The organism is Ruegeria sp. CF2 (assembly GCF_056537385.1).
Map to the genome: position 1 here is coordinate 114,079 of NZ_JBQFRL010000001.1, position 113,153 is coordinate 227,231.

The 113,153-nt window shown below is 62.3% G+C and carries 109 protein-coding genes and 1 riboswitch (2 of these 110 only partly in view); of the genes, 62 read left to right on the plus strand and 47 right to left on the minus strand.

Annotated features, from left to right (window positions below):
* The 4 genes from pcaF to ACR0IR_RS00545 form a co-directional block, all read right to left on the minus strand.
* A protein-coding gene (pcaF, locus tag ACR0IR_RS00530; RefSeq protein ID WP_170340300.1) for a 3-oxoadipyl-CoA thiolase crosses the window boundary here: on the minus strand, window positions 1–95 show its 5' portion. Its footprint begins 1,108 nt before the window's first position; only the first 95 of its 1,203 coding nucleotides appear in the window; the start codon lies at window positions 93–95; its stop codon lies beyond the left edge, outside the window.
* 191 nt (window positions 96–286) lie between these two features.
* Window positions 287–679, minus strand: a complete 393-nt coding sequence (locus ACR0IR_RS00535; protein WP_170365041.1) for a carboxymuconolactone decarboxylase family protein — start codon at window positions 677–679, stop codon at window positions 287–289.
* Window positions 663–1,787, minus strand: a complete 1,125-nt coding sequence (locus tag ACR0IR_RS00540) for an aromatic ring-hydroxylating oxygenase subunit alpha (protein ID WP_170365038.1) — start codon at window positions 1,785–1,787, stop codon at window positions 663–665. The genes ACR0IR_RS00535 and ACR0IR_RS00540 overlap by 17 nt, the downstream gene beginning before the upstream one ends.
* Window positions 1,784–2,671, minus strand: a complete 888-nt coding sequence (locus ACR0IR_RS00545; protein ID WP_170365037.1) for a MurR/RpiR family transcriptional regulator — start codon at window positions 2,669–2,671, stop codon at window positions 1,784–1,786. Before ACR0IR_RS00545 ends, ACR0IR_RS00540 begins: the two co-directional genes overlap by 4 nt.
* Before the next feature lie 68 nt (window positions 2,672–2,739).
* Between ACR0IR_RS00545 and ACR0IR_RS00550 the strand changes: the two genes are divergently transcribed.
* Genes ACR0IR_RS00550 through ACR0IR_RS00575 form a run of 6 tightly spaced genes read left to right on the plus strand, consistent with a single transcriptional unit; the run spans window position 2,740 to window position 10,359 of the window.
* Entirely contained in the window at window positions 2,740–5,193 is a 2,454-nt protein-coding gene (locus ACR0IR_RS00550; protein ID WP_170365035.1) for an FAD-dependent oxidoreductase, read from the plus strand.
* On the plus strand, window positions 5,190–6,269 hold the full coding sequence (locus ACR0IR_RS00555) for an alcohol dehydrogenase family protein (protein WP_217357131.1): 1,080 nt from the start codon (window positions 5,190–5,192) through the stop codon (window positions 6,267–6,269). Before ACR0IR_RS00550 ends, ACR0IR_RS00555 begins: the two co-directional genes overlap by 4 nt.
* Window positions 6,266–6,844, plus strand: a complete 579-nt coding sequence (locus tag ACR0IR_RS00560) for a dimethylsulfonioproprionate lyase family protein (RefSeq protein WP_170365033.1) — start codon at window positions 6,266–6,268, stop codon at window positions 6,842–6,844. The genes ACR0IR_RS00555 and ACR0IR_RS00560 overlap by 4 nt, the downstream gene beginning before the upstream one ends.
* A complete protein-coding gene (locus ACR0IR_RS00565; RefSeq protein WP_170365031.1) occupies window positions 6,841–7,947 on the plus strand; it encodes a mandelate racemase/muconate lactonizing enzyme family protein in 1,107 nt (368 codons plus the stop codon). The genes ACR0IR_RS00560 and ACR0IR_RS00565 overlap by 4 nt, the downstream gene beginning before the upstream one ends.
* Window positions 7,944–9,050, plus strand: a complete 1,107-nt coding sequence (locus ACR0IR_RS00570; protein WP_170365029.1) for a mandelate racemase/muconate lactonizing enzyme family protein — start codon at window positions 7,944–7,946, stop codon at window positions 9,048–9,050. Before ACR0IR_RS00565 ends, ACR0IR_RS00570 begins: the two co-directional genes overlap by 4 nt.
* A gap of 10 nt (window positions 9,051–9,060) precedes the next feature.
* Window positions 9,061–10,359: an aspartate aminotransferase family protein gene (locus tag ACR0IR_RS00575; protein WP_170365027.1), complete on the plus strand. Its 1,299-nt coding sequence runs from the start codon at window positions 9,061–9,063 to the stop codon at window positions 10,357–10,359.
* Here the strand turns inward: ACR0IR_RS00575 and ACR0IR_RS00580 are convergent.
* The 3 genes from ACR0IR_RS00580 to ACR0IR_RS00590 all read right to left on the minus strand — a co-directional run bounded on the left by ACR0IR_RS00580 (window position 10,356) and on the right by ACR0IR_RS00590 (window position 11,914).
* Window positions 10,356–10,574, minus strand: coding sequence for a hypothetical protein (locus tag ACR0IR_RS00580; protein WP_093964526.1), 219 nt, complete (start codon window positions 10,572–10,574; stop codon window positions 10,356–10,358). The genes ACR0IR_RS00575 and ACR0IR_RS00580 overlap by 4 nt on opposite strands.
* Window positions 10,575–10,697: 123 nt before the next feature.
* A complete protein-coding gene (locus ACR0IR_RS00585; protein WP_170365026.1) occupies window positions 10,698–11,093 on the minus strand; it encodes a carboxymuconolactone decarboxylase family protein in 396 nt (131 codons plus the stop codon).
* Window positions 11,094–11,095: 2 nt separating this feature from the next.
* Entirely contained in the window at window positions 11,096–11,914 is an 819-nt protein-coding gene (locus ACR0IR_RS00590; protein WP_170365023.1) for a cyclase family protein, read from the minus strand.
* A 251-nt stretch (window positions 11,915–12,165) separates the two neighbouring features.
* Between ACR0IR_RS00590 and ACR0IR_RS00595 the strand changes: the two genes are divergently transcribed.
* The 6 genes from ACR0IR_RS00595 to ACR0IR_RS00620 all read left to right on the plus strand — a co-directional run bounded on the left by ACR0IR_RS00595 (window position 12,166) and on the right by ACR0IR_RS00620 (window position 19,789).
* Window positions 12,166–14,265 (plus strand): 3-hydroxyacyl-CoA dehydrogenase NAD-binding domain-containing protein, encoded by a 2,100-nt coding sequence (locus ACR0IR_RS00595; protein ID WP_170365021.1) that lies wholly within the window; start codon window positions 12,166–12,168, stop codon window positions 14,263–14,265.
* On the plus strand, window positions 14,262–15,437 hold the full coding sequence (locus tag ACR0IR_RS00600; protein ID WP_170365019.1) for an acetyl-CoA C-acyltransferase: 1,176 nt from the start codon (window positions 14,262–14,264) through the stop codon (window positions 15,435–15,437). The genes ACR0IR_RS00595 and ACR0IR_RS00600 overlap by 4 nt, the downstream gene beginning before the upstream one ends.
* 102 nt (window positions 15,438–15,539) lie before the next feature.
* Window positions 15,540–16,730 carry an acyl-CoA dehydrogenase family protein gene (locus tag ACR0IR_RS00605; protein ID WP_170365017.1) on the plus strand — a complete coding sequence of 397 codons (1,191 nt, stop codon included), beginning with the start codon at window positions 15,540–15,542 and terminating at the stop codon, window positions 16,728–16,730.
* A gap of 1 nt (window position 16,731) precedes the next feature.
* Window positions 16,732–17,859: an acyl-CoA dehydrogenase family protein gene (locus ACR0IR_RS00610; RefSeq protein WP_170365015.1), complete on the plus strand. Its 1,128-nt coding sequence runs from the start codon at window positions 16,732–16,734 to the stop codon at window positions 17,857–17,859.
* Window positions 17,840–18,259, plus strand: coding sequence for a PaaI family thioesterase (locus tag ACR0IR_RS00615; protein WP_170365013.1), 420 nt, complete (start codon window positions 17,840–17,842; stop codon window positions 18,257–18,259). Before ACR0IR_RS00610 ends, ACR0IR_RS00615 begins: the two co-directional genes overlap by 20 nt.
* Window positions 18,260–18,298: 39 nt before the next feature.
* Window positions 18,299–19,789, plus strand: a complete 1,491-nt coding sequence (locus tag ACR0IR_RS00620; protein WP_170365011.1) for a class I adenylate-forming enzyme family protein — start codon at window positions 18,299–18,301, stop codon at window positions 19,787–19,789.
* A 153-nt stretch (window positions 19,790–19,942) separates the two neighbouring features.
* On the opposite strand, the gene rpe is transcribed toward ACR0IR_RS00620, so the two are convergent.
* Complete coding sequence (gene rpe, locus ACR0IR_RS00625) at window positions 19,943–20,632, minus strand: ribulose-phosphate 3-epimerase (protein WP_170365009.1); 690 nt, start codon at window positions 20,630–20,632, stop codon at window positions 19,943–19,945.
* 184 nt (window positions 20,633–20,816) lie between these two features.
* On the opposite strand from rpe, the gene phnC reads away from it, so the two are divergent.
* From phnC to ACR0IR_RS00650, 5 genes are all read left to right on the plus strand, one after another.
* Window positions 20,817–21,638, plus strand: a complete 822-nt coding sequence (gene phnC / locus ACR0IR_RS00630) for a phosphonate ABC transporter ATP-binding protein (RefSeq protein WP_170365007.1) — start codon at window positions 20,817–20,819, stop codon at window positions 21,636–21,638.
* A gap of 68 nt (window positions 21,639–21,706) precedes the next feature.
* Window positions 21,707–22,609: a phosphonate ABC transporter substrate-binding protein gene (gene phnD / locus ACR0IR_RS00635; protein ID WP_170339782.1), complete on the plus strand. Its 903-nt coding sequence runs from the start codon at window positions 21,707–21,709 to the stop codon at window positions 22,607–22,609.
* 66 nt (window positions 22,610–22,675) lie between these two features.
* Window positions 22,676–23,557: a phosphonate ABC transporter, permease protein PhnE gene (gene phnE / locus ACR0IR_RS00640; protein ID WP_170365005.1), complete on the plus strand. Its 882-nt coding sequence runs from the start codon at window positions 22,676–22,678 to the stop codon at window positions 23,555–23,557.
* On the plus strand, window positions 23,554–24,921 hold the full coding sequence (gene phnE / locus ACR0IR_RS00645; protein WP_170365003.1) for a phosphonate ABC transporter, permease protein PhnE: 1,368 nt from the start codon (window positions 23,554–23,556) through the stop codon (window positions 24,919–24,921). Before phnE (ACR0IR_RS00640) ends, phnE (ACR0IR_RS00645) begins: the two co-directional genes overlap by 4 nt.
* A gap of 24 nt (window positions 24,922–24,945) precedes the next feature.
* Window positions 24,946–25,563 (plus strand): LbetaH domain-containing protein, encoded by a 618-nt coding sequence (locus ACR0IR_RS00650; RefSeq protein ID WP_170365001.1) that lies wholly within the window; start codon window positions 24,946–24,948, stop codon window positions 25,561–25,563.
* Window positions 25,564–25,569: 6 nt separating this feature from the next.
* On the opposite strand, the gene phnF is transcribed toward ACR0IR_RS00650, so the two are convergent.
* On the minus strand, window positions 25,570–26,286 hold the full coding sequence (phnF, locus tag ACR0IR_RS00655; RefSeq protein WP_170364999.1) for a phosphonate metabolism transcriptional regulator PhnF: 717 nt from the start codon (window positions 26,284–26,286) through the stop codon (window positions 25,570–25,572).
* Window positions 26,287–26,388: 102 nt separating this feature from the next.
* Here phnF and phnG point away from each other — a divergent pair, with 102 nt between their 5' ends.
* The 7 genes from phnG to phnN all read left to right on the plus strand — a co-directional run bounded on the left by phnG (window position 26,389) and on the right by phnN (window position 31,639).
* Complete coding sequence (phnG, locus tag ACR0IR_RS00660) at window positions 26,389–26,850, plus strand: phosphonate C-P lyase system protein PhnG (protein WP_170364997.1); 462 nt, start codon at window positions 26,389–26,391, stop codon at window positions 26,848–26,850.
* A complete protein-coding gene (gene phnH / locus ACR0IR_RS00665) occupies window positions 26,847–27,422 on the plus strand; it encodes a phosphonate C-P lyase system protein PhnH (RefSeq protein ID WP_170364995.1) in 576 nt (191 codons plus the stop codon). Before phnG ends, phnH begins: the two co-directional genes overlap by 4 nt.
* Before the next feature lie 3 nt (window positions 27,423–27,425).
* On the plus strand, window positions 27,426–28,517 hold the full coding sequence (locus ACR0IR_RS00670) for a carbon-phosphorus lyase complex subunit (RefSeq protein ID WP_170364993.1): 1,092 nt from the start codon (window positions 27,426–27,428) through the stop codon (window positions 28,515–28,517).
* A gap of 235 nt (window positions 28,518–28,752) precedes the next feature.
* Window positions 28,753–29,613 carry an alpha-D-ribose 1-methylphosphonate 5-phosphate C-P-lyase PhnJ gene (locus ACR0IR_RS00675; protein ID WP_174825001.1) on the plus strand — a complete coding sequence of 287 codons (861 nt, stop codon included), beginning with the start codon at window positions 28,753–28,755 and terminating at the stop codon, window positions 29,611–29,613.
* Complete coding sequence (phnK, locus tag ACR0IR_RS00680; protein WP_170364991.1) at window positions 29,610–30,380, plus strand: phosphonate C-P lyase system protein PhnK; 771 nt, start codon at window positions 29,610–29,612, stop codon at window positions 30,378–30,380. Before ACR0IR_RS00675 ends, phnK begins: the two co-directional genes overlap by 4 nt.
* Before the next feature lie 24 nt (window positions 30,381–30,404).
* Window positions 30,405–31,088: a phosphonate C-P lyase system protein PhnL gene (gene phnL / locus ACR0IR_RS00685; RefSeq protein ID WP_170364989.1), complete on the plus strand. Its 684-nt coding sequence runs from the start codon at window positions 30,405–30,407 to the stop codon at window positions 31,086–31,088.
* Window positions 31,085–31,639 carry a phosphonate metabolism protein/1,5-bisphosphokinase (PRPP-forming) PhnN gene (phnN, locus tag ACR0IR_RS00690; RefSeq protein WP_170364987.1) on the plus strand — a complete coding sequence of 185 codons (555 nt, stop codon included), beginning with the start codon at window positions 31,085–31,087 and terminating at the stop codon, window positions 31,637–31,639. The genes phnL and phnN overlap by 4 nt, the downstream gene beginning before the upstream one ends.
* Here phnN and ACR0IR_RS00695 read toward each other — a convergent pair.
* Window positions 31,615–32,298, minus strand: a complete 684-nt coding sequence (locus ACR0IR_RS00695) for a DUF1045 domain-containing protein (protein ID WP_170364985.1) — start codon at window positions 32,296–32,298, stop codon at window positions 31,615–31,617. The genes phnN and ACR0IR_RS00695 overlap by 25 nt on opposite strands.
* A gap of 52 nt (window positions 32,299–32,350) precedes the next feature.
* Here ACR0IR_RS00695 and ACR0IR_RS00700 point away from each other — a divergent pair, with 52 nt between their 5' ends.
* On the plus strand, window positions 32,351–33,493 hold the full coding sequence (locus ACR0IR_RS00700) for an alpha-D-ribose 1-methylphosphonate 5-triphosphate diphosphatase (protein WP_170364983.1): 1,143 nt from the start codon (window positions 32,351–32,353) through the stop codon (window positions 33,491–33,493).
* Here ACR0IR_RS00700 and ACR0IR_RS00705 read toward each other — a convergent pair whose 3' ends face one another.
* Genes ACR0IR_RS00705 through ACR0IR_RS00735 form a run of 7 tightly spaced genes read right to left on the minus strand, consistent with a single transcriptional unit; the run spans window position 33,494 to window position 39,992 of the window.
* Window positions 33,494–33,970 carry a class I SAM-dependent methyltransferase gene (locus ACR0IR_RS00705; RefSeq protein ID WP_170364980.1) on the minus strand — a complete coding sequence of 159 codons (477 nt, stop codon included), beginning with the start codon at window positions 33,968–33,970 and terminating at the stop codon, window positions 33,494–33,496. It lies immediately after the preceding gene.
* Between the two features lie 18 nt (window positions 33,971–33,988).
* Entirely contained in the window at window positions 33,989–34,741 is a 753-nt protein-coding gene (locus ACR0IR_RS00710; protein WP_170364978.1) for a polysaccharide deacetylase family protein, read from the minus strand.
* The gene (locus ACR0IR_RS00715; protein ID WP_170364976.1) at window positions 34,738–35,880 is read right to left on the minus strand and encodes a glycosyltransferase family protein; all 1,143 of its coding nucleotides are present in this window, start codon (window positions 35,878–35,880) and stop codon (window positions 34,738–34,740) included. The genes ACR0IR_RS00710 and ACR0IR_RS00715 overlap by 4 nt, the downstream gene beginning before the upstream one ends.
* A complete protein-coding gene (locus tag ACR0IR_RS00720; RefSeq protein WP_170364974.1) occupies window positions 35,877–36,461 on the minus strand; it encodes a histidine phosphatase family protein in 585 nt (194 codons plus the stop codon). Before ACR0IR_RS00720 ends, ACR0IR_RS00715 begins: the two co-directional genes overlap by 4 nt.
* On the minus strand, window positions 36,458–37,534 hold the full coding sequence (locus ACR0IR_RS00725) for a glycosyltransferase family 4 protein (RefSeq protein ID WP_170364972.1): 1,077 nt from the start codon (window positions 37,532–37,534) through the stop codon (window positions 36,458–36,460). Before ACR0IR_RS00725 ends, ACR0IR_RS00720 begins: the two co-directional genes overlap by 4 nt.
* Window positions 37,534–38,781 (minus strand): glycosyltransferase family 4 protein, encoded by a 1,248-nt coding sequence (locus ACR0IR_RS00730; RefSeq protein WP_170364971.1) that lies wholly within the window; start codon window positions 38,779–38,781, stop codon window positions 37,534–37,536. The genes ACR0IR_RS00725 and ACR0IR_RS00730 overlap by 1 nt, the downstream gene beginning before the upstream one ends.
* Window positions 38,778–39,992, minus strand: coding sequence for a glycosyltransferase family protein (locus ACR0IR_RS00735; protein ID WP_170364969.1), 1,215 nt, complete (start codon window positions 39,990–39,992; stop codon window positions 38,778–38,780). The genes ACR0IR_RS00730 and ACR0IR_RS00735 overlap by 4 nt, the downstream gene beginning before the upstream one ends.
* Window positions 39,993–40,365: 373 nt before the next feature.
* Here ACR0IR_RS00735 and ACR0IR_RS00740 point away from each other — a divergent pair, with 373 nt between their 5' ends.
* A complete protein-coding gene (locus tag ACR0IR_RS00740; protein WP_170365207.1) occupies window positions 40,366–42,738 on the plus strand; it encodes a mechanosensitive ion channel family protein in 2,373 nt (790 codons plus the stop codon).
* A gap of 93 nt (window positions 42,739–42,831) precedes the next feature.
* Here the strand turns inward: ACR0IR_RS00740 and ACR0IR_RS00745 are convergent, their stop codons facing one another.
* Genes ACR0IR_RS00745 through ACR0IR_RS00765 form a run of 5 tightly spaced genes read right to left on the minus strand, consistent with a single transcriptional unit; the run spans window position 42,832 to window position 50,049 of the window.
* Window positions 42,832–44,181: a CoA transferase gene (locus ACR0IR_RS00745; RefSeq protein ID WP_170364967.1), complete on the minus strand. Its 1,350-nt coding sequence runs from the start codon at window positions 44,179–44,181 to the stop codon at window positions 42,832–42,834.
* Window positions 44,178–45,332, minus strand: coding sequence for an ABC transporter permease (locus ACR0IR_RS00750; RefSeq protein WP_170339824.1), 1,155 nt, complete (start codon window positions 45,330–45,332; stop codon window positions 44,178–44,180). Before ACR0IR_RS00750 ends, ACR0IR_RS00745 begins: the two co-directional genes overlap by 4 nt.
* Entirely contained in the window at window positions 45,329–46,357 is a 1,029-nt protein-coding gene (locus ACR0IR_RS00755) for an ABC transporter permease (protein ID WP_170364965.1), read from the minus strand. Before ACR0IR_RS00755 ends, ACR0IR_RS00750 begins: the two co-directional genes overlap by 4 nt.
* 13 nt (window positions 46,358–46,370) lie before the next feature.
* A complete protein-coding gene (locus ACR0IR_RS00760; protein WP_170364963.1) occupies window positions 46,371–48,284 on the minus strand; it encodes an ABC transporter substrate-binding protein in 1,914 nt (637 codons plus the stop codon).
* Window positions 48,277–50,049, minus strand: coding sequence for an ABC transporter ATP-binding protein (locus ACR0IR_RS00765; RefSeq protein WP_170364961.1), 1,773 nt, complete (start codon window positions 50,047–50,049; stop codon window positions 48,277–48,279). Before ACR0IR_RS00765 ends, ACR0IR_RS00760 begins: the two co-directional genes overlap by 8 nt.
* Before the next feature lie 231 nt (window positions 50,050–50,280).
* Here ACR0IR_RS00765 and ACR0IR_RS00770 point away from each other — a divergent pair, with 231 nt between their 5' ends.
* From ACR0IR_RS00770 to ACR0IR_RS00800, 7 genes are all read left to right on the plus strand, one after another.
* Window positions 50,281–50,778, plus strand: coding sequence for a class I SAM-dependent methyltransferase (locus ACR0IR_RS00770; RefSeq protein ID WP_170340388.1), 498 nt, complete (start codon window positions 50,281–50,283; stop codon window positions 50,776–50,778).
* A gap of 92 nt (window positions 50,779–50,870) precedes the next feature.
* Window positions 50,871–51,500 (plus strand): glutathione S-transferase family protein, encoded by a 630-nt coding sequence (locus ACR0IR_RS00775; protein WP_170364959.1) that lies wholly within the window; start codon window positions 50,871–50,873, stop codon window positions 51,498–51,500.
* 77 nt (window positions 51,501–51,577) lie between these two features.
* Window positions 51,578–53,980 carry a GcvT family protein gene (locus tag ACR0IR_RS00780; RefSeq protein WP_170364957.1) on the plus strand — a complete coding sequence of 801 codons (2,403 nt, stop codon included), beginning with the start codon at window positions 51,578–51,580 and terminating at the stop codon, window positions 53,978–53,980.
* A gap of 2 nt (window positions 53,981–53,982) precedes the next feature.
* Complete coding sequence (locus ACR0IR_RS00785) at window positions 53,983–55,527, plus strand: trimethylamine methyltransferase family protein (RefSeq protein ID WP_170364956.1); 1,545 nt, start codon at window positions 53,983–53,985, stop codon at window positions 55,525–55,527.
* A gap of 1 nt (window position 55,528) precedes the next feature.
* On the plus strand, window positions 55,529–56,215 hold the full coding sequence (locus ACR0IR_RS00790; RefSeq protein ID WP_170364953.1) for a TetR/AcrR family transcriptional regulator: 687 nt from the start codon (window positions 55,529–55,531) through the stop codon (window positions 56,213–56,215).
* On the plus strand, window positions 56,202–57,506 hold the full coding sequence (locus ACR0IR_RS00795) for an NAD(P)/FAD-dependent oxidoreductase (protein WP_170364951.1): 1,305 nt from the start codon (window positions 56,202–56,204) through the stop codon (window positions 57,504–57,506). Before ACR0IR_RS00790 ends, ACR0IR_RS00795 begins: the two co-directional genes overlap by 14 nt.
* A 54-nt stretch (window positions 57,507–57,560) precedes the next feature.
* On the plus strand, window positions 57,561–58,292 hold the full coding sequence (locus ACR0IR_RS00800) for a hypothetical protein (protein ID WP_170364949.1): 732 nt from the start codon (window positions 57,561–57,563) through the stop codon (window positions 58,290–58,292).
* Here the strand turns inward: ACR0IR_RS00800 and ACR0IR_RS00805 are convergent.
* Window positions 58,280–61,708 (minus strand): indolepyruvate ferredoxin oxidoreductase family protein, encoded by a 3,429-nt coding sequence (locus ACR0IR_RS00805; RefSeq protein WP_170364947.1) that lies wholly within the window; start codon window positions 61,706–61,708, stop codon window positions 58,280–58,282. The two genes, ACR0IR_RS00800 and ACR0IR_RS00805, sit on opposite strands and share 13 nt — an antisense overlap.
* A 139-nt stretch (window positions 61,709–61,847) precedes the next feature.
* Here ACR0IR_RS00805 and ACR0IR_RS00810 point away from each other — a divergent pair, with 139 nt between their 5' ends.
* Window positions 61,848–62,309, plus strand: a complete 462-nt coding sequence (locus ACR0IR_RS00810; RefSeq protein WP_170364945.1) for an Lrp/AsnC family transcriptional regulator — start codon at window positions 61,848–61,850, stop codon at window positions 62,307–62,309.
* Here ACR0IR_RS00810 and ACR0IR_RS00815 read toward each other — a convergent pair whose 3' ends face one another.
* Window positions 62,310–62,702, minus strand: a complete 393-nt coding sequence (locus ACR0IR_RS00815) for a DUF3307 domain-containing protein (protein WP_093964572.1) — start codon at window positions 62,700–62,702, stop codon at window positions 62,310–62,312. It lies immediately after the preceding gene.
* Window positions 62,703–62,917: 215 nt separating this feature from the next.
* On the opposite strand from ACR0IR_RS00815, the gene ACR0IR_RS00820 reads away from it, so the two are divergent.
* Complete coding sequence (locus ACR0IR_RS00820) at window positions 62,918–65,914, plus strand: cyclic nucleotide-binding domain-containing protein (protein WP_170365205.1); 2,997 nt, start codon at window positions 62,918–62,920, stop codon at window positions 65,912–65,914.
* A 5-nt stretch (window positions 65,915–65,919) separates the two neighbouring features.
* On the opposite strand, the gene ACR0IR_RS00825 is transcribed toward ACR0IR_RS00820, so the two are convergent.
* The 9 genes from ACR0IR_RS00825 to ACR0IR_RS00865 all read right to left on the minus strand — a co-directional run bounded on the left by ACR0IR_RS00825 (window position 65,920) and on the right by ACR0IR_RS00865 (window position 74,157).
* Window positions 65,920–66,207: an ArsR/SmtB family transcription factor gene (locus tag ACR0IR_RS00825; RefSeq protein ID WP_170340532.1), complete on the minus strand. Its 288-nt coding sequence runs from the start codon at window positions 66,205–66,207 to the stop codon at window positions 65,920–65,922.
* 115 nt (window positions 66,208–66,322) lie between these two features.
* On the minus strand, window positions 66,323–67,555 hold the full coding sequence (locus tag ACR0IR_RS00830; protein ID WP_170364944.1) for a mandelate racemase/muconate lactonizing enzyme family protein: 1,233 nt from the start codon (window positions 67,553–67,555) through the stop codon (window positions 66,323–66,325).
* A 31-nt stretch (window positions 67,556–67,586) separates the two neighbouring features.
* Entirely contained in the window at window positions 67,587–68,681 is a 1,095-nt protein-coding gene (locus ACR0IR_RS00835; protein ID WP_170364942.1) for a Zn-dependent alcohol dehydrogenase, read from the minus strand.
* Between the two features lie 80 nt (window positions 68,682–68,761).
* Entirely contained in the window at window positions 68,762–69,961 is a 1,200-nt protein-coding gene (locus tag ACR0IR_RS00840) for a TCR/Tet family MFS transporter (RefSeq protein ID WP_170364941.1), read from the minus strand.
* Window positions 69,962–70,085: 124 nt separating this feature from the next.
* Window positions 70,086–70,799 (minus strand): alpha/beta fold hydrolase, encoded by a 714-nt coding sequence (locus tag ACR0IR_RS00845; protein WP_480778952.1) that lies wholly within the window; start codon window positions 70,797–70,799, stop codon window positions 70,086–70,088.
* Window positions 70,800–70,810: 11 nt separating this feature from the next.
* Window positions 70,811–71,599, minus strand: coding sequence for a 3-oxoadipate enol-lactonase (gene pcaD, locus ACR0IR_RS00850; RefSeq protein WP_170365203.1), 789 nt, complete (start codon window positions 71,597–71,599; stop codon window positions 70,811–70,813).
* Window positions 71,600–71,672: 73 nt separating this feature from the next.
* Complete coding sequence (locus tag ACR0IR_RS00855) at window positions 71,673–72,647, minus strand: threonine ammonia-lyase (protein WP_170364939.1); 975 nt, start codon at window positions 72,645–72,647, stop codon at window positions 71,673–71,675.
* On the minus strand, window positions 72,644–73,471 hold the full coding sequence (locus ACR0IR_RS00860) for an alpha/beta fold hydrolase (protein ID WP_170364937.1): 828 nt from the start codon (window positions 73,469–73,471) through the stop codon (window positions 72,644–72,646). Before ACR0IR_RS00860 ends, ACR0IR_RS00855 begins: the two co-directional genes overlap by 4 nt.
* Complete coding sequence (locus ACR0IR_RS00865; RefSeq protein ID WP_170339856.1) at window positions 73,471–74,157, minus strand: haloacid dehalogenase type II; 687 nt, start codon at window positions 74,155–74,157, stop codon at window positions 73,471–73,473. Before ACR0IR_RS00865 ends, ACR0IR_RS00860 begins: the two co-directional genes overlap by 1 nt.
* A gap of 127 nt (window positions 74,158–74,284) precedes the next feature.
* On the opposite strand from ACR0IR_RS00865, the gene ACR0IR_RS00870 reads away from it, so the two are divergent.
* Window positions 74,285–74,713, plus strand: a complete 429-nt coding sequence (locus tag ACR0IR_RS00870) for an FKBP-type peptidyl-prolyl cis-trans isomerase (RefSeq protein WP_170339858.1) — start codon at window positions 74,285–74,287, stop codon at window positions 74,711–74,713.
* Between the two features lie 11 nt (window positions 74,714–74,724).
* Here the strand turns inward: ACR0IR_RS00870 and ACR0IR_RS00875 are convergent, their stop codons facing one another.
* The 4 genes from ACR0IR_RS00875 to fabA are packed head-to-tail and all read right to left on the minus strand — an operon-like array spanning window position 74,725 to window position 77,550.
* The gene (locus ACR0IR_RS00875; RefSeq protein WP_170357073.1) at window positions 74,725–74,907 is read right to left on the minus strand and encodes a hypothetical protein; all 183 of its coding nucleotides are present in this window, start codon (window positions 74,905–74,907) and stop codon (window positions 74,725–74,727) included.
* Window positions 74,908–74,965: 58 nt separating this feature from the next.
* Window positions 74,966–75,757, minus strand: a complete 792-nt coding sequence (locus ACR0IR_RS00880; RefSeq protein WP_170364936.1) for an enoyl-ACP reductase FabI — start codon at window positions 75,755–75,757, stop codon at window positions 74,966–74,968.
* Window positions 75,758–75,762: 5 nt separating this feature from the next.
* A complete protein-coding gene (gene fabB / locus ACR0IR_RS00885; protein WP_170357074.1) occupies window positions 75,763–76,992 on the minus strand; it encodes a beta-ketoacyl-ACP synthase I in 1,230 nt (409 codons plus the stop codon).
* Window positions 76,993–77,040: 48 nt separating this feature from the next.
* Window positions 77,041–77,550, minus strand: a complete 510-nt coding sequence (gene fabA, locus ACR0IR_RS00890) for a bifunctional 3-hydroxydecanoyl-ACP dehydratase/trans-2-decenoyl-ACP isomerase (RefSeq protein WP_170364934.1) — start codon at window positions 77,548–77,550, stop codon at window positions 77,041–77,043.
* 188 nt (window positions 77,551–77,738) lie between these two features.
* On the opposite strand from fabA, the gene irrA reads away from it, so the two are divergent.
* On the plus strand, window positions 77,739–78,158 hold the full coding sequence (gene irrA / locus ACR0IR_RS00895; protein WP_170364932.1) for an iron response transcriptional regulator IrrA: 420 nt from the start codon (window positions 77,739–77,741) through the stop codon (window positions 78,156–78,158).
* On the opposite strand, the gene ACR0IR_RS00900 is transcribed toward irrA, so the two are convergent.
* Window positions 78,159–79,055, minus strand: a complete 897-nt coding sequence (locus ACR0IR_RS00900; RefSeq protein WP_170364930.1) for a LysR family transcriptional regulator — start codon at window positions 79,053–79,055, stop codon at window positions 78,159–78,161.
* A gap of 86 nt (window positions 79,056–79,141) precedes the next feature.
* Between ACR0IR_RS00900 and ACR0IR_RS00905 the strand changes: the two genes are divergently transcribed.
* On the plus strand, window positions 79,142–79,939 hold the full coding sequence (locus tag ACR0IR_RS00905; protein WP_170364928.1) for a phytanoyl-CoA dioxygenase family protein: 798 nt from the start codon (window positions 79,142–79,144) through the stop codon (window positions 79,937–79,939).
* Between the two features lie 15 nt (window positions 79,940–79,954).
* Here ACR0IR_RS00905 and ACR0IR_RS00910 read toward each other — a convergent pair whose 3' ends face one another.
* The gene (locus tag ACR0IR_RS00910) at window positions 79,955–80,818 is read right to left on the minus strand and encodes a glycosyltransferase family 2 protein (RefSeq protein WP_170364926.1); all 864 of its coding nucleotides are present in this window, start codon (window positions 80,816–80,818) and stop codon (window positions 79,955–79,957) included.
* Window positions 80,819–80,940: 122 nt separating this feature from the next.
* Between ACR0IR_RS00910 and miaB the strand changes: the two genes are divergently transcribed.
* From miaB to cmk, 10 genes are all read left to right on the plus strand, one after another.
* On the plus strand, window positions 80,941–82,260 hold the full coding sequence (gene miaB, locus ACR0IR_RS00915; RefSeq protein ID WP_170364923.1) for a tRNA (N6-isopentenyl adenosine(37)-C2)-methylthiotransferase MiaB: 1,320 nt from the start codon (window positions 80,941–80,943) through the stop codon (window positions 82,258–82,260).
* A 182-nt stretch (window positions 82,261–82,442) separates the two neighbouring features.
* Complete coding sequence (locus ACR0IR_RS00920) at window positions 82,443–83,207, plus strand: outer membrane beta-barrel protein (protein WP_170340437.1); 765 nt, start codon at window positions 82,443–82,445, stop codon at window positions 83,205–83,207.
* A 164-nt stretch (window positions 83,208–83,371) separates the two neighbouring features.
* Window positions 83,372–84,394, plus strand: a complete 1,023-nt coding sequence (locus ACR0IR_RS00925) for a PhoH family protein (protein WP_093964591.1) — start codon at window positions 83,372–83,374, stop codon at window positions 84,392–84,394.
* A 40-nt stretch (window positions 84,395–84,434) separates the two neighbouring features.
* Window positions 84,435–84,929 carry an rRNA maturation RNase YbeY gene (gene ybeY / locus ACR0IR_RS00930; protein WP_170364922.1) on the plus strand — a complete coding sequence of 165 codons (495 nt, stop codon included), beginning with the start codon at window positions 84,435–84,437 and terminating at the stop codon, window positions 84,927–84,929.
* A 36-nt stretch (window positions 84,930–84,965) separates the two neighbouring features.
* Window positions 84,966–85,850, plus strand: coding sequence for a hemolysin family protein (locus ACR0IR_RS00935; protein ID WP_170357079.1), 885 nt, complete (start codon window positions 84,966–84,968; stop codon window positions 85,848–85,850).
* A complete protein-coding gene (gene lnt, locus ACR0IR_RS00940) occupies window positions 85,847–87,352 on the plus strand; it encodes an apolipoprotein N-acyltransferase (RefSeq protein ID WP_170364921.1) in 1,506 nt (501 codons plus the stop codon). Before ACR0IR_RS00935 ends, lnt begins: the two co-directional genes overlap by 4 nt.
* A 42-nt stretch (window positions 87,353–87,394) precedes the next feature.
* A riboswitch (SAM-SAH riboswitch) is annotated at window positions 87,395–87,443 on the plus strand.
* Between the two features lie 5 nt (window positions 87,444–87,448).
* Window positions 87,449–88,630, plus strand: a complete 1,182-nt coding sequence (gene metK / locus ACR0IR_RS00945) for a methionine adenosyltransferase (protein ID WP_170364919.1) — start codon at window positions 87,449–87,451, stop codon at window positions 88,628–88,630.
* Between the two features lie 127 nt (window positions 88,631–88,757).
* The gene (gene trmB, locus ACR0IR_RS00950; RefSeq protein ID WP_480778953.1) at window positions 88,758–89,468 is read left to right on the plus strand and encodes a tRNA (guanosine(46)-N7)-methyltransferase TrmB; all 711 of its coding nucleotides are present in this window, start codon (window positions 88,758–88,760) and stop codon (window positions 89,466–89,468) included.
* Between the two features lie 68 nt (window positions 89,469–89,536).
* Window positions 89,537–90,883, plus strand: a complete 1,347-nt coding sequence (gene aroA, locus ACR0IR_RS00955; RefSeq protein ID WP_170364915.1) for a 3-phosphoshikimate 1-carboxyvinyltransferase — start codon at window positions 89,537–89,539, stop codon at window positions 90,881–90,883.
* Window positions 90,880–91,497 carry a (d)CMP kinase gene (cmk, locus tag ACR0IR_RS00960; RefSeq protein ID WP_480778954.1) on the plus strand — a complete coding sequence of 206 codons (618 nt, stop codon included), beginning with the start codon at window positions 90,880–90,882 and terminating at the stop codon, window positions 91,495–91,497. Before aroA ends, cmk begins: the two co-directional genes overlap by 4 nt.
* A gap of 30 nt (window positions 91,498–91,527) precedes the next feature.
* Here cmk and ACR0IR_RS00965 read toward each other — a convergent pair whose 3' ends face one another.
* A complete protein-coding gene (locus tag ACR0IR_RS00965) occupies window positions 91,528–92,007 on the minus strand; it encodes a YHS domain-containing (seleno)protein (protein ID WP_170364911.1) in 480 nt (159 codons plus the stop codon).
* Window positions 92,008–92,223: 216 nt separating this feature from the next.
* On the opposite strand from ACR0IR_RS00965, the gene ACR0IR_RS00970 reads away from it, so the two are divergent.
* The 9 genes from ACR0IR_RS00970 (at window position 92,224) to trpB (ending at window position 100,339) form a co-directional block, all read left to right on the plus strand.
* Window positions 92,224–92,739, plus strand: a complete 516-nt coding sequence (locus ACR0IR_RS00970) for a hypothetical protein (RefSeq protein WP_170364909.1) — start codon at window positions 92,224–92,226, stop codon at window positions 92,737–92,739.
* A gap of 239 nt (window positions 92,740–92,978) precedes the next feature.
* Entirely contained in the window at window positions 92,979–94,664 is a 1,686-nt protein-coding gene (locus ACR0IR_RS00975) for a tryptophan halogenase family protein (RefSeq protein WP_170339897.1), read from the plus strand.
* A gap of 204 nt (window positions 94,665–94,868) precedes the next feature.
* Window positions 94,869–95,126: a DUF6525 family protein gene (locus ACR0IR_RS00980; RefSeq protein WP_367646563.1), complete on the plus strand. Its 258-nt coding sequence runs from the start codon at window positions 94,869–94,871 to the stop codon at window positions 95,124–95,126.
* 271 nt (window positions 95,127–95,397) lie between these two features.
* Window positions 95,398–97,074 (plus strand): 30S ribosomal protein S1, encoded by a 1,677-nt coding sequence (gene rpsA / locus ACR0IR_RS00985; RefSeq protein WP_170340458.1) that lies wholly within the window; start codon window positions 95,398–95,400, stop codon window positions 97,072–97,074.
* A 272-nt stretch (window positions 97,075–97,346) separates the two neighbouring features.
* On the plus strand, window positions 97,347–97,631 hold the full coding sequence (ihfB, locus tag ACR0IR_RS00990) for an integration host factor subunit beta (RefSeq protein WP_050603110.1): 285 nt from the start codon (window positions 97,347–97,349) through the stop codon (window positions 97,629–97,631).
* Window positions 97,632–97,638: 7 nt separating this feature from the next.
* Entirely contained in the window at window positions 97,639–97,989 is a 351-nt protein-coding gene (locus tag ACR0IR_RS00995) for a lipopolysaccharide assembly protein LapA domain-containing protein (protein ID WP_170340535.1), read from the plus strand.
* Window positions 97,990–97,995: 6 nt separating this feature from the next.
* Entirely contained in the window at window positions 97,996–98,640 is a 645-nt protein-coding gene (locus ACR0IR_RS01000) for a phosphoribosylanthranilate isomerase (protein ID WP_170364907.1), read from the plus strand.
* 48 nt (window positions 98,641–98,688) lie between these two features.
* Entirely contained in the window at window positions 98,689–99,024 is a 336-nt protein-coding gene (locus ACR0IR_RS01005) for a hypothetical protein (protein WP_170339900.1), read from the plus strand.
* 67 nt (window positions 99,025–99,091) lie between these two features.
* Window positions 99,092–100,339, plus strand: a complete 1,248-nt coding sequence (trpB, locus tag ACR0IR_RS01010; RefSeq protein WP_170364905.1) for a tryptophan synthase subunit beta — start codon at window positions 99,092–99,094, stop codon at window positions 100,337–100,339.
* A gap of 60 nt (window positions 100,340–100,399) precedes the next feature.
* On the opposite strand, the gene ACR0IR_RS01015 is transcribed toward trpB, so the two are convergent.
* The 7 genes from ACR0IR_RS01015 to ACR0IR_RS01045 form a co-directional block, all read right to left on the minus strand.
* Entirely contained in the window at window positions 100,400–100,780 is a 381-nt protein-coding gene (locus ACR0IR_RS01015) for a DUF2237 family protein (protein WP_170364903.1), read from the minus strand.
* A 9-nt stretch (window positions 100,781–100,789) separates the two neighbouring features.
* Complete coding sequence (locus tag ACR0IR_RS01020) at window positions 100,790–101,953, minus strand: serine hydrolase domain-containing protein (protein WP_170364901.1); 1,164 nt, start codon at window positions 101,951–101,953, stop codon at window positions 100,790–100,792.
* Window positions 101,954–102,031: 78 nt separating this feature from the next.
* Window positions 102,032–102,718, minus strand: coding sequence for an aminoacyl-tRNA hydrolase (gene pth / locus ACR0IR_RS01025; RefSeq protein WP_170357091.1), 687 nt, complete (start codon window positions 102,716–102,718; stop codon window positions 102,032–102,034).
* Between the two features lie 132 nt (window positions 102,719–102,850).
* Window positions 102,851–103,507, minus strand: a complete 657-nt coding sequence (locus ACR0IR_RS01030) for a 50S ribosomal protein L25/general stress protein Ctc (protein WP_170364899.1) — start codon at window positions 103,505–103,507, stop codon at window positions 102,851–102,853.
* Between the two features lie 110 nt (window positions 103,508–103,617).
* On the minus strand, window positions 103,618–104,784 hold the full coding sequence (locus tag ACR0IR_RS01035) for an alpha-hydroxy acid oxidase (RefSeq protein WP_170364897.1): 1,167 nt from the start codon (window positions 104,782–104,784) through the stop codon (window positions 103,618–103,620).
* Between the two features lie 158 nt (window positions 104,785–104,942).
* Window positions 104,943–105,734, minus strand: coding sequence for a tryptophan synthase subunit alpha (gene trpA, locus ACR0IR_RS01040; RefSeq protein ID WP_480778955.1), 792 nt, complete (start codon window positions 105,732–105,734; stop codon window positions 104,943–104,945).
* 78 nt (window positions 105,735–105,812) lie between these two features.
* Window positions 105,813–106,298 carry an acyloxyacyl hydrolase gene (locus tag ACR0IR_RS01045; protein WP_170364892.1) on the minus strand — a complete coding sequence of 162 codons (486 nt, stop codon included), beginning with the start codon at window positions 106,296–106,298 and terminating at the stop codon, window positions 105,813–105,815.
* A gap of 196 nt (window positions 106,299–106,494) precedes the next feature.
* Here ACR0IR_RS01045 and ychF point away from each other — a divergent pair, with 196 nt between their 5' ends.
* The 5 genes from ychF to fdhF all read left to right on the plus strand — a co-directional run.
* On the plus strand, window positions 106,495–107,592 hold the full coding sequence (gene ychF, locus ACR0IR_RS01050; protein WP_170357094.1) for a redox-regulated ATPase YchF: 1,098 nt from the start codon (window positions 106,495–106,497) through the stop codon (window positions 107,590–107,592).
* Window positions 107,593–107,665: 73 nt separating this feature from the next.
* The gene (locus ACR0IR_RS01055) at window positions 107,666–108,547 is read left to right on the plus strand and encodes a LysR family transcriptional regulator (RefSeq protein ID WP_170364890.1); all 882 of its coding nucleotides are present in this window, start codon (window positions 107,666–107,668) and stop codon (window positions 108,545–108,547) included.
* A gap of 84 nt (window positions 108,548–108,631) precedes the next feature.
* Entirely contained in the window at window positions 108,632–110,335 is a 1,704-nt protein-coding gene (locus ACR0IR_RS01060) for an NAD(P)H-dependent oxidoreductase subunit E (protein ID WP_170364888.1), read from the plus strand.
* A 1-nt stretch (window position 110,336) separates the two neighbouring features.
* Window positions 110,337–110,573, plus strand: coding sequence for a hypothetical protein (locus tag ACR0IR_RS01065; RefSeq protein ID WP_170364886.1), 237 nt, complete (start codon window positions 110,337–110,339; stop codon window positions 110,571–110,573).
* A protein-coding gene (gene fdhF / locus ACR0IR_RS01070; protein WP_170364885.1) for a formate dehydrogenase subunit alpha crosses the window boundary here: on the plus strand, window positions 110,566–113,153 show its 5' portion. 196 nt of this gene lie beyond the right edge of the window; only the first 2,588 of its 2,784 coding nucleotides appear in the window; it begins with the start codon at window positions 110,566–110,568; its stop codon lies beyond the right edge, outside the window. Before ACR0IR_RS01065 ends, fdhF begins: the two co-directional genes overlap by 8 nt.

Below are 113,153 nucleotides of genomic sequence, written 5' to 3' on the forward strand. Positions count from 1 at the left end.
GGAATCGCGGCCAGATCGTCTGTGCGAACCTGGGACAGGGCCCCGCCATAGCGTCCGATCGGGGTGCGCTGTGCGTCGCAGATGAAAGCGTCCATGCGTCAGAACCTCGTGTCTTGCGTCCGGGTCAATAAGTGACCGCTTGGTCGGGTAATACGCCCGGAAGCGATTCGCGGCAAGGAAAATGTAACGCAATCGCGCACCAAATCGAAATTCGGTAACGTATTTGTTCCGACATGAGAAAACCCGCACGGGGGCGGGCGATCTCGATCTTCGGGGCGGGAACCTGCTAAAGCTGACCGGCTTCGGTCAGAACCTTGCGCGCCACGCGAAAGCATTCCAGCGCCTGCGGGACGCCGCAATAAATGCCGACGACATGGATGATCGCCCGGATTTCCTCCTTGCTGACGCCGTTGTTCAGGGCTCCGCGACAGTGGATCTCCCACTCGTGTATCTTGCCCAGGGCGCCGATCATCGACAGGTTCATCATCGAGCGGGTCTTGGGGTCGATCACCTCGTCCCCCCAGCCGAAGCCCCAGCACCAGGCTGTCATGGCCTCCTGAAACGGGCGGGTGAAATCATCTGCCGCGGCTAGGTTCTTTTCCACGTATTCGTCGCCCAGCGTCGCCTTGCGCTGCGCCAGTCCTTTCAGGAACAGGTCTTCGTCAAAGATGTCGGCCATCGTCCACTCCGCTTGAATCTGTATCCACCGCCTCGCGCATCCATTGCTGCAAGCGGGCGATCGAATGTTCCGACATTACGCCGCAAGCCGGGTCCAGTACCAGCGGGCCGGGGCGATAGCCGCGCGATTTCAGGCCGCGATGCACGCTTTCAACCAGCCGGATGTCTTCTTCGACCGTGGTTTCCCGGTCCTGCACCGCCAGTTGGCGGATCACCGCGCTTTCGGATCCGCCCTCGGTGTACCAGCCGCGCCAGACGGTGCAGTGATCGGCATCCTGCGCGCGCCAGTGATAGGTGTTCAGCACATTGCCGGGATAGCACTGGAACGAGAACATCGGCCACAGAAACCACGACTGATAGTCACCCGCATGGGGCACAGACAGGTCGATGGGATAGGTCATCTTGTCGAGGCTCTGACACTCGGTCGTATGGCGCAGAACGTATCCGCCGCCTGCATCGGGTTGAATGTCATAGGTCTCGGGTTTGACCACGCCGGTGGCAAAGGTCGGGTGATTGGTCGGGCAGTGATAGCATTCCGAGTAATTCTCGATACTGACCTTCCAGTTGCAGTTTTCGGGAATCTCGACCCATTCCAGCGGCTCAAGATCGTCGATCTGCGGGACAAAGGCGCGGATTTCCGCGCGCACGCCGGGGTACCAGTCGTCCATTGGCGCTGCATCGTCGTCGAGGTTGACGAAGATGAAGCCGTTGAACAGCTCGGTCCGCACCGGCGTCAGGCAGATCGCGCTGCGGTCGAAGCCCGGAACCGATTTGATGTTCGGCCCGGCGCGCAGTTGCCCGGTGAGTTCATAGGTCCAGGCGTGATAGGGGCAGACGACGACGCGGGTGTTGCCGGCCCCGGTCACCATCTCATGCGCGCGGTGCTGGCAGACGTTGTAGAAGGTGCGGATTTCGCCATCGCGCCCGCGGATGCAGAACAAGTTCTGACCCGCGATTTCAAAGGCGAAATAGTCGCCCGGCTCGCGCACTTGCGCCACATGTCCGGCAAATTGCCAGGTGCGGGCCAGAAGGCCCTGTTTCTCCTCCTCGAATATCGCCGGGTCGATGTAATAGCGGGCTTCCAGCGATCGGGTCAGCGGTGCGGTCATTCAGGCTCCTCCGCATAAAGGCCAAGTTGGTGCCGGCGGCGGTGAAACCGCTCCACACGCTCGACGATTTCATCGCTGGACAGGGCGACCACGAAAGACAGAAGCGTCTCCAGCAGCGCGATGGTCGAAACCGATGACGGAAAGAACTGGGGCGTGTCGGCGGCGACGACAAATCCGTGTTGCGCGTTCAGGATGACTGGGCTGGCGGGGCTGTCGGAGATGCCGACCACGGTCATGCCCTGTTCGCGGGCCAGCTTTACCGCCTCGATCACTTCGGTCCGGTAGGGGTGGCAGGTCATCGCGATCAGCACGTCCTGTTCATCGGCCCAGGCCAGATCGTCCACCGGGGTCGAACCGGGCCGGGGGATGGCGTGGAACTGCTTCATCCCGGTCGAGGCCAGATAGGTAAAGTTGCGCGCGTTCGCGTTGTTGACGCCGACGCCCAGCGTGAAAACCTGACGTGATGTCCAGATCGCCTCGGCCGCGGCCTGCAACCGGGTGGCGTCGATCCCGGCGAAGGTTTCTTCGATGTTTCGGATCGCTGCCCCAACCATGTCGGCATAGAGGCCGCCCAACTCGCCGGATTTGCCGATTTCCTGCAGCCAGCGGGCGCGGTCGGGGAACGACACGGTGCCCCGACGGATGGCGTCGCGGAACGGCGCGCGGAAATCCTCGTAGCCCTCAAAGCCCACCTGCCGCGCCATGCGCACGAAGGTGTTGGGCTTCACGTTCGCGGCCTCGGCGATCTCGCGCACGGTCGAAACGCCCACATCCGCCGGGTTCTCCAGCACATAGCGGGCGGCCTTCTGCGCCTCGGGTGTCAGGGCGTCCCATTCACGGGTCAGCCGGTCAAGAACGGTGGTTGATACATTTGTGTCATTCATGATTGACGATGGTACAAATGTGGCCTTAGCCTGTCGAGAAGAAATGCGACTCGGTGAGAGGAAAAATCATGCCCGGGAAGGAACTGCCGTCACAGGCCCGCGTGGTGATCGTGGGCGGAGGTGTCATGGGCGTCGGTCTGGCCTATCACCTGGCGCATGAGGGCTGGACGGATGTCGTTCTGCTGGAAAAGGCCGAGCTGACCAGTGGCAGCACCTGGCACGCAGCCGGGCAGATCACCCATTCGACCAGTTCCTTTGGTCTGGGCAAATGCGTGGACTACAACATCGGGCTCTATTCCGGTGCGCTCGAGGCCGAGACCGGGCAGGCGGTGACATGGCACGGATGCGGCTCGTTCCGGCTGGCCTATACCGAGGGCGAGATGGACTGGCTGCGCCACACCCTGTCGGTGGGCCGGTCGCTGGGCTTCAACATTGAACTGGTCGGCCCCGACCGCGTGGCTGAACTGCACCCGTTCTACAACCTCGACGGGGTTCTGGGCGCGCTGCACACGCCGGATGACGGGCATGTGGACCCGACGAACGTGACCATGGCCATGGCGGCGGGGGCGCGTCAGCTGGGCGCGCGGATCATCCGCCGCTGCCGGGCCACCAACATCACCCAGGCGGCCAATGGCGAATGGGTGGTCGAGACCGAACGGGGCACGATCCGCTGCGAACACGTGGTGAATGCGGGCGGCGCCTATGCCCGGCAGATGGGTGAATGGTCGGGCTTGCAACTGCCGATGACATCGATGACCCACCACTATTTCGTGACCGAACCGGTGCCACAGTTCCAGGACCTCGATCACGAGTTGCCTGTGATCCGCGATGACCGCAAGGTCTCGGGCTATATCCGCATGGAGCAGAAGCGCGGGCTGATCGGGATCTACGAAAAGGAGAATTCGAACTCGGTCTGGCATGACCATTGCCCGTGGGATTATGAAAACTGGTTGTTCGACGCCGATTACGACCGGGTCATGCCGTGGCTGGAAGAAAGCCTGAACCGGATGCCGATTTTCGCCGATCTGGGCATCCAGCGCGAGGTTCACGGGGCGATCTCGCACCCGCCCGACGGCAATCCGCTGATCGGCCCGGCGCCGGGCGTGCGAAACTATTGGTGCTGCTGCGGCACGCAGATCGGCATCGGCTGGGGCCCGGGTCTGACGCGCGAACTGGCGCGGTGGATGGTGCATGGGGCGGCGGACATCTCGATGCGCGACTATGATCCGCGCCGGTTCGGGGCCTATGCCACCAAAGACTGGCAGGTCACCAAGGCGCATGAGGATTACAAGCTGCGCCACGAAATTCCGTTTCCGCATTTCAACCGTCTTGCCGGGCGGCCGGTCAAGCCGTCCCCCCTGTATGGCCGGCTGAAAGCAAAGGGGGCCGTGTTCGAAGAGGTTTATGGCCATGAACGCCCCCGCTGGTTCGCAAAGGACGGCGTTGAACAGCGCGACCATTATTCCTTCCGCCGCAATGTGGTGCATGACATGGTGGCCACCGAATGCAGGGCCGTGCGCGAGGCGGTCGGCATCATGGATATCTCGGCCTTCACCAAGGTCGAAATCAGCGGCCCGGATGCCCGGGCCCTGCTGGACCGGCTGGTTGCCAACCGCCTGCCGCAAAAGGTGGGCAGCATCGCGCTGACCCACATGCTGAACCGCCGTGGTCGGATCGAGCTGGAGACCACGGTCGTGAAACTGGCCGAGGACCGGTACTACCTCGTCTGTGCCGCCTTCTTCGAGCAGCGCCTGCTGGACCACCTGACCCAGCATCGCGACGAAGAAAACGTCGAAATCATCCTGCGATCCGACGACTGGGCCGCGCTCAGCCTCAATGGCCCCCGGGCGCGCGAGGTTTTGGCCGCCTGCACGGATGCCGACCTGAGCAATGCCGGTTTCAAATGGCTGACCGCGCAGGAAATCGACGTGGCGGGTCACCGGCTCTGGGCTTTCCGCATGTCCTATGCCGGTGAATTGGGATGGGAACTGCACATGCCGCGTGACAGCGCCTTGGCCGTCTACGATGCGCTCTGGTCCGCGGGCGCGCCGCATGGCATCGCCGATTACGGGTCGTTCGCGATGAACGCGCTGCGGATGGAGAAGGCCTTCAAGGGCGCGGGCGAGTTGACCAACGAGGTCACTCTGGCCGAGGCCGACGTGCTGCGCTTTGCCCGCACCGACAAGGAATACCTGGGCAAGGACCAGACCCTGAACCCCGATCTGCGCTGGGTCTGCGCCTATCTGGAGATCGAACCGGATGGCGAAAACGATGGGCATGGCGGCGAGGCGGTCCTGCTGGATGGCCAGGTCGTGGGTTCCACCGCCTCGGTGGCCTACGGGCATACGGTCGGCAAGATCCTTGCCTTTGCCTATGTCAAACCGCAGGCCAATGTGCCGGGAACCGACGTGCAGGTGGTGATCGCCGGCGCACCGCGTCGCGGGCGGATCCTGGGCGCGCCCGCCTATGACCCGCAAAGCCTCCGGCCCCGTACCGACACCGCGATGGAGGCTGCGGAATGATCCCGAAAACCATGAAGGCCATGGTCCTGACCGGGCATGGCGATCTGGACAAATACGAATGGCACGAGGACTGGCCCACGCCCACACCCGGCCCGATGGAGGTGCTGATCAAGGTGGGCGCCTGCGGGCTGAACAACACGGATGTGAACACCCGCACCGGTTGGTATTCCAAGGCGGTGGACGAGGCAACCACCGGCGGCGCCTATTCCGAGGTGGATGACGACGATAGCACCTGGGGCGGCGCGCCCCTGACCTTCCCGCGCATTCAGGGCGCGGATGCGGTTGGCACGGTCGTGGCCGTGGGCGAGGGGGCCGATCCCGCGATCATTGGCCGGCGGGTGATCGTGGCGGGCTGGCTGCGCGACTGGTCCGAGCCGATGAACCGCGACAGGGCCGGATATTTCGGCTCGGAATGTGACGGCGGCTTTGCCGAATACACCAAGGCCGACATTCGCGGCGTAGCGGCGATCGACTCCGACCTGAGCGATGCCGAACTGGCGACCTTCAGCTGCTCGTACGTGACGGCCGAGGGCATGTTGGACAGGGCGCAGGTCGGCGAGGGCGACACGGTTCTGATCCCCGGCGCCTCGGGCGGTGTGGGCGGGGCGCTGATCCAGCTGTCCAAGCTGCGCGGCGCCCGCGTGATCGCCATGGCCAGCGCGGCCAAGCACCCCGAAGTCGCCAAACTAGGCCCGGATCGCATGCTGCCGCGCAACCCCAGGAACCTGCGGGCCGAGCTGAAAGGCGAAAGGATCACCGTCGTCGCCGACGTCGTGGGCGGAGAGATGTGGCCCAAACTGATCGACATGCTGGAGCGTGGCGGGCGCTATACCTGTTCGGGCGCAATTGCCGGTCCGATCGTCCAATTCGACCTGCGCACCTTCTATCTGCGCGATCTGACCTTCACCGGGTCGACCGTGAACACGCCGCAGAACTTCTTTGATGTCGTGAAATACATAGAAAATGGGCAAATCAAGCCAGCATTGGCCGCCACTTACCCGTTGAGTGAGCTGCGAGAGGCCCAGCAGGCCTTCATCGACAAGCATCATATCGGCAACATCGTGGTGATCCCATGACTCTGGAAAACGTTCTCGAAGCCGCGCGGCACCTGCATCACAGCCTGCCGGCGCTGTCCGAATTCGGCAACTGGCCCACCGACCTGACCGCAACCGGTTTGCAGCCGCGAGCGATCCCGGCAACCGAACAGGTGCAGACGCTGGATCAACCCGGATCACCCCGGACAACGGGGCTGGTTCAGGCGATCCGGTCGGCGGCGCATCTTGCCCACTGGAAACGAACCTATACCGAGGCAGAGGTCGGTGCCGATTTCCGCAATCGGTACGGGTATTTCGAGCTGTTCGGGCCAAGCGGTCATTTCCATTCGACCCAGCTGCGGGGCTATGTCGCCTATTGGGGCGCCGGGCTGGACTATGACTGGCACAGCCATCAGGCCGAGGAGCTTTACCTGACGCTGGCGGGCGGTGCGGTCTTCAAGGTTGCCGAGGACCAGGCCTTTGTGGGCGCTGAAGGCACGCGCTGGCACGCCAGTTGGCAAAGCCACGCCATGTCCACGGGGGATCAGCCGATCCTGACATTCGTGCTGTGGCGGGGAGAGGGGTTGAACGACCTGCCAAGGATGGACGCCGCATGAAGATCACCCGCATCTCGGTCTTTCACGTCGATCTGCCGCTTGAGCATCCCTATTGGCTGTCCGGCGGACGTCTGAAATTCGAGGTGCTGGATGCCACCTTCGTCAAGATCGAAACCGATGCCGGGCTGACCGGCTGGGGCGAGGGTACACCATGGGGCCACACCTATGTGCCCGCCCATGGGCCGGGCATCCGGGCGGGGATCGAGACCATGGCGCCCTTCGTCTTGGGGCTGGACCCGCGTCGGGTTCTGGAGGTCGAGCGGGCGATGGACCACGCGCTGCCCGGGCATCTTTACGCCAAATCGCCGATCGACATGGCCTGCTGGGACATTGCCGGACAGGCGGCGGGGTTGCCGATTGCCGATCTGATGGGCGGCGGGTCGCGCAGCCCCACGCCGATCGCCTCCTCGGTCGGGGCCAAGACCGTCGAGGAAACCCGCGCGGTGATGGATCGCTATCGCGGCCGCGGCTATTGGGTGCATTCGGTCAAAGTGGGTGGCGACGTGGATCGCGACATAGAACGCATCCGCGATGTCGAGGCGCACCGCCCGGCGGGAGAACGCATCCTCTATGACGTCAACCGCGCCTGGACGCGGCAACAGGCGTTGCGGGTGATGAAGGCCACCGAGGATCTGGGCGTGATGTTCGAACAACCCGGCGAGACGCTGGACGACATCGCCGCCATCCGGGCCCTGCATTCCGCGCCGGTCAGCGTGGATGAAAGCCTGGTCACCCTGCAGGACGCCACACGCATTGCCCGCGACGGGCTGGCCGAGGTCTTCGGGATCAAGCTCAACCGTGTCGGCGGCCTGACCAAGGCCGCGCGGATGCGGGACATCGCGCTGGCGCATGGCATCGACATGTATGTGATGGCCACCGGCGGCTCGGTTCTGGCCGACACCGAGGCGCTGCATCTGGCCGCCACCATCCCGGATCACAACCGCCTGGGCGTCTGGGCCTGTCAGGACATGCTGACGCTGGACGTTGCGGGCGTGCGCGGTCCACGCAACCGTCAGGGCCATCTTGAACTGCCCGAGGCCCCCGGCCTCGGCGTGGCCCCGGATGAAGATGCACTTGGGGATCCAAAGACCATGTACCAATGACCCGCATCACCCGCATTTCGCTCTGGCATGTGCCGCTGACCAGCCATCAGGCCTATTACATGGCTGACGGCAAGGCCTGCGACACGGTTGAAACGGTGGTTCTGGCGCTGGACACCGATGACGATCTGACCGGTTGGGGCGAGGTCTGCCCGATTCCGCATTACCTGCCCGCCTATGCGCGCGGCGTGGCCCCGGCGGTGAAGGACATGGCCGCAGTTCTGCTGGGCGCCGACCCGATCGGACCCGAGGCGTTGATGGCGCGGCTGGACCGGCACCTGCCGGGGCATGTCTATGCCAAATCGGCGATCGACATCGCGCTGTGGGATCTGACGGGGCAGGTGGCAGGGCTGCCACTGCACGCGCTGCTGGGCGGTCGGCGGGCGCGGACGATGCCGCTCTATCACTCGATCACCTGCATCGCCCCGGCCGAGATGGCCCGCATCGCCCGCGAGGCGCAGGCGCAGGGCATCACCCAGTTCCAAGTCAAGCTGGGTGCGGATTCCGATTGGCAGGCCGATGTCGAACGCCTGCGTCTGGTGCGCGAGGGGGTGGGCGACGGGCCGCTGGTCTATGGCGATTGGAACTGCGGCGCCACGTCTCTGGACGCCAGTCGGGTGGGGCGAGCGGTTGCGGATCTGGATGTCATGCTGGAACAGCCCTGTGCCACGATTGAGGATTGCGCGCGCGTGCGCGCCGCCACCGGCCTGCCGATGAAGTTGGACGAATGCGCACACGACACCGCCAGCCTGATGGCTGCGCATGCGCTGGGCTGCATGGACGCGGTCGCGGTGAAATTGTCGAAATTCGGCGGGCTGTCGGCTGCGCGCCGGGCGCGTGATCTGTGCCTGCATCTGGGGGCGAAGATGTGCGTCGAAGACACCTGGGGGTCCGACATCACAACTGCGGCCCTGCTGCATCTGGGCGCGGCCACCGAACCCGCGCGTCTGATGAACGTGTGCGACCTGTCTGGCTATGTCGCGCCACGGCTGGCCCCCGATGGCCCGACCCGCAAGGGCGGCCGGATCGCGCCGCCCGACGGGGTCGGCCTGGGCGTCGCGCCCGACCGCGAATACCTGGGCGCGCCGGACGTGATACTGGATTAGGGAGGAGACCATGCCGCGACATCTCAGCCAATCCGATTGGGGCCAGCGCGCCCGGGCGTTGCTGCCCGGCGGTGGCTTCGGCAATTTCAACCCGTCGGTCTTTATTCGCGAGGGCCGGGGCAGCCGCGTCTGGGACGAAGACGGGAAGGAATATGTCGACCTGCTGATCGGCTCGGGGCCGATGCTGCTGGGCCATGGCCACCCCGAGGTGTTGGAGGCCGTCGCCGAACAGTTGCCCAAGGGCATGACGTTCTTCACCAACAACGCGCGCGCGGTCAAACTGGCCGAGGAGATCTGCGCCGCCGTGCCCTGCGCCGATCAGATCCGCTATGTCTCGTCCGGCGGCGAGGCTGACATGTACGCGATCCGGCTGGCCCGCGCCTTTACCGGCCGCGACAAGATCGTGAAGTTCGAAGGCGGCTATCACGGCATGAGCGCCGAGGCGCAGATGAGCCTGGCCCCGTCGCGGATGGTGAATTTCCCGCAGGCGGTTCCCGACAGCGCGGGCATACCGGCCAGCGTTCAGGCCGAAATGCTGATCGCGCCGTTCAACGACCCGGACTACATCCGCTCGCTGCTGGCCGAGCACGGCAACCAGGTCGCGGGCGTCATCGTCGAGCCCTTGCAACGCATCATCCCGCCCGAACCCGGCTTCTTGCAGCTTCTGCGGGACGAGGCCGACAGGTACGGCATCGTGCTGATCTTCGACGAGGTGGTGACCGGGTTTCGTTTCGCCTATGGCGGCGCGCAGGAGCTGTATGGCGTGACCCCCGACATCGCCACGCTGGGCAAGATCATCGGCGGCGGCTTTCCCCTGGCCGCGATCGCTGGGCGGGCCGAGATCATGGCCCATTTTGACAAATCCGCCGTTGGGGCGGAGAAATGGCTGATGCAGTTGGGGACTCTGTCGGGCAATCCGGTGGCCGCGGTGGCCGGGCTCAAGACGATGGAGGTGCTGCGCCGTCCCGGTCAGTACGACCGGCTGCGCGCCAATGGTCAGCGTTTGATGGACATGGCTTCGGCCGCGCTGAACAAGCAGGGGGTCGCCCATCGCGTCGTCGGCGATCCGACCCTGTTCGAAATCGTGTTCACGGAAGGAAAGGTGCGGGATTATCGCGATGTGGTCCGCGCGGACACGGCCGGGGCAACCCTGTTCAATACGGTTCTGATGCAGAACGGGATGTTCAAATCGCCGGGCAAGACCTATCCGTCCCTGGCGCTGACCGAGGCGGACTTTGACCTGTGCAAAGCCGCCTATGCCAAGGCCGCGCAGGCCGTGGCCGAAATGCAGGGCGCGGGCGTGTCTTAGTAGACGCCCGCCATCACCAGGCGAACGATGTCTTCGCGCTTGAGGCCGCGCGCAGCCAGTTCTTCGTCGGTCAACTCGCTGAGTTGCTTGATCTTGATGACCTTGGCATTTGCTTCGCCCATGCGGATCAAAGCATCATAGATGCCGCTGAACACATCGGCGACGGCCGAGAACAGGTTCAGGATTGCAGGGCGGTGCGTGCTTGTCTGTGCCATGAGCGGAGCCTCTCTGGTCTGTATGTGACCAAAGAGATTTAGACCTGATGCTGCAGTGCAGCTAGGCACTTGACGGAATAGCCGCTGTGCATCTGGTGCAAGTCTGGCCCGACAGGCTCAGGCTCAGGCCTTGAACAGGTCGTCCACCGGCACCTGCAAAGCGGTGGCCAGGGCGTTGGTCTGGCTGGCCATCGCGATCACCGCCAGCAGTTCGGCCTGCATCTGGTCGGTCATGCCCTTGGCGCGGGCCGCGGCCGAATGGGAGTGCACGCAGTATTCGCAATTGTTGGCGACCGAGACCGCCACATAAAGCATCTCTTTTACAAGCGGGTCCAGCGCGCCGGGGGCCATGACGGTCTTCAGTCGCTCCCACGTTGCTTTCAGCAGTGCCGGGTCATGGGCCAGAGCGCGCCAGAAATTGTTGATGTAATCGGTGTTGCGGGTGGCGCGGATGTCATCGAAGACGGCCAGCGCCTCGGCGCTGACCTCTTCGTCCGTCAACAGGCGAACCGTTGCCATGCTCAGACCATCGCAAAGATGCGCGCCGGGCCGCCCGACCCGCCACGATGGGCCGGCGCGCCGACCACCAGCGTCGCTCCGCTGGCGGGCACCTTGTCGAGATTGGCCAGGTTCTCGATGCCGTAGCGGTTGGTGGGCAGCCACGCGTAATGCGTCACGAAATCGGCCGATGGGCCGTGATCCAGCGACAGGGTGTCAACGGCCAGAGCAACCGCGCCGGTTCCTTCGATCAGCATCTGCGCCGCTTCGACGTGGAAGCCGGGGAAATGCATCTTGCCGTCGCCGTCGGCGTTGCGGAACTCGGGAGTCGCAGTTTTCCTGGCCCATCCCGAATGCATGGCAACGCAGGCGCCATCGGGGATGTCTCCGTTGGCGGCGATCCATGCCTTCAGGTCATCGGGCGTGACCTGCGCATCCGGGTCCTCGGCCGCGCGGGCGGCAATGTCCACCACGCACAGCGGGCAGACGAGGTTCGACACCGGGATTTCGTCCACCGACTGCCCATCCGCCGAGAAATGCAGAGGGGCATCGACGTGCGTGCCGGTGTGTTCGTTGACGGCCAGGTTGAACAGATTGAAGCCATGTTCCTTGAAATTGAAGGCCTGGGTCGCCTCGATCCCCGGTTGGCCGAAATAGGTGGGAAAATCGGCATCGTAGACATGGGTCATGTCCAGCACCTCGCCATGGCCTGCGGCCAGCGCCTGTGGGGCAGCCACCGTTCCAAGCGCCGTGCCTGCCGCCATCGCCGCGCCAGCCTGGAAAAAGGATCGACGCGACAGCATCCGGTCTTTCACCGCGTTCATTACGCAAACGTCACACATTTCAAAACTCCCTGTTCTGCAATCTGTTTTCGTTCCCGGCCGAATTCATTGGCCGGTTGGGCAAAGCCTAGCACGGTTTTTCGCGATCCGGTTCACAAGTTGTTTGGGGCCTGCTCGCCGGCAAGAAATGCGGCCCTGCGGCGCAGTCGGGTATAAGGGGTTGAACCCGCGCGCGGACGGGTTCAATCTATTGCGGAATAATGTTCCGCAATGCGGAACAAGCTGGGGTTGGCAAGAGGAGACCAAGTCTGATGTCCGAGGCGGTGGAATACGAACGGATTGGCGATATCGCGGTGCTGGCGGCGAACAACCCGCCGGTCAATGCGCTGGGCGTGGATGTGCGTCGGGGCCTGCTGGCCGGGATCGAACGGGCCGAGGCCGAGGGCGCAAAGGCGGTGCTGATCTACGGCAAGGGTCGGACCTATTTCGCAGGGGCCGATATCCGCGAGTTCGGCAAACCCCCGCAAGAGCCCTGGCTGCCGGGCCTGTGCGACCAGATCGAGGCCTCGCCCCTGCTGGTGGTTTCGGCGTTGCATGGCACGGCGCTGGGCGGCGGGCTCGAGGTTGCGCTGTCCAGCCACTACCGCATCGCGGTTCCCTCGGCCAAGGTCGGCCTGCCTGAGGTTAATCTGGGCATCCTACCCGGTGCCGGGGGCACCCAGCGTCTGCCGCGCGTGGCCGGGGTCGAGGCCGCGCTGGACATGATCACAACCGGCCGCCATGTCCGCGCCGACGAGGCGCTGAAGCTGGGCGTGATCGACAAGATGCAGGATGGCGACCCGCGCGAGATCGGGCTGGCCTATGCGCAGGAGCTGCTTGACTCGGGTACGCCCCGCCGCGCGGTCGGAGAGATGCCCGCGCCGGACCCCGTCGATTTCGATGCGGTCTACGAGGCCGTTCTGAAGAAGGGCCGCGGCCAACTGTCCCCCGCCGTTGCCGTGCGTGCCGTGCAAGCCGCCTGCGAGGCGCCCAGCTTTGCCGAGGGCATGGCGCGCGAGCGGGAACTGTTCATGCAGTTGATGGAATCGGATCAGCGCAAGGGTCTGATTCACGCCTTCTTCGCCGAACGCGCCGTGGGCAAGCTGCCCGAACTGAAGGGTGTCGAGCCGCGTCCGGTGCATCAGATCGGGGTCATCGGCGGCGGCACGATGGGCGCAGGGATCGCCACCGCCGCCTTGTTGGCCGGTCTGCCCGTGACCTTGCTGGAGATGACGCAGGAGGCCGCCCATGCCGCCAAAGACCGGATCGCCGGAAACCTGGCAGGCGCCCTGAAGCGCGGCAAGATCAGCCAGCAGCAGTACGACTCGATTCTGTCGGACCAATTGCAGCTTGCCACCGGTTATGACGCGCTGAGCGCCGTCGATCTGGTGATCGAGGCCGTGTTCGAGGATATGGAGGTCAAGAAACAGGTCTTTGTCCAGCTGGATGCGGTCTGCAAGCCCGGGGCGGTTCTGGCGACGAACACCTCGTATCTGGACGTCGACGAGATCGCCGCCGCCACCACGCGGCCGCAGGACGTGATCGGGCTGCATTTCTTCTCGCCCGCCCATGTGATGAAGCTGCTCGAGATCGTGGTGGCCGACAAGACCGCGCCCGAGGTGGTCGCCACCGGCTTTGCGCTGGGGCATCGGCTGAAGAAGGTCTCGGTGCGCGCAGGGGTGTGCGACGGGTTCATCGGCAACCGGATCCTCAGCACCTATCGCACCTGCGCCGACCACATGGTTCTGGACGGGGCAAGCCCGTTCCAGATCGACAAGGCGCTGACCGATTTCGGCTTTGCCATGGGGCCGTTCGCGGTGTCCGATCTGGCCGGGCTGGATATCGGCTGGGCGGTGCGCAAACGCAAACGCGCCGAGGGGCTGGACCCGCGCGCCCGCGACAGCAGCTATGCCGACAAACTGTGCGAGGCCGGACATTTCGGGCAGAAGACCGGCAAGGGCTTCTATGTCTATGAAAAAGGCAAGCGCGGCGGCACGCCGAACCCCGAGGTTCTGGACCTGATCGCGGCCGACCGCGCGGCGCAGGGCATCACCCCGCGCACGTTCACGGATGACGAGATCGTGCGGCGATATATGGTCTCGATGGTCAATGAGGCCGCCAAGGTGGTGGGCGAGGGCATCGCCCGCCGCCCCTTGGACGTGGATGTGGTGCTGCTCTATGGCTATGGCTTCCCGCGTTATCGCGGTGGGCCGCTGAAATGGGCCGATCTGCAGGGCCTGCCGGGTATTCTGGAGGACATCCGCGCCTGGTCGGCCGAGGATGACTATTTCTGGCAGCCCGCGCCGCTGCTGGAAAAACTGGTGGCCGAGGGCCGCAGCTTTGATGATCTGAACAAGGACGCCGAGCGATGAAACAAGCCGTAATCGTATCCGCCGCGCGCACCGGGCTGGCCAAGTCGTTCCGGGGCTCTTTCAACATGACCCACGGCGCCACGATGGGCGGCCACGCGGTTCAGGCCGCGGTCGCACGGTCGGGGCTGGATGGGGCCGAGATCGAGGATTGCATCATCGGTTGCGGTTTCCCCGAAGGCGAGACCGGCGGCAACATCGCCCGCCAGATCGCCATCCGGGCCGGGCTGCCGGTCAGCGTTTCGGGCATGACCGTGAACCGGTTCTGCTCGTCGGGGCTGCAGACCGTGGCGCTGGCGGCGCAGGCCATCACCGAGGGCGGCGCGGGCCCCATCGTGGCCGGCGGGATCGAGAGCATCTCGCTGGTTCAGCCGAAAACCCGCCCTGTGCCCGAGGCGTGGATTCAGGAGCACAAGCCGGCGATCTACATGACGATGATCGAGACCGCCGACATCGTGGCCGAGCGCTATGGCATCAGCCGCGAAGAACAGGACGCCTACGGCCTGCGGTCGCAGCAGCGCATAGCGGCGGCGCAGGCGGCGGGCAAGTTCGACGACGAGATCGTGCCGATGCAGACCACCATGGCGGTCAAGGACAAAGAGACGGGCGAGGTCTCGCACCGGCAGGTCACCGTGGACCGGGATGAATGCAACCGGCCGAACACGACCCTAGAAGGGCTGGCCTCGCTGGAGCCGGTGCGCGGCCCCGGAAACTACATCACCGCCGGCAATGCCAGCCAGCTGTCGGACGGCGCGGCCGCGGTGGTCGTGATGGACAGCGCCGTGGCCGAGCGTCGGGGGCTGGAGCCCATGGGCGCGTTCAAAGGGTTCTGCGTAGCGGGGTGCGAGCCCGACGAGATGGGCATCGGGCCGGTCTTTGCGGTGCCGCGCCTGCTGGAACGGCATGGTCTGAGCGTAGAGGACATCGACCTGTGGGAACTGAACGAGGCCTTCGCCTCGCAAGCGCTGTACTGCCGCAACCGTCTGGGGATCGATGACGAGAAATGCAACGTGAACGGCGGCTCGATCGCCATCGGGCATCCGTTCGGCATGACCGGCGCGCGGATGGTCGGCCATCTGCTGCGCGAAGGGCGGCGGCGCGGGGCCAAGCTGGGTGTCGTGACCATGTGCATCGGCGGCGGCATGGGCGCGGCCGGTCTGTTCGAGATCTATTGAAGAAAGGGGCGCCGGGCCAGCCCATCGAGGGCCGGCCCGGCGCAGCCCGGCCCGTGGGGCCGAGCCGGCAAGGTTCCGATCGCGTCGAGGAGGAGGGCGGCTGTGGACTTGAATTATACGGACGAGGAGAAGGCCTTTCGCGACGAGGTACGCGGTTTTCTGGCCGAGAAACTGCCCAAGGAGATCTCGGACAAGATCCGGGCTGGCCGGAACATCGGCAAGGAAGGGTATGAGTGGTGGCACGCCACGCTGAACGAGCGCGGCTGGCTGAATTTCAACTGGCCGAAGGAGTTTGGCGGCGCCGAGTGGAACGCGGTTCAGCGCCATATCTTCGAGGAGGAATGCGCCGCCGCCTATGCGCCGCGCATCGTGCCGTTTGGCCTGTCGATGCTGGGCCCGGTGCTGCAGAAATTCGGGTCGAAGGCGCAGCAGGAGTATTTCCTGCCGCGTATCCTGAATGGTGAACACTGGTGGTGCCAGGGCTATTCCGAGCCGGGTGCCGGGTCGGACCTGGCCTCGCTGAAGACCCGGGCGGTGCGGGACGGCGACCACTATGTCGTCAATGGCCAGAAGACCTGGACCACGCTGGCGCAATACGCAAACTGGATATTCTGCCTGGTGCGCACCGACCCCGAGGCCAAGGCGCAGGAGGGGATCTCGTTCCTGCTGATCGACATGAACACGCCGGGGATCGAGGTGCGCCCCATCGTCCTGCTGGACGGAACGCCCGAGGTCAACGAGGTGTTCTTTGACGATGTGCGTGTCCCGGTCGAAAACCTGGTGGGCGAAGAGAACAAGGGCTGGACCTATGCCAAGTATCTGCTGACGCATGAACGCACCAACATCGCCGGTGTCGGCTTCAGCCAGGCGGGGTTGGACATGGTCAAGCGGATTGCCCGGATCGAAACCGCGAATGGCCGCCCCCTGATCGAGAACCCGCATTTCGCTGCCCGGCTGGCACGGGTCGAGATCGACCTGATGGCCATGGCCACCACCAACATGCGCATCATCAGCAAGGCTGCGGCCGGACAGGCACCGGGGGTCGAAAGCTCGATGCTGAAGGTCAAGGGTACGATCATCCGGCAGGAGATCAACGACCTGGCCCGCCGCGCGGTGGGGCCTTATGCGATGCCTTTCGCCTCCGAGGCGGTGGCGGGCGACAACGACCCGATCGGGCAGGACTATGCCGCGCCGGTCGCCGCCCAGTATTTCAACAACCGGAAACTGTCGATCTTCGGCGGGTCGAACGAGATCCAGCGCGGGATCATCGCCAAGGTCAAGATGGGGGGCTGAGATGGATTTCAACCTGACCGAAGAACGGCAGATGCTGCAGGACACGCTGCGGCGCTATCTGGCCGACAGATATACGACTCCGGTGCGCAACGACATTCTGGACAGCCCGGCGGGGTTCAGCGCCGACATCTGGCGCGAACTGGCCGATCTGGGCGTTCTGGGCGCGCTGTTCGACGAAGCGGATGGCGGGTTCGGCGGGGCGGGCTTTGACATCGCCACCGTGTTCGAGGAACTGGGCCGGGCCGGCGTGGTCGAGCCGGTTCTGGACAGCTGCATTCTGGGCGGTCGGCTGATCGCGCAGGTGGGCAGCCCCGATCAGCGAGCCCTGCTGGATCAGGTGATCTCGGGCAAGCTGCATCTGGCGCTGGCGCATGGGGAGCCTGCCAGCCGGTATGACCTGAGCCGGGTCGAGACCACCGTGCGGACCGACGGCACGGGCTTGATCCTGAACGGACGCAAGGCCGTGGTCGTGAATGCCGAGGTCGCCGGGCAGTTGATCGTTTCCGCGCGCGAAACGGACGGGCCGTTCGATCTGGACGGCATTTCGCTGTTTCTGGTGCCTGCTGGCACACCGGGTCTGGGCTTGCGCGGGTATCCGATGCTGGCCGGTGGCCGCGCGGCCGAGGTCACTCTGGACGATGTGCGCCTGCCGGAAACCGCGCGTCTGGGTGCCGCGGGGCAGGGGTTCGAGCCGCTGATGAACGTTGTGGCCGCAGCCAATGTCGCGCTGGTCGCCGAGGTGCTGGGTGCGATGGAAAGCGCGGTGGAACTGACCCGGCAATACCTGATGACGCGCAAGCAGTTCGGCCGCCCGATCGGGACCTTTCAGGCCCTGCAGCACCGGTTCGCGGATATGCTGATCGAGCTGGAGCAGGCGCGCTCGGCGGTGATCAACGCGGCCGGTCACCTTGCAGCACCCGATCGCGACCGGCAGATCGCCGCGGCCCGCAACCTGGTGTCGCGGGTGGGCCGGTTGGTGGCCGAGGAAACGATCCAGATGCATGGCGGCATCGCTATGACGCAGGAATATGAGCTGGCGCATATAGCCAAGCGGATCGTCATGTCGGATCACAGGTTCGGCGACGCGGATTATCATTTGGAGCGGTTCATTGCACTCGGCGCGGCCTGAAGACGACCCAAGGGTCCGCCGGTCGGGCTGTCAGAACGCGATCGGGTTCGAGGTGGATCTGTCCGAATCCGACGGTCGGGCCCGGTGCCATCTGACCATCCGGGCGGATCACCTGAACAGCCAGGGCATCCTGCATGGCGGCATCATCGCCATGCTGCTGGACGTGGCTTGTGGCAACACCGCCTCGGCCTGGTTCGACCGGGACGAGCATCCGCTGGTTCTGACCCTGTCACTGAACACAAGCTATGTGGCGGCGGTGCGTCAGGGGCGCGTGACGGCCACAGGGCGCGCAACGGGTGGCGGGCGCACGCTGGCCTATGTGACCGGAGAGTTGCACGGCGACGACGGAACCCTGATCGCAACGGCGGCGGGGGTGTTCAAGCGCACCACGAAACGCTGAGCGCAAAACCGGTTCCGGCGCAGGGGAGGGCGAAGGGACATGAACAAATGGCACGACTATCCGGATGCCCAGATCCGGACCCGCCCGCAGGCCCGCGCCTTTGCAGACGGGTTCGGCGCCGATTGGAGCTTTGCTGACCTCGACCGCGCGATTTCCGAGCTGTCAGACATCCTGCTGGCTTCGGGGGTGCGCCCGTGCGATAGGGTCATGCTGGTGCTCGAAAATTGCTGTGCGACGGTGGCCGCGCTGTTTGCCTGTTCCCGGATCGGCGCCTGCGTGGTGCCGGTGAACGCCCGCCAGACCGCGGCTGAGTTGGCACGCATCGTGGATCACGTCACCCCGGCGGTGATCCTGTTCACGTCGGAGGCGTCGCCGGAGGCGCGCGATCATGCGCAAACGACCGGAGCCCAGCCCGCTTCCGGGGCCTTCGGGCAGATGCACCTGGCCGCGCCGTACCCGAGCGCGCCCGACCCCGAACTGGCGGATGTCGCGGCGATGCTGTTCACCACCGGCACGACCGGAACGCCCAAGGGTGTGATGCTGACTCACGAAAACCTGCGGTTCGGCGGGCTGACCTCGGCGAATTTTCGAGGACTGACGCAGGATGACGTGGTCTATGGCGTGCTGCCGATTTCGCACATCTTCGGGCTGGCCTCGATAGTCACCGGATCGGCGCTGGCCGGGGCTTTCGTCCAACTGGATGCCAGATTCGCGGCGGACCGCGCCTTTGCCGCGTTGAACGCGGGCGTCACGGTGTTTTCGGGCGTGCCGCAGATGCATGCGCTGTTGATGCAATATGCCAAGGAACAGGGGTTGGAGCGGTTGCCTTCGGGCGCCCTGCGCTACACCTCGTCAGGGGCTGCCCCTCTGGATCCGGCGTGGAAACGTAAGGCCGAGGCGTTCTATGGCGTTGCGCTGCAGAACGGCTATGGCATGACCGAAAGCACGGCGGGGATCTGCGCCTCGCACAACCGGATCGGGGATCCTGATATCTCGGTTGGCCCGCCCTTGCCGGGGGTCGAACTGCGGATTGACGAAAGCATACCCGGCGGCGGAGATGGCGTGGGCGAGATCCTGACGCTCGGCCCGCATGTGATGAAAGGGTACTATCGCAATGCTGAAGAAACGGGCCGGGTGCTGGCCCAGGGATGGTTGCGCACGGGCGACCTCGGCCGTCTCGACGCACAGGGCAATCTGCACGTCGTCGGCCGCGCCAAGGAGCTGATCATTCACGGCGGCTTCAACGTCTATCCGCCCGAGGTCGAGTCCGCGTTGAACGACCACCCGCAGGTGATCCAATCTGCGGTGATCGGGCATCGGGTGGGCGACGACGAACAGGTGCTGGCCTTTGTTCAGGTGGCAGAAACCGGCGCTGTGTCCGAGGCAGAGTTGGCGGAGTTCGTGGCCGCACGTCTTGCGGGCTACAAGAGACCCAGCCGGATCGTGCTGGCCACGTCACTGCCCGCCGCGCCCACCGGCAAGATCCTAAAACACAAGTTGCTGACGCATTTCGCGGATCACCTGGCCTAGGGGCAGGGCCCGCAAAACGCTCCCGCGCCCGCGCGCCATCGGCTGCGCCGATCCCGCTGGCGGCCTTGGGCCCGGCATCGCGCCATGCGCGATGCCGGGCCCAACGGGAGGAGGCGTTTTGCTAAAAACGTCGACGACGGGCGGGAGCCGCCGTCAGTCTGCGTGGCCTTCGGCTGCGGCGCGAATGGCGCGGATGTTCTGGCCATAAACGTCCGGGTTCGCAACCGACCCGCCCTTGAAGACCGCTGAACCGGCAACAAGAACGTCGGCACCGGCCGCTGCGACCAACGGGGCGGTCGTGGGATCGACTCCCCCGTCGATTTGGATATGCACCGGGCGGTCGCCGATCATCTCGCGCAGGCGGCGGACCTTCGTGGTCATGTCGATGAATTTCTGCCCGCCAAAGCCGGGGTTCACCGTCATCACGCAGACCAGATCGGCCAGATCCAGCAGGTGCTCGACCGCGTCGGCCGGAGTGCCCGGGTTCAGCGCCACGCCTGCCTTCATTCCGGCCGCGCGGATCGCCTGCAACGTGCGGTGCGTGTGCGGACCGGCCTCGACATGGGCCGTCAGATAGTCCGCGCCGGCATCGGCATAGGCCTGGATGTAAGGATCGACCGGCGTGATCATCAGATGCACATCCATCACCGTCTTGACATGCGGGCGGAACGCTTTGACCGCCGGCGGGCCGAAGGTGAGATTTGGCACGAAATGACCGTCCATCACGTCAACATGGACCCAGTCGGCGCCTTGGGCCTCGATGGCTTGGATTTCCTGTCCGAAATTGGCGAAATCGGCGGACAGGATCGACGGTGCGATCTTGATCTTGCGGTCAAAGCTCATGGCGGCCTCATGTGACAGATCTGACGGTTCAGGTGTTGAGCCCGCGTATAGACGGGACGAGCGGTATTGCCCAGCCCTTGCATAGGCCATCGGCTTTCAGCCCGTTACAAAAGCTTCACCGGATCGACACATCACCGTTGAGCACCAGCTGTAGACGACCTCCATCACGAATTGGGGGTGGCACGTGCTGCGCATTGAAAAACTGACCAAGCGCTTCGGCGACAATACTGCAGTCGACACCGCAACGCTGGACGTCGACAAGCCATGCATGATCGGGATCATCGGGCGGTCGGGCGCGGGCAAGTCCACTCTGCTGCGTATGATCAACCGCCTGACCGATGCCAGCGCAGGGCAGATCCTGTTTCACGGGCGCGACGTGACCAAGTTGAAAGGGCGCGAAAAACGTGCGTGGCAGGCCGATTGCGCGATGATCTTCCAGCAATTCAACCTTGTGCCCCGCATGGATGTGGTCTCGAACGTGCTGCATGGAACACTGAACCGGCACTCGACGCTGGCGACCCTGTTCAACCTGTTCCCGACCGCGGACATCCACCGCGCCATCGACATTCTCGACCGTCTTGGCATCGCCGAACATGCCCCCAAAAGAGCCGAGGCGCTGTCGGGCGGGCAGCAGCAGCGCGTCGCCATCGCGCGGGCGCTGATGCAGGACCCCAAGATAATCCTGGCCGATGAGCCCATCGCCTCGCTGGACCCTATGAACGCGCAAGTCGTGATGCAGGCCCTGCGCCGCATCCACGAAGAGGACGGCCGCACCGTGATCGCCAATCTGCACACGCTGGACACCGCGCGCCGCTATTGCGACCGCGTGGTCGGGATGCGCGACGGACGCATCGTGTTCGACGGCCTGCCCGAGCAGCTGACCACCGGCGTCGCCCGCGAGATCTACGGCGCTGATGCCAGCTTCTCCGAGGCCGCGACCTCGACCGAGATCGAAACGCTGGATGCCACCCGGAAGGCTCTGATGGAGGCCGAGGCCACGATCTGAGCCCAAACCACCTCATTCATCGCCCGGCCCGATGAATGGGGTGGGCCAATCAACCTGGAGAGAGACAGATGAAGAAACTTGTTGCCGCCCTGGTCGCGACCACTGCCCTGAGCGCGCCTGCCATGGCTGAGGAGATCAGCGAATTCCGGATCGGCATACTGGGCGGAGAAAACGCACAGGACCGTCTGAACAACAACGAATGTCTGCGTGAATACACCGAGGACGCGCTGGGTGTCGAAACCAAGCTGTTCGCCCCGGCTGACTACAACGGCGTGATCCAGGGCCTGCTGGGCGGCACGATCGACATGGCTTGGCTGGGCGCCTCCGCCTATGCCAAAACCTACCTAAGCGACCCCGAGGCGGTTGAGCCGGTTCTGGTCAAGGTGAACGTGGATGGCGGGTATGGCTACTACTCGGTTGGGTTCGCCCGTAAGGACAGCGGCATCACCTCGCTTGATGACATGAAAGGCAAGGTGTTTGGCTTTGGTGATCCGAACTCGACCTCGGGCTATTTGATCCCCTCGATCGAAATCCCTCAGGCAACGGGTGCAACGATGGAGTCGGGCGACTACTTCGGTGAAGTGAAGTTCACCGGTGGTCACGAGCAGACAATCGTCGCCGTGAACAACGGTGACGTGGATGGTGGCGTGACCTGGGCCGACGGTCTGGGAAACTGGGAAGACGGCTACAATTCGGGTGCGCTGCGCCGCGCCGTGGATGCCGGACTGGTCGACATGAACGACATGGTCGAAATCTGGAAATCGAAGCCGATCCCCGAGGGTCCGGTGGTTCTGCGCAAGGCATTGCCGGCGGATGTCAAAGAGAAGATGACGGCCCTGATGGCCGGGCTGGCCGACAAAGACCGTGAGTGCTTCTATGGCGTGGCCGCAGGTGAAGCGAAAGCGTTCGAGCCGATCACCCACGAGGCCTACGAAATCATCATTGAAGCCCGCAAGCTGAAGTCGAACTAAGCCTGCGCAACTTCTGTTCGGGGTCCGGCCGCAAACCGGACCCCATTATCCCCATCGGAGCCTTTCATGACCGACCTGACCGCGGGATCCGCCGGCCCCGACCGGATCCGGGAGGATTACACCAGCATGACCCGTCGCAAACGGGTTTACGGTGGGATACTTCTGATCCTGTTCGTGGCACTTATGGCGGCCGGATTCCGGACCGCCGACATGCGAAACGCCGGTAGTTTTGCCGATGGGTGGAACCGCATTTTCGATTACCCTGCCGAGGTTCTGACTGAGGCCTGGGAGAAGATCGGGGAATTGCCCGCAAATTTGGTCGAGTTCTTTCCCGCGCTGATCGAAACACTGAATATCGCCGCCGCGGCCACGCTGGTGGGCACTCTGGGCGGCACCTTTATGGCGCTGATGTCCACCCGCGGCATGGCGCTGTGGCCGTCATTGATCCCCGTTTTTCGCCGTATTTCTGATATTTGCCGGGCCGTTCCGGAAATCGTCATCGCGTTGGTACTGATCTTTGTTCTGGGCGGCGGGCCTGTGCCTGCAATGATTGCCATCGCCATTCACACTGCCGGTGCTCTGGGCAAGTTGTTTTCCGAAGTGAATGAAAACGCCTCTCTGAAGCCGGTAGAGGGGCTGCAGTCGGTTGGCGCCAACTGGTCGCAGCGGATGTATTTGGGCGTGATCCCGCAGGTCGGGCCAAACTACGTCAGCTACGCCCTGCTGCGGTTCGAGATCAACATCCGCGCCTCAGCCATTCTTGGTTTCGTGGGTGCAGGCGGCTTGGGGTACGAACTGCGCAACGCCATGTCCTGGGGGCAGGGGCGTTACGACGAGGCGGCGGCCATCTTTCTGCTTCTGTTCGTCACCATTGTGGCCGTGGATCAGCTGTCCGGCGTTTTGCGTGACCGCCTGACACATGGTTCCGCCAAAGGAGCCGCAGCATGAGCACCTTTGCTACTGATCTGCCGATCAACGACTTGAAAGCCAAAGCCGACCACATCTTTCGGCACAAACGGGCTGTGAGTTTCGGGTTGCCGGGGCTGGTCATTCTATACCTGGTCTATGTTTTCTTTGCCTTTGACGTGCCCGGCTTGACCGAGCGGGCCAACTGGGAAAACGGCAAGACGCTTGTATCCGACAGCTACAGCTACAAGACTCATGTGACCCGGGACAATCGAAACGGACAAGTGTCCGTCGCGATCGAGGGAGAGCGCAAGGGTGCTTACCCGGATGGCACTGCGCCGGAATGGGTCGCTTTGGGCGAAACCACGGTGATTGACCTGGAAGATGGCCATATCGTTCGTTTTGGACCTGAAACCGTGGAATATGACATCCCCGGTTACGGAACAGTGCGCGCAACGCCCAGCCGGTCTGCCGGAGTGCAGGCCGAGCTGCCGACTGCCGACGTGCCGGACTGGATCAACATGTCAAAGAACCGCCTGGCGATCACCACGCCGGCGGGCCGGCTGACCGTGACACGCAACCGGGCCGAGGTGTTCCGGTATTTCAACGGGTGGGAACTGTTCTGGTTCACACTGGACAGCCCCTATCACGGTCAGTCTTTCAGCCAGTTGATGGGGCGTGCCGCATCGGGCGAGGCCGCGGAAATATTTGACGATTTCTGGACCAACAAAATGTGGCGCCATCAGGATGTTGCGTGGGCGATCTTTGAAACGCTTCTGATGGCTTTTCTAGGTACTCTGGGGGCGGGGATGATCGCTTTGCCCCTCGCATTTCTGGCGACACGAAATTTCAATCCGTTTAGAACGGTCCGATTTGCCACCCGTCGTATCTTTGATTTCGTGCGCGGTGTTGATGCGTTGATCTGGACGGTGGTTCTGGCACGCGCCTTCGGGCCGGGGCCGCTGACAGGGGCGCTGGCCATCCTGGTCACCGATACCGGCACCTTCGGCAAGATCTTCTCCGAGGCGCTGGAAAATGTTGATCAGAAGCAGATCGAAGGCGTGCAGTCCACCGGGGCCAATGCGCCGCAGAAATATCGTTTTGGGGTGATCCCGCAGATCACTCCGGTTCTGCTCAGTCAGCTCCTGTACTTCCTGGAATCCAACACCCGCAGCGCGACCGTGATCGGGGCGATTACCGGGGGCGGGATCGGTCTGTTGCTGACACAGGCGATCATCACCCAGAAAGACTGGGAGGAGGTCGCCTATTACATCGTGCTGATCATTCTGATGGTCATGCTGATGGACTGGTTCTCGGGCTGGCTGCGCAGGCGGTTGATCCAGGGCGGGCCGCCCAAGGCGCGCAAACCGCGCGACCCGCAGGCCAAGCCGCTGATGTTGCCTTGAACCGCATACGAGGACTTGCAGACCATGGCGCGCTTGCAGTCGGATCAGCCCTTCATCCACCCGGATTGCCAGATAATCGGCAGCAGCTTCGGCGCCTTTGTCGAAATCGGTGCCGGAACGCGGGTGACGAATTCGGTGTTTGGGGACTACTCCTATTGCGACCGGACCTGCGACATTGCCAATGCCCAAATCGGAAAATTCGCCAATATCGCCAGTTTCACCCGGATCGGCGCCACCGACCATCCGATCGAGAAAGCGTCGCTGCATCACTTCCACTACCGCTCGGCCGACTATTGGGACGATGCCGATGACGACGCGGACTGGTTCGCCCTGCGCGCGGGGCGGCTGGCGCATATCGGGCATGACACCTGGATCGGCCACGCGGCCATCATCAAGCCCGAGGTGACGATCGGGCACGGGGCAATCGTCGCCTCTGGGGCGATCGTGACCAAGGACGTGCCGCCTTATACCATCGTCGGGGGTGTCACCGCCCAACCCATCCGCCGCCGGTTCCCCGAGCACGTCGCCGAGCGGATGATGGCTCTGGCCTGGTGGGATTGGGACAATGCCCGCTTGCGCGCGGCGCTGCCGGATTTCCGCGCTCTGCCCGCCGTGGCTTTTCTGGAGAAATACGAGGATTGACCGCCATCACCCGTGATCGTCATCCAGCGTCAGAGTGACCCGCTCACCGGCAAAGACGGTCTTGCCGTATTCAACCGGATGCCCCTGCGGATCGGCATTGATGCCGACCGAATGCAGAACCGGAGCGCCCTCGATCAGTTGCAGGTGCCGGGCCTGAATCGCATCGGCCGCGCGGGCTGTCAGGCGGGTCGAGATGCGGGTATAATCCGCCACGCCGCAGTGCCGCAGCGCCCGCGTGACCGAGCCGTTCTGGGCCAGCGCCTCGGGCAGGTCGGGCAGGCGGGCGGCGGGAAAGACGCTTTGGAACACCGCGATCGGTTGGCCATCGGCCAGCGACAACCCGTCATAGACATGCACCGGGTCGCCGGGGGTCAGGGCCAGCGCCTCGGCCTCGGTCTTGTCGGCGGCGCGGGTGATCAGCGACAGCACCCGCTTGCCCGGAATCTTGCCGCTGGCCGAGATGTTCTGGTGGTACCGGACCCGCTTGCCGATCGGGTAATCGGTCGCTGCTGCCGAAACGAACACGCCGGCCCCGCGGCGCGGATGCACCAGCCCCTGCCGGGCCAGTTCGGCCAGGGCCCGGCGCACCGTGTGGCGGTTCACGCCGTGGGTCGCGGCCAACTGCGCCTCGGTCGGCAGGCGGTCGCCTGTGGCAAAGCGCCCCTCGGCAATGTCGGCGGTCAACGCCAGCGCGATGGTCTTCCAGATCGGTGTTTGGCTCATGTCATCAAAACTTCACAGCATATTCGTTGCGAGTCACCCTTTGCCTCGCTATGATTTATCTAGTTGTATAGTAGTTGTAGACAACTTGGCCAAGAGGCTTTGATGGCGGATCAGACAAAAATCGCGAACGGTGATCGACGGGCCTGGCTGGGCCTTCTGGCACGTGCGCCGGCCGAGGCGCTGGCGACCTTGTGGACCGCCTATGGCGCAAGTCCCGAATTTCAGTGGTTGCGTGCGCCCGAGATCGGCGGCGTCATGGTGCGGGGGCGGGCAGGCGGCACGGGTGCGCCCTTCAATCTGGGTGAGATGACGATCACGCGCTGCGCTCTGGCCTTGACCGACGGAACCGAGGGCCACGGATATGTGCAGGGGCGCGACAAGACCCATGCCGAAGCCGCCGCTCTGATCGACGCGCTGATGCAGACCGGGGACGCGGACGCCGTGCGGGCGAAAATCCTGGAGCCGCTGACCCGTCAGGTTCAGGCGGCCAGATCGGCCCGGGCCGCCAAGGCCGCGGCCACCAAGGTCGAGTTCTTCACTATGGTTCGGGGAGAGGATCAATGACCGCACAGACCCGTTTTTCAGGCGGTTTCACCGATGCGCCGGTTCAGGCGGCCCACGCCTTTCGTGCGGCCATGACCGTGATGGCGCGGCCGGGTGAGTTGCGGCAGCTGGTCGGCGCGACCCCGCCCGACGGCCTGTCGGTCGCCGCGGGAACACTGCTCCTGACGCTGTGCGACCCGGACACGGGCGTTCATCTGGCGGGCGCGGCCGACAACCCGGCCATTCGCCAATGGCTGACCTTCCACACCGGTGCGCCCCTCGTGCCCGCCGCGCAGGCCGATTTCGCCGTTGGCTGCTGGCAGGATCTTGTGCCGCTGGACCAATACCGGATCGGAACGCCGGAATACCCGGACCGATCCGCCACCCTGATCGTGGAGTGCGACGTATTGCACCAATCCGGCGCCACCCTGCGAGGGCCTGGCATCCGCGACACTGCACGCCTAGCCGTGCCCGATGTTGCGGCGCTGCAGGCCAATTCGGGCCTGTATCCGTTGGGGTGCGATTTCTTCTTCACCTGCGGGGATACGGTCGCGGCCCTGCCGCGCAGCACCCGCATCGATCCAAAGGGTTAGACCATGTACGTAGCCGTCAAAGGGGGCGAAAAGGCGATTGAAAACGCCCATGCCTGGCTGGCAGAGGAACGCCGGGGCGATCCCGGCGTGGCCGAATTGTCCTTGGCCCAGATCCGTGAACAGCTCAGCCTTGCGGTGAACCGCGTGATGGCCGAGGGCTCTCTGTACGATCCCGATCTGGCCGCGCTGGCGATCAAACAGGCGCGGGGTGATCTGATCGAGGGGATCTTCCTGATCCGCGCCTACCGTACCACCCTGCCGCGATTTGGTTGTTCGACCCCGGTCGATACCGGCGGCATGGCCTGCGACCGCCGGATCTCGGCCACGTTCAAGGACGCACCGGGCGGGCAGGTTCTGGGCCCGACCTTCGACTACACGCACCGTCTGCTGGATTTCAAACTGGCCGCCGATGGCGCGGAGCCTGAGGCCCCCACCGCCGCGCCGCGTCACGAGCCGACCCCGCACATCACCGAATTCCTCAAGGACGAAGGCCTGATTCAGGACGAACCCGCCAGCGATGAGCCGCCCGGCGATCTGACGCGCGAACCGATGGGGTTCCCGGCGGACCGCCCCCTGCGTCTGCAAGCACTTACGCGCGGGGACGAGGGGTTCGTGCTGGGCATGGCCTATTCGACCCAGCGCGGCTATGCGCGCAACCACGCTTTCGTGGGTGAGCTGCGCATCGGCACCGTTGCGGTCGAGATGGAAATCCCCGAACTGGGTTTCACGATCGAGATCGGCGAGATCGCCCTGACCGAATGCGAAACGGTGAACCAGTTCAAGGGATCAAAAACCGAGCCGCCGCAATTCACACGCGGCTATGGGCTGGTCTTCGGCCAGTCCGAGCGCAAAGCCATCGCGATGGCGCTGGTGGATCGCGCCTTGCGTTGGGAGGAATTGGGCGAAGACGATCTGGGCGCTCCGGCGCAGGATCAGGAATTCGTCCTCAGCCATGCCGACAACATTCAGGCGACCGGCTTTCTCGAGCATATCAAGCTGCCGCACTACGTCGATTTCCAGTCCGAACTGGAACTGGTGCGCAAATTGCGCCGCGAAGCCAAAGAACGCCTGGAACCGCGCGAGGCCGCCGAATGACTTCAGTGCCCTTCCTGCATCCTGTCCGCCGGCCGAGATGCCCTGCCAGCCGCAGCCCGGCGTGGCGCGTCCGCGCTGATCGCAGACCATTCGCCTCGCGCGTCCCGCCGCATCGCTCGGCGCCGTCGCCGGGAATGTATCCTGCGCCAGAGAAAGTAGAGCATGACGACCGCGAAGGCCGAGGTAACCAGGTAACCGTCCACAACAACACCGAAAAACGAAAGTGATACATCAAATGAATGAGTATAACTTCGCATATTTGGACGAACAAACCAAGCGGATGATCCGCCGGGCCATTCTCAAGGGCTTGGCCGTTCCGGGTTATCAGGTGCCGTTTGCCAGCCGCGAGATGCCCATGCCTTATGGTTGGGGCACGGGCGGGGTTCAGGTCTCGGCCGCGACGCTGACCCCGGATGATGTGTTCAAGGTGATCGATCAGGGAGCAGATGACACGACCAATGCCGTGTCGATCCGAAAGTTCTTTGAAAAGACGGCGGGCGTGGCCACGACCGAAGAGACCGAGAAGGCCACCATCATCCAAACCCGCCATCGCATCCCCGAGGCCCCGCTGCGTGCTGATCAGATCCTGGTCTATCAGGTCCCGATCCCCGAACCGCTGCGGTTTCTGGAACCGCGCGAGACGGAGACGCGCAAGATGCACAGCCTGCAGGAATACGGGTTGATGCATGTGAAGCTCTACGAAGACATCAGCCAGCACGGCGCGATTTCCACGGCCTATGCCTATCCGGTCCGGGTGGCCGACCGCTATGTGATGGACCCGTCTCCGATCCCGAAATTCGACAATCCGAAACTGGAAATGGACGCGATCCAGCTGTTCGGGGCCGGGCGCGAGCAGCGCATTTATGCGGTGCCGCCGCATACGCGGGTGGTCAGCCTCGATTTCGAGGACTACCCGTTCGAGGCCAGCAAGGCCGACCATGCCTGCGATCTGTGCGGGGCCGAAGACAGTTACCTGGACGAGGTGATCACGGACGATGCAGGCGACCGGATGTTCGTGTGTTCGGACACCGATTACTGCCGGTCCCGCCGCGAGGCCGGACACCAAGGCCGTTTGGCGCAGGAGGATGCGGCATGACCCCTCTGCTGCAGGTCAATGGCATCGAGAAACGCTATGGCGCGCGGATCGGCTGTCGTGATGTCAGTTTCGACCTCTACCCCGGTGAGGTGATGGGGATCGTCGGCGAAAGCGGGTCGGGCAAGTCGACCCTGCTGAACTGTCTGGCCGGGCATCTTAAGCCGGATGCCGGGCAGGTCATCTTTGATACCCGCGCCGACGGGCCGGTGGACACGGTCACGATGTCGGAACCGGCCCGCCGGATGCTGGGGCGCACCGACTGGGCCTTTGTTCATCAGCATGCCCGCGACGGGCTGCGCATGTCGGTCAGCGCCGGCGGCAATATCGGCGAGCGGCTGATGGCCGTGGGGAGCCGGCACTATGGCCAGATCCGCGGGCAGGCCCTGGATTGGCTGGGCCGGGTCGAGATAGCGGAAAGCCGCGTGGACGACCGACCCAGCGCGTTTTCGGGCGGCATGCAGCAACGGTTGCAGATCGCGCGCAACCTGGTGACCGGTCCGCGGCTGGTTTTCATGGACGAACCGACCGGCGGGTTGGATGTCTCGGTGCAGGCGCGGCTGCTGGACCTGCTGCGCGGCCTTGTGCGCGAGATGGGGCTGAGCGCTATCATCGTCACCCATGATCTGGCCGTGGTGCGGCTGTTGGCGGACCGGTTGATGGTGATGAAGGATGGCGAGGTGGTCGAGGCGGGGCTGACCGATCAGGTGCTGGACGACCCGCAGCATGCCTATACGCAACTGCTTGTGTCCAGCGTCCTGCAGGTTTGAATGCTACAGAAAAGATGAAATCCGATGATTGAACTGATCGACGTGAGCAAGAGCTTTACCCTGCACAATCAGGGCGGCGCCGTGATCCCGGTGATGGCGGGCGCGTCGCTGCAGGTCGGGGCCGGAGAATGCATGGCCCTGACCGGGGCCAGCGGGGCCGGGAAGTCCACACTGATGCGGGTGATCTACGGCAATTACCTGGCGGCCTCGGGGCAGGTGCGGGTGGGTGGCCTGGACGTCGCCCGGGCCCAACCGCGCGAGATCCTGCAGCTGCGCCGGGAGACCCTGGGCTATGTCAGTCAGTTTCTGCGTGTTGTGCCGCGTGTGCCGACGCTGGAGGTCGTGGCCGAACCGCTTCTGGTTCAGGGGTGCGAGCGGCAGACCGCACTGGACAAGGCAGCGGGCCTCCTTCAGCGCCTGAATATTCCGGAACCGCTTTGGCGCCTCAGTCCCACGACATTTTCGGGCGGTGAACAGCAACGGGTGAATATCGCGCGTGGTTTTGCGCATGACTATCCGGCTCTGTTGCTGGATGAACCCACGGCCAGCCTTGACGCACGAAACCGCGAAACCGTGCTGTCCCTGATCCAAGAAGCAAAGGCCCGCGGCGCGGCGATCATTGGGATATTCCACGACCAAGAGGCCCGTGACCGGGTCTGCAGCCGCGTGGTCGACGTCACGCAGTTTGCGCCGGGGGCGGCGGCATGAAGATGGCCCCGGTCATTGCAGTTGTCGGGCCTTCGGGTGTTGGAAAAGACAGCGTGATCCAAGCACTGCTGGCGCGCGCGTCGAACTTCGAAAGGGTGCGTAGAGTCATCACCCGTCCCCATGGCGAAGGCGGTGAGGATTTTGACCGCGTGTCCGACCGGGCGTTTCAAACAATGGTCCAAGAGGGCAGCTTTGTTCTGTGCTGGGCCGCGCACGGGCTGCACTACGGCATACCCGTTGCGATCACGGAACAACGCCGAAGGGCCGACGCCGTTCTGGTCAACCTCTCAAGGGCTGTGTTGCCCGAGGCGCAGAAGGAATTTCGAGAGCTGATCGTGATATCCCTGACGGCCGACCCAAAGGTTCTGGCACAACGTCTGGCAGTGCGCGGCCGGGAAAGCGCGGCCGATCAAGCCCGACGTTTGGGGCGCGCCACTGCAGCCCTGCCCGAAGGCTTGAACCACGTGATCGAGGTCGACAATTCCGGGTCACTGGATGCGACCGTTGAAACCATCTTGTCCGGCCTTCAACCCGAAAGGGCGTACCGTTGAAGCACGTGGAACCGCCCGTCTTCAGCCTCGCCCACAAGGGCCAGGTCCCCTATGTCAAAAGGGGCTGGCAGCAATGGGACAAGCCGTTGGTTCAGCACGGTTTGCACGTTTGCCAGCATCGGCTTGCTCAGGCGACCGGACAGGGTGATGTGAAAGCGGAAAGCCTCCAGAACGTATGGGTAGCCCCAGTTCGTCAGATTGGCGTCCTGCTCCATGGTCAGCCCGGCCGCTCGGCGCCGGTTCATCTCGGTTTCCGAGGCCGGGGCACGAAAAGGGTCCAGGTCGCGGACGCAAGCCGCCGCAAGCGCGTTCAGGTCTCGTGTGTCGCCCACGGGCCGCAAAGCAAGAAACCGACCAAGGCGTGCAACTTCGAGCCCGTCCAGCGAAACGGGGGCGAATTTACCGGCCAGACGGGCGCAGGTATCCTGCAAAGCAGACAGCGACTGATCTTCACGCAAGCGAAACGGCGGCTTCATCGTGGCATGAAGCCCGTATTTGCGCGGCACTTGTGTTACCGAGGCGACGTCCAACCCGTCAATGGCCGGATGGTCGACGGTCCGTCCCGCATCGATGTCCCACCCCAGCCACGCGGTTGCAAACCTGCTCCAGTCGGATTGGGCTGGGGGAACGAAATAGATCGCGTATCGCGCAAAATTCACAATGGCCTCCTGTTGCGTGGCCTCTCCTTACCTCAAACCACGTGAAAATCCGATGACAGATGAACTGACCCTTGCCAATGCGTTGCTTGTTCTGCCGGATGAGACTGTCCGGGGGTGTGTCCGGATCGTTGGCCAGACGATCGCTGACATAGACACCGGCGCGGCTGTTCCGAAAGGCGCGATTGACTGTAACGGGGACTATGTTTCACCCGGCCTGGTCGAGTTGCACACCGACAACCTGGAACGCCACATCCAGCCTCGACCCAAGGTGGACTGGCCCCATGCCGCAGCCATTCTGGCGCATGACGCGGAACTGGCCAGTACCGGGATCACGACGGTTTTTGACGCAATGCGGGTGGGGTCGATCCCCTCCGGTGCCGGACGGTATCTGAAATACGCGCGCGGACTGTCCCGCGAGCTGTGGGAGTTGCGAGAGCAGGACGCACTCAAGATCAGCCACTTTCTGCATCTGCGCGCCGAAGTCTGTTCTGAGACGCTGGTCGAGGAACTGCAGGAATTCGGTCCAGAAGACCGGGTGGGCATCGTTTCGTTGATGGATCACACGCCCGGCCAGCGCCAGTTTCGGGACCTGTCCAAGTTCGAAGCCTATCTCAAAGGCAAGTACGCTATGGATGACGACATTTTCGCACGGCACGTGGACCAGTTGCGGGGGCTGAGGGACCGCAATGGAGACCGCCACGAGCAGGAGGCCGTGGACGCCGCGCGCCGCTTCGGAGCGGTTCTGGCCAGCCACGACGACACGACAGAGGCACAAGTGGCGATATCCGCCCGCCATGGCATTCGGCTGGCCGAATTCCCAACGACCGTAGAGGCAGCACGGGCCTGTCACGCTCATGGCATTCAGGTCATGATGGGCGCGCCGAACCTGATCCGCGGCGGGTCACATTCTGGGAATGTGGCAGCACGGGAACTGGCCGACTTGGGGTGTTTGGACATTCTGTCGTCGGACTATGTGCCGTCAGCCTTGCTGTTGTCCGCCGTTACCCTTGGGAGCATCTGGGATGACATGGCGCGTGGCATCGCCACTGTCACACAGGCTCCGGCACAGTCGGCGGGCCTAGCGGATCGCGGCGCTCTGAAACCGGGGCTGCGGGCAGACCTGATCCGTTTTCGAATGCGGGGCAACGTCCCGGCCCTTACTGCCGTCTGGTCGAGCGGGCAGCGCGTGGCCTGATCAGGCGAGGTAGAACAGATAGCGGTCAGGCGCGATGGAGTCCGGGCCGTTGATCTGTTCGAACCCTTCCAGCGGTTGGCCGGAAATCAGCAACCCGCCTGGGACCATGACCGAGCCAATCAGCTTACTGAGCCTCGCCGCTTCGACCACGTCTTCATGTTTGATCCCGCGACCGAAATCATAATGCGCCAATGCGATCCGCGGGCCGTTTTCGGCCAGCTTCTTCAGCATCGGTTCGGCCTCGCCCTGCAGAAAATCTTCGGCCGGCGGGGTGCTGTCCGGGTGACATTGCAGAACCCGGTCCATGACCCAGATGCGCCTATCGGGCAGGATCTCGCGCAGGTGGTCATAGGTGCGGCCGTTGCCCAAACCCATGTCCAGAACATCGCCTTTCAGCCCTTTGATCCGCGCCGCAGCCCAGTTCAGCCCGTCGCGCTGGGCGGTCAGGCGTCGCAGCATGGAATCCAGTCGGCTCATCAAGGTCTCCTCGGGTAATCAGTGTGGTCCTGCGGACCAGACGCGTGTGGGGCCCGCCATGAGACAATCCAGAAGCGCCTCGGTAAAGTCCCAGATCTGTTGATCATGGACAAGATGATGGGTCAACACGCCAAAAGGTTCGGTTGGGTCGGCTCGTCCCTCTCGGCGATCCTGCAGCATCGAGGCGGTTTTGGCGATCAATGCATTCGGATCGGCCAACCCTCGCTTACCACGCCAGTCGATCGGATCCAGATGGGTATTGACCTGAGTCAGGCCCGGCGCTGCTTCTGCGTGCGTTCTGGGCGTGGCCGTGGACAGGAACTGATAGCCGATCTCCGCAAGCTCTGCCGTCACTTCGGGCGCGATGCGGTTCCAAGGGGGGACGAACATCGGGCACAGACGATCACCGAAGGACTCCTGCAAACGCAGGAAGCCATGGTGTGCATCAGACACAATCGAGGCGAGCGGACGATGCAGGCGGAACTCGGACTTCTTTTCGCCTTCAGGCGCGTGGTTCTGGTGCGCCCAGCCGTGAACCACCGGAACCAAGCTGGTCTGGTTGGCAACCTGGTCGACCAGATCCTGACTGGCATCGCGTGGAATGATGGCCAGATGAACCGGCAGCCCGGTTCGGGATGACAGGCCCACCAAACGGTCCAATTGCCGGCTGGGCGCGATCGCGTCATCGTCCCGCCACCACAGTGGAAGCGTAAGCCCAGCCTCTCGCCACACCTGCAATTCGGATCGCAGCGGTGTCCAATCGGTTGTCATTGCCGAGCCTCCCAGAGCGAGGTGGCAATCTCTACCGACTTGCGGGCACCGTCAAACCCGCCATCCAAGGGTTCGCGCGAGCCTTGATGCAGGACGCGGTCGACTGCTTGGGCCAATGTCCCTCCGGTCAGCTTCGCGCTGGGCAGCACGTCGACCGCAGGCAGGCGCGCCAGGCTCTTTGCCCTCAGGGTCTGTTCCACTTCCTTGCCATCGTCGAATGGGATCAGAACGGCCGGGGTCGCGCATTGCAGCAAGTCCATGGCGGTGTTGTACCCGCACATGCTGACCGAGGCTGCGGCCAGTGGCAGCATCTGTCTGAAATCCGGACGTACGGGCTCCAGAATGACATTTTCGCCATTTGTAATATGCCTCAGTTCGGCAATCCGGTCTTCGGCATCCTGACCACCGACCAGCAGGCGCCAGCGCCTATTGGGCATCTTTTGGGCGGCCTCGATGGCCGCGCGAAAGATCGGTTGTCCGACCGATCCGCCGCCAGCGCTGACCAGGATTTCATTCGCTCCTTCCCCCTGTTCATGAGGACCCGGCGCAGGCGGGGCAACAAAGCCCGTATAGAACAGGCGTCCGGCCAAGTTGCCTGTAACCGGCCAGCTGGCATCCAGCGGCGTGATTTCGGGGTCGGAATGAACCAGTACGCCGTCATAGAAACGCACAATGATTTCTTCGGTCCGTACAGCTTTGGCGGGTTTCGACGGTGGCGCGAGGATGTCCCGGACCGAACTCAGAACAACCGGACAGGACGGCAGTGACCGCGCAGTGGACAGCAGGGCCAGAAACTCGTCGGCCAGGCTTCGGCGCCCGAAGGGATAGAGTTCCGTTATCAGGACATCGGGGTTTACCCGTCGAACAGCCTCGGTCAGGGCAATAGCGCGGGAGTTCAGATAGGTCGCGTCTGCAATATCTCCGTCGGCCGTCAGCAACCGCGTGAAATCGGTACCATCCGAACGCAGGGGTGGCAGTGCCAGCAGGGAAACTCCATCCGCATTCAGTTGTGGTGCAGTCATCCCACCGGATGCGACGGTCACGTCGTGTCCGGCATCCGCAAAAGCCCGACCCAAGGTCAGGGCGCGGCTGAGATGTCCGGTCCCCAGCAGATGGGTGACGACGATCATGGTCCTCATGACCCGGCCTCGCGCGGGATAAGCCGGACGGGCTCTGCCTCCGGTCGCATTTGCTCCAAATCGACCACGTAGAGACGATTGCGTTTGATGCGGAACGGCGCGGGGCCTGTGAACTCCCACCCCCAGGCAAGCGCCAGGATGACCCGCATGATTCCGATATGGCAGACAGCTACGTTGTCACCGGTCAGGCTGGACAGCCATGGCACAAGGCGGCGGCGAATGTCGGCCGGGCTTTCGCCGTTGGGGGGACGAAATTCCCAGCTCCAATCCTCGATATGCCGGTAACCAGTGTTGGCATCTGCAATCAGGTCTTCCCCGCGTTGGCCTTCCCAGTCGCCCCAATTCATCTCGACCAGGGCGGCCGAGGTTGCGGGTTCGCGACCGGCGACCAGCCGCGCAGTTTCGCTGGCGCGGGTCAGGGGGCTGGACCATAGTTCGGCCCGGTCCCAAGGGGTTGGCAAGCAATATCGGGCCAGTTCGGCCTTTGCCTGGTCATCGAGGCTGATGTCGCTGCGCCCCTGAATGCGCCCTGCGCGGTTCCAGGCGGTATGACCGTGGCGTAGAAGGGCCAGACGTGTCATGACATCTCCCCTACCAGCGAAGAAACACCCGACCAGAACGTCCGTGTTGCGTTTGGCATCAAATGACGGCCGGCCACGTAGTCGCGCGCGTTTTGACCTTCGCTCCGACGCAGTTCGGGATCGGACAGCAGCCGGTCAATTCGCTCGGCCAGCGCAGCGGCGCCGTATTCAGGAGCAGGATGATTGGCAGGCGCCAGTACGTCGCGCACCCCCGGGCGATCCTGGGCAACAACGGGGACGCCCGCGGACTGCGCCTCGAGATAGGTCATCCCGTAGGCTTCGTTGACGCCCGGCCAGACCAACAGAGCAGCATCGGAGTAAATCGTTTCCAGGTCATCGCGGCTCAGCAGGCCCAAAAAACGGACACGTGTGCCGAAGGGGGCCATCAAAGCCTCGACATCCGGGCGGGCTGGCCCGTCGCCGGCGATGTTCAGCGTCCAATCCTCATTCAAAAATGCCAGCGTATCGGCCAGAATGCGGAAGGACTCCAACTTGTCCCCGTATCGCATCATTCCCACCGTCAGCATCGGCCCCGCGCATCGAGAGGGCCGAGGCAGGTCCGATCGGGGCAGGAAGGGTGGGAGTTCAATCAATGACTGATCACCGAACCGCTCGCGTTCCAGTGTGATCAAGTCATTTGCTGTGTGATAGAAGATCACCTGCGCGGCGTCGCAGGCATCGTGCGCAGCTTGGGCAAAGCCGGCCCAGGGCCCGGAAAGGCGCGACATGGCGCGGGTGCTCTCAAGCTGAACATAGGGTATCCCGCGCGCCCTGCAGACCGCCGGCCCCAAAAGGTCCGGAGCTTTGTAGTAGTTGTGATAGGTCACCCAGAGGCCTGTATCTGCAGGCAGTTCTGTGCTCAGTCGGGTGACCTCGGCCGCGGCTTCGCGGTCGAGACGGTTCTGAAGGTCCGGGTCTCCGGTTTTGTCATAGATGCGCAGCCGCGAGACCAGATCAACAAGATGCCCATCGGCCCCGATTGCAGCCATCAGGTTGCGAGCCATTTCGCGGTCGCCGGATGGTACCGGGCTGTCTGGGGCTTTCATCGGCGCATAGAAGGCGACCCGAACCATCAGGCACCCTCCGCGCACAAGGCTTTCAGGCGGCGGGAGAGACGTGCAATGCCGGGGTCCATGCGGAAACTGGCAAGCAAGCGGTCATAAGCCGCATCGGCCATGATTGCCGCTTTCTGCGGGTCGGCGGCCAGGGTGGAAATAGCGTCTGCAAGCGCCTTGGGTTCGTCATCGGACAAGATGCCGTGCACGTTGGTCTGGATGAATTCGGGAATGGCCGAGACCGGAGTGGACAGGATCGGTAGTTTTTGCGACGCGGCTTCCATCAGGACATTGGGCAGTCCGTCCCGGTCCCCGTCCGCGGCGATGCGGCTGGGCAGCACGAACAGATCCGCCTCGCGCATGGCCGCAATGACTTCGGGTTGATCGCAGGCGCCTTTCCAGGTGATGCGAATCTGCAGGCGCAGGTTTTCCGCCAGGCCGCGCAGGTTGTCCGACAAGGTGCCGCCGCCAATGTGGGTCCAGTGCCAGTCGATCTCTGGGGGGAGTATGGCCAAGGCGTGGATCAAGCGATCAAAGCCTTTCTTTTCTACCAGTCGTCCGACGGACACCATATGGAACCGGTCATCGACGGATCGCAGCTTTCGTACGGGCGGCTCAGGAAATCGCGTCAGGTCCAGCCCGTGATAGATCAGATCGACACGGGCGGGGTCATCGGCCAGATCGCGCAAGTGCCGCGCGCCGATCTCGGTGCAGGTTGCGCCGAACGCCGCTCCGAAGGTGTCAGCGTGAAGTTTTTCACGCTTTTCCCACTCGGGCGACGTCCAGATATCCTTGGCGTGAGCCGAAAAGCTCCACGGCAGGCCGCGCATGATTGCAGCATAGCGGGCAACCGAGGACGGGGTATGCAGGAAGTGGGCATACAGCGCGCGCGTGTCGCCGGGCAATTCCGCGGCCAGAACGCAAGCCTGTCCAAAGCGGCGGATCCGGTTGTGCGTGGGATCGCGACGCAGATCCTGTCGCCACACCCGGTAGGCCTGTGCGTAACCCGGAAGCGCCTGTGCGGTTCGTCTCGCCGCCCATACGCGTTGGGGTTCCTGGTACAGGTATTCGGGAAGATAATGCACCCGCCCCTGAAACCGGTCGTGCAGGGGGTGGCGCTTGGTGTCGGTCGGGTGGCGCAATGACCAGATGTCGAAGTCGTGGCCGGCATCCTGCAAAGCAACCAATTCCTGAGCGATGAACGTCTCGGACAGGCGCGGCCAACCCTTGACCAACACCGCCAGTCGCGGCTCTGCGTCGGTCATCCGGTCGCTCGTTCCTGTTCCACGCTCAGCAGGGCCTCGACCCGATCAGAGACATAGTCCAAGCCATCCAGCAAACCGGCCCGGATCGCCTGCGAGGGAAGGGGTTGCTGCTGCAGGTTGCGAATGGCCGTGATCATCGCATCGGCCGTCAACCCATCGCGGGTCTCGTCCAGCATCCGCACAAGGCCCAGTTCCTCGGCGCGCGAGGCGCGGATCCACTGTTCCAGCCGCGGGGTGGTTCGCGGGACGATCACCGCGCGTTTGTCAAAGGACAGCACCTCGCAGAACGTGTTGTATCCGCCCATGCAGACCACACCCGCCGCGCCGGCGAACAGGGTTTCGATCTGGGATTCGAACCCGACCGCCGTCACACGACCGTTCAGGGCCGCCACGCGGGCCTCGAATTCTTCGCGCAACTCACCGGACAGGAAAGGGCCATAGACAAGCAGGGCTCGGGGGGACAGATCAGGGTCTTTTTCATATGCGGACAGGACAAGGTTGACCATTGCCTTCCCGTCGCCACCGCCTCCGGGCGTGATAAGGATATAGGGCCGCTCGGGAGGTTCGCCGACAGGGCCGAGATCGCGGCGCAGATAGCCGGTCCAGTGAATCCGCGCCTGCGCCGACGGGCTGAGCGGCAATCCTTCTGTCGGGTCATAAACAGACCGCAGGCCGTAGACCCAGATTTCGTGATAGTATTTCTCGGTCGCGGCGACGGCATCCTTTCGGGCCCATTCCGCTGCCAGAACCTCGGGTTCGTCCAGAACGTCGCGAAGGCCCAGTACCAGTTTGGCGCGCCCGGATTGATGCAGCTGTTCAAGGGTAGGCAGAAGTTCGCCCCGGAATCCGGTCGGCTCCTTGTCGACGACGACGACGTCCGGGTCGAATTGGCGCATGGTGGTCTGGATCAGTCCCGAACGCAGCTCGGTGACTTCGTCAATCCCCATTCCGATCGTACGCGCGGCATACGAACCATCGGCCCGCTTTGTCACGCCCGGCAGGCGTACATGGTCCACGCGCCGCGGAAAAGTGAAGCGCCCGGCAACGGGCGAGCCCGTCAGGATCAGGGCCGAGGCACGCGGGTTCGCCCGCGTCATTGCCGCAGCCAGCGCTCGGGAGCGTCTGAGATGACCCAGTCCGAACGTATCGTGACTGTAGAACATTATGCGCGGAGCGCGACCGGTCTGTTTGTCGTCGATGCCTAGGCTCATGCCCTCGCTCGTATCTTTGTTACGGTGCAGTTTCCGCGCGTTTCGCACCAGTTATCTTATATTTTTTGACGCCGCCTGCCAAAGGGTCTGTGTCAAAGCCGCAAATGCGTCAATCATTGCGATTTGGCAACAGCCATTGCGCAAGTCACCAATAACGCGAAGCCTGCAACATTCCCCGAAGTTGGCAAAGCCCGGATTTGCCGGATGCTGCCTGCTCTTATAGGAATTCCATAGGGTTGGAAACATCCTGCCTTTGGGCTTGCGCCAAAAACACGGTCCTACACGATGTCGGGAAGCAACGAGTGGATCGTTTGATCAAGGCCGGTGCCTTCTATAGGCTGTCGTGCAGCAAGAGATCAGGATGCAAGACCTTATGAAACCGAACTTTCTTGTCCGTGTACTGTTCCTGACGTGGACAATCGCTCTGGTCTGCGCGACCGGTGCGGCGGCGCAGACCTCGCTGATCCCGGGGTATCCCGGGGCGTCCGGTGAAACAGAGGCCCCGCAGGACAACGATGTTGCGGCCGCGATCCGCGCCGCGACCGAGGCGGGCGCCAGCGTGATCGTCATCGACAGCGCCGGGCAGGTCGTATCCTCGGTTGGGCAGGCTGGTGGCCAGCCCGAGGACGTCGCTCATGATCCGATGGCGGAAAGTTCGCAGTTGATGAAGGCGCAGGAGCGCTTTGCCAAGTTCAGCGAAGCCGTGCGATCCCGCCTTGAGGCGTTGCCCTATTCGATCTTCGAGGTGCGCTACATCCTCGAGCAAACCAGTCCTGATGGCCGGATTTTCACCTATGTCGAGGTGCTGGGATGGAACATCCTGTTCCTGATGGTTGGCCGATGGCTGTCGATCGAGCTGTACGGCAAGCGCTTTGCCCGACGGTGGGTCGTCGCCCGGATCAAGGAAAACCCGCAGGGGTATCGGGAAAAGATGCCGTTCCTTGTGTTCCGGTTCCTGATGGGTATCGGGGCCACGGTGTTTGCAATGCTGATGGCTCTGATCGTCGGGTATCTGTTTTTTGGCGAGGCCGAAGATATCTCGATCCAGTTCACCGTCACGGCGATTTTCACGGCGTTTTTCCTGTCACGTACGGTTTCCGACCTGTGGCGGATGGTGCTGTCGCCGTATCTCAGCCAGTACAGGTTGCCGCCATTCTCGGACCGGGACGCCAAGCGGCTGTATATCTGGGCATCGGCGCTGGCGACCTATGACATTACCGCTGTTCTGTTTTCCACCTGGGTGGCGGATTTCGGGCTGAACTACAACGTCTACGCGATGGTTTATGGCGGGCTGACCCTGATCGGGATGGTCGGGAACATCCTGATGATCCTGTTCAATGCCCGGGCCATTTCGAACGCCATCCGAGGCGGCCGTCAGCCGGACCAGGTGTCCTGGTTGCTGCGGTTCGTGTCATTTGGCTGGGCCCCGGCCCTGATCGTCTATCTGGTCTTTAGTTGGTTCAAGCTGGCGGTGGATCTTGTGCTCGAGACCGAGGACTCGCTGCCGATCGTCGCAAGCAGCTACATGATCTTCATGTCGGTCGTCATCGCCTATGGCGCCATGAACTATCTGCTCGAGCGGTATTTCGATCGCAACCGGCAGATCGAGGCTCTGAATGCCGAACTCGATACCGATGAAGATACCATGCGGACCTCGGAGACGCCCGAGGCGGAGAAGCGCAAGCACACATTGGTGACCTACGAAGATCTTGCGCGGCGTGTCGCAGGCATCCTGGCCTTTGTCGTCGGCATCTACGCACTGGTCGTCATCTGGAATCCCGAAGCCAGCTGGAGCGAGGATTTGCCCGTTGGCAGGGCGCTGGATGTTATGGTGATCCTGTTCATCGGCTACATCCTGTTCCACTTCTTCCGGATCTGGATCGACACCAAAATCGCTGAAGAAACCGATGATGGAGCCGCCGAAGCCGAGTTGGGTGACGAGGGCGGAGAGGGCGGTCAAAGCCGCCTTGCCACGCTGCTGCCTCTGTTCCGGGGCGCTATACTGGCTGTGGTGGTCGTGACCATCGTGCTGATCGTCCTGATGGAGCTGGGCATAAATGTCAGCCCGCTGTTTGCAGGCGCCGGCGTTGTCGGTCTGGCCGTGGGCTTTGGCTCGCAAACCCTGGTGCGGGACATTTTCTCGGGCGCGTTTTTCCTGCTGGATGACGCGTTCCGCAAGGGAGAATACATCGACATCGGAGATGTCAAAGGTACGGTCGAAAAAATCTCGGTCCGGTCTTTCCAGCTGCGCCACCATCTGGGGGCCCTGAACACGATCCCGTTTGGTGAAATCAAGGTTCTGACCAACTACTCGCGCGACTGGGTGATCATGAAACTGCCTCTGCGCGTGACCTATGACACGGACGTCGAGAAGGTCCGTAAACTGATCAAGAAGCTGGGACAGGAGTTGCTGGAGGACCCGGTGATCGGGGACAACTTCATCCAGCCGCTCAAGTCGCAGGGCGTTATCGAGATGCAGGATTCCGCGATGATCATCCGGGTGAAGTTTATGACCAAGCCGGGCGACCAGTGGCTGGTGCGCAAAAAGGTGTACCAAGAAATCCGCGAGTTGTTCGCGCGCGAAGGCATCAAGTTTGCCCACCGCGAAGTCACGGTACGACTGGCCGATGGCAAGGAGCCCGAAGACCTGTCTCCGAAACAACGCGAGGCGGTCACCGGCGCGGTGCAAGCCGCGATTGACGAGGATTATCTGGACGATATCGGCCCCGGTGGAGACGACCGCTAGGGCGCTCCCGCCCCTTTGACCTGCGGCGACGGTGCGCCGCCGTTCCAAGCGTTGGGCAGGGCCTCGCGTTCCGCGCGGCGGTGGGACCTTTGTTCAGGTGGTTTGCCACGTGGGATCAAACGTGCCGAGCCGGGATGCCGGGATCGGCCAGTGCATCCGTGCCTCACCGACGCTCAGCGCGGGCTTCAGTCGTTTGCCGGGGCCCCAGCCGGACTCTTCTGATCGGGATGCGTAGTCCCCGGGTTCGGCAGCGGTGATCGGGTCGCCTGTCTCGGATTTCGCGAGGCTGGCCAGCAACTCGGCGGTACGGGCAAGCGACAGGCGCCCATCCATGATCGAATGCCCCGAAGCCGCTTCTGTCAGAGCCGAGAGGACAGCGGCGGCCATCAAATAGCCGGTGGCATGGTCAAGTGCCTGAACTGGCAGCGGGGTGGGTTTGTCGGCTCCGGCCCAAACGCGGCCGGCGTCAGCGATCCCCGCGCTCATCTGGACGAGGCTGTCAAATCCGCGACGGGTGGCCCAAGGCCCCTGCCAACCATAGGCATCCAGCGTAACCTCGACCCGGTTTGGAGCGACCGTATCGCGCACCTCTTTGGTCAGGCCCAGAGCATCCAGCGCACCGGGGCGGTAGCCATGGACAAAGACATCCGCTTGCGCGAGCAGCTCTTGCAGCTTTTCCAGGCCAGCGGGTGGCTTGAGGTCCAGATACGCGCAGCGCTTGCCGAGCGAGATATCGGGGATCACGCCCGGCTCATCCCAACCCGGTGGGTCGATGCGCAGCACTTCGGCTCCGAACCCGGCCAGCGTGCGGGTGGAAACAGGGCCTGCCAGCACGCGCGTCATGTCGAGAACCCGAAGCCCGGCCAAAGGCCGATCCGCGCGCGCCTGAGGCCTGTCGCGCAGGGTGATCCGGCGTGGGCCGTGCCAGCCGACCAACGGATCCCGCGTCACGGCGCGGCCTTGCGGGTGGTCAAGCCACTCGGCCCGGCTGCGCATGGCGGCGGCAACACCACCCTGCGCCACGATATCCGTTTCAAGGTTCGAGACCGACCAGCTCTTGATGGCCTGCGTCACCGCGGCACGATCCCCCTCGGTCGCCAAAACCCTGAGGGCCGCTTCCCTATGGTGGGGGAGGTTGGTGTGCAACCTGATCCAGCCATCGGCCCCCCGATAGTCGCCCGCGATTGGATCCCAGAGACTTGGCATATCCCAGCCTTCGGGCTTGAACGAGTATCCAAACCACAGCGACGCGAGGCGGTGATCGACCATTGCCTTGGGTGGGAGCGAGACAAGATTGGTGGCCTGCATGAACCGTCCAAGCTCGCGGCCCACGGCTGCAAAGCTGGCAGTTGCCAGCTCGGATACGGCAAATGCGCTGGGAAGCGCACCGGAGCCGGCGACCTGATAGGCCTCGGACGGTGGAAGCGAAGCCAGCAGGCTCATTGCTGATAAGGGTCCAGACTGTCGCGCAGCCCGTCACCCAGGAAATTGAAGGCCAGCACCACCACGATGATCGGCAGCATCGGGATGGCCGTCCACGGATAGATCTCGATCGAGGCGAGGTTCTGTGCGTCGTTCAGCATCACGCCCCAGCTGACCGCCGGTGCCCGCAGGCCGAGGCCAAGGAAGCTGAGTGCCGTTTCCCCCAGAATCATGGCGGGGATCGACAGCGTGGCCGAGGCAATCAGGTGTGACATGAAGTTCGGCAACAGGTGCTTGCGGATCACCCGGCCGGAACTGGCACCCATCATCTCGGCGGCGCGCACATATTCTTCTTCGCGCAGCGACAGGAATTTGGCGCGCACGGATCGGGCCAGCCCGGGCCAGTCGAGGATGCCGAGGATGATCGAGATGATGAAGAACACCGCAACCGGCGACCAGTTCGACGGAACTGCGGCCGATAGTGCCAGCCACAGGGGGAGTTCGGGCAAAGACCGCAGGATTTCGATCACGCGGTTGATGACCCAGTCGATCCGCCCGCCGAAATAGCCGGCCAGCGACCCGAACAGGATGCCAAGGAAGAACGACACCGAAATGCCGATCAGGCCCACGGTCAGCGAAAGCTGTGCGCCGTATAGGATGCGGCTGAAGATATCGCGGCCCAGCCGGTCCGAGCCCCATAGAAACAGTGTCGTGCCTTCCGGGGCGCAGAACAAATGCGTGTTTGAACGGATGAGTCCGGCCAGCTTGTACTCGGATGCTTCGCAGAAGAACCGCACTGGTCGCGGATCTTCGGTGTCAGGGACGAATTTCCATTGGAACGTCTCGAGGTCGGCCTCGGCCACGATCGGGTAGACATACGGCCCGATGAACTCGCCCTGGTGGAACCAGTTCACCGATTGGGGCGGTGCGTAGAGATGTTCGCCATTTCGTTCGTTCGGGCCATAAGGCGCGATGAACCCTGCAAACGGGAGCATCAGGTAGCACAGCAGCAGGAAAATGCCCGATATCAGACCCAGCCGGTGTGTCTTGAACTTGCGCCAGACCAGAACCCAATTCGGGGCGTCCAGATCCCTGCGCTCCAATTGCTGCAAAGATGCTTCGGGATCGAACGGGGCGTCGTCGACAAAGCGGCCGTCGGGAAGTTTGCTCATGCTTCGCGCCCCTCGTACCGGATACGCGGGTCAAGCATGACCAGCAGAATGTCGGAGATCATGGTGCCGATCAGCGTCAGCAGCGCCACGAACATCAGAATGAAGGCCGACAGGAACTGGTCCTGTGTCTTAAGCGCCGTCAGCAGCGTGGGGCCGATGGTCTGCAAACCCAGCACCACCGAAACCAAAACCGATCCCGACACCATCGAGGGCAGCAGGTTGCCGATGTCGGCCACGAAGGGGTTGAAGGCCACGCGCAGCGGGTACTTGGTCAGCATCCGCGACGGCGACATGCCCTTGGCGATAGCGGTTTCAACATAAGGCTTGCCCAATTCGTCCAGCATGTTGGCGCGCAGGCGCTGCATCATGGCCGAGGCGCCCGAGGTGCCGATCACGAATGTGGGCACGATCAGATGAACCAGGATGGACTTCATCTTGTCCCAGCTCATGGGTTGCCCCTCATACACCGGGTCCATCAATCCGCCGATGGGCAAATCGAGGTAGCGGTGCCCGTAGTAGAACAGGATGAGCGCCAGCAGAAAGTTGGGCGTCGCCAATCCCAGATAGCCCACGAAGGCGGTCGTATAGTCGACCCAGGTCCGCGATTTGGCCGCCGCCATAACGCCCAGAGGCAAGGCCACGGCATAGACGAACAGGATCGCGGCAAGGTTCACGACCACGGTCAGCCACAGCGTGTCTCCGACGATGTCGGCAACCGGACGATCGAATTCGAAGGACCAGCCGTAGTTGCCCTGCAGCAACCCCTCAAACCCATGAGGGCCGGGAAAGAAGCCGACCCAGATCAGGTATTGTTCCCACATCGGGCGGTCCAGAGCGTATTCCTTTCGCAGGAATTCCGCCTTGGCCACACCGGCCGACTGCCCCGAAGCCTGCAGCTCGGCAATCTGATTGCTGAGATAATCTCCTGGCGGCAGGTTGATGATCACGAAGATCAGCATCGATACCACCAACAGGGTCAGCAGCATCGTGAAAAAGCGATACACCGCGTAGCGGAGCATGATCATCTATCCGCTCCTGTCAGTCGGCGAAGAAGAATTCGTCTGGGCGGTGCACTCCGAAATGCGCTCCGGGTTCCCAGGCCCACATGGCCTGTTCGGGAACATTGCGCAGACGGTTTGAAACCACGATCGGCTGGGGCGCGCCGTTCAGAATTCCGATGCCATAGATCTGGTCGGCGTGTATCTTCAACATCTCCTCCCAGACGGCCCGGCGTTCATCCTCGGTTTTTGCAAGTTCCCAGATGTGGTTCAACTCCAGCAAGCGCTGGGCTTCGGGCTGGTCGGGCGGCTCGCCGGCTTCGCCGCCGGTTTGATAGTGCTGCCCCCATTTTGGCCAGGCCAGAAACACTTGGTCGGTCGGGGCCAGGTAAACCGGTGACGTATGCAGCTGCGGGATGCCATCATCCCAGCCATACCAGACCGAAGCCATCGTATTGCCGGCAAAAACACGGTTGCGCAGGATGTCGCGGTCAAGCGGACGCATGACCAGTTTCACCCCGATTTCCCGCCACGTATCAGTCACAATCTGCAGCGCGTTCTCGACCTCTTGGCGTTCTCCGGCTGTTTCGATCACCAGTTCCATGGGACGGCCGTCCGGCAACAGGCGTATGCCGTTCTTGTCGCGCTGCGTCAGCCCGACCTCGTCCAGCAGGGCGTTGGCCTGTGCGACGTCGTATTGCGCCCACGCCTGCGCATTCTCTTCACTGTAGAAGGGCGAGGCAGGCAAAACGGACATGGCGGCCGGATGCGCCAGTTTGAAGTACAGCGCCTGGTTGATGGTCTGACGGTCGATGGCCAGCGAAAGAGCGCGACGGACACGGACATCGCGTAGCACATTGCGCCAGACCTCGTCTTCAAAATTCAGGTTTGGGTAGATCGCGATCTGTGACGCGACACCGGTTTTCCAGAGTAGAGTTTTGTAATTTCCGTTGGCTTCGCCCTTTTTCAGGATCGAGGCATCCCGAAAATCAAGTCCACGACCCTGCAGGTCGGTCTCACCGGCATTGGCCTTGGCCGCCACCAGGCCGGGAGCAACGATCTCCATCTCGACCACGTCGATGTATGGCAGTTGCAAACCCTTCGAGTCGATGCGGTGGTAATATGGGTTGCGGACGAAGTTGTGCCGGATCTTCTTGCCCGAACTTGCGTTCAGCCAAGGCTGCAGAGTGGGCAGTTCGTGATTGTCGTACTTGTAGAGGTTGTCCAGCTTGTTGTGCAGGGCGGCCCAGCTTTTGACACGTGCGTCACTGACCTCGAAGTCCAGCTTTTCCTTGTCGGCATATTTCTCATGATAACGCTTCAGGAACGCAGCAGGGCGGTAGATGAATGGCGGTCGCGCCTGCGCCAGTGAGGCCAGAAAGTTCGGGTTCGGGCCGTCCCATTCATAGATCACCGTCGTTTCGTCCGGGAACGTGACAGTGGGGAGCTTGCCCTCAACCCGCAGGAAATCTGGGGGGCCGGACGGGCTGAGAAGCTCGTTGTTGGCCACGTCTTCCCACCAGTATCGGAAGTCTTCCGAGGTGAACGGTGTGCCGTCCGACCATTTGTGTCCCTTGCGCAGGTGCAGGGTGTACTTGCGGTTTTCTTCGTTGTCGTAAGACGCCAGCAGATCGGGGACCAGATTGTACTGGGCATCGAAGCCCACCAGTCGGGCGTAGCCATAGACCACCATCTGCCGGATATCCTTGGACCGGGTGACCATCGTGCGCAGGGTTCCGCCTTGTTTGCCGAATTCGCGCCCCTTCGAAGACAGGTCGACGATCAGCGGTTCCTGCGGGATGCGATCTTGCACCGGGGGCAGGTTTCCGATGTCCACCTCGGCTTTCCAGAACGTGCTTTCCTGCAGGTCGGGAAGGGTGTCGGCCCAGGCGGGCAGCGCCGCGCCCAGCGTCAGCGCGGCGACCAGAAACTTGAATCGAGTGGTCTTAAACATGGCAACGTACCTTATGGCCGGGCTCCATTTCCACGAGTGAAGGTATCATGGTGTCAGAGAATCTAAAGGCGTCATCCCAACTGTCCGGAGACCCGGCGCCAAGGGCGACCAGCTTCAGATCGATGGGACGATTGATATCGGGTTCGGGTTGTGCGGCAATCAGTGCCTTGGTGTAGGGGTGGCGCGGGTTGTAGAACAACGTCTCGGGTGGGGCCTGTTCGACGACCAGCCCCTGGCGCATGACCGCGACCTCGTCCGCGATACGGGCGACCACGGCCAGATCGTGAGAAATGAAAAGATAGGACAGGTTCAGACTGTCCTGCAGTCTTTCCAGAAGGGTCAGGATCTGTTCCTGGACCGAAACATCCAAAGCCGATGTCGGTTCGTCGCAGACGATCAGGGACGGATCCAGCATCATCGCACGGGCGATTGACAGGCGTTGGCGTTGCCCGCCGGAAAAAGCGTGGGGGTAGCGCTTGAGCATCCCGGCGTTCAATCCCACGCGTTCAAGCATTTCAGCGGCCTTGTCGCGGCGCTCGGCCGTCGTGCCGATATTGTGGATCTCCAGCGGTTCGGTCATCGCATCCTGAATGCGCATGCGCGGGCTCAGTGAGCTGTAGGGATCCTGAAACACCATCTGAGCCTTGCGTTGAAACGCCGTGCGTTCCTCGCGGGTCATCTGGTGGACGCGGATCGGGTCTCCGCCCGGCGCGGCGCGAAAAAGCACTTCGCCGCCCGGGTCTGGCAGCTCGGCCCCCAGCGCGATCCGGGCCGCGGTGGTCTTGCCCGATCCGCTTTCGCCGACCACGGCCAACGTCTTGCCGCGGGCCAGTTTCAGGTCGACGCCCCGGCAGGCATAAATCAGCTTGTCCGCTTTCCAACCGCGCGACGACCGCATCGTGTAGGTCTTGCACACATCCTTCATGTCGAGGATCAGATCCTCGTCCGGCATCGGAATTCCCACGGCTTCCTTGTCCGGGATCTCCGGGGCCGCATCAAACAGCTGGCGGGTATAGGGATGGGCCGGAGCATTCAGGATCAGCTCGGCCGAACCCGCCTCCATCACCCGGCCTTTGTGCATGACGACGACCTGTTCGGCCATATTGGCCACCACGCCCAGGTCATGGGTCACCAAAACCAGCGCCATACCAGTTTCTTTCTGCAGATCCTTGATCAGGCCCAGCACCTGAGCCTGGGTCGTCACATCCAGCGCAGTTGTCGGTTCGTCGGCAATCAGCAGTTCCGGTTTGGACACCATCGCCATCGCGATCATCGCGCGTTGACGCATTCCGCCCGAAAGTTCGAAAGGATACGAGTCATAGGCACGCGCCGGATCGGGAAAGCCCACGCGTTCGAACTGCGACAGCACTTCCTTGCGGGCCTCAGACTCGGAGGCGCCCCGATGCAGCCACAGAACTTCGCTGACCTGATTGCCGATCTTGTGCAACGGAGACAGAGACCGCATAGGTTCTTGAAAGATCATCGAAATTCGATTTCCGCGGATGCCACGCATCTCACGTTCGGAGATTTCGGACAGCGCGACGCTGCCTCTGGAGGTGTTCAGCTGCATTAAGCCGCTGCGGATCTGGGCCGTTCTGGGCAGAATGCGCAGTACCGCGCGGCAAGAGATCGTCTTGCCCGACCCGGATTCCCCGACCAATGCCAGCGTTTGCCCGGCCTCGACATCGAAATTCACATCTCTGACGACGGGCTCCCCGGCGCCGAAACCGATGCTCAGGTCTCGGACAGACAACAAGGCCGTCATGCGGGCATTCCACCCGTGTGGCCACCACGTGACATTGGTTTTGAACTCCCTGGTTTTTTTGACGCAGTTTCGCGCGCTTGGGGGCGACTAGTCAAATACCTTCTTGGGCTGAAATGTCGCGGAAACGTGACGAACAGTGCATTGTGCCTACACAAAGTCTTGAGTTTTTGTCATCAAAGCCGCGATTGGCCGCGATCAGTGGTCGTTAAAGTATCAGGGAGATATTTCGCAATGTCCGACGCGCAAAGCCGACTGGATCTGTTCATTGATCGCATGGTCTCGCAGCGGGCATGTCTGGATTTCGCGATTGCCGACACGGCCGATTTGGCCGGTCCGGTGTTCGAACTGGGTCTGGGAAACGGGCGCACCTATCATCACATGATGAACCGGGTCCGCAACCGACCCGTCTATGTGTTCGAACGCGCGGTGGCCTCGCACCCCGATTCCACCCCGCCCGAAGATCGTCTGATCCTGGGCGACGTGCGCGAGACGCTGCCCGCCGCGCTGGATCGGTTCGGCGCGACCGCCAGCCTGATTCATGCCGATCTGGGCGGCCACAACCGCGAAAAGAACGACGCTTTCGCCCGCTTCGTGTCACCCCTGATCGAACCGCTGCTGGCCGAGGGCGGGCTGATGGTCTCGAGCGACCGGATGTATTTCGAAACGCTGACGGAGCAGACCCTTCCCGCAGATGCGGTTCCGGGGCGCTGCTTCATCTACCGGCGCTGAGCGGCGTTCCGCAGGGTCACTTTGCGCGGGGACTCGATCCCGGCACGGCGGGCGGTCTAACCTTCGCGTGACGTTCACGCAAAGGACCGCCCATGCTGTTTTACGATTGCTCGACCGCCCCGAACCCGCGTCGCGCCCGGATGTTCATCGCCGAAAAGGGGCTGCAGATCGAAACCCGCGACATCTCGATCGCCAAGGGCGAGCAAATGAGCGAGGCGTTCCGAAAGGTAAATCCCCGCGCCACCATCCCGGTTCTGGTCACCGACGAGGGGACCGTTCTGACAGAGAACCTCGGCATCGCCGCCTATCTCGAGGCGCGCGTCCCCGAACCTCCTTTGATGGGGCGGACACCGGACGAGAAAGGACTGGTACTGATGTGGAACGCGATCGTCGAACAGCAGGGCGGGGCGCCCATCGCCGACGCGCTGCGCAACACGCATCCGGCCTTCAAGGACCGCGCCATTCCCGGCCTGCAGAACCACGCGCAGATCCCGGAACTGGCCGAACGCGGCATCGCGCGCGTCGGGGCGTTCTTCGACCTGCTCGAAGAGCGCCTGCAAGACAGCCCCTTCATCGCGGGCGATGCGTTCTCGCTGGCCGATATCTCGACCTTCGTGTTCGTGGATTTCGCCCGCGTCATCAAGATGCGCATTCCCGAGGGCAACACGGCAACCCGAGCCTGGTTCGACAGCGTGCAGGCGCGACCCAGCGCCAGCGCCTGACGCACTGTACAGAAATGTCTAGACAGAAGTGAACAGTGCCCCTAGCGTCCTTTTGGAATCGTCCAGGGGAGGTCGGGATGAAATCGCAGTATCGCGTTGTTGTCATCGGGGGCGGCGTCGTCGGCGCCTCGGTTCTGTATCATCTGGCCAAGTTCGGCTGGTCGGATGTGGTCATGCTGGAACGCCGGCGGCTGGCCTCGGGGTCGTCATGGCACGCGGCGGGGGGCATCCACGCGCTGAACGCCGATCCGAACATGGCCGCGCTACAGGCCTATACGATCGACCTGCTCAGCGAGATCGAAAAGGAATCGGGTCAGAATATCGGCCTGCACATGACCGGTGGCCTCACGCTGGCCGGAACCCCCGAACGGTGGGAGTGGTTGCAGGCGAACTACCGCATCTTCCAGTCCATCGGCATCGACGATTGCGAATTGCTGAGCCCGGAAGAGGCGCAGAAACGCTGCCCGATCATGTCCACTGACGGCATTCTGGGCGCGATGTGGGCCGACCGAGAGGGCTACATCGACACCACCGGCACCGTGCAGGCCTATGCCAGTGCCGCCAAAAAGCGCGGGGCGGAATACTACGAGGAAACCAAGGTCGAGGAACTGATCCAGACCGCCGATGGCTGGCAGGTGGTGACCGACCGGGGCAAGATCACCTGCGAACATGTGGTCAACGCCGCCGGCCTGTGGGCCAAGCAGGTGGGGCGCATGGCTGGGGTCGAACTGCCGGTTTCTCCGCTGAAGCACCACTATCTGATCACCGACACGGTGCCCGAGGTCGCAGCGGCCGATTTCGAGATGCCGATGACCGTGGATCTCGAGGGCTTCACCTATATGCGGCAGGACCAGAAGGGTGTTCTGGTCGGGATCTACGAGGTCGATCACGAGCACTGGGCCATGGACGGCGCGCCGTGGAACTATGGCGAGGAGCTGTTTCAGGAGCAGCTGGACCGCATCGAGAACGAACTGATGCTGGGCTTCGAACGCTACCCGGCGATCCAGAACGTGGGCATCAAGACATGGGTGAACGGTGCGTTCACCTTCTCGCCCGACGGCAACCCTCTGGTTGGTCCGGTGCCGGGCAAGAGGGGCTATTGGACCGCTTGCGCGGTGATGGCCGGGTTCCTGCAGGGGGGCGGCGTCGGCAAGACGCTGGCCGAATGGATGATCCATGGCGAGCCCGAGGCCGACGCCTGGCCGATGGACGTGGCGCGCTATGGCGATTTTGCCCAGAACAAGCGCTACATCCGCGAGACGACGGGCCAATTCTATTCCCGCCGCTTCGTAATGACCTATCCGAACGAGCAACTGCCCGCCGGCCGCCCACTGAAAATGTCGCCGGCCCATGACGCAATGACCGAGGCGGGTTGCAAATGGGACGTCAGCTGGGATCTTGAGGTGCCGCTCTATTTCGCACCCAAAGGGTTCGAGGAAACGCCGACGCTCAAACGCTCGAACGCCTTCGACATCGTGGCCGAGGAATGCCGCACCATCCGCGAAGGCGTGGGCCTGATGGACATCACCGGGTTCTCACGGTTCGAGGTCTCGGGGCAAAATGCGGAAATCTGGCTCGACAAGGTGATGGCCTCGAAACTGCCGGGACCGGGCCGCGCGAAACTGGCGCCGATGCTGGGCGAGAACGGGCGGCTCAAGGGCGACCTGACGGTTCTGAACTGGGGCGACGGCACCTGGTGGATCATGGGCAGCTATTACCTGCGGGCCTGGCATATGCGCTGGTTCGACGACCACATGATCGAAGGGGTCACCGTGCGTGATCTGGGCGAAGAGGTCTGCGGCTTTGCCGTGGTCGGCCCGAAATCGCAGGCGGTGGTCGAGAAACTGGCCGAGCAGGATATCTCCACGCTGAAATTCATGGGCTGCGGTGACTATGACATCGGCCTCGTGCGCGCCCGGGTGGCTCGCATGTCGGTCACGGGCGAGAAAGGCTATGAGATCAACTGCCGGTATGGCGACCACATCGCCCTGCGCCGCGCGCTGCTTGAGGCCGGGGCCAGCGAAGGCATCCGCGAATGCGGCTTCAACGCGATGCTGTCCACGCGGCTTGAGAAAAGCTTTGGCATCTGGTCGGCCGAGTTCACCCAGGCCTACACGCCGGGCATGACCGGCATGGACCGCTGGATCGACTGGGACAAGGAGTTCGTGGGCAAGGACGCGGCACTGGCCGAGCGTGAGGGCAACGGCCCGGCGCAGGTTCAGGTGACGCTCGAGGTGGACGCTCTGGATGCCGACGCCAGCGGGTACGAGCCGGTCTGGGCGGGTGACCAGCGCGTGGGTTTCGTGACCTCGGGCGGGTATGGCCACTATGTCGGCAAGTCGCTGGCCATGGCGCTGGTGGACCGCGACAAGGCGCAGCCGGGCACCGAACTGTCGGTGCATGTGGTGGGGGTCGAGCGGCCCGCGCGGGTGATCGCGCCGTCGCCCTATGACCCCGAGGGCAAGGCGATGCGGGGCTGATCGTGGCGGCGCGGGGTAGGGATCGTCGACGGCGGGGCCGGGGCGCGGAGGCCGCCCCCGCGACCCATCGGGACGTGAATTACCGCCAGTTGCGCAACCCGTTTCCGGTGATGGAGGTCTTTCCCGCCGACCAGATCGCCGACATGCACGAAACCGCCCTGCGCACGCTGGAGGAATTGGGCGTCAAGGTCCTGCTGCCCGAGGCGCGGCGCCTGTTCGCCGCCGCGGGCGCGCGGGTGGATGAAAACAGCGAGATGGTGTTCATCGGCCGCGATCTGGTCGAGGCCGCGGTGGCTTCGGCCCCGAAATCCACCGCCTGCCGGGCCGGGGCGCGGCATCGCGACTTCACGCTGGAACTGGGGAGCCTTGTCTTTCAACCCGGAGCGGGCGCGCCCAATGCCACCGATCTGGAACGCGGCCGCCGCCCGGCCAGTGGACAGGATTACCTCGAATTCTTGAAACTCACCCATCATTTCGACGTGTTCCAGATGATCTCGCCGCAGGTCGAGCCGCAGGACGTGCCGACCCACCTGCGCCACTATTTCACCACGCAGGCGCAGATGGAGCTGACCGACAAGTTCCCGTTCTTCTTCTCGCGGGGGACGCCGCAGGTGATGGACTGTTTCCAGATGCTGGCCGTCGCGCGGGGCCTGTCGGATGACGAGTTCCGCGCCCGGCCGCATTGCTACACGATCATCAACACCAACAGCCCGCGCACGCTGGACATTCCGATGGCGCAAGGACTGATAGACTTTGCCCGTCACGGGCAGATGTCGATCATCACGCCGTTCACGCTGATGGGGGCGATGGCGCCGATCACGGTTGCGGGCGCGATCACCCTGTCGCATGCCGAGGCGCTGGCCGCCCTGACCCTGACCCAACTGGCCAATCCCGGCGCGCCGGTCTGCTATGGCACGTTCACCAGCAACGTGGACATGAAATCAGGCGCCCCGGCCTTTGGCACGCCCTCGCATTTCCAGGCCTCGCTGGCGGCGGGGCAGTTGGCGCGGCATCTGGGCCTGCCGTGGCGGTCGGCGGCCGGATCGGCCTCGAACGCCAATGACGTGCAGGCGGCCAACGAAAATCAGTTCGGGCTGTGGGGCTGCCTGATGGCGGGGGCCACGGTGATCATCCATTCGGCCGGGTGGCTGGAAGGCGGCCTGACCGTGTCCTTCGAAAAGCTGGTCTGCGACGCCGAGGTGCTGAGCATGGTGGCCGAGCTGTGCGCAGGGGCTCAGGCCGGTCAGGCCGAGATCGGCTTTGACACTGCCTTGCGCGAGGTCGAGCCTGGCGGCCATTTCTTTGCCGCCAGCCAGACGATGGAGCGCTACACCACCGAATTCTACGAACCGCACCTGCATGACTATGCCAATTTCGGCACCTGGACCGAACGCGGATCGGTCGATGCGAGCCACCGGGCCACCGCGGTTTGGCGTGACATCCTGAACAATTTCGAACCACCCGCGCAGGGCCAGCCGGGGCTGGACGCCATGCGCGACTTCATTGCCCGCCGAACCGCCGAGGGCGGCGCGCCGCCGGAGAGTTGAGATGAACAGCAAACCGATCCTGCATCGTGACGACCCCAAGGCCGAGCCGCTTGTCGGCAACGTCAAGGTCACGCGCGACGACTGGTTGAACGTGGCGATGGACGTGCTGATCTCGGACGGGGTCGAGCAGGTCAAGGTGCTGAACCTGGCCGACCGCATGGCGGTGTCGCGGTCCTCGTTCTACTGGTATTTCAAATCCCGGCAGCAGCTGCTGGATGCGCTGCTGGATCGCTGGCAGGCCACCAACACCGCCGCCCTGATCGCGCAGGCCGAGGCCCCGGCCGAGACCATCACCGCCGCCGTCTGCAACGTGCATCGCTGTGTGGTCAACACCGCCCTGTTCGACACGGCGCTGGACTTTGCCGTGCGCGACTGGGCGCGGCGCTCGGGCAAGGTGCGGCGGATGCTGGACCAGTCCGATGCGCGCCGCCTGGCCGCGCTGCGCGCCATGTTCGCGCGCTTTGGTTATGAGGCGGTCGAGGCTGAAACCCGCGCGCGGGTGCTGTACTACATGCAGATCGGCTATGATCTGGCGCAGTTGAACGAGCCGTTGGCGACGCGCCTGTCGCTGGTGCCGCATTACTTGTACGTCTTTACCGGGGTCGAGCCGCGGCCCGAGGAAATCGAGGAATTCAGCGCCTATGCCAAGCGCTGCTGGGAAGGAGGATCGGATCATGAGCCAGCCTGACGCAATCATCATCGGAACCGGCGTGATCGGCGCGGCCATCGCGTTCGAGATGGCCAAGGCCGGCTGGAAGACCCTGTCGCTGGACCGCAACGCGCAGGTGGGGCATGGCTCGACCGCCGGGTCCTGCGCGATCATCCGGATGCATTATTCCACCTTCGACGGCACCGCCTTCGCATGGGAGGGCTATCACTACTGGCGCGACTGGGCCGACTATCTGGGCCTGCCCGACGGGGCCGATCTGGCGCAGCTCCGCGAGACCGGGTGCCTTGTCATGAAGACCGAGGCCAACGGCCACCTGTCAAAGCACATGAAATACAGCGCCGAGTTGGATTGCCCGTTTGAGGAATGGTCGGCCGAACAGATTCTCGACCGCCTGCCGATCTATTCTCTGGACAGTTTCGCCCCGGCCAAACGGATGGACGACCCAGCCTTTGGTCAGCCCAATGGCAGCAAGATGCAGGGGGCGGTGTTCTGGCCCAAGGCTGGCTATGTCACCGATCCGGCCCTGTCCGCGCAGAACCTGATGCAGGCGGCGACGCAGCGCGGTGCGCAGGTGCGGACCGGGGTCGAGGTCGTCGAAATCTTGCAGGAAGGTGGTAAGGTCAAAGGCGCCCGGCTGGCCTCGGGCGAAGAGATTCACGCGCCGGTGGTGATCAACGTGGCAGGGCCGGGATCGTCGATCATCAACCGCATGGCCGGGGTGCTGGACGACATGACCATCGAAACCCGCCCGCTGCGGCAGGAGGTGGTGCATGTTCCGGCGCCCGAAGGATTTGATTTCGAGCGTCAGGGAACCATCGTGTCGGACAGCGATATCGCCTGCTACTGCCGGCCCGAACATGGCAACCACATCCTGATAGGATCCGAGGATCCGGAATGCGACCCGCATCAGTGGTGCGAGAACGATGTCCATTACAACCACGATTTCACCGACCAGTGGACGACGCAGGCCATGCGCTATGCGCAGCGCGTTCCCAGTCTGGGCATTCCGTCCAGAACGCGGGGAGTGGTCGATCTGTACGACGCCTCGACCGACTGGATCCCGATCTATGACAAATCCAGCTTGCCGGGCTTCTACATGGCCTGCGGCACCAGCGGGAACCAGTACAAGAACGCGCCGATCGCGGGCAAGATGATGGCCGCGTTGGTCGAGTATTGCGAGGGCGGGGCGGATCACGACGCCCAGCCCCTGCAATTCGAGCTGCCCCATATCAAACGCACCATCGACGCGGGCTTTTACTCCCGCAAGCGACCCATCAACGAGGAAAGCAGTTTTTCCGTCCTTGGCTAGCCAAGCCGGACAAATGCGCTAGCTCTCTGGAAACACTGAGAAAGGGCGGGCGCGATGGCGGAGAATGACACCAAAGTTCTGATCTTGGGAAGTGCGCCCGCAGCGCTGGCGGCACGGGAATGGGCGCGTGGGCCGTTCACTCACATCGTGGTCATCAACAACGCCTGGCGCATCCGCGAAGATTGGGATTTCCTGATCCATCCCGAGGATTTTCCGGCCGAGAACCGTCCCGACTGTCTGACAGCGACACAGCGCATCGTGACGGCGCAGGATTATGTCCCGATCCAGAACGCGTATGGCGGTTTCGTCTATGCCGGAGGCACCATGGCCTTTACCGCCGGGTACTGGGCGCTGGGCGCTCTCAAACCATCGGTGATTGCCTTCTTTGGCTGCGACATGGTCTATCCGCGCTCGGGCAATACCCATTTCTACGGCCAGGGAACGGCCGATCCCTTGCGTGCTGACGTCACCCTGCGTTCGCTCGAGGCGAAATCGGCACGGCTGGCGCTGCTGGCGGCGCGTCAGGATTGCAACGTGGTGCGGTTGTCCGTTGGACCCAGCCGGCTGGTCTATCCGTCCGTCTCTCATACCGAAAAGATCCCCGAGGCCCGGCCGCGCCCTGAACACGTCGATGCTCTGCTGCAGGCCGAGTACGAGGCGGGCTACATGGTGCCATCCGGCCGGTATTGGGAGGTCGAAGACCGGTTCAATCCAGCCGTTGTCGACCGGCTGGATGCGGCTTGGCTTGCGGCCTACAAAGCCTCGGCGCTGGATCAGGCGGCCTGAGCGCGCGGCGCGCGCAACAAGTCTTCGACCTTTCGTCTGGCGGTCTCGGCCGCTTGTATCCGAACCGGGCCGTAACCGCGGATCTCGTCGGCGCAGGCCAGGATGCATTGCCACGTTTCGGCATCCCGATCCCCGTACTCGGCCATAAGGCGGTCCAACAGCCCCTGGTACCAATTCAGCAGATCGCGGTGCAGGCGCGCTTCGGCATGATAGCCAAACGGATTGAAAGCTGTTCCGCGCAGCGCCCGCATCTTTGACAGGCCCCGCAGAACCGGTTGCATCCAAGGTCCGAACGCCTTTTTCAGCGGTCGGCCCCGGGCATCCGTTTTGCGGCTCAGCAGGGGTGGGGCCATGTGGAAGCGGACCGTAAAATCGCCCTCGAACTGGTTGGCCAGATCCTTTGCGAAATGGTCCGAAGTCATCAGCCGCGCGACTTCGAACTCATCCTTGTAGGCCATGAAGCGGAACAGGTTGCGGGCGACGCTGCGCAGCAGGGTCTCGTCAGCCTGTGGCAGCGCCGAGCGGAGGGCGGCGATACGATCGGCGTAGGCCTGCGCGTATTTCGCGTTTTGATACTCGGTCAGGTAGGCGGTGCGGCGCGCAATCATCTGATCCAGAGTTTCTTCCGAACCAACGTCGTCGGAAGGCAGCGCCAGAACGTCCGGACGAACCGCCATGTTGCGCCCGATTGCAAAGGCCAGACGGTTCTTCTCGGCAGCGACGCCGTTCAGCAGAATCGCCTGACCCAGCGCGACATGCGATACCGGCACAAGACCGTGCTGCCACGCAAAACCCAGCATGATCACATTGGCAAACACGGCATCACCCAGCAGGGTTTCCGCCACCGCGTTGGCGTCGAAACCGAACAGGTTTTCCGCCCCGACCACGTTCTGAATGGCCTGTTCACGGGCATTTACCTGCAACTGAGCGTCGCGGCGCAGAACGATATCGCCGGTCGGCATTTCCGCCCGGTTCAGGACCACGCGCGTACCCTTGCGGTAATGTGCCGAGGCTTTGGGGGCCGAACTGACGACGACGTCGCAACCAATCACCGCATCGGCCGCGCCCTGATCAATGCGGACCTGGTTCAATGCGTTTGGAGTGTCGCCCAAACGGATATAGCTGAGAACGGTTCCGAATTTCTGTGCAAAGCCTGTGAAATCCAGGACCGAGGCGCCTTTCCCCTCGAGATGGGCCGCCATCGTGGTTAGCGCCCCCACCGTTACCACACCCGTGCCGCCGACGCCGGTGACCAGCAGCTCGAACGGCTTGTCCAGGCGGGGCAGGGCAGGGTCGGGCAGCCCGTCCTCGAGTGTTGCCAGATCCAGCTTTGCCATGCGTTTGCGGCGTTCGCCGCCTTCGATGGTCACGAAGCTGGGGCAGAATCCGTTGAGGCACGAGAAATCCTTGTTGCACGAGCTCAAATTGATCTTGCGCTTGCGGCCCAGCGGGGTTTTGCGCGGCTCGACGCTCAGGCAGTTCGACTCGACCGAGCAGTCGCCACAGCCCTCGCAGACCAGATCGTTGATCCAGACGAACCGCTTGGGGTCCTCCATCGTGCCGCGCTTGCGGCGGCGGCGTTTTTCGGTGGCGCAGGTCTGTTCATAGATCAGAACGGTCACGCCCGGGATCTCGCGCAACTCGCGTTGCAAGGTGTCCAGTTCGGCGCGGTCGTGGAACGTGGTTTCCGACGGGAAATCCGCGTGGTGGAATTTCGAGATGTCGTCCGAGACGACGGCGATCCGTTCCACGCCCTCGGCGCGGCAGGCCTGGGCGATGCCGGCCACGCTGACCGGGCCGTCCACCGGCTGGCCGCCGGTCATGGCCACGGCGTCGTTGTAGAGGATCTTGTAGGTGATGTTGGTCCCGGCCGCGACCGCCTGCCGGATCGCCAGCGAGCCCGAGTGATACCAGGTACCCTCGCCGAGGTTCTGGAAGATATGCTTGCCTCCGTTGAACTTGGACGCCACCACATGCGGCACGCCTTCGCCGCCCATCTGGGCATAGCCGACGGTGTGGCGGTCCATCCACGAGGCCATGACGTGGCAGCCGATGCCACTGGCCGCGATCGAGCCGTCAGGCACTTTGGTCGAGGTGTTGTGCGGACAGCCCGAGCAGAAATAGGGCGTGCGGGTCGCGCCGGGCACGTTGATCAGTTGCGGCGGCTGGTCCGTCAGCGCCTTGGCTTTGGCGGGCAGGTCCTCTTCGGGGAAGAACCGGTGCAGGCGGTCGGCCACGATCGGCACCAGCATCAGCGGGCTGAGTTCACCCGTCCAGGGGATCAGCGGCTCGCCGTGGCTGTCATATTTGCCCACCATCTTGTGCGGCTTGTCGCCGGGCCAGTCATAGAAATACTCCTTGAACTGGCTTTCGATGATGCCGCGCTTTTCTTCGACGACCAGCACCTCGGCCTTGCCCTTCACAAAGCGCAGCGCGTTGCGGCGCGCCAGCGGCCAGACCATGCCGACCTTGTAGATGTCGATGCCCAGACGGCGGCAGGCGGCCTCGTCCAGTCCCAGAAGGCGCAACGCCTCCATCAGGTCAAGATGCGCCTTGCCGGTGGTGACGAAGCCGAACTTGGCGTGGTCGAGGTCATAGATGCGCCGGTCGATCGGGTTGGCCTCGGCGAAGGCGCGCACGGCGCGCAGCTTGTGTTGGATGCGGGTCTCGATCTCGGGCGAGGGCAGGTCGGCGGCGCGCACATGCAACCCGCCGGGGGGCAGGTCGATCTCGGGCAGGATGAACTGTCGGTCGGGACGCAGCTCGACTGAGCGGGCGCTTTCGACGGTTTCCGAGATCGCCTTGAACCCGACCCAGGTGCCGGAGAACCGCGACAGCGCAAAGCCGTATTCGCCGAATTCCAGATACTCCTCGACCGAGGCGGGGTTCAGCGTGGGCATGAACCATGCCATGAAGGCGACGTCGGACTGGTGCGGCATCGAGGAGCTGACGCAGCCATGGTCGTCGCCGGCCACGACCAGCACGCCGCCCTTGGGCGCCGAGCCATAGGCATTGCCGTGTTTCAATGCGTCGCCTGAGCGGTCGACACCCGGCCCCTTGCCGTACCACATCGAAAAGATGCCTTCGAATTCGCACTGCGGGTCCAGCGTCGCCTGCTGTGCGCCCAGAACGGCGGTTGCGCCCAGATCTTCGTTCACGGCGGGCATGAACGTGATGCGGTCGGATTTCAACCGTTCGCGCGCGCGCCACAGCTCCAGGTCCAGCCCGCCCAAGGGCGAGCCGCGATAGCCCGAGACGAACCCGCCCGTGTTCAGCCCGGCATCGCGGTCGCGCCGCGCCTGATCCATCAGGATGCGCGCCAGCGCCTGCGTGCCGGTCAGGAATACGCGACGCTCGGTCTGTTCGTACCGGTCTGTGAGTTGATAAGTGCGAAGAGTGCTGTCGTGGCGGCTCATGGCTTGGACCTAAATTGGCTTTGAGATTGAACAACTGTAGTTCGGTATTTGCGAAATGTTGTGCCAATGGGTCCGCAAGCTTGATAAGGTTTCGAAAAAAATTGCCGAAAAACCCTAAGAAGACGAAAAGGCCTACCAAATGATACAGCTTGACGACAGAGATCGCCGGATTCTGACCCTGCTACAAAGGGACAGCCGTGTGTCGAATGCCGACCTTGCCGATGCGGTCGGGATGTCGACCTCGGCCCTTTGGAGACGGGTGCGCGCATTGGAAGAGGCCGGGATCATTGAACGCTACGGCGCAGTTGTGAACCCAGTCGCGCTGGGGTTGGGGTTTGAGGCGATCGTACATGTGCATCTGACGCGGCATGATCCCGACAAGATCGTGGAGTTCATCCGGGCAATCGAAACCTGCAAGGAAGTTCAGGAATGTTTCGCAACGACCGGTCAGGCAGACTATCACCTGCGAGTGCAGTGTCCCGATCTTGCCGCCTACAACGTCTTTTTGGAGAGGTTTCTGTTTCGTTTGCCTGCCGTCGCAAGTGCACAGACGAATGTGGTTCTGCGCGCGGTCAAACGCAATCGTTCGGTCGAGTTCTGATTACCGCGCGACGAATTCAACCCAGGCCCAGGCCATCGCGATGTAAGTGAGGTTGTGCAGGCATTGATCCAGACCGGCGGCCCGCCAAAAGGCGGCCTGATCAGGTTGCAATTGTTTCTTGTCGGAATAGCTGGCTTTGGCGAAATCGATATTGAAATGCACGATCCACTCAAGCGCACCGATGATCAGAATGAACGAAAGCGGCGCGCCGAATATCAGGAAAACCACGACTGAACCCACAACATGCACCGCGGCATGCTGTGCGCGCCCGACATGCAGGTACTCCCCCCGCCCAGACAGCATCTTGGGCGTTTGAAGGTAGAAATCGGCAAACATGTGTTTGATCTGCAGTGCACACAGCAGAAGCAACACAGTGCCAAGTGTAGCAGGCAAAAACTACCCTCCCGATATCGTCCTGACCTTCAGACTAAGGGCTATGAGACAGGATCGCAAATGAACTAGTTCACACAAGTCGAAATAGTTTTCGCCTTGGAAACCATTTGCCTATCCAAGCGCGATTGCAGTACCGTCGTGCTGCTTTGACCGCGGCAGGATCGCTGCAAAACAGTTTCGGGTCACCAGTAGGGGCAGGGGCCATAGAACGTTCAATTTTTGGATTTATTTGGAAGTATTCCAAGCGCGATCAGCTTGTTCTGCTGGCCGTGACGGCAACTTTGTTCCCGCTGCTGTACCTGACGCTTGAATTGCCCAAACGCATCATCAACGACGCAATCGGCGCCTCCAGCGAGATCGTGGATGTCTGGGGATACAGTCTGTCGCAGACGACGTTTCTGGTAATTTTGTGCTTCGCCTTTTTGGCGGCGGTGTTGGCGCATGGTTTGATGAAGATGCGCATCAACACGATGAAAGGCGTTCTCAGCGAACGAATGTTGCGCCGGTTCCGATACCAGTTGATCAACCGCGCACTTTTGTTTCCTCAACCCTATTTCGAGCGCGTCAGTCAGGGCGAACTGGTCTCGATGATCACCGCCGAAAGCGAGCCGATGGGCGGGCTGATGGGCGATGCGATCAGCCAACCTGTCCTTCAGGCGGGGCAGATGCTGACAATCCTGTCCTTTCTATTCCTGCAAAGCGTCTGGTTCGGATTGGCTGCTGTCGCGCTGATCCCATTGCAGGCCTGGCTGATCCCGCGATTGCAGCGCCAGATCAACCTGTTGAACAAGCGCCGGATCCAGGAGGTGCGCGTACTGGCCGCTCAGATCGGCGAGAATGCAGCAGGCGCGGCAACCCTGCGGCAGAACGGCGGCTGGCGCCATCGCCGAGCGCTGATTTCAGATCAACTGTCCCGGCTGTTCAGCATCCGGTTCGAGATCTACCAGAAAAAATTCTTCATGAAGTTCATCAACAACTTCATCTCTCAATTGACTCCGTTCCTGTTCTACCTGGTCGGTGGTTTGCTGGTTCTGCAGGGGTCGGTTTCGCTCGGTGCTCTCGTGGCCGCGCTCGCTGCCTACAAGGACCTCAGCTCGCCCTGGAAGGAGCTGCTAACCTACTACAACCAGACACAGGACATGTCTCTGCGCTGGGAGGTGGTCATCGAACGGTTCGCCCCGAGCGGCATGCTGGATGAAACCCTGTTCGAAGGCGAGCCCGACAGCCGACCGCACCTGAATGGCCCGATCGAGTTGGAGCAAGTCTCGGTGCGTGATCTGGATGGCAATCAGGTTCTGGATGATCTGAACCTGACCTTCCCCGCCGGCAAGACAATAGGGGTCGCCGCCCCCAGCGAAGAGGACCGCCGGGCCTTGGCTGATCTATTGACCCGGGAGATCCTGCCAAGTTCGGGCCGGGTCGAAATCGGGGGTGTTAACCTGTCCTCGCTGCACCAGGCCGTCGTGGCGGCCCGGATCGGTCATGCCACATCGCGACCGGTGATGTTCCAGGGAACCGTTGGCGGCAACGTGATGATGCCGATGCAGCTCAGGCCTCTGACCGCTCCACCGGAGGACGCGGACCACCTTGAAACGCTGCGTGCGGGCAACAGCCCCGATCCCTTCCGGGCCACTTGGCTGGACCCTTCCCTGGCCGGGTTCGAAACGGCCGAGCAGCTGCGCGATTGGTGGTTGAAGCTGATCGACGGACTGGGCTCCGGGCCCACTTTGTTCCAACGTGGGGCCGAGTTGGGTTTCGATCCCGAAAAACACCCCGACCTTGCTGCCAAGCTGATCGAGCTGCGGCCCTTGGTTCAGGACGCCGTCAAAAAGGCCGGTCTGGAGTCACAAGCTCTGATCTTCGACCGCATGACGTACAACGCTGCACTGCCCGTGGCCGAAAACCTGCTGTTTGCTGTGCCACGCGTGCAGGTGACGCAAGAGTTGTTGGCCCGGCAGACCATTTTCCTCGGGCAGTTGCGCGAGTTGGGTCTGGATGAAACACTGGTCGGCCTGACACGTGACGTGATCGAAATGCTGCGTCAGATCTTTGGCCTGGACGGGACGGATCACCCGTTGTTCCGGAAGCTGGGTCTTGAGGCCGCCACCTACGAAGCCGCTGTCGACCTGGTGGAGAGGACCCGGGAAACCGGCGCATCGGGGTTGGACGATGACCAGTTGGCCAGCCTGCTGGCGGTGCCTTTCGTGATCTCGGCCGAACAGATTGGGCCGGCCTTTTCCGAAGAGCTCAAGAACCGCATCCTCGAACTGCGGCACAGCCATTCCGACAAGTTGATGGAGCGCCTGAACGACGTGTTCGAGCCGCTGGACCCGGCCACCTTTGCGCCCGGATTGACCGTTATGGAGAATGCGCTGTTCGGCAAGGTCAGCCAGATTGGGGGCGCGCGGTCGGACGAGGTTCGGAAAGTGATCGCAGACGTGCTGACCAAAAACGGAGCCCGTCCGCTGGTGGTTGAGCTGATCTACGATGTACCGGTCGCGCTGGGCGGGCAGAACCTGCCGGCTGCGCTGGCCGAGCCTTTGGCCTTTACCCGAGCGACGATCAAGAAGCCGGATATCCTGATACTGGAAAACGCGCTGGCGAGTTATGGCATGGACACGCAGGTGGCTGTGTTCAGAAACCTGCGAGAGCTGCTTCCGGACGCCACGATCATCTACCTGAACGAACAGTTCAAGAACCCCGGCGCTTTCGACATGTTCGTCGAGATTCGACAGGGGCGCGTAGTGTCCGATCAGGTTCCGTCGGATGTCGAAGGTGACAGTGCAGCCTCGGCGGACCTCACGCGAAAGCTGCGTGCTTTGGAACAGACGCCGCTGTTTTCGGGGCTGGATCGTCGCCAGCTTCGACTGCTGGCTTTTGGTGCGCGCTGGTACGAGGCAAAGGCCGGCGAAGTCGTGTTCCTAAAGGATGACCAGCCGACCGATGGTGCCTACATGATCATCGACGGTGAAGCTGGCCTGTACCTGCCGCAGCCGCCCGAGGAGGATCGGCTGGTGACCCGCGTCGGCAGCGGTACCTTGGTGGGCGAACTGGGCCTGATCCGCAAAGAGCCCCGTGCGCTCAGCATGGTGGCCGAAACCGATCTGACCTGTCTGCGTATCGGCGAGGAAGAGTTCCTGGCCGTGGTAGAAAACGATGCTGCGACCGCGTTCAAGCTGTTGCAGGTGATCGCAGGCTATGTATCACGCTGACAGGTTCAGGCCTGCGGGCTACAGAACAGGGAATGCATCAACTCGATCACCTGCTTGGCTTTACCGTCGCGCAGCGAATAGTAGATGGTCTTGCCCTCTCGGCGGGTTGAAACCAGGCCTTCGGTTCGCAGACGCGCCAGCATCTGGCTGACCGCGGCCTGGCGCAACTTGAGCAAGGCTTCAAGCTCGCCCACCGAGCGTTCTCCAGCTGCGAGATGGCACAGGATCATCAAGCGGCCCTGATGCGCCAGCGTCTTGAGGAATGCCGCAGCTTGCGCGGCGCTTTCCTCCATTTCCGTGGGCAATTCGGATTGTGGGGTCGTCAATTCGGCGTCAGTGAAAGTCACGTGGTACCTTGGGGATGGAAATAAGGGGTGGACGCAGTATGCACCAACTTGTCGGAAATTGTCATCCCTCGGTTGCCGGGGCTCCGCCCTGAAACGCATTTCCGTTGACATAGTCGCAGGGGTCTTCCTGCATCTGCAGGTGCAGACCGTCGCCGGAATAGGGGTGGGCACGGGCCAGTTCCTCGTCGACATCGATGCCCAGGCCGGGGGCCGAAGGCGGCTCGACAAAGCCGTTCTCGACCCGGATCGAGCCCTTGATCAGCTGGTCATGAAACGGCGTTTCGATGGTCTCGAGCAGCAAAAGGTTCGGGATCGAGGCCGCAAGATGGATGTTCGCGGCCCATTCCACCGGCCCGGCATAGAGATGCGGCGCCATCTGGGCGTTGAAGACCTCGGCCATGGCGGCGACCTTCTTCATCTCCCAGATCCCGCCGGCCCGGCCCAAGGCGGGCTGCAGGATTTCGGCCGCTCCGGCGCGCAGAACCGCGCCGAATTCGGCCTTGGTCGTCATCCGCTCGCCCGTGGCCACGGGAATGCGGATATTGCGGGCGACGCGGGCCATGTCCTCGATCATGTCCGGGGGGGTGGGTTCTTCGAACCACAGCGGCGAGTAGAGCTCGATTGCCTGCCCAAGACGGATGGCGCCTGCAGTGTTGAACTGGCCATGGGTGCCGAACAGCAGGTCGGCCTTGTCGCCCACGGCGTCACGGATCGCCTTGCAAAAGGCCACCGACATCGAGATGTCGGACATGGCGGGCATATGCCCGCCGCGCATCGTGTAGGGGCCGGCGGGGTCGAACTTGACCGCGGTGAAGCCGCGCCGGACCATTTCGGCGGCGCTTTCCCCGGCCTGTTCGGGCGAGGTCCAGAAATCGGTCAGATTGTGTTGCGGTAGCGGGTACAGATAGGTGTAGGCGCGGATGCGGTCGTTCATCCGGCCGCCGATCAGAGCGTATACCGGGCGGTCCCGGTCCTTGCCCAGAATGTCCCAACACGCGATTTCCAGCCCCGAGAACGCGCCCATCACGGTCAGGTCGGGGCGCTGGGTGAAGCCGCTGGAATAGGCGCGACGGAACATAAGCTCGATATTCTCGGGGTTTTCGCCGGCCATGTGACGGTCGAACACGTCACGAATGACGTGTTTCATCGCCTCGGGACCGACCGAGGAGGCATAACACTCGCCCCAGCCCGTGATACCGGTATCGGTGGTGACCTTCACCAGAATCCAATAGCGCCCGCCCCAGCCCGGCGCGGGCGGAGCGGCCACGATGATGTCGAGATCCTGCAGTTTCATCCGGTCTCCTCCCGCCGGTGGTCCGGGGCCGTCAGCCCCGGTTGAAAACGATGACGTTGCGCTTGGCCGACCCGGTCTTGGTGTCCTCGATGGCTTCGTTGATCTGTTCCAGCGTCCAGCGCCCCGAGATCAGCTCGTCCAGCTTCAGCCGTCCCTGTTCATACAGATCGATCATCCACGGAATGTCGCGCTGGATCACCACGTCGCCCATCTTCGACCCGACCATGCCCTGACCGAGGGCCGCCAGAATGACTGGCTCATAGCTGGATTGCGCGCCGGAATGCGGCATGCCGATCATCACTGCCTTACCACCGCGACCCAGATAGCGGGGCGCCTGATCATAGGCGGGGATCGCACCGACGGTGATCAGAACCGCATCGGCCCCGCGACCGCCCAGGGCCTTGTAGGCTGCCTTCCACGGTTCTTTCAGTGTGGCCAGAACCCCATGCGTGGCGCCGAATTCCTTGGCGATTTCAAGCTTTTCCTCGGTCATGTCGACGGCCACGATCCGCCGGGCCCCGGCCAGCCGCGCGCCCTGGATGGAGTTCAGGCCCACACCGCCAGCACCGATGACCACGACATCCTGACCCGGGCGCAACTGCGCGGCGTTGACCGCCGCCCCCACGCCGGTGATCACCCCGCAGGACAGTAGGCTGGCCACGTCCTTGGGCATCGCGTCGGGTATCTTGACGATCTGGCGGTGGCTGACCACGACCTTTTCGGCAAAGGCGCCACAGGCCATCGCTTGTTCCAGCGGCCCACCGTCCGCTGTGCGCAGCGGGCCCTTGACGGTATCATAGGGCGTTTCGCAGATCACCGGCTTGCCGCTGGCGCAGGACGGGCAAGACCCGCAGGCGCGGATCAGGGTCACCACGACCGCATCGCCCACCTTGAAACCGCCGCTTGCATCGCCGACGGCCGAGACCACGCCAGCGGCCTCGTGCCCGTAGACGGCGGGCAGAAAGCCGCCCCAGGCGCCGCTGGCATAGGTGATGTCGGAATGGCAGATCGCCACCGCATCCAACGTGACCTCGACCTCGCCCATGCCGGGCGGCGCGATCTGGATGTCTTCGATGACAAGCGGTTCGTTGAAGGCGCGGCATACGGCGGCTTTGATGGTCTGCATGGATCCCTCGTTTGGTTTGGGCCACGGTGACGCGGGAATCTGCGGTCCGCAAGGCTGAAACCGTCATTCCCGTGTCGTTGTTACGTTTCGCTGGGATGTGCGCGCAGAAACATGACGAATCCGGCCAGCATCAGCAGCAATGCCAACAGGAACGGGGCTCCTGGAAGGTAGAATGCTGCATCAACGCGCGCGAATTGGGCGAAAACGGTGGTCATCACCAACGGGGAGATCACCATCGACAGCGCGTGGAGCGCGGCCAGAACCCCCTGAAGCTCTCCCTGCTGCGAATCCGGTGTTGCGCGTGACATCTGTGCCTGAAGGGCTGGCGTCACGACGGCGCCCAGTGCGGTGATCGGAATCAGCATCAACGCAATCGTGCCGTTTGTGAGAAAACCCAGGGCCAGAAAGCTGACGATCTCGAAGATCATGCCCCAAACAATCGTGGTCCGCTCTCCCAAGTGGCGGGTGGCGGGGCGGATCAACCCGCCCTGAACCGCCGCCATGCCCAATCCGTAGACCGCGAGTGACAACCCGATCATCTGCGGTGACCAACCGAAACGCTCGGTCGTGAAGTATGACCAGATGGCGGGATAGACGTAGATCGATACCGAGTACAAAAAGTATACCCACAGCAACGGTCGGATGCCGGGCAGGGCGGCGATGGCCCGCAATGCGCTATCAGGACGCGCGCGGTGCCAGCGGAATCCGCGGCGGTTTTTGTCCGTTACCGTCTCAGGCATAACCGCGAGGCCCAGCAGGAAATTCGCAAATGACAATCCGGCAGCCGCCCAGAACGGGGCGCGGGTTCCGTATTCGCTCAGCAATCCGCCCATCAAAGGGCCGAGGACGAAACCCACACCAAAAGCTGCTCCGATAAGACCGAAATTGGCGGCCTTTTCATGAGGTTTCGAAACGTCCGCCATAAAGGCCGCTGCGGTAGAGTGGGTGGCCGCCGTGATGCCACCCACGATGCGGCCGATCAGCAGCAGCCAGATGCTGCCGGCCATGGCCATGACCACGTAGTCCAGGCTCATGACAAACAGGGAAACCAGCAAGACCGCGCGGCGTCCGTGAGCATCCGACAGGTTGCCCAGCACCGGACCGAACAGGAATTGCATCGCGGCAAAGGCCGTGCTGAGGATCCCGCCCCAGATGGCTGCCGATGCCAGAGAGCCGCCCTGAACCTCGACGATCAGCTGAGGCATGATCGGCATGACCAGTCCGATGCCCATGGCATCGATCATGACAGTGCCGAGAACGAACAGAAAAGGAAGACGCATGAAACCGCACGAATGACTTATTTTGCAGGACCTTAGTCGCCCGCCTGTCGTGTTGTAACCCGGTCTTTTGTGATCGAGGCGAAATTCTCGACTGACGGCACGTCAGCCTTGGCCGGGCCGGATCTCAGACGCGGGTGGCGATTTCGTTCAGGTGTCGAGCCAGATCCGCGGGATGCGAGAAGAATGGAGAATGGGAACTGTCGATCGTCAGGCGCAATTCGGGCGGCGCGCAATGGCTCATCTCTTCCTGGTACTCAGTTGGAATCGTCCGGTCATCCATGGTGCGGAGATAGGCCTTGGGAATTCCGTCAAAACGCTCGCTCAGGTCCAACGGCGTGTCCTGCGGGCGGATGGCCTGCGGGCACAGGCGGGCCAGGGCATAGGTGACAACGTCGGCCGGACAGTCGTGATAGAAGAGAGATTGCACCCGATCCGGCAACACGCTGTAGGACAGTCCGTCTGCCGATTTCTCGACCGCATCGCCAATCAGCTGTCTTGGTGCACGCCGGCGCATTTCTATCATCGACAGCCCGGAGACCGGCACGTAGGCGCAGACATAGATCAGGGCTCGCATCCGATCTGAGGCGAATTCGGCGGCCGCACTGATCGGGTAGCCGCCCCAGGAATGGCCGACAAGAATCGTTTGCGGGGTCGTGGCATTCAACACCGCATCTCGACACGTCTCGAGCGTGACCTCGGATACTGGGGTCGGGTCCGATCCATGACTGGGCAGGTCGATCGCCCGGACCGAATGCCCCAGATTCTCAAGTTCCGGTATCAGATCGCGCCAGCACCATGCGCCGTGGCAAGACCCGTGAACAAGAAGAAATTCCGCCACCGTGACCTCCTTCAGATATGTCCGGTTTCTCGCAGAAAAGCGTTCAGCAGCTCGGCGTAGACCTCGGGCCGCTCGACGCAGGGCAGGTGCCCGGCCTTGCGGATCAGCTCGAACCGGGAGCCGGGGATCAGGTCGACGGTTTCGCGCACCAAATCGGGAGGGGTCGAGCCATCTTCCGAGCCCGCAATTCCCAGCGTCGGCAGTCTGAGCCCGCTGGTTGGCGTATAGAAATCCGTGCCCGAGATGGCGGAGCAGCAGCCCAGATACCCCTGCACCGGTTGGCGTACCATCATATTGCGCCATAGCTCGACATCGGGGGTTTCCCGAAATGCTTTCGAAAACCAGCGCTCCATGGTTGCGTCGGCCAGCGCCTCGATCCCACCTGCACGAACGGCGGCCATCCGATCGGCCCACATGGCGGGCGTCCCGATTTTGGCGGCCGTGTTGGACAGGACCATCGCCCGGATCTGATCCATCCGCTTGACGGCCAGCCCCTGCGCGATCATTCCGCCGATCGACAGGCCGACGAAGACGCAATCCCGCACCTCGAGAAAGTCCAGGAGCCGCTCGGCATCGCGCACCAGACTTCCCATCGAATAGGGACCATCCGGTTGCGAGGACAGGCCGTGCCCCCGCTTGTCATAGCGGATGATGCGCAGACCTTTGGGGAGCAGAGGCAGCACGGGGTCCCACAAGCGCATGTCGGTGCCCAACGAATTGGCAAAGACCAGAGGTGGACCATCCGGGTCACCGTCCAAGCGATAGTGAATCTGAACATCTCCGAAATCAGCGATGTGCATCTGGTCAGCCTTTTTTGCTGCGATCATTCCGACAGTTTACGCCGCGATTTATTGCATCTGTCCTAACCCGTTGTCAGGTAAGGAATTCCAACGCGCGGGCAAAGACCTGCGGATCGACATTCCCGCCCGATGCCACGACGATAACGGCGTCGCCCTGGATCTCGTCCTTGCGGAACAACGCCGACGCCAACGAGACTGCCCCACCCGGTTCCAGAACGACCTTGAGGCGCAGGAACGCCAAGGCCATGGCGCGGAGAGCCTCGTCTTCGGATACCGCCAATCCCGGTCCGCAGAGGCGACGGAGGATCGGGAAGGTGATATCACCGGGCCGCGGTGTCAGGATCGCGTCGCAGATATTGCCTGCGGCTGCGTTGTTGGTCTGAACGGACCCCGAGGCCAGGGATCTTTTGACATCGTCGAATCCTTCGGGCTCGCAGGGGCGTGCCCTGAGACCCGGCGCATGTTTTCCCAAGGCAAGTGCCACGCCTGAGGTCAGTCCACCGCCACCACAGCATACCAGAACATCGGCGTCGGTCACGCCGAGATCGCGCGCCTGCCGCGCCACCTCGAGGCCGACGGTACCCTGACCGGCGATCACCTGCGGTTCGTCATACGGGCGGATCAACGTAAGACCGCGCTCCCGGGACAACGCCTCGCCGATCTCTTCGCGGCTTTCATTGGAGCGATCATAAAGTATGACCTCGGCGCCCAAAGCTCGGGTGTTTTTGATTTTCAGAGCCGGCGCGTCGGACGGCATGATAATGACGGACTGAACACCATGAAGTGTAGCCGCATGCGCCACGCCCTGCGCGTGGTTGCCTGATGAATACGCGATGACCCCGCGTTTGCGAGCCTCGGCATCCAGGGCGGAAATCGCAGACCACGCGCCGCGAAACTTGAAGCTTCCAGTGTGTTGAAGACACTCGGGCTTGACCAGAACGCGCCGCCCGGCAAGTTCGTCCAGAAACGGCGATGTGAGGATCGGGGTTTCGCGCGCGTGCCCTTGCAGGCGCACGGCAGCGGCTTCGATCAGGTCAATTGTGCTCATATCAAATCCAGTACCTTGCGAATGACGGTTATGGACTGCGGTTCGTCCAGAAAAGGAACATGGCCCCGGTCGGGCACTTCGGCCGAAATCAACCCCGCATGACGCCGGTGCATCTCTGCAAGTGTCTGGGCGCTAAGCAAGTCCGAGTTCGCCCCACGGATCACTCCGGTGGGAAGCGGGTTCAGGGCTTCGAACAATGGCCACAAATCAGCGGGCGGGCCCGCTGCAATCTGTTCTTGCAACGCGGTTCTCAATGCGGGGTCATAGCGCAACCGCAGGCCGGTGCCGGTTTCTTCGTACTGGAATGCGGCCTGCTTTCTCCAGGTTTCAATCGATACGCCCGGAAACTGCGGGTCCATTGCCTGTTTCAGCGCAAAAGCGGCCTGTTCCAGCGTTGTTGCGGCAGGAGCCTTGCCGACATAATCCATGATGCGCCCGATGGTCGACGGTTCGATTACGGGGCCCACATCATTCAAAATGACGGCACTCAGACGTTCGGGGCGAATTGCGGCGAGGGTCATGGCAATCAACCCGCCACGCGAGGTGCCAAGGATGCTGGCCCGATGGAGCTTCAGATGATCCAACAACTCGATCACGTCCTGTGCCTCGCGCGGAACGGTATAGTTGCGATAATCCGGATCAAAATCCGAGTCTCCGCGCCCCCGATAGTCCATCGTAATGACACGCAGTCCGTTGGCGTACGGCGTGAAGAAGGAAAAATCCCGGCTGTTTCTGGTCAGGCCGGCAAGGCACAGCAGCGGCTTGCCGCTGCCTGTATCTTCGTAGGTCAGGCGCAGACCGTCAGACGTCGTGAATTGTGGCATCAAACGCCTGCCAGTTCCGGAATCGAGGTCAGGTCGGACAGGACATGCGCCGGGGTCCACGGCAAGCGGTCCATCGGCTCGCCGGCGCGGTTGACCCAGGCCGTAACGAACCCGTACCCGCTGGCTCCGGCGGCGTCCCAACCATTCGAGCTGACGAACAGAACGTTCGATCGTTCGCACCCGAAACGGTCGCACACAAGATCATAGACCCGGGCATGCGGTTTGAAGACGCCGACGCTTTCGACTGACAGTATGTCGTCCAATACGCCGCCGATACCCGCAGATCTGACCGCGCCTTCCAGCATGGGCGGCGATCCGTTTGACAGGATTGCGGTCTGCATCCCGCCATCCTTGAGCGCCTTCAGCATGGCCGGAACCTCGGGATAGGCCTGCAGTTCCCAATACAGGTCCAGCAGTCTCTGCCGCAGCGCTGGGTCCCCCTGCAGGCCTGTCGCCTCGAGCGCCCAGTCCAGGCCATCCTGCGTTACGTCCCAGAAATCGGCATGTGCGTCCGCCACAGCACGCAGCCACGTGTATTGCAGCTGTTTCAACCGCCAGTGGTTGGCCAGTTCAGGCCACTTGTCACGCAGCGCATCCTGGCCCGGTTCGGCGGCCGCCTGACGCGCGGCTGCGGCCACGTCGAAAAGGGTTCCGTACGCATCGAAAACGCAGGTTGTGATCGCCATCTGCCTCTCCCCATCTTCCGGGGCAGGTTGGCACAGGCCATGCGCGGGTTAAAGCGTAAAAGGGTTTACATTGCCGGGTCAGTCTCTAGGTTGGACCGCTCATTCCAAACTCAGGTCGGAGACAGTCATGACCGCGATCAAACAAGGCGACACGGTTCGCATTCACTACACTGGAACTTTGCGGGACGGCAACGTTTTCGACAGCTCGGAAGGACGCGATCCACTTGAGTTCGCCGTGGGGTCCGGCCAGATCATTCCCGGTCTGGACGCCGCTCTGCCGGGTATGGAAATCGGCGAGAAGAAGCGGGTCGAAGTGGATTGTCAGGACGCCTATGGGCCGATCAATCCCGCTATGCGCCAGGACGTCCCGCGCGAAGGCATCCCGGACGACATCCCGCTGGACCCCGGCACCCAGCTGCAGATGCAGACCCCCGATGGTCAGGCGCTGCCTGTGACGGTGGTGGACGCCAACGAAGAAACCGTGACCCTGGACGCAAACCATCCGCTGGCGGGCCAGGATCTGATCTTCGACATCGAGGTCGTTTCGATCAACTGATCAGCGCGCGTTCAGCCGCCCAACAATGACCCAACCGCCTCGCGAAGCTGCGGTTGGGTATAGAAGATCCACAATACCAACAATGTCGTCAGGGTCAGCAGCAGCGTTCGCGCGCGGCTGCTGAGCACTCCGGTCTTGCGACGAGAGTGAGATGCACGCGAATTGGTCGCGATTATCCGGTCTAGTTTGCTCATGTGATATCCCTGCCGCGGAAGTTTGGTAAAATCTTGGCAACGACAGGGAAAGATCGCGTCACATGAAGTCGGGCTGAGGCATTCCCAAGATGTGGAAACCGCCGTCTACGCGAATGATTTCACCGGTGGTGCAGGCCCCTGCGTCCGACGCAAGGTAAACGGCCGTGCCGCCAACCGCTTCGAGCGTAGCATTCGATCGCAGCGGGGCGTTCTGGTCGCAAAACTTGTAGGTCTTGCGAGCCCCCCCGATGGCCGCGCCGGCCAGGGTTTTCATAGGCCCGGGCGAGATAGCGTTGACCCGGATCCCGTCGGGGCCCAGATCATTCGCAAGATAGCGCGTCGCCGATTCCAGAGCAGCCTTTGCAACACCCATGACATTGTAGTTCGGCACGACCTTGTTCGAACCCTGATAGGTCAGCGTGAGCAGCGTCCCGCCGTTTTCCTTCATCATCGGATAGGCGCGACGGGCCACTTCGATGAATGAATAGGCCGAGACATCCAGCGAGTGCTTGAAATTCGCCCGCGTGGTGTTCAGGAATCGCCCGGTCAGCTCGGTCTTGTCCGAGTAGGCGATGGCGTGGACGAGGAAATCAATCGTTGGCCAACGGGCGGCCAGTTCTTCGAATGCCCGGTCCAGCGATGCGTCATCGGTCACGTCCGCATCGACCATGAAGTCGCTGCCCAGGCTCTGCGCAAGCGGTTCCAGCCGTTTTCCGAAAGCCTCGCCCTGGTAGGTGAATGCCAGTTCAGCGCCTGCCTCGTGCATGGCCTTGGCAATGCCCCAGGCGATCGACCGATCATTGGCGACGCCCATGATCAGCCCGCGCTTACCCTTCATAGAATCCGACATCATAATCACCCGTTATACTTGGACAGAATCATGGAACCGTTGGTGCCACCAAAGCCGAAGCTGTTGGTCATGACACTGTCCAAACCTGCGTTTTCAACAACCTCAGTTGCGATTTCGCCGGGCTGGATGCCTTCGGCCAGCGTGTCGACATTGATCGACGGCGCAATGAAATCATGCTGCAGCATCAAGAGGCAGAAAATCGCCTCGAGCGCGCCGGCAGCACCCTGAGCGTGGCCGGTCATCGACTTGGTCGAGGAGATCGGCGGCACATTGCCCTCGCCGAAAATCCGGCGGACGGCTTCGACTTCGCCCACATCCCCGACCGGTGTCGAGGTCCCGTGCGCGTTGATGTAGCCGACCTTGCGGCCTTCGGGCAGGGTGGACAAGGCCAGGCGCATCGCGCGCTCTCCACCTTCTCCCGAGGGCGCGACCATGTCGTGCCCGTCCGAGGTTGCGGCATAGCCCGTCACCTCGGCATAGATCTTCGCGCCCCGGGCCAGAGCATGTTCCAGCTCTTCCAGAACGACGATGCCGCCGCCGCCCGAGATCACGAATCCGTCGCGGTTCTGATCAAACGCGCGCGAGGCTTTTTCGGGCGTGTCGTTGTATTTCGAGGACATCGCGCCCATCGCATCGAACAGGCAGGACAGGGTCCAATCCAGTTCTTCGCCGCCACCGGCGAACATCACGTCCTGTTTGCCCAGCATGATCTGCTCGGCCGCGTTTCCGATGCAATGCAGCGACGTGGAACAGGCCGAGGTGATCGAGTAGTTGATGCCCTTGATCTTGAACGCGGTCGCCAGGTTGGCCGAGATCGTCGAGCACATGCATTTCGGAACGGCAAACGGTCCGATGCGCTTGGTTGCGCCGGTTTTCAGAACGGTCTGGTGCGCCGTCAGCATGGCGCTGGTGGAAGGGCCACCGGACCCGGCAACAAGACCCGTACGCGGATTGACGACCTGATCTTCGCTCAGCCCCGCGTCAGCGATTGCCTGGCTCATCGCGATATGGGCATACGCGGCGCCTGGCCCCATGAACCGCAAAGTGCGCTTGTCGACCTGTTCCGACACATCGATCTTGAGCGTCCCTGCAACCTGGCTGCGGAAGCCGTGCTCGACCATCTGCTCGCTGGCCTCGATGCCGGACTTACCCGCCTTGAGCGAGGCCAGAACCTCTTGGGCATTGTTCCCGATGGAAGAGACAACCCCCAAACCGGTGACGACGACGCGACGCATTTGCGTTCTCCTGTGTTCCATTCCCTGTTGACTGTCAGTCAGCTGGGGTCAGCTTTCCGACAATGCAACCTTCATGTCCTTGACCTGATAGATGACTTCGCCATCCGCTTCGACCCGGCCATCCGCCACACCCATGGTCAGGCGGCGGGTCTGGACTGCCTTGGTGAAGTCCACGTAATAGGTCAGCATCTTGCGGTCGGGGCGCACCATGCCTGTCAGTTTCACTTCGCCCACACCCAGCGCATAGCCGCGACCCTGCCAGCCACGCCAGCCGAGGTTGAAACCAGTCAGCTGCCACAGTCCGTCAAGACCCAGACAACCCGGCATGATCGGGTTTCCTGGAAAGTGGCAATCGAAGAACCAAAGGTCCGGTATGATGTCGAATTCCGCCACGACATGCCCCTTGCCGTGCGCGCCGCCGTCGCCTGAAATGTCGGTGATGCGGTCCATCATCAGCATCGGGGGAGCCGGAAGCTGAGCATTTCCGGGGCCGAAGAGTTCGCCGCGGGCGCATTTCAGCAGGTCGTCCTTGTCAAAGCTGCTTGGGAATTGGGCCATTCTGCCGCGTCTCCTGCCAGGGGTCTGTTTATTCAATCTGGCCTCGTCTATCACCCGTTTGCAAGGTCCTGCAAGACCACCCGAACACATCCGGCCTGCCGGAGCCGTTGGTTGCGAATGAATTTCATTTGAAATTGGTGGTGGTCGGCACTTATATATTGGGGCAGGGGAAATTGGGTAATGGTTTCATGACAGCTCAAAGCCGGGACATCGCTACGAACTGGTTGGTTGACGCCGGGCTGCGCCCGACGCGCCAGCGTGTTGCCTTGGCCGAATTGCTGGTGGGCGATGGCCGCCACCGACATGTCACCGCCGAAAGCCTGTTCGAGTCGGCCAAGAACAAGGGCGACGCCGTGTCCCTTGCAACGGTCTACAATACTCTGCGGGCCTTTTGCGATGCCGGCGTTTTGCAGGAAATCACCGTGGACGGCTCAAAAAGCTATTTCGACACCAACACCCATGACCACCCGCATTTCTTCTGGGAGGACGAGGGCCGCCTGAGCGACGCGCCGTCCGACCAACTGGTTATCCAGCGTCTGCCCGAAGCACCGGCCGGGGTCGAGATCGCGTCGGTGGACGTTGTCATCCGGCTGCGCAAAAAGCGCTGATCACAGTTTCCCAAGCGACCTAACCAGAGCCTGTTCAGCAGCAGCGACTGTCGTGTCCGCAGGGCCGATGCCGTGACGAGCCAGAATCACGGCCTCGGTTGCATCGGGGTCGGTGATCGGCAGGCTCAGCAGCGGCATCCGATCATAGCTGAGGCCGTTTTGCGGGCTGGCATAGCTGATGCCCACCCCTTCGCCATGGGCCGCAAGACTGCGTTGGATCTCGAGCGATTCCGCGCGGTAGGACACGCTGGGGTGCAGCCCATGACGCCGGAACAAGCCCAGGACATGCTGCGCTGACAGACCTTCTTTGGACAGGATGAGCGGGTATTGCTCAAGCTCGGCAAGTGAAACGCTGCCTTGCCCGGCCAAAGGGTGCGCAGGATTGACCAGCGCGTTTGGCGTACTGTCCAGCAGCTTGTGGCGTGAGAAACCGGCATCGAGGCCCAGATCATAGGTGAGCGCCAGATCGAAACGGCCGTCGGTCAATCCGCTGATCAAGCCTTCGAAAGTGTCAACACCGTTGGTCAGAACGATATCGGGAAGGGCGTCCCTGATCGTCTGCATTGCCCGCGCCAGCAGGAACGGCGCAAGATCCACAAAGCAGCCCAACTTCAAACGGCTTGTTCCGGCAACCAGGGCTTTCGCCTCTTCGATCCGGGCAGCGCTCGTCAGCAAGGCTTCGGCCTTGTCGATGAACTTGCGCCCCTGAGGCGTCAGCGACATTGCCGCGCCGCGTCGGCGCGAGAACAGTGGGTGGCCCAGGTGTTCTTCGACCCGGGTCAGCGCGTTTGAAAGCGCAGGTTGCGAAACGTTCAGGTGCTGTGCCGCGGCGGACAGGCTTCCGTGTCGCCCAATGGCGCAAACATATTCGTACTGGCGCAAGGTGATATATAACATGGAGTTAATGCTTATTTTGAAAGATATGATTTGAACAGGGGTGCCAGACATGTGCAAATCGGCCTCAGCAAATGACGGAGACCGAAATGCCACACCCTCTTGTTTCCCCGGAGATGATCGAAACCTATCGCAATGACGGGGTTGTTCTGGTCAAGGGCCTGTTCGCCGATCACGTCGATGCCTTGCGGGAAGGGGTGGCACGCAACATGGCTGATCCCGGGCCATATGCGTCGGAAAACAAGAAAGAAGGCGAAACCGGCCGTTTCTTTGACGACTACTGTAACTGGTCTCGTATCCCCGAGTTTCGGCAGGTCATTCAAGCCTCTCCGGTTGCCGAGGTCGCTGCCGACCTGATGGAGTCCCGTTCGGTCCAGATGTTCCACGACCACGTTCTGGTCAAGGAACCCGGCACCTCGATGGCCACGCCGTGGCATCAGGATGGACCCTATTACTTTGTGGAAGGGCGTAAGACGATAAGCTTCTGGTCGCCGCTCGACCCGGTGACGCAGGCGACTCTGCGGTGCGTGGCCGGGTCGCATCTGTGGGAAAAGGAAGTGTTGCCGACGCGCTGGGTTTCGGAAGAGGGTTTCTTTCCTGACGAGGGCCAGTACATCGCGGTGCCAGACCCCGAGGCCGAAGGGATGCGGATCGTTGAGTTCGACATGGAACCCGGCGATGCGGTCGCCTTCAACTTTCGAACCCTGCACGGTGCCCGAGGAAACCAGTCCGACAGCCGGCGCCGCGCCTTCTCGCTGCGGCTGGTCGGGGATGACGCCCGGTATGTCGAGCGTCCGGGCCGGACGTCGCCGCCGTTTCCGGGGCATGACATGCGGGCTGGGCAACGACTGCGCGAGGACTGGTTCCCGGTCCTGCTCAATCGCTGAGCCGTTCCGGCCCCCTCAGAACCACTGGCCGGGTTCCATCAGGCCAAGGTCCAGCAACTGGTGCGAGTTCCATTGGAAAGGAACCGAGGACGGGCAGCGGAAACTGGGAATATCAAAGGTCGATCCCGCGTTGCTTTTCAGCGCTTTGGCGGCGCGGAACGAACAGATTGCGGCCGTCAGGTTGTGATGCCAGGGACAGGCATAGGTGTTGTACTCGGGCTCGTTAATGGTGTGATCGGGTTGGAGGGTCAGACCCTTGCAGCTTTTGAACAGCGCGATCCGGTCGATCCGGCGCCGTTCATACGGGATGTGATCCTCGAACCGCCAACGCAGGCCACCCGACATATCCAATTGACGCTCCAGCGGTTGTCCCGATCGGTCGTGCCGGGAATGAGCATAATATCCAGTGCTGTCCAGCATCGCATGATCCGGAGCCACGCCGTTGGGATAGGCGGACAGGTCGTCGGCGTAGATGTCGATCACGTGGCAGAGCATCGCGTCGCGCCGCTCCTCGGCGTGAAAGGCCAGCATCTCTGCGACCGTGCGCGTTTCGCAGAACGGAAAGAACAGGTATTCCGAGTTGTAGCAGTAGTACAGCCAGATGTTCGGCGCCGTCTGAATGACGCGATTAATGGTGTCAAACACCACGTTTCTGGGCGAGCAGCGCATCGTGACCCGGTGCACCCGGTCCAAGATTTCAGGCAGGATCGAAAACTGGGCCGGTGCAAATACGATCACGGAATTGAACCCCAAGTCCAAGTGATGGCGCAGGGTCCCATCAAGCTCGACATCGTCTTCGGCGAAAACCAATGCGACCGGCCCCTTGGTCAACGCTGCCCGGCCCGATTTCAGAAAGTGGTCGAGGGATTCGTATTTCATTGCCCGCGTGTAGCCTGCCTTGCTGGAAATATCCGTCAAATTCGGGTAATTGCGCCAGCATTGCAAGCGGCGTTCGATGCGTATAGATGACGCCGGTCCAGCGAACGCAAAAGGCCCAGCCCATGTCCGAACCGAAAAAGCTGTATATCAAGACCTATGGCTGTCAGATGAACGTCTATGACAGCGAACGCATGTCCGAGGCGTTGGGCGGGCAGGGCTATGTGGAAACGCAGTCGCCCGAAGATGCGGACATGATCCTGCTGAACACCTGCCATATCCGCGAAAAGGCGGCCGAGAAGGTGTATTCCGAACTGGGCCGCTTCAAGGGGTTGAAGGCCGAAAAACCCGATCTGAAGATCGGCGTGGCGGGCTGTGTGGCGCAGGCTGAGGGCGAAGAGATCATGCGCCGGCAGCCGCTGGTCGATCTGGTCGTCGGCCCGCAAAGCTACCACCGCCTGCCCGAACTGGAAGCCAAAGCGCGTGCGGGCGAAAAGGCGTTGGATACCGAATTCCCCGAAGAGGACAAGTTCGAGAAACTCAAGAACCGCCCCAAGGCCAAACGCGGCCCGACGGCGTTTCTGACCGTGCAGGAGGGTTGTGACAAGTTCTGCGCCTTCTGCGTCGTGCCCTATACCCGCGGGGCCGAGGTCAGCCGCCCCGCCGACCGCATCCTGCGCGAGGCGCAGGAACTGGTCGAGCGCGGCGTGCGCGAGATCACGCTCCTTGGCCAGAACGTCAACGCCTATCACGGGGCCGGACCTGATGGCGACATGACCCTGGCCGGGTTGATCTGGGAATTGAACAAGATCGATGGGCTGGAGCGCATCCGGTTCACCACCTCGCATCCCAACGACATGACCGACGACCTGATCGAGGCGCACGGAACCTGCGAAAAGCTGATGCCCTATCTGCACCTGCCGGTGCAATCGGGGTCGGACAGGATCCTCAAGCGGATGAACCGCAGCCACACCGCCGAAAGCTATCTGCGTCTGATCGAGCGGATCCGGGAAGCGCGCCCCGATATCCTGATGTCGGGCGATTTCATCGTGGGCTTCCCCGAAGAAACCGAAGAGGATTTCCAGGCCACGTTGGATCTGGTCGAGCAGGTCCGCTATGGCTATGCGTATTCGTTCAAGTATTCGACCCGGCCGGGCACGCCCGCGGCCGAGCGTCCGCAGGTCGATCCACAGGAAGCTGACGACCGTCTGCAACGCTTGCAGGCTCTGATCACCCGGCACCAGCGCGAGATCCAGGATGCGATGGTTGGTCGGACAGTCCGGGTTCTGTTTGAGAAACCCGGGCGTTTGGCCGGACAGATGGTTGGCAAGTCCGAGTATCTGCATGCCGTCCACGTTTCCGGAGCCGATCTTTCGGCGGGAGATCTTCGCAACGTCCGGATCACGGCCTCGGGCGCCAATTCACTTGCCGGCGAGGTGCTGTGACAGGGCGCGGTTCACCGCTCACGCAACACTCGTGGCGTTTGTTTCCAAAATTTACCCTTGATTTATCGCTTGGAACTATGGTCGGAGAATAGCCAGAATTCTCGGGGCCGTGTTTCAGGTGGCCTACGGGCTTTGCATCGGCGGGGCTTCGGATCGCGCGGGCACCGCAATGGAGGGTACGAGTGACACGTCAGGCAGGTATTCGACAAACAGGGGTGGGCCGTGTTCTGGCCGGCCTATTGCTGGCCGCCAGCGCAGGTATTCCCACTCATGCGGGGGATTTGGACGGCGCCGTTTCCGATCCGGTCGTGTTGGGGCCGGAGCGTTATTCCAAAGACGTCAGCGCCTTTTATCTGGGGTTCAGCGCCGGGTATGGATCAGGCGGAACAGACCAGTTCGGGCTGGCCACCAATGCGGGCACCTTTCCCATCGGCAAACTTGACCTGAGCGGTGCCTACGGCGGGATACGGGGCGGTTGGCGCGGTGTTCTGCCTGCCCGTGGCGGGCGCGATTACGTCTACGGTTTCGAGATCGGTTACGATTTCGCTTCGCTGGATGACAGTGTCACCACGCAGATAGGCACCACGACCGTTCAGGGAGGTTCCGAGATATCGGATGTGCTGTCGCTGCGGTTCAAGAACGGGCTGACCAACCCCAGCGGTTCGGTTCTGTATTTCGTTACCGTCGGGTTCGTTCAGGGTGAAATCGAAACGACCAACAGCCTGTCCAGCGGCGGCACCACTCAGTCTTTCGCAAGCGATGACCGACGCAACGGATTCGTTGCCAGCATCGGGGCCGAGCATCAGTTGAACGACAATTGGTCCGTCACCGGCGAATTCGAATATGTGCAGTTCCAGTCGAAGGTCGTCGATTTTGGCTCGGGGTTCTCGACCAAATCCACGCCCAGCTACCAGGGGATTCGCGTCGGGTTGAACTACAAGTTCTGATCCCAAGGGCGGATTCCGGCCTGAGATTTCATTGCGCCGGGCCGTGAATTCCTTTCCGCCTGACCGATTTGCGATCAGTTGCTCAGATTTTTGAATCTGTGGCTTGCGCCGACCGACTCTTGTTGTCTACGCTTGGGGTGACAACGCCAAGACAGGAGAACGGATTGGCCATCGGTGCCCTTACCCCACCGCAAGATGAAATGCCCGCGAACGAGGCATTTGTTGAATTCCCTGACAACCGATTGTTGATTGATCTTTGCGGCGAATACGACCGCAATCTGGCCGAGATCGAGCGGAAACTGTCCGTTCAGATCGTGCGCCGCGGCAACCAACTGGTCGTCATGGGCGAAGACGAGCTTCAGAAGCAGGCGATCGAGGTTTTGCAGGCTCTCTACACCCGGCTGGAAGGCGGGCGCGACGTCGAAGCTGCCGACGTTGATCGCGAATTGCGGATGGGCAATTCCGAAGCCGGAACCGGCTCGCGTGATGGCGACCAGCTTGAAATGTTCAAGGGTGGAACTGTCGAAATCAAAACCCGCAAAAAGCTGGTCGAACCCCGTACTGACGCGCAAAAGGCTTATGTGCAGTCGTTGTTCAACAACGAACTCGCCTTCGGCATCGGCCCGGCGGGAACGGGCAAGACCTACCTTGCCGTGGCCGTGGGTGTGTCGATGTTCATTGGCGGACATGTGGATCGAATCATCCTCAGCCGCCCAGCCGTCGAAGCCGGCGAAAAGCTGGGTTACCTGCCCGGAGACATGAAAGACAAGGTCGATCCGTATATGCAGCCGCTGTACGACGCGTTGAATGACTTTCTGCCTGGCAAGCAACTGGCCAAGCTGATCGAGGAAAAGCGGATCGAAATCGCCCCGCTGGCGTTCATGCGCGGGCGGACACTGGCCAATGCCTTCGTTGTATTGGACGAGGCCCAGAACGCCACGACGATGCAGATGAAGATGTTCCTGACGCGCTTGGGCGAGGGTAGCCGGATGGTGATCACCGGCGACCGGTCGCAGGTGGATCTGCCGCGCGGCGTGGCTTCGGGGCTTGCGGATGCAGAGCGGCTGCTGAAGACGATCCCGAATATCAGCTTCAACTACTTCACATCCAAGGACGTGGTGCGCCATCCGCTTGTCGCCGCGATCATCGAGGCGTATGAGGCCGACTCGGGCCGGGAAACGGGTTGAACCGTCGGACCTGGGCAAATCGGCCTCGGAGCGTCACGAGATGAACTTGGAAATCACGATCGAAGACCCGCGTTGGCAGGGTATTGAGCCGTTGGCGCGCAAGGCCGTGGCCGCGACGCTGGCGCATTGCGGTGTGGATGCCGATTTGTGTGAAGTCAGCGTGCTGGGCTGCGACGACGCCCGGATTGCCGAGTTGAACGCTGAATTTCGTGAAAAACCTGCGCCGACGAATGTGCTGAGCTGGCCCGCCGAGGACCTTGCTGCATATCAGCCCGGCGGCACACCGCTCGTGCCCCAGCCGGATTTCACGGGTGACATCGCGCTTGGAGACATTGCGATCTCGTATAACACTTGCTGGCGCGAGGCTCAGGAAGCCGGGAAATCCATGGATGACCACGTGACCCATTTGCTGGTTCACGGAGTGTTGCATTTGCTGGGTTATGATCACATTCGTGACCTTGACGCCACTTTGATGGAACGTGCCGAGGTCGAGATACTTGGCAAAATGGGTATTGATGACCCATATAATGAGTAATGTGGGCCTTGGTGCCCGATCTATTGGAACAGGAAAATGGGCGATATTGACGGCAGTTCTGGAGCGGCGCAGAGCGCGCACTCGCAGAGCAGCGATGAAACCAAAGAGAAAAGCGGGCTTTTCTCTCGTATTCTTGATGCTTTTTCTTCCGCCGAGGATGACGCCGAAGTCGTCGTGAACGGGAATGAGGCCGTGACCCCTCAGCCACGCGGCATGATCAATCTGCGGCGCATGCGGGTCGAGGATGTGGCAATTCCTTCCGCCGATATCGTGTCAGTGCCTTCGACCATCACCAAAGAGGAACTGGCCCAGGTCTTCAGGGATAGCGGTCTGTCGCGAATACCTGTCTACGAGGGGACGCTGGACACGCCGCTGGGCTTTGTTCACCTCAAGGATTTTGCGCTGACGCATGGGTTCAACGGTGGGTCGGCGGAATTTGATCTGATCTCGATGCTCCGCCCGCTGCTGTTTGTCCCGCCCTCGATGCCGATCGGTGTTTTGCTGACCAAGATGCAGACCGAGCGTCGCCACATGGCGTTGGTGATCGATGAATATGGTGGCGTCGACGGGCTTGTCACGATCGAAGATCTGATCGAACAGGTCGTCGGAGAAATCGCCGATGAGCATGACGCCGACGAAAATCAGCTGTGGGTGCAAGAAAAGCCCGGGTGCTATATCGTTCAGGCAAAAGCACCGCTTGAGGATTTCGAGGCCGAAATTGGCCGGTCGCTGACCAGCCACGAGGATGTGGACGAGGAAGAGATCGAGACCCTGGGCGGGCTCGTCTTCATGCTGTCGGGGCGGGTTCCAGCCCGCGGTGAGGTGGTTTTGCACCCCGAAGGCCCCGAGTTCGAGGTTATCGACGCGGATCCGCGGCGCATCAAGCGCCTGCGGGTGATGCTGCCGGATATGGCTGCATGAATCCTGCCTTACGGTGGCCGCATTGGCTGCGCGTGGTACTGGCCGCGATACTCGGCGCATTGGCGGCCTTTGGCTTGGCGCCGTATGGCTATTGGATAATCGCCTGCATTGCGCTTGCATCCGTCGCGCCGTTGTTTCTGGCCAGTTCCACGCGCGCTCGCGCGGCATGGGTGGGCTGGGCTTTCGCAACCGGTTACTTCGCCAATGCCCTGAGCTGGATCATCGAGCCCTTTCAGATCGACGCTGAGCGTTATGCCTGGATGGCCCCTTTTGCGCTTGTGTTCATGGCTGCTGGCTTGGCCCTGTTCTGGGCGTGCGCTTTCTGGCTCGCGCGCGGAACCCGAGAGGTGGGGCCGCGGCAGGTCATCGTTTTGGCCCTTACCCTGTCGCTGGTTGAAATGGCACGCGGCTACGTTCTGACCGGGTTTCCTTGGGCGGGAATGGCACAGATTTGGGTGGATGCCCCGGCCGGGCAACTCCTGGCATGGGTTGGTCCATATGGCCTTGGGGCCGCGACCTTTTTGCTTGCCCTGCCGTTGGGCGCTGCCGTCGCCGGTCCTCGCAACGTCAAGGCGTTTCTTTGGCCCGTCGTGGCAGTTGTCATCTTTGCCGGTTTGGCGCTGGTTCAAGCTAGCAACCGCCCGAGGGTTGCAGAGACCGGTCACATCGTTCGTCTGGTCCAGCCCAACGCGCCGCAAGAGCAGAAATGGGACCCTTCTTTTGCCCCGCTGTTTTTTGCGCGACAGATTGAATTTACTGCCGCCGATCCGCGTCCGGACCTGATCGTATGGCCCGAGACGTCGGTTCCGGCGTGGCTGGGCAGCGCGGGTCCCCATCTGGAAGCGATTGCCGAGGCCGCTCAGGGAACGCCCGTCATCCTCGGTATCCAACGCGGAGACGGGCCGCGCATCTACAACTCGATGATCTACCTCGACGAGCAGGGGCGTCAGACCGGCCTGTACGACAAGCATCATCTGGTGCCCTTCGGCGAGTATGTCCCCTTTGGCGATCTGATGGACAGGTTCGGAATACACGGTATGGCCGCGACCACGGGAAGTGGCTTCAGCGCCGGGCCCGGAGCGGCGATGCTGAACGCCGGCAAGCTGGGTCTGGCGCTGCCGCTGATCTGCTACGAGGCGATCTTTCCGCAGGATGTCTTGGCGGCACCGCAGCGCCCGGATTTCCTTCTGCAGATAACCAATGATGCCTGGTTCGGGACCCGCACAGGACCATTCCAGCATCTGGCGCAGGCAAGGATGCGGGCCATCGAACAGGGTCTGCCGCTGGCGCGGTCGGCAAATACCGGTGTTTCGGCGATGGTCGATCCCTATGGCAACGTAATCGCCTCCCTGCCTTTGGGACAGGCGGGTTTCGTGGATGCTAACCTTCCGGCGCCATTGCCTCCGACACTGTATGCGCGAACCGGCGACGGGCCGACGCTTGGGCTATTGTTGGTGCTACTGCTGCTGTTTGGGCGCAACGTTCGGTTTGGCAGGGCATAATTACCGATTGACCCCCTGTTTCTTCGGGCGTATCCCGTCGAATGCCTGTCACAACGGCTTCCTGGCGTGACGGGGAAATCTTAATGGAGCGCTTTCATGTCCCGACAGAACTACATTTTCACTTCGGAATCGGTTTCCGAAGGGCATCCCGACAAGGTGTGCGACCGAATTTCAGATGCGGTCCTGGATGCCTTTCTGAACGAAGAGCCCGAAGCGCGCGTCGCGTGCGAAACCTTTGCCACCACCGATCGGGTGGTCATCGGCGGCGAGGTCGGTCTGTCGGATCAGGAAAAACTGCAGGACTACATGGGCAAGATCGAAGAGATCGCCCGCGCTTGCATCAAGGACATCGGTTACGAGCAGGACAAGTTTCACCACGAAACGGTCGAGGTGACGAACCTGTTGCACGAGCAGTCCGCGCACATCGCCCAAGGGGTCGATGCGTCTGCTGACAAGGATGAAGGCGCCGGTGACCAAGGCATCATGTTTGGATATGCCACCACCGAAACCCCAGCCCTGATGCCGGCTCCGATCCAATATGCACACGCCATCCTGCGCCGTCTGGCTGAGGTGCGCAAGAACGGGTCCGAGCCCGCTCTGGGTCCCGATGCCAAATCGCAGCTGTCGGTGATCTACCGTGACGGGCGGCCAGTCGGTGTCAGTTCGGTCGTGCTGTCCACCCAGCATCTGGATGAGGCGCTGACCTCGGACGATATTCGCCAGATCGTCGAGCCCTACATCCGCGAATCTCTGCCCGATGGCTGGCTGAGCGACCAGACGGAATGGCATGTGAACCCTACCGGAAAGTTCGTCATCGGCGGCCCGGACGGGGATGCTGGTCTGACCGGGCGAAAGATCATCGTCGACACATATGGCGGTGCGGCTCCGCACGGCGGCGGGGCGTTCTCGGGCAAGGACCCGACCAAGGTCGACCGGTCGGCGGCCTATGCAGCGCGGTATCTGGCGAAGAACGTCGTGGCCGCCGGCATGGCCGAGCGTTGCACGATCCAGCTGAGCTATGCGATCGGCGTTTCCAAGCCGCTTTCGATCTACGCCGACACCCACGGCACCGGACAGGTTGCCGACGCCGAGATCGAGAAGGCGGTCGGACAGGTGATGGACCTGACTCCGCGCGGCATCCGCGAACACCTGCAACTGAACAAGCCGATCTACCAGCGCACGGCGGCCTATGGGCACTTCGGGCGCGAGCCGGATGCGGACGGCGGCTTCAGCTGGGAGCGGACCGATCTGGTTGAGGCCTTGAAAAAGGCTGTCTGAGCCAGCACCGGGAAACCAAACACGGCAAGGCGCGTCCGATGTGGCGCGCCTTTTCCGTTCCGAAGGTCGCCTCTCGGGCACAGCCCGCCCCTTGCAACGCAAACGCCGCCGCAGTAAGGGCACCGGCATGAGCACCCAGTCACCCGAACGCCCCCGCAGAAACTTCTATGGCCGCTTCAAAGGCAAGACCCTGAAGCCCAGCCAAAAGACCTATCTGTCCGAGGACCTGGCCGCCCTGTCGCCCGGCGCTGTGGATTGGGACAGCAACCCCGACCGCACCCCGATCGGCCCGAACGCGCTGTTCGGCGGTAAGCCGGTATGGCTTGAGGTCGGGTTCGGCGGCGGCGAGCATCTGGTGCATCAGGCGCAGCAGAACCCCGATATCGGCATCATCGGCGCCGAGCCGTTCATCAACGGCGTGGCCATGCTATTGGGCAAGATCCGCCGGGCCGACGTGACCAACCTGGCAGTGCATCCCGGCGATGTGCGCGACCTGTTCGACGTGCTGCCCGATGCCAGCATTTCGCGCGCGTTTCTGCTCTATCCCGACCCGTGGCCCAAAAAGCGGCACCACCGCCGCCGCTTCGTGACGCCCGAGCACTTGGAGCCGCTGGCCCGTGTGCTGAAACCCGGCGCGATTTTCCGGGTGGCGACCGACATCCCGGACTATGTCCGCCAGACGCTCGAGGAGGTGCCCCGCGCCGGTTTCGAATGGCTGGCCGAGGGGCCCGAAGACTGGCGCAAGCCGTGGGACGACTGGATTTCCACCCGCTACGAGCAGAAGGCCCTGCGTGAAGGCCGCACGCCGCACTACCTGACCTTCCGCCGCAACGGGTGATTGCGGCTGGACGCTGCGGCGCCAATTCGCTAATCGGCAGGGGCACTGATAGCGCAAAAGGAGCCCTCATGTCCGGACACGGCACGCCCATCCCGATGACCTCGCATCCCTGCGGCCCGCTGACCGGCACGGCCGAAGTGCCGGGTGACAAGTCGATTTCGCACCGCTCTCTGATCCTTGGGGCGATGGCCGTGGGCGAGACCCGGATCTCGGGCCTGCTGGAAGGCGAAGACGTTCTGGACACCGCCAAGGCGATGCGCGCCTTCGGGGCCGAGGTGATCTCGCACGGGAATGGCGAATGGACAGTGCACGGCGTCGGCGTGGGCGGCTTTGCCGAGCCGGATCAGGTGATCGACTGCGGCAACTCGGGCACGGGCGTGCGCCTGATCATGGGCGCGATGGCGACCAGCCCGATCAGCGCGACCTTCACCGGCGATGCCAGCCTGAACAAGCGCCCGATGGCGCGGGTGACCGATCCGTTGGCCCTGTTCGGGGCACAGGCCGTGGGTCGCTCGGGCGGGCGTCTGCCCATGACCATCGTCGGCGCGGCCGATCCGGTGCCGGTGTGGTACGAAGTGCCGGTGCCCTCGGCCCAGGTGAAATCCGCCGTTCTGCTGGCCGGCCTGAACGCGCCCGGCAAAACCGTGGTGATCGAGAAGGAAGCCACCCGAGACCATTCCGAACGGATGCTGGCCGGGTTTGGCGCCGAAATCACGGTCGAGGATACCGACGAAGGCCGGGTCATCACATTGACCGGCCGGCCTGAGTTGAAACCGCAGGTGATCGCCGTACCGCGCGATCCCTCCAGCGCGGCCTTCCCGGTCTGTGCGGCGCTGATCACGCCGGGATCGGACGTTCTGGTGCCCGGCATCGGCCTGAACCCCACGCGCGCCGGCCTGTTCACCACGTTGCGTGAGATGGGCGCCGATCTGACCTATGAGAATATGCGCGAGGAAGGCGGCGAGCCGGTCGCCGACCTGCGCGCGCGCTACTCGCCCGACATGAAGGGCATTGACGTCCCGCCCGAACGCGCGGCTTCGATGATCGACGAATATCCGGTGCTGTCGGTGGTTGCGGCCAACGCCACCGGTAAGACGATGATGGGCGGCGTCAAGGAACTGCGCGTCAAGGAAAGCGACCGCATCGACGCCATGGCGCGGGGCCTGCGGGCCAACGGCGTCACGGTTGACGAGGGCGATGACTGGTGGTCGGTCGAAGGGCTGGGCATCGGCGGCGTTCCCGGCGGCGGCACCTGCGAAAGCTTTCTGGACCATCGCATCGCCATGTCGTTCATGGTGATGGGCATGGGCGCGCAACAGGCGGTCTCGGTCGATGACGGCAGCCCCATCGCGACCTCGTTCCCGATCTTCGAGCCGCTGATGAAGGGCCTTGGCGCCAAGGTCGAACGCACATGAGCTTTACCGTCGCCATCGACGGCCCGGCCGCTGCGGGCAAGGGCACGATCTCCAAGGCCGTGGCTGCGCATTTCGGGCTGGCGCATCTGGATACGGGGCTGCTCTATCGCGCGGTCGGCCGACGCACGTTGGACGGCACCGACCCGGTCGAGGCGGCGCGGTCCCTCACGGCCGAGGAGTTGGAGCAGGGCGACCTGCGGACCGCCGAGATCGCACAGGCGGCGTCGAAAGTGGCGGTGATCCCCGAGGTGCGCGCAGCTCTGGTCGATTTCCAGCGCAGCTTTGCCCGGCGGGCCGGCGGCGCGGTGCTTGACGGGCGGGACATCGGCACGGTGATCTGCCCCGAGGCCGAGGTGAAGCTGTTCGTCACCGCCAGCCCCGAAGAGCGCGCCGAGCGACGCTATCTGGAACTGGCAGACAAAGGCGCGGATGTAACCCGCGCGCAGGTTCTGGCCGATGTTCGCGAGCGCGACGCGCGGGACGCCGAGCGCAGCACGGCCCCGATGAAACCTGCCGACGATGCCGTTTTACTGGACACGTCGGACCTGAGCATCGAGGCCGCGCTGGAAAAGGCGATCGCGGTTATCCAAGGAAAGCTGCCGGCGGCAAGGTGAGGCCGCGGACAGCCCTTGGCGACAGTCCGATCACAGATCGCCGACGGCAATCGACTTGATATTCGCCCACTGGTCATCCGCAGTCTTGGCTGTGCCGGACACGTCCTCGAAGAACTTGGCGCGGGTTGCCGCGTTCAGAAACAGGTACAGCTTGCCACCGGCCAGCAGGTATTGATCCGGATCGCCATCGAACTTCTTGCCTACGGAAACACCGTACGAGCAGAAGCCGCCGTGCTGCGGCAGGTATGCCTCGGGATTGGCCTCGAATGCTTCGCGGTTCTCAGCCGAAGTGAAGTAGTAGGACGCGCCATCATAGGTGGCCGAATGCGTGGCGAACCCTTCGACCGGGTTGCCGTCGGTGACCAGCGCCACCAGATCGACGCCGTGAGCAGCCAGCGGCGCACCGCCGGCCGAGATCCCGTTCGAGACATTGATCTCATCCGCCGCAAAAGCCGGTGCGGCGATCATCGGCAGGACGGCGACAAGGGCGCCGAGTACAGCAGATTTCATTGTGTGTTCCTTTCATGTTCAGTTGTGGCCGGCACTCGCGCCGACCTGTGCTGATCAGATAAATGCCGGCTTGCGGACGCGTAATCGCAGGGCGGACGGAAAACTTTGCAGATCGTTCGCACTTGCCGAGAGCCAGCCAAACCGGCTCACCAAGCTGTGTTTGGCCAGTTGATCAGTCCCCGCTTAGGCTGAACGCGTCTATGGTGGAGAGAGCGGATGATCCGATTTGCCTTGATCTGGGCTTTGATGGCCGGCCATGCATTGGCGCAGGAAGCCGAGCCACCGATGACCTACGAGAGAATGGGCAAGATCATCTTTGCCCTCGACCCCGATGCCGAGCCGCAGGGTCCGGGCTTTACCATGACGATTTCCGATGTGCCGGTACTGGTTGTTACTGATGTGCATGCAGACCGGATGCGGGCGATGGTTGCGATCAGCGGCACCTCAGAGCTTTCGGCCGAAGACTTGCAGCGCATGATGCAGGCCAATTTCGACAGCACGCTGGACGCGCGCTATGCGATCGCCAACGGAACCTTGTGGGCCGTGTTCATCCACCCGCTGTCACGGCTGAACAAGGATCAACTGATCTCGGGCCTGGCGCAGACCGTCAATATCGCTCGGACCTATGGCACTCTCTTTTCCGGGGGTGCGGCCGAGTTCGGCGGTGGCGACAGCCATGATCTGCAACGCGAACTGATCGACGATCTTCTGAAGAAAGGCGAGGACATCTGAGGCTGCCTCGGAAGGTTCATCCGTCATCGCTTGCCGTTAGGTGCCGGGGAAACAGGCCGTGACCATGCGTTGCTTTGGCAGAGGCGCCCGTTTGGGCCCACTTGATGCCGCCATTGGCCCTAGCTGGATGCCGGAAAGCTGCTATAGTTTCCCTCAGCGATAAGGGGAGGTCGCCACCGAGGCCCGGAAAAACGGGCAGGCGGCCGCATAATCCTCACAGCCAACAGGGACAGAACAACATGAATAATCGTTTGCAAAAAATCACTATCGTGGGTGGCGGTACGGCCGGCTGGATGACGGCGCTGCTACTCGAGATGGTGTTTTCGCGCACGTCAGCACCCAAGGACCGTCCGCGGATCTGCCTGATCGAAAGCCCGAACATCGCCACGGTCGGCGTTGGTGAAGCGACCGTGCCACGTATGCCAGTCACGCTCCGTCAGGCTGGAATTTCCGAGCGAGACTTTTTCCGCGAAACCAATGCGTCGTTCAAGCTGGGCGTCAAATTCTGCAACTGGAACAAGGACGCAAAGGGAAAGCGCATCGACTACGTGAACCCATTTGCCCATGGCCAGATGCTGGAAGGACTCGAGGCTGCCGAATACTTCCTTCGGTTTGGCAACGGGGACCGGGATTTCACTCAGTCCATCTCGCCGCATGATGATCTGGCCCGGCTGTGCAAGGGCGCGCGGCTTCTGGGGCAACCCGAATTCGAGCAGCGGTTTGGCTATGCCTATCACCTGGACGCCGTAAAATTCGCAGGCATGCTGACCAGGGTCTGTACGCAGCGTGGCGTCGAACATATCCGCGATGAGGTGCAGTCGGTCGAGTTGAATGAACAGGGTAATGTCAGCCATCTGATGCTTGAGCGTGCAGGCCGCCACGATATCGAAATGGTCGTGGATTGCACCGGTTTCCGCGGCCTGATCATCAATCAGGCACTGGGCGAGCCGTTCATGGATTATTCGGACTATCTGCCGAACGACCGTGCCATGGCGTTGCAGATCGAGCACCCCAATCCGCGGAAGATCGAAAGCGTCACGCGATCGACTGCACTTGGCGCTGGTTGGACATGGCGCGTGCCTCTCTACAACCGTGTGGGTACGGGATACGTGTATTCATCCGCGCACCGGACGGATGATCAAGCGGCGGACGAATATCTGGAGTGGCTGGGTGACAGCGGCAAAGGCGCGACGCCGCGGGTGATCCCCATGCGGATCGGGCGCGTTCGCAATGCGTGGGTGAAGAACTGCGTTGCAATCGGGCTGGCCGGTGGGTTCATCGAGCCGCTTGAAAGCACTGCGATCCATATGGTCGACCATGCTGTGCGCTGGTTCGCCGAGCATTTGCCGACCCGCGATATCGAACCCTCACTGAGGGACAGGTACAATCGTCAGATGAACAAGCTCTATGACGAGGTGCTGGATTTCATTTGCCTGCATTACAAGCTGAACAATCGTACCGATGATCAATACTGGATCGACGCGCGGACCGAAATGAAAGTGCCGGACCGGCTGGCTGAAAACCTCGAGCTTTGGAAGAACCGCCTTCCGATGCAGCACGATGTCGAGTTCGCAACGCTGTTTGACCATCGCGTCTATCAGACGGTTCTGCTGGGCAAGCAGGTCTATGACACGGGGTATGGCACAGGAATTCGTGATCGCATTCGACCATTGCGGAAGGACATCTGGTTCCAGTGGTGGAAGGGCGCGAAAGTGGACCTTGCGCAGATCCTGAAAGCGATGCCGGATCACAAAACCCTTCTGCGCGACATTCGCGGAGAGCTCAAGCAACCCACCTTTGCGATGGCCAAGGCGGCACAGCCGACCGTTCCGATGCCGGGTGCCGCGCCCGAACCGGTGGTCATCCAGAACATGCCGAACCTGGCCGAGATTCAAAGCGGCAAGAAAGACCTGCAACTGTTCTAGGTCTCTCGGCTTCGGCTAATATTGAGAGCTTCGAAATGGTTGAGGGCAGGGTTGCAGAACCCTGCCTTTTTTGACCTCAATCCGGGGTTGCGCAACAAAGCCATGTTACGTAATAACATACCACATCAGTTGGGACGTTTCCCCAACCCATTCCGTCCGGTCCAGTTCCCGCTCTGAAAATTCGCATTGGTACAGTCGATGCCCATGACCAATCAAAGACGCAATCTGCGCAGCCGCCTGAACCGCCGGAGACGGCACCGCCCCGCCATGCAGGCCTATGACACCCTTCCGCCTCAGTTGCGTCAGTGGCTTGCGAATGCCTGTTTGCCGTGGAGTCCGAACTCGGCCCTCAAGATTTGGAAGGCAGCCGGTGGGGCAAAGGCCCCGGCCGACGCTCTGGCACGTTTGAATGCGATCGAGCAGGCCATGCTGCTGAGGGATGCCCGGATTTGGGAGGAGTAGCTGGCCCGGAAAACGCAAGCGGAATCCCGCGTCGGCTTGCAACAAGGGCCTTTCTGCTTGCGCTGTGCCCAGAATCCGCCTATACGCGCGCTGTCTGAACAAGGGCGGTCAACGCCCGGACGACGTATCTGAGCAGGGCCGGGTTTCCTCGGCCCTTTGTGTTTGTTTAGCCAGATGCGCACCGGGTCACGCCAGAGGACATCATGAAACAAGACCGGCGGAGACAACCGCTCGGCCAGCAAAAACATTATGTAAAGGAAAACAACGCCACATGGCTAACGCATCCATGGAGGAATTCGAAGCCCTCCTGAACGAAAGCTTCGAAATGGACACCCCCGAAGAGGGTTCGGTTGTCAAAGGCAAGGTCATCGCGATCGAAGCGGGCCAGGCCATCATCGACGTAGGCTACAAGATGGAAGGCCGTGTCGATCTGAAAGAATTCGCAAATCCCGGCGAAGCTCCTGAAATCGCTGTTGGCGACGAGGTCGAAGTCTACCTGCGCGCCGCAGAAAACGCCCGTGGCGAAGCCGTCATCTCGCGCGAGATGGCCCGCCGTGAAGAGGCATGGGACCGTCTGGAAAAAGCATATGCCGACGACCAGCGCGTCGAAGGCGCTATCTTTGGTCGCGTCAAAGGTGGCTTCACCGTGGATCTGGGTGGCGCAGTTGCGTTCCTGCCCGGCAGCCAGGTTGACGTTCGCCCCGTGCGCGACGCTGGCCCGCTGATGGGTCTGAAGCAGCCGTTCCAGATCCTGAAAATGGACCGCCGCCGTGGCAACATCGTTGTCTCGCGTCGTGCAATCCTGGAAGAATCGCGTGCCGAACAGCGTGCCGAGGTCATCGGCAACCTGTCCGAAGGTCAGACCGTCGAGGGTGTCGTCAAGAACATCACCGAATACGGTGCATTCGTTGACCTGGGCGGCGTTGACGGCCTGCTGCACGTCACCGACATGGCATGGCGCCGTGTGAACCACCCGTCCGAGATCCTGACGATCGGCGAAACCATCAAGGTTCAGGTTATCAAGATCAACAAGGAAACCCACCGCATCAGCCTGGGCATGAAGCAGCTGCAGGAAGATCCGTGGGATCTGGTTGGCGCCAAGTACCCGCTGGGTTCGGTGCACAAGGGTCGCGTCACCAACATCACCGACTACGGCGCGTTCGTCGAGCTGGAGCCCGGTGTCGAAGGTCTGGTGCACGTGTCCGAGATGTCCTGGACCAAGAAAAACGTCCACCCCGGCAAGATCGTTTCGACCAGCCAGGAAGTCGACGTCATGGTTCTGGAAATCGACGGGGCCAAGCGTCGCGTGTCTCTGGGCCTCAAGCAGACCCAGCGCAACCCGTGGGAAGTGTTTGCAGAAACGCACCCCGAGGGCACGCAGGTCGAAGGCGAAGTCAAGAACATCACCGAATTCGGTCTGTTCATCGGCCTGGAAGGCGACATCGACGGCATGGTTCACCTGTCCGACCTGTCGTGGGACGAGCGTGGCGAAGATGCCATCCAGAACTACCGCAAGGGCGACGTCGTTCAGGCGGTTGTCTCGGAAGTTGACGTCGAAAAAGAGCGTATCTCGCTGTCGATCAAAGCCCTGGGCGGTGACAAGTTCGCCGAAGCCGTGGGCGGCGTGAAGCGTGGCTCGGTCATCACCGTCGAAGTGACCGCGATCGAAGATGGCGGTATCGAGGTGGAGTACGAAGGCATGAAGTCCTTCATCCGCCGTTCGGACCTGAGCCGCGACCGTGCCGAACAGCGCCCCGAGCGTTTCTCGGTCGGTGACAAGGTCGACGTCCGCGTCACCAACGTGGACAGCAAGACCCGCCGTCTGGGCCTGTCGATCAAGGCGCGCGAAATCGCCGAAGAGAAAGAGGCCGTGGAACAGTACGGTTCCTCCGACTCGGGTGCATCGCTGGGCGATATCCTTGGCGCAGCGCTGAAGTCCGGCGACTAAGCCAGACTTGCAGTTTTGAACACTCAGACGGCCCCGCTCATCCCGAGCGGGGCCGTTTCTTTTGCGAATCAATGTGTTCCGGTTTTGCGAGTTATTCGGTGATAGGTGCAGGCATGAACCGCCGGATTCGCGTCTCTACAGGCGAATTTCCGGTGCTTTCTTGGAAAATGCACCCCGGACACACAGAGTTTACATTCCACCCGGCACCGTTTTTTCCTATACTGACCAAACCAGTAGACGAGATGACACGGTGACCTGGGAGGGTAGCACGCATGATCCGTTCAGAACTGATTCAGAAAATCGCCGACGAAAATCCACATCTGTACCAACGTGATGTCGAGCGGATCGTGAATACCGTATTCGAGGAAGTCACTGACGCGATGGCGCGCGGTGACCGCGTCGAACTGCGGGGCTTCGGAGCTTTTTCGGTCAAGAAACGGGATGCGCGGGTCGGCCGAAACCCACGCACTGGCGAGACGGTTCAGGTCGAAGAAAAGTGCGTGCCGTTTTTCAAGACCGGCAAGTTGCTAAGGGATCGTTTGAACGGTAAAGCGTGATCTCATGATGCGCTACATTCGATACGGTTTTCTTGCGGTCCTGGGGATCGTCCTTGTCTCGGTCTCGCTGGCCAATCGCCAGATGGTTCAGTTGCAGTTGATGCCGGACGCCTTGTCTGACCTGCTTGGCTTCAATCTGGCTACTTCTCTGCCGCTGTTTCTTGTGGTTCTTGGCGGGATCGTGGCCGGCCTTGTCATCGGTTTTTTGTGGGAATGGCTGCGCGAGCACAAGCACCGCAAGGACGCCACCGTCAAAAAGACCGAGGTCAAGAAGCTCGAGCGCGAGGTCAAGAAGCTCAAGAAGAAGCAGAACGAAGGCCAGGACGATGTGCTTGCCCTTCTGGACGAGGCCAGCTGAGAGCCGATGTCTTCCGAGATCAGCGTAAAAATATGCGGCTTGACCGCACCCGAGCATGTGCGTGCCGCCGTTGAAGCAGGTGCGCGTTACATTGGGTTCAATTTCTTTCCCAAGTCTCCACGCTATGCACCGATTGCCCAGGCAGCGGCGCTGGCCAGTGACGTGCCGGTCGGCGTAGCCAAAGTGGCACTGGCGGTCAACTTCACCGACGCACAGTTGGATGAGATCGTCGCAGGCGTTCCACTGGACATGCTGCAGCTGCATGGCGCGGAAAGCCCCGAGCGCGTGGCCGAGGTCAAATCACGCTACGGCTTGCCGGTGATCAAGGCGATTGGAGTGGCGGAAGCCGAGGATTTGGCCGCAATAGACCTGTATTCGGACGTGGCCGATCAGTTGTTGGTTGACGCCAAGCCGCCGAAGAACTCTGAGCTGCCCGGCGGCAACGGTTTGCCCTTTGATTGGCGTCTGCTCGCCGGTCGCAAATACTGGCGGACGCCGTGGATGCTGTCGGGGGGACTCAACCCGGACAACGTAGCCGAGGCGATCCGTATGACCGGTGCAAGGCAGGTGGATGTAGCATCGGGCGTGGAAAGCGCCCCGGGTGTCAAGGATCCGTGCCTGATCCGCTCATTTATTGAAGCGGCACGGTGATCTGACCAGAACGCGCTTGCGTATTCTTCTCAAAGGGGAGGATGCGGGATGCTGGCTGCAATTGGCGCGGTTTCACTGAAGCGATGGTACCACGGGCCCGAGTTTTTCTGGCGTGCGGGGAAGGCCTTGCGCCAGGCCAAGGGCGATCCCTTGTGCCTCCATGCCGAGGTGTTTTTGCATGAGGGCGCGTATTTCTCGCTCAGCGTTTGGCACGACGTAGAAGCCATGCTGACATTTGCCCAGTCGAACCCGCACCGAGGGGTGATGCAAGCCGCCCCCCGTTTGGCCAATACCTACCACTTCCGTCACTTTGCCTGCATCGCCATTCCGACCCGGGATCAGGCGCTGACTATCTGGATGAACGGCAGTACCGCGGCGGAATAGTGCGATTTGCGATGGCAAATCCCGCCGGCACCTCCTAATAACAACAGGCACGACGATGGAGACCACCATGGCCAATGATCTGTTCAATTCCTTCATGTCCGGCCCGGATGAAAACGGCCGCTTCGGCATTTTCGGCGGGCGGTTCGTCAGCGAGACTCTGATGCCGTTGATCCTGTCGCTGGAGGAGGAATACGAGAAGGCCAAGACCGACCCGAGCTTCTGGGCCGAGATGGACGATCTGTGGGCCAACTATGTGGGCCGTCCGTCGCCCCTGTATCACGCCGAGCGCCTGACCGAGCACCTGGGCGGCGCCAAGATCTATATGAAGCGCGACGAGCTGAACCACACCGGCGCGCACAAGATCAACAACGTGCTGGGCCAGATCATCCTGGCGCGCCGCATGGGAAAGACCCGGATCATCGCCGAAACTGGGGCCGGGCAGCACGGTGTCGCCACCGCGACCGTCTGCGCCAAGTTCGGTCTGAAATGCGTGGTCTATATGGGCGCACATGACGTTCAGAGGCAAGCGCCCAACGTGTTCCGCATGCGTCTGCTGGGGGCCGAGGTGATTCCGGTGACCTCGGGCCGCGGCACCCTGAAGGACGCTATGAACGACGCGCTGCGCGACTGGGTGACCAACGTGCGCGACACGTTCTACTGCATCGGTACGGTCGCCGGCCCGCACCCGTATCCGGCGATGGTGCGCGACTTTCAATCGATCATCGGCAAGGAAGCCAAGGAACAGATGATGAAGGCCGAGGGTCGCCTGCCGGACACGATCATCGCGGCGATCGGCGGCGGCTCGAACGCCATGGGGCTGTTCTATCCCTTCCTCGACGACAAATCGGTCAACATCATCGGCGTCGAAGCAGGCGGCAAGGGTGTCAACGAAAAGATGGAGCATTGCGCCTCGCTCACGGGCGGCCGGCCTGGTGTTCTGCATGGCAACCGTACCTATCTGCTGCAGGACGACGACGGCCAGATCCTCGAGGGGTACTCGATTTCGGCCGGGCTAGACTATCCGGGCATCGGCCCCGAACATTCCTGGCTGCACGATATCGGGCGCGCGCAATATGTCTCGATCACCGACAAAGAGGCGCTTGAGGCGTTCCAGCTGTGCTGCGCGACCGAGGGCATCATTCCCGCACTCGAACCCAGCCACGCGCTAGCGCATGTCATGAAGATCGCGCCGGAGCTGCCAAAGGATCACATCATCTGCATGAACATGTGCGGACGTGGCGACAAGGATGTTCAAACGGTCGCCAAGTATCTGAACTTCGACATGTCTGATACCGAGGGTCGCGACGCAACCTGAGGGCTGCCCAAAGAACAAGACCCGGCACGCTTCAACCGTGCCGGGTTTTTCATTCCCGGTTCACTGTTCGGAGTTTGCGCGGTGGCTGGTCAGAACGTGCAGCGGCACGATTTCCAATGCGCGCTGGTGAGTCGCCTCAAGATGGACCTTTGGCGCACAGCCTTCGTCATGGGCCTGCATGAACCGCGCGGCACACAGGCACCAGCTGTCGCCAGGCTTCAGGCCCGGGAAATCGAATTCGGGCCGTGGCGTGCTCAGGTCGTTGCCGACATATTTTGAATAGGCCAGAAACTCGGCCGTCATCACAGCGCAGACCGTGTGGCTGCCGCGATCCTCAGGGCAGGTGTTGCAGGCCCCGTCGCGGAAAAAACCGGTCAGGGGCTTTCGTGAACACGGAGCCAGCACGCCGCCCAGAACATTTATGCTGTCCTGCTTTTGCATGCATCCACCTTACAGGCTTTGCGCGATCTTGCGGAACATTTCGATGTTCTGCTCATTAACACCGGGCTCGCGGAACTTCCGATCAGCGCCCGTGGCTACGATCAGCACGCCGCGCGACTGGTCGAAATACATGTACTGGCCATAAACACCGCGTGCCAGAAACTCACCGTCATGGGCGCCAACGGGGATCCACCACTGATATCCGTAGCCGATCTTTCCGGGTTCGGTCGGCGCGCTTGGCAAGGTGGATTCCTTGATCCAGTCGGCCGGAACGATCTGGCGCCCATCGCGCACGCCGTTCTGCAGGATCATTTGGCCAAAGCGGGCGTAATCCCGCGTCGTGAAATTCAAGCCACCCAGAACAAAGGCGACGCCGGCGCCGTCGGTGATATAGTATCCGTCCCGCTCAAGACCGAGGTGCTGCAGGATCTTTTCGTCCAGCAACGCGGCGACGCTTTGACCCGTCGCCCCTCGGATCACCATTCCAATGACATGGGTATCGATGGAAACATACTGCCAGGTCTCGCCCGGTGCCGCGAAACTGTCCTTCAACGAGGCCGCAAAGTCATCCAACTCGCCCCCCAGGGCGACGACCCGACCCATCCGGTTGATGTCGGATTTCGGGTCCAGATAATCTTCGTCAAAGGTCACACCGCTGGCCATGTTCAGCACGTTGCGGATCGTGGCTGTCTCATAGGCGCTGCCCTGCAGCTTGGGGGCATATTTGATGACCGGATCATCCAGCGAGGCTATGGCATCCTCCTCAAGAAGGATGCCGAACAGAGCGGACAAATAGCTTTTAGCCATCGACCACGAGATCCGGCGGTCCTCTGGCGATGTGCCCAGGAAATACTCCTCGAACCGGATCTGCCCATCTTGCATCACCAGCAGCGATGTGACGGCGCGCTTTTCGATCCAGTCTTCCGTCTCGGCGGGCAGGTCGAATTCAGCTCCATAGGGCAGGTCCCAAGTGGGACCATTCCCGCGAGGGAGGTCGACAGTCAGAAAAGCCGCGTCCATGTGGGAGAAATTCTGAACGATCTTTTCTTCGGAAAACAGAGAGTTCACCGCCAGAAGGCGCTGGATTTCCTCGCGCTTCCAGAAACCGACAACTGCAGCGGCCAAGACCAGCGTCAGGACGGTTCGCAGCAGCCATTTCAGACCTGTTTTCATGATATTCCTCCCGTTTGGCGGCATTGGATCGTGATGACTGCAATTCTGCAATTGCTACGTTGCGGAAGGTCTTTGCCGCTATCGGAACTTGTCCAACAGCTTCTGCATCGCCGTGCGGTCATCGGGCGGTGGCGTCTCGGCTTGCGGGGCAGGAGGGGTCTTGGTTTCGGATTTGGGCGTCGTGGTGGAACTACGCGGTGGCGCTGTTCGCAGCGCCACCGCGTTCATGAACTTGGCCGCATCGCCCGCAGCCAGATGAACCGCCCCGTCTGCAACGCCTTGTAGAACATCGTCCAGCCAGTCGGCGTCGGCCTTGGCGAAATCGCCTAGAACATAGGGCGAGACCAGTTCTTTGCGTCCGGGATGGCCGATTCCCAGCCGGACACGGTCATACGCGGCACCGATATGGTCGTGGATCGACCGCAGGCCGTTATGCCCGGCATGGCCGCCACCGGCCTTGGCGCGAACCTTCCCGGGTGCAAGGTCCAGTTCGTCATGGAAAACGGTCACATCGGTTGAGTCGAGCTTGAAGAACCGCATGGCCTCGCCGACCGATTGGCCCGAGCGGTTCATGAAGGTCATGGGCTTCAGCAGCAGGACCTTTTCTCGGCCCAGCATTCCTTCGGATATTTCACCCTGAAATTTCGAACGCCATGGCCCAAAGCCATGATCTCTGGCGATGGCATCCACCGCCATGAAACCGATATTGTGCCGGTTGCGGGCATACTTTGCGCCCGGGTTGCCCAATCCGACAAACAGCTTCATCGCGAATTCCTTGTGCGTTTCGGTCCGGCGCAGAATTGCACGAGATGCCTTTCCAGTGCCAGCCGCTCGTTCAAAGAAAAACGGGGCCCTGGACGAGGCCCCGCTTCAAATTCCAATCCGAAGGATCCGGATTTATTCTTCGTCTTTGCCTACGACTTCAACTTCGTCGGCTGCGACTTCCTCTTCACCTTCGCCTTCTTCATCGTCGCTGGACGCCAGGCCGGTCGGTGCCGAGATGTTCGCAATCACGAAATCACGGTCGATGGTCGGTTTGGTGCCGTTGGGCAGGTCAACCGACGAGATGGTGACAACGTCGTTGATTTCCAGACCGGTCAGATCGACGGTGATCTTTTCGGGGATGTCGCCGGCGGTGCAGACCAGCTCGACTTCGGGACGGACAACGGTCAGAACGCCGCCCTTCTTGATGCCGGGGGCCTCTTCCTCGTTGATGAATTCGACGGGGATGTACAGGGCGATCTTGGTCGTACGACGCAGACGCATCAGGTCCAGGTGGGTCGGCAGGTCCTTGACGATATCACGCTGAACGTCGCGGCAGATGACGCGGACGTCTTCGTGGCCTTCGACCTTCAGGTTCCACAGGGTCGACTTGAAGCGGCCTGCCTTCAGGCGCTTGAACAGTTCGTTGAACGGAATCTGGATCGGCAGCGGGTCTTTCTCGCCACCAAATACGATGCCCGGAACCATGCCGTCGCGGCGTGCCTGACGAGCGGCGCCCTTGCCCGTCCCCGTCCGTTCCAGAGCTACGAGATCAGGAATCTCACCAGCCATGATAAATCTCCAATGTTAGGGCAGGGTGCCTCCAAGGCTGTCACCCCGCGTGAAGCGGCGTCCTTAGACCGAATCCGGCCATTTGGAAAGGGGTAAAAACGATTTCCGCGTCATTCCTGCCAGCGGCCGCAGAAATCCTGCGGGACAAGCAGGTTGTGCGGCCCCAGATCGGCCACGTTGCGCTCGCCGCACAGGGCCATGGTGGTGTCCAGTTCCTTCTGGATCACTTCCAGCGCGGTGGTCACGCCCTTTTGTCCCATCGCGCCCAGCCCGTAGACGAAAGCGCGCCCGATATAGGTGCCCTTTGCCCCCAGCGCCAGCGCCTTGAGCACGTCCTGCCCCGAGCGGATGCCGCTGTCGAGATGCACTTCGACGTCGCCGCCCACCGCATCCATGATCCGCGGCAGCATCCGGATCGAGCTGAGCGCGCCGTCCAGCTGCCGCCCGCCATGGTTCGAGACCACGATGGCGTCGGCACCCAGCTTGGCCGCCATCTTGGCGTCTTCGGGATCAAGGATGCCCTTCAGGATCACCTTGCCGCCCCATTGCTCCATCAGTTTCTCGATCTTCTTCCAGTCGAGGCTGGGATCGAATTGTTCGGCGGTCCATGCGCCCAGCGACGAGGCGTCCGAGATGCCCTGCACATGGCCCACGATATTGCCGAACTCGCGCCGCTTCGCGCCCAGCATCTCGATGCCCCAGGCCCATTTTGTCATCAGGTTGGCGATGGTTTTGGCGGTCAGTTTCGGCGGGGCGGACAGGCCGTTCTTCAGGTCCTTATGCCGTTGGCCGAGGATCTGCAGATCAAGAGTGATGACCAGGGCCGAGCAGTTGGCATCCTTGGCGCGCTGGATCAGGCGGCGGACGTAATCTTCGTCCTTCATGGTGTACAGCTGGAACCAGAAAGGCGCGCCGGTATGTTCGGCCACATCTTCGATCGAGTTGATCGACATGGTCGACAACGTGAAGGGCACGCCGAAATCCAGCGCGGCCTTGGCGGCCTTCATTTCACCATCCGCATGCTGCATCCCGGTCAGGCCCACGGGTGCCAGGGCCACCGGCATGGCCACGTCCTGTCCGATCATCTGCGACGCGGTCGAGCGGCCGGACATGTCCACCGCAACCTTCTGGCGTAGGCGGATGTCGTGGAAGTCCGAGCTGTTGTCGCGGAAGGTCCGCTCGGTCCAGCTGCCGCTTTCGGCATAGTCATAGAACATCCGGGGCACCCGGCGTTCATAGATGCGTTTGAGGTCGTCGATATTGGTAATGACAGGCATGGCCGCGCCCTTCTGCAGATTGGTTAGGTTTCTTTACCAATTCTTCCGTCGCGGCGCAACGGCCAGTTGCGCAAGTGGTCAGGTGGGACGAAGGCGCAAAGAAAAACCGCCGCAGGCGTGCGGCCTGCAGCGGTTGCAATCCGTTTGGGGTTCTGGCGTCAGGCGCTGTGGGCGCGGTCTGACAGCGATTTCACGAAGTCCAGAACCTCGGCCACCGGTTTGCCGGCGGCGATTTGGCTGACGATGGCCGAGCCGACCACCGCTCCGTCAGCAACGCTGGCGATGGCACGTGATTTCTCGGGCGTATTGATGCCGAACCCCACGATCACCGGAAGATCGGTCGCCGCCTTGATGCGCGCGACCTCGGGGCCGACATCGGTTGCCTCGGCTTCGGCCGCGCCGGTGATGCCGGTGATCGAGACGTAATAGACGAAGCCCGAGGTGTTCTGCAGCACCCGCGGCAGGCGCTTGTCATCCGTGGTTGGCGTGGCCAGCCGGATGAAGTTCAGACCGGCCGCCTGCGCGGGCAGGCACAGTTCTTCATCTTCTTCGGGTGGCAGGTCGACGACGATCAGGCCGTCGATGCCGGTCTCTTTGGCGTCGGCAAGGAACTTGTCCACGCCGCGGCTGTAGATCGGGTTGTAATAGCCCATCAGTACGATCGGGGTGGTGTCATCGGTTTCCCGGAATGCCTTGGCCAGATCCAGCGTGCGCTGCAGCGTCATGCCACCGTCCAGCGCCCTTTGACCAGCCGCCTGAATGGTGGGGCCGTCCGCCATAGGATCGGTGAAGGGCAGGCCCAGTTCGATCACGTCCACGCCGGCCGCCGGCAGGCCCCGAACAATCTCAAGCGAGGTGTCATAGTCGGGATCCCCGGCCATGATATAGGCGACAAAGGCCTTCTTCCCCTCGGCTTTAAGGGCGGCGAACTTGGCGTCGATACGGGTCATGGACGATCCTTGCATACAGGTTTGGACCTGATGTGCAGAAACTTTGGCCGAAAATCAATCCCGTCCTGAGCGGTGGGGTCAGAAGTTCAGGTGATACCGCAGCAAGAGCGCGTTCACGCCGGGGTTTTCCTCTTGCGTGCTGGCATTCGATTTGTGGGTCACGGCTAACGATATGTCATTGCCGTTGTTCAACGTATAGCCCAGCCCAAGAAGGCTTCGGATTTCGAAGCTCCCGCCCAGATCGTTCAATTCGTTGGCTTCGCTGTAGAATCCCGGCATCACGCTACCTTCCACAAACCATCTGTCGGCAAAGGAATAGACCCCGATCACCCCGGCGCCGATATGTGTGTTTCCATCCTCGTCCACCGACAGCGCGGCCCCCAGCGCAGCGCTGAAGCGGGTGGCCTCGTGAAATGGCCGGTGCTGGTATTCGAGGGAAAAGATCGCCTGGTCAATCGAACTGCTGTCGGAATAGTCGGCGTAGCCGGCGCCGAAAATCACCGACTGCGCCTGCGCGGCTGTTGAAAAAGCCAGAAAAGCGGCGCTTGAAAGGAGGTTTTTCATGGGGATGTTCGCTGTTGATATTCGTTACAAAGTTAAAGTTTGACACTATTCTCTCGTGTTCAATGTCAACAAGCACACGTTTTCCCTACATTTTCGTGATGTTGCAGTTTGGACTCAGGGCCAGCAGCCGCAGGTGCCTTGCGCATTGCACCGGACCCGCATAGAAGCAGCCCGCGAATGGCATCAGGAGGCCGTCATGGGCTTTAAAATGGGTATCGTGGGTCTGCCGAATGTCGGCAAGTCGACCCTGTTCAACGCGCTGACCAAGACCGCGGCCGCGCAGGCGGCGAATTTCCCGTTCTGCACGATCGAACCCAATGTGGGTGACGTGGCCGTTCCCGATGCGCGTCTGGACAAGTTGGCTGCGATCGCCAAGTCGAAGCAGATCATCCCGACCCGGATGACCTTCGTGGATATTGCAGGCCTGGTCAAAGGCGCTTCAAAAGGTGAGGGGCTGGGGAACCAGTTTCTGGCCAACATTCGCGAAACCGATGCCATCGCTCATGTGCTGCGCTGTTTCGAAGATGGCGACGTGACCCATGTCGAAGGCAAGGTCGATCCGGTGGCCGATGCCGAGACCATCGAGACCGAACTGATGCTGGCCGATCTGGAAAGCATCGAAAAGCGTCGCGCCAACCTCGTGCGCAAGCTCAAGGGCAACGACAAGGAGGCGCAGCAGCAGGATCGGTTGCTGGCCACCGCGCAAGAGATGCTGGAAAGCGGCAAACCCGCCCGTTTGGTCGAGGTGTCTGACGAGGATGCAAAAGCCTGGAAGATGCTGCAGTTGCTGACCACCAAGCCGGTCCTGTATGTCTGCAATGTCTCGGAAGAAGACGCTGCCGAAGGCAATGAATATTCCGCGCGTGTGGCCGAGATGGCCGCGGCGCAGGGCAATGCCCATGTCATCATCAGCGCCAAGATCGAAGAAGAGATCAGTCTGCTGGAGCCTGAAGAGGCGCAGATGTTCCTCGAAGAGATGGGGCTCGAAGAACCGGGCCTCGATCGGCTGATCCGTGCGGGGTACGACCTGCTCAAACTGGAAACCTATTTCACGGTCGGCCCGAAAGAGGCCCGCGCCTGGACCATTCGCAGGGGCACTGCAGCGCCTCAGGCGGCCGGTGTCATCCACGGCGACTTTGAAAAGGGTTTCATCCGCGCCGAGACCATTGCCTATGATGATTTCGTAGCGTGCAATGGCGAACAGGGTGCCAAAGAGGCCGGCAAGATGCGTGCAGAAGGCAAAAGCTATGTCGTCAAGGATGGCGACGTGATGCACTTCCTGTTCAACACCTGATCACGAAACAGCTTTTCTGGGCGGGCATTGGCGGTATCTTACGGTATCGCTCCAGTCCGCCCGAGGCCCGCACGTGTTCGAAATCCGCGATCTGCAGTTGCTCAGCGCCTTGGCGCGCCACCGCCATTTTGCAAAGGCCGCCGAGGAGTGCGGTATTTCGCAGCCCGCGTTCTCGATGCGTATCCGCAACCTCGAGGATCGGCTTGGCGTGTCCATCGTCCGCCGTGCGAACCGCTTTCAGGGCCTGACCGAAGAGGGCGAGATGATCGTCCGCCGCGCTCGCCGCATACTGGATGACGCCAAAGCGCTCGAGCAGGAGGTGCAGGCGATCAAGGGCGAGATCACCGGTACACTGATCCTGGGCGTGATCCCGACCGCCATCGCGTTTACTGGCCGCTTGGTCAAGCGGCTGCAGCAAGCGCATCCGCGTATCCTGTCGCGGATCGAGACGATGTCGGCCACGGCAATCCAGCACCGTCTGGACGAAGGCAGCCTGGATGCCGGGATCACCTATGGCGACAGCATCGGCACTGATCTGCGCTATGTGCAGCCTTTGTACGAGGAAACCTATGTTTTGCTCGTACCCGAGCATTTGACGCAGGAGACCGGCCCGATCCCATGGGCGCGGGTGGCCGAGTTCCCGCTCAGCCTGCTGGAGCCGCAGATGCAGAACCGGCGCATTCTCGACAGGATATTTGCCGAACAGGGGTTGCATCCGCGTGTAGTGGCTGAAACCAGCGGATTTACTGCCTCAATGGTCATGGCGCGCGAAGGGCTGGCGGCGACGGTCGTGCCACGGGTTTTGGTACGGGCGCTCGGCGATTTGAAAGGCACGCGTGTCCTGCCTCTGGTCGACCCGGTGGTCAGCAAGCCGATCTGTCTGGCGACGCTGGCGCGGGATCCGGAATTGCCCACCGTTGGCGCATTGCGGCAGGTTGTGACGTCTTTACGGTGATAAACTGTCGTTATCGTGCCATTGGTTTTTGCGATTTGACGATATGTTACTCTGATGAGAGACGAGGCTCGATCGGAGGGCATCATGGCACCATTGGATACCAAGCCATCAGGCGCGCCAAAGGGCGTCTGGAAGTCAGGTAAAGGCAAGGGGCGACACACGCCCAAGGGACGGCAATTCACCGACGAGGCGCAGGCCGAGATTCAGCGCCTGCTGGGCGACCGCCCGCGCCGCCGCGACCTGCTGATCGAGTTTCTGCATCTGATCCAGGACACGCACGGCCATATCAGTTCCGACCACATCGCCGCGTTGGCCGTCGAGATGCGGATCGGTCAGGCCGAGATCTACGAGACCGCGACTTTCTATGCCCATTTCGACGTGGTGAAAGAAGGTGAAACGCCGCCCCCCGCCCTGACGATCCGCGTCTGCGATTCCCTGTCCTGCGAAATGGCAGGCGCACAACAGCTGAAGAAGGCGCTGGAGGACGGGCTGGACCCGTCCGAAGTGCGCGTTCTGCGTGCTCCCTGCATGGGGCGCTGCGACACCGCGCCGGTGCTGGAAATCGGGCACAACCATATCGACCACGCGACCCCCGAAAAGGTGCAGGCCGCCATCGCGGCCGGCGAAACTCACGCCCATCTGCCGGAGTATGAGACCTTCGCGGCCTATGTCGAGAACGGCGGTTACGCCAAGCTGAAAGAACTGCGTGAGGGCGGCGACTGGGAAGAGGTTCAGGAACAGGTTCTGGCCTCGGGGCTGCGCGGCCTTGGCGGCGCCGGTTTCCCGTCGGGCAAGAAATGGGGCTTTGTCCGCATGAATGACGGCCCGCGTTACCTGGCCGTGAACGGCGACGAGGGCGAACCGGGCACCTTCAAGGATCGCTACTATCTGGAGCGCACCCCGCATGTTTTCCTCGAAGGCATGCTGATCGCCGCCTGGGCGGTCGAGGCAGAGACCTGCTTCATCTACATGCGCGACGAATACCCGGCGGTGCTGGAAATCCTGCGGCGCGAGATTGCGGCGCTGGAACAGGCCGGGATCGTCGAGAAAGGCTATATCGACCTGCGCCGCGGTGCGGGCGCTTACATCTGCGGCGAAGAATCCGCGATGATCGAATCGATTGAGGGCAAGAAGGGCCTGCCGCGTCACCGCCCGCCTTTCGTGGCGCAGGTCGGTGTATTCGGCCGCCCGACGCTGGTGCACAATGTCGAGACGCTCTACTGGGTGTCCAAGATCTGCCGGGAAGGCCCGGAAATCCTCAATTCGGTTGAAAAGAACGGCCGCAAGGGGCTGCGCAGCTACTCGGTCTCGGGCCGGGTGGCGAAACCCGGCGTCTTCCTGCTGCCTGCGGGCTCGACCATTCTTGACGTGATTGATGCCGCCGGGGGCATGGCCGAGGGCCACGTCTTCAAAGCGTATCAACCGGGCGGGCCGTCGTCGGGTCTGTTGCCCGCGTCGATGGACGACATCCCGTTGGACTTCGACACGCTGCAGCCGCTGGGCACTTTCATCGGGTCTGCCGCCGTGGTGGTCCTGTCCGATCAGGACACGGCCCGCGATGCGGCGCTGAACATGCTGCGTTTCTTCGAGGACGAAAGCTGTGGCCAGTGTACGCCCTGCCGGGCGGGCTGCGAGAAGGCGGTGAAGCTGATGCAGGCCGAGAAGTGGGATACCGACCTTCTGGAGGACCTGTGCCAGGTGATGGGCGATGCCTCGATCTGCGGTCTGGGGCAGGCGGCCCCGAACCCGATCCGCCTGGTCATGAAACATTTCGGGGAGGAGATCTAGGATGGCGTTAGTGACGCACCTTGAAAAAGACGAGAGAAACTTTCGTTCACTTCATCCTACGCAGGTTTCTTGCAAGTACCTGGTTTCTGAAAGTGATGGCAAAAAGGTTTTGCAGCTTAACACCTACGGGTCTGTGAACCGGGAAATACCCGACAAGTTGAGCCAAACACTTCAGTTTGACGAAAAATCGGCACGCGAACTTCTTGCGGTTCTTAAGAAGGAATTTGGCGATGCTTGACGCGAGCGAAACCAAGACCGTCACCTTCAACCTGAACGACGAAGACGTGACAGTGCCCGAGGGCACCACGATCTGGGAAGCGGCCAACGGCAAGGGTCTCGTCATCCCGCATCTGTGCCATAAACCCGCGTCGGGCTATCGCCCGGACGGCAACTGCCGCGCCTGCATGGTCGAGGTCGAAGGCGAGCGCACTCTGGTCGCCTCGTGCATCCGTCCGGCGGCCGAGGGGATGGTGGTGAAGACCGACACCGACCGCGCCGAGAAATCCCGCGCGCTGGTGATGGAACTGCTGGTGGCCGACCAGCCCGAGCAGCCGCACGATGCATCCAGCCATTTCTGGGACATGGCCAGGCTGAACGATGTCAGCGACAGCCGCTTTCCGGCGAAAGAGCCCGAGAAGATCCCGCTGCTGGATGACAGCCATGTGGCGATGCGGGTCAATCTGGATGCCTGCATCAATTGCAACCTCTGCGTCCGCGCCTGCCGCGACGTGCAGGTCAATGACGTGATCGGCATGGCCGGTCGCGGGCATACCGCGCAGGTGGTGTTCGACCAGAACGACCCGATGGGCGACTCGACCTGCGTCGCCTGTGGTGAATGCGTTCAGGCCTGCCCGACCGGCGCCCTGATGCCCGCCACCGTGCTGGACGACCAACAGCGCGGCGACAGCAAGGATTACGACAGCGAGACCGAAAGCGTCTGCCCCTTCTGCGGGGTGGGCTGCAAAGTCAGCCTCAAGGTCAAGGACGGCAAGGTCAAATATGTCGAGGGCATCAACGGCCCGGCCAACGAAGGCCGCCTGTGCGTCAAGGGCCGGTTCGGGTTCGACTATATCCACCACCCGCACCGCCTGACCAAGCCGCTGATCCGGCGCGAGGATGCGCCGCCCAAGGGCCTGAACGTCGATCCCGCCGATTGGAGCACCCATTTCCGCGAAGCGACCTGGGACGAGGCGCTGGATCTGGCCGCCAAGGGCCTGATGAAACTGCGGGATGAGGACCCGCGCAGCGTGGCGGGCTTTGGCTCGGCCAAGTGCACCAACGAAGAGGCCTATCTGTTCCAGAAGTTCATCCGCCAGGGCTTTGGCCACAACAACGTGGACCACTGCACGCGGCTGTGCCACGCCTCGTCGGTTGCCGCGCTGATCGAGAACGTGGGCTCGGGCGCGGTGACCGCGACCTTCAACGAGATCGAGAATGCCGATGTGGCCATCATCATCGGCGCCAACCCGATCGAGAACCATCCCGTCGCGGCCACCTATTTCAAGCAATTCGCCAAGCGCGGCGGCAAGCTGATCGTGATGGACCCGCGCGGCGTGGGCATGCGCAAATTCGCGACCGAGATGCTGCAGTTCCGGCCCGGTGCCGATGTCTCGATGCTGAACGCGATCATGAACGTGATCGTCGAGGAAGAGCTGTATGACAGCCAGTACATCCACCGCTGGACCGAGAACTGGGAGGCCGAGAAGGAGCACCTGCGCCAGTTCACCCCCGAGAAGATGGCGCCGATCTGCGGTATCGAGCCCGATCAACTGCGCCGCGTGGCCCGGATTTTCGCCAACGCGAATGCGGGCCTGATCTTCTGGGGCATGGGCGTCAGCCAGCATATCCACGGCACCGACAATTCGCGCTGCCTGATCTCGCTGGCGCTGATGACGGGCAATGTGGGCAAGCCCGGCGCGGGTCTGCACCCGCTGCGCGGGCAGAACAACGTGCAGGGGGCCTCGGATGCCGGCCTGATCCCGATGTTCCTGCCCGATTACCAGTCGGTCACCGACGACGCCGTTCGGGCCAAGTTCAGTCAGGTCTGGAACTCGGGCGATTTCTCGAAAGAGAAGGGCCTGACCGTGACCGAGATCATCGACCACGCCTACGCCGGCAAGATCAAGGGCATGTACATCTTGGGCGAAAACCCGGCCATGTCCGACCCCGACGTGAACCACGCCCGCGAGGCGCTGGCCAAGCTGGACCTGATGATCGTGCAGGACATCTTCCTGACCGAGACGGCGAACTTTGCCGACATCATCCTGCCCGCCTCGGCGCTGTATGAAAAGAACGGCACGGTGTCGAACACCAACCGTCAGGTGCAGCGTGTGCGCCCCGCGGTGCCGCCGCCGGGCGAGGCGCGCGAGGATTGGGCGATCACCGTCGATCTGGCAAAGCGCATCGGGCTGAACTGGGACTACACGGATGTCTCGCAGGTGTTCAACGAGATGAAGCTGACCATGGCTTCGCTGGACAACATCACATGGGAGCGGCTCGAGACTGAGAGCATCACCTATCCGTCTCTGTCCGAGACCGATCCGGGCCAGTCCATCGTATTTGGCGACGGCTTCCCGCGCCCCGACGGCCGTGCGAAGTTCACGCCGGCTAGCATCATCCCCCCGGATGAGGCCCCGGACGAGGAATTCCCGATGATCGCCACCACAGGGCGGCAGCTGGAACACTGGCACACCGGGTCCATGACCCGTCGTGCCAAGGTTCTGGACGCGGTCGAACCCGAGGCGAACTGTTCGATGAACCCGCGCACGCTCAAGCTGATGGGGATCGAGCCAGGCGAGATGGTGCGTCTGACCACCCG

Coding starts and splice junctions, on each gene's coding strand:
- ACR0IR_RS00535 (WP_170365041.1), bottom strand. CDS start 679: ATGGCCGACATCTTTGACGAAGACCTGTTCCTGAAAGGACTGGCGCAG.
- ACR0IR_RS00540 (WP_170365038.1), bottom strand. CDS start 1,787: ATGACCGCACCGCTGACCCGATCGCTGGAAGCCCGCTATTACATCGAC.
- ACR0IR_RS00545 (WP_170365037.1), bottom strand. CDS start 2,671: ATGAATGACACAAATGTATCAACCACCGTTCTTGACCGGCTGACCCGT.
- ACR0IR_RS00550 (WP_170365035.1), top strand. CDS start 2,740: ATGCCCGGGAAGGAACTGCCGTCACAGGCCCGCGTGGTGATCGTGGGC.
- ACR0IR_RS00555 (WP_217357131.1), top strand. CDS start 5,190: ATGATCCCGAAAACCATGAAGGCCATGGTCCTGACCGGGCATGGCGAT.
- ACR0IR_RS00560 (WP_170365033.1), top strand. CDS start 6,266: ATGACTCTGGAAAACGTTCTCGAAGCCGCGCGGCACCTGCATCACAGC.
- ACR0IR_RS00565 (WP_170365031.1), top strand. CDS start 6,841: ATGAAGATCACCCGCATCTCGGTCTTTCACGTCGATCTGCCGCTTGAG.
- ACR0IR_RS00570 (WP_170365029.1), top strand. CDS start 7,944: ATGACCCGCATCACCCGCATTTCGCTCTGGCATGTGCCGCTGACCAGC.
- ACR0IR_RS00575 (WP_170365027.1), top strand. CDS start 9,061: ATGCCGCGACATCTCAGCCAATCCGATTGGGGCCAGCGCGCCCGGGCG.
- ACR0IR_RS00580 (WP_093964526.1), bottom strand. CDS start 10,574: ATGGCACAGACAAGCACGCACCGCCCTGCAATCCTGAACCTGTTCTCG.
- ACR0IR_RS00585 (WP_170365026.1), bottom strand. CDS start 11,093: ATGGCAACGGTTCGCCTGTTGACGGACGAAGAGGTCAGCGCCGAGGCG.
- ACR0IR_RS00590 (WP_170365023.1), bottom strand. CDS start 11,914: ATGTGTGACGTTTGCGTAATGAACGCGGTGAAAGACCGGATGCTGTCG.
- ACR0IR_RS00595 (WP_170365021.1), top strand. CDS start 12,166: ATGTCCGAGGCGGTGGAATACGAACGGATTGGCGATATCGCGGTGCTG.
- ACR0IR_RS00600 (WP_170365019.1), top strand. CDS start 14,262: ATGAAACAAGCCGTAATCGTATCCGCCGCGCGCACCGGGCTGGCCAAG.
- ACR0IR_RS00610 (WP_170365015.1), top strand. CDS start 16,732: ATGGATTTCAACCTGACCGAAGAACGGCAGATGCTGCAGGACACGCTG.
- ACR0IR_RS00620 (WP_170365011.1), top strand. CDS start 18,299: ATGAACAAATGGCACGACTATCCGGATGCCCAGATCCGGACCCGCCCG.
- rpe (WP_170365009.1), bottom strand. CDS start 20,632: ATGAGCTTTGACCGCAAGATCAAGATCGCACCGTCGATCCTGTCCGCC.
- phnD (WP_170339782.1), top strand. CDS start 21,707: ATGAAGAAACTTGTTGCCGCCCTGGTCGCGACCACTGCCCTGAGCGCG.
- phnE (WP_170365005.1), top strand. CDS start 22,676: ATGACCGACCTGACCGCGGGATCCGCCGGCCCCGACCGGATCCGGGAG.
- phnE (WP_170365003.1), top strand. CDS start 23,554: ATGAGCACCTTTGCTACTGATCTGCCGATCAACGACTTGAAAGCCAAA.
- ACR0IR_RS00650 (WP_170365001.1), top strand. CDS start 24,946: ATGGCGCGCTTGCAGTCGGATCAGCCCTTCATCCACCCGGATTGCCAG.
- phnF (WP_170364999.1), bottom strand. CDS start 26,286: ATGAGCCAAACACCGATCTGGAAGACCATCGCGCTGGCGTTGACCGCC.
- phnG (WP_170364997.1), top strand. CDS start 26,389: ATGGCGGATCAGACAAAAATCGCGAACGGTGATCGACGGGCCTGGCTG.
- phnH (WP_170364995.1), top strand. CDS start 26,847: ATGACCGCACAGACCCGTTTTTCAGGCGGTTTCACCGATGCGCCGGTT.
- ACR0IR_RS00670 (WP_170364993.1), top strand. CDS start 27,426: ATGTACGTAGCCGTCAAAGGGGGCGAAAAGGCGATTGAAAACGCCCAT.
- ACR0IR_RS00675 (WP_174825001.1), top strand. CDS start 28,753: ATGAATGAGTATAACTTCGCATATTTGGACGAACAAACCAAGCGGATG.
- phnK (WP_170364991.1), top strand. CDS start 29,610: ATGACCCCTCTGCTGCAGGTCAATGGCATCGAGAAACGCTATGGCGCG.
- phnL (WP_170364989.1), top strand. CDS start 30,405: ATGATTGAACTGATCGACGTGAGCAAGAGCTTTACCCTGCACAATCAG.
- phnN (WP_170364987.1), top strand. CDS start 31,085: ATGAAGATGGCCCCGGTCATTGCAGTTGTCGGGCCTTCGGGTGTTGGA.
- ACR0IR_RS00700 (WP_170364983.1), top strand. CDS start 32,351: ATGACAGATGAACTGACCCTTGCCAATGCGTTGCTTGTTCTGCCGGAT.
- ACR0IR_RS00705 (WP_170364980.1), bottom strand. CDS start 33,970: ATGAGCCGACTGGATTCCATGCTGCGACGCCTGACCGCCCAGCGCGAC.
- ACR0IR_RS00710 (WP_170364978.1), bottom strand. CDS start 34,741: ATGACAACCGATTGGACACCGCTGCGATCCGAATTGCAGGTGTGGCGA.
- ACR0IR_RS00715 (WP_170364976.1), bottom strand. CDS start 35,880: ATGAGGACCATGATCGTCGTCACCCATCTGCTGGGGACCGGACATCTC.
- ACR0IR_RS00720 (WP_170364974.1), bottom strand. CDS start 36,461: ATGACACGTCTGGCCCTTCTACGCCACGGTCATACCGCCTGGAACCGC.
- ACR0IR_RS00725 (WP_170364972.1), bottom strand. CDS start 37,534: ATGGTTCGGGTCGCCTTCTATGCGCCGATGAAAGCCCCAGACAGCCCG.
- ACR0IR_RS00730 (WP_170364971.1), bottom strand. CDS start 38,781: ATGACCGACGCAGAGCCGCGACTGGCGGTGTTGGTCAAGGGTTGGCCG.
- ACR0IR_RS00735 (WP_170364969.1), bottom strand. CDS start 39,992: ATGAGCCTAGGCATCGACGACAAACAGACCGGTCGCGCTCCGCGCATA.
- ACR0IR_RS00740 (WP_170365207.1), top strand. CDS start 40,366: ATGAAACCGAACTTTCTTGTCCGTGTACTGTTCCTGACGTGGACAATC.
- ACR0IR_RS00745 (WP_170364967.1), bottom strand. CDS start 44,181: ATGAGCCTGCTGGCTTCGCTTCCACCGTCCGAGGCCTATCAGGTCGCC.
- ACR0IR_RS00750 (WP_170339824.1), bottom strand. CDS start 45,332: ATGAGCAAACTTCCCGACGGCCGCTTTGTCGACGACGCCCCGTTCGAT.
- ACR0IR_RS00755 (WP_170364965.1), bottom strand. CDS start 46,357: ATGATCATGCTCCGCTACGCGGTGTATCGCTTTTTCACGATGCTGCTG.
- ACR0IR_RS00760 (WP_170364963.1), bottom strand. CDS start 48,284: ATGTTTAAGACCACTCGATTCAAGTTTCTGGTCGCCGCGCTGACGCTG.
- ACR0IR_RS00765 (WP_170364961.1), bottom strand. CDS start 50,049: ATGACGGCCTTGTTGTCTGTCCGAGACCTGAGCATCGGTTTCGGCGCC.
- ACR0IR_RS00770 (WP_170340388.1), top strand. CDS start 50,281: ATGTCCGACGCGCAAAGCCGACTGGATCTGTTCATTGATCGCATGGTC.
- ACR0IR_RS00775 (WP_170364959.1), top strand. CDS start 50,871: ATGCTGTTTTACGATTGCTCGACCGCCCCGAACCCGCGTCGCGCCCGG.
- ACR0IR_RS00780 (WP_170364957.1), top strand. CDS start 51,578: ATGAAATCGCAGTATCGCGTTGTTGTCATCGGGGGCGGCGTCGTCGGC.
- ACR0IR_RS00790 (WP_170364953.1), top strand. CDS start 55,529: ATGAACAGCAAACCGATCCTGCATCGTGACGACCCCAAGGCCGAGCCG.
- ACR0IR_RS00795 (WP_170364951.1), top strand. CDS start 56,202: ATGAGCCAGCCTGACGCAATCATCATCGGAACCGGCGTGATCGGCGCG.
- ACR0IR_RS00800 (WP_170364949.1), top strand. CDS start 57,561: ATGGCGGAGAATGACACCAAAGTTCTGATCTTGGGAAGTGCGCCCGCA.
- ACR0IR_RS00805 (WP_170364947.1), bottom strand. CDS start 61,708: ATGAGCCGCCACGACAGCACTCTTCGCACTTATCAACTCACAGACCGG.
- ACR0IR_RS00810 (WP_170364945.1), top strand. CDS start 61,848: ATGATACAGCTTGACGACAGAGATCGCCGGATTCTGACCCTGCTACAA.
- ACR0IR_RS00825 (WP_170340532.1), bottom strand. CDS start 66,207: ATGGAGGAAAGCGCCGCGCAAGCTGCGGCATTCCTCAAGACGCTGGCG.
- ACR0IR_RS00830 (WP_170364944.1), bottom strand. CDS start 67,555: ATGAAACTGCAGGATCTCGACATCATCGTGGCCGCTCCGCCCGCGCCG.
- ACR0IR_RS00835 (WP_170364942.1), bottom strand. CDS start 68,681: ATGCAGACCATCAAAGCCGCCGTATGCCGCGCCTTCAACGAACCGCTT.
- ACR0IR_RS00840 (WP_170364941.1), bottom strand. CDS start 69,961: ATGCGTCTTCCTTTTCTGTTCGTTCTCGGCACTGTCATGATCGATGCC.
- pcaD (WP_170365203.1), bottom strand. CDS start 71,599: ATGCACATCGCTGATTTCGGAGATGTTCAGATTCACTATCGCTTGGAC.
- ACR0IR_RS00855 (WP_170364939.1), bottom strand. CDS start 72,647: ATGAGCACAATTGACCTGATCGAAGCCGCTGCCGTGCGCCTGCAAGGG.
- ACR0IR_RS00860 (WP_170364937.1), bottom strand. CDS start 73,471: ATGCCACAATTCACGACGTCTGACGGTCTGCGCCTGACCTACGAAGAT.
- ACR0IR_RS00865 (WP_170339856.1), bottom strand. CDS start 74,157: ATGGCGATCACAACCTGCGTTTTCGATGCGTACGGAACCCTTTTCGAC.
- ACR0IR_RS00870 (WP_170339858.1), top strand. CDS start 74,285: ATGACCGCGATCAAACAAGGCGACACGGTTCGCATTCACTACACTGGA.
- ACR0IR_RS00875 (WP_170357073.1), bottom strand. CDS start 74,907: ATGAGCAAACTAGACCGGATAATCGCGACCAATTCGCGTGCATCTCAC.
- ACR0IR_RS00880 (WP_170364936.1), bottom strand. CDS start 75,757: ATGTCGGATTCTATGAAGGGTAAGCGCGGGCTGATCATGGGCGTCGCC.
- fabB (WP_170357074.1), bottom strand. CDS start 76,992: ATGCGTCGCGTCGTCGTCACCGGTTTGGGGGTTGTCTCTTCCATCGGG.
- fabA (WP_170364934.1), bottom strand. CDS start 77,550: ATGGCCCAATTCCCAAGCAGCTTTGACAAGGACGACCTGCTGAAATGC.
- irrA (WP_170364932.1), top strand. CDS start 77,739: ATGACAGCTCAAAGCCGGGACATCGCTACGAACTGGTTGGTTGACGCC.
- ACR0IR_RS00900 (WP_170364930.1), bottom strand. CDS start 79,055: ATGTTATATATCACCTTGCGCCAGTACGAATATGTTTGCGCCATTGGG.
- ACR0IR_RS00905 (WP_170364928.1), top strand. CDS start 79,142: ATGCCACACCCTCTTGTTTCCCCGGAGATGATCGAAACCTATCGCAAT.
- ACR0IR_RS00910 (WP_170364926.1), bottom strand. CDS start 80,818: ATGAAATACGAATCCCTCGACCACTTTCTGAAATCGGGCCGGGCAGCG.
- miaB (WP_170364923.1), top strand. CDS start 80,941: ATGTCCGAACCGAAAAAGCTGTATATCAAGACCTATGGCTGTCAGATG.
- ybeY (WP_170364922.1), top strand. CDS start 84,435: ATGAACTTGGAAATCACGATCGAAGACCCGCGTTGGCAGGGTATTGAG.
- ACR0IR_RS00935 (WP_170357079.1), top strand. CDS start 84,966: ATGGGCGATATTGACGGCAGTTCTGGAGCGGCGCAGAGCGCGCACTCG.
- lnt (WP_170364921.1), top strand. CDS start 85,847: ATGAATCCTGCCTTACGGTGGCCGCATTGGCTGCGCGTGGTACTGGCC.
- metK (WP_170364919.1), top strand. CDS start 87,449: ATGTCCCGACAGAACTACATTTTCACTTCGGAATCGGTTTCCGAAGGG.
- trmB (WP_480778953.1), top strand. CDS start 88,758: ATGAGCACCCAGTCACCCGAACGCCCCCGCAGAAACTTCTATGGCCGC.
- aroA (WP_170364915.1), top strand. CDS start 89,537: ATGTCCGGACACGGCACGCCCATCCCGATGACCTCGCATCCCTGCGGC.
- cmk (WP_480778954.1), top strand. CDS start 90,880: ATGAGCTTTACCGTCGCCATCGACGGCCCGGCCGCTGCGGGCAAGGGC.
- ACR0IR_RS00965 (WP_170364911.1), bottom strand. CDS start 92,007: ATGAAATCTGCTGTACTCGGCGCCCTTGTCGCCGTCCTGCCGATGATC.
- ACR0IR_RS00970 (WP_170364909.1), top strand. CDS start 92,224: ATGATCCGATTTGCCTTGATCTGGGCTTTGATGGCCGGCCATGCATTG.
- ACR0IR_RS00975 (WP_170339897.1), top strand. CDS start 92,979: ATGAATAATCGTTTGCAAAAAATCACTATCGTGGGTGGCGGTACGGCC.
- ACR0IR_RS00980 (WP_367646563.1), top strand. CDS start 94,869: ATGACCAATCAAAGACGCAATCTGCGCAGCCGCCTGAACCGCCGGAGA.
- rpsA (WP_170340458.1), top strand. CDS start 95,398: ATGGCTAACGCATCCATGGAGGAATTCGAAGCCCTCCTGAACGAAAGC.
- ihfB (WP_050603110.1), top strand. CDS start 97,347: ATGATCCGTTCAGAACTGATTCAGAAAATCGCCGACGAAAATCCACAT.
- ACR0IR_RS00995 (WP_170340535.1), top strand. CDS start 97,639: ATGCGCTACATTCGATACGGTTTTCTTGCGGTCCTGGGGATCGTCCTT.
- ACR0IR_RS01000 (WP_170364907.1), top strand. CDS start 97,996: ATGTCTTCCGAGATCAGCGTAAAAATATGCGGCTTGACCGCACCCGAG.
- ACR0IR_RS01005 (WP_170339900.1), top strand. CDS start 98,689: ATGCTGGCTGCAATTGGCGCGGTTTCACTGAAGCGATGGTACCACGGG.
- trpB (WP_170364905.1), top strand. CDS start 99,092: ATGGCCAATGATCTGTTCAATTCCTTCATGTCCGGCCCGGATGAAAAC.
- ACR0IR_RS01015 (WP_170364903.1), bottom strand. CDS start 100,780: ATGCAAAAGCAGGACAGCATAAATGTTCTGGGCGGCGTGCTGGCTCCG.
- ACR0IR_RS01020 (WP_170364901.1), bottom strand. CDS start 101,953: ATGAAAACAGGTCTGAAATGGCTGCTGCGAACCGTCCTGACGCTGGTC.
- pth (WP_170357091.1), bottom strand. CDS start 102,718: ATGAAGCTGTTTGTCGGATTGGGCAACCCGGGCGCAAAGTATGCCCGC.
- ACR0IR_RS01030 (WP_170364899.1), bottom strand. CDS start 103,507: ATGGCTGGTGAGATTCCTGATCTCGTAGCTCTGGAACGGACGGGGACG.
- ACR0IR_RS01035 (WP_170364897.1), bottom strand. CDS start 104,784: ATGCCTGTCATTACCAATATCGACGACCTCAAACGCATCTATGAACGC.
- trpA (WP_480778955.1), bottom strand. CDS start 105,734: ATGACCCGTATCGACGCCAAGTTCGCCGCCCTTAAAGCCGAGGGGAAG.
- ACR0IR_RS01045 (WP_170364892.1), bottom strand. CDS start 106,298: ATGAAAAACCTCCTTTCAAGCGCCGCTTTTCTGGCTTTTTCAACAGCC.
- ychF (WP_170357094.1), top strand. CDS start 106,495: ATGGGCTTTAAAATGGGTATCGTGGGTCTGCCGAATGTCGGCAAGTCG.
- ACR0IR_RS01060 (WP_170364888.1), top strand. CDS start 108,632: ATGGCACCATTGGATACCAAGCCATCAGGCGCGCCAAAGGGCGTCTGG.
- ACR0IR_RS01065 (WP_170364886.1), top strand. CDS start 110,337: ATGGCGTTAGTGACGCACCTTGAAAAAGACGAGAGAAACTTTCGTTCA.